At 57.8% G+C, this 115,343-nt stretch carries 103 protein-coding genes and 2 tRNA genes (1 of these 105 cut by a window edge); 46 read left to right on the top strand and 59 right to left on the bottom strand.

Going from position 1 to position 115,343, the window contains the following annotated elements; translation table 11 throughout:
- Positions 1-608: 608 nt before the first annotated feature.
- Together ACWFTY_RS05850 and ACWFTY_RS05845 are read right to left on the bottom strand one after the other, a co-directional pair.
- Entirely contained in the window at positions 609-923 is a 315-nt protein-coding gene (locus ACWFTY_RS05850) for a hypothetical protein (RefSeq protein ID WP_447526431.1), read from the bottom strand.
- 61 nt (positions 924-984) lie between these two features.
- A complete protein-coding gene (locus ACWFTY_RS05845; protein WP_447526430.1) occupies positions 985-2,739 on the bottom strand; it encodes an RICIN domain-containing protein in 1,755 nt (584 codons plus the stop codon).
- A gap of 450 nt (positions 2,740-3,189) precedes the next feature.
- Here ACWFTY_RS05845 and ACWFTY_RS05840 point away from each other — a divergent pair, with 450 nt between their 5' ends.
- On the top strand, positions 3,190-6,375 hold the full coding sequence (locus tag ACWFTY_RS05840; protein WP_447526429.1) for an autotransporter domain-containing protein: 3,186 nt from the start codon (positions 3,190-3,192) through the stop codon (positions 6,373-6,375).
- A 107-nt stretch (positions 6,376-6,482) separates the two neighbouring features.
- Here the strand turns inward: ACWFTY_RS05840 and ACWFTY_RS05835 are convergent, their stop codons facing one another.
- Both ACWFTY_RS05835 and ACWFTY_RS05830 read right to left on the bottom strand, forming a co-directional pair.
- Complete coding sequence (locus tag ACWFTY_RS05835; protein ID WP_447526428.1) at positions 6,483-10,652, bottom strand: translocation/assembly module TamB domain-containing protein; 4,170 nt, start codon at positions 10,650-10,652, stop codon at positions 6,483-6,485.
- Positions 10,653-12,749: an autotransporter assembly complex protein TamA gene (locus ACWFTY_RS05830; RefSeq protein ID WP_447526427.1), complete on the bottom strand. Its 2,097-nt coding sequence runs from the start codon at positions 12,747-12,749 to the stop codon at positions 10,653-10,655.
- A gap of 214 nt (positions 12,750-12,963) precedes the next feature.
- On the opposite strand from ACWFTY_RS05830, the gene ACWFTY_RS05825 reads away from it, so the two are divergent.
- Entirely contained in the window at positions 12,964-13,509 is a 546-nt protein-coding gene (locus ACWFTY_RS05825; RefSeq protein ID WP_447526426.1) for a hypothetical protein, read from the top strand.
- Positions 13,510-13,524: 15 nt separating this feature from the next.
- Here ACWFTY_RS05825 and ACWFTY_RS05820 read toward each other — a convergent pair whose 3' ends face one another.
- From ACWFTY_RS05820 to ACWFTY_RS05790, 7 genes are all read right to left on the bottom strand, one after another.
- Positions 13,525-14,694 (bottom strand): winged helix-turn-helix domain-containing protein, encoded by a 1,170-nt coding sequence (locus tag ACWFTY_RS05820; protein WP_447526425.1) that lies wholly within the window; start codon positions 14,692-14,694, stop codon positions 13,525-13,527.
- A gap of 5 nt (positions 14,695-14,699) precedes the next feature.
- Positions 14,700-15,623, bottom strand: coding sequence for a DMT family transporter (locus ACWFTY_RS05815; protein ID WP_447526424.1), 924 nt, complete (start codon positions 15,621-15,623; stop codon positions 14,700-14,702).
- A 114-nt stretch (positions 15,624-15,737) separates the two neighbouring features.
- A complete protein-coding gene (locus ACWFTY_RS05810; RefSeq protein ID WP_447526423.1) occupies positions 15,738-16,880 on the bottom strand; it encodes an acyl-CoA dehydrogenase family protein in 1,143 nt (380 codons plus the stop codon).
- 31 nt (positions 16,881-16,911) lie between these two features.
- Positions 16,912-17,364: an acyl-CoA thioesterase gene (locus ACWFTY_RS05805; RefSeq protein WP_447526422.1), complete on the bottom strand. Its 453-nt coding sequence runs from the start codon at positions 17,362-17,364 to the stop codon at positions 16,912-16,914.
- Positions 17,348-18,508 carry an iron-containing alcohol dehydrogenase gene (locus ACWFTY_RS05800; protein ID WP_447526421.1) on the bottom strand — a complete coding sequence of 387 codons (1,161 nt, stop codon included), beginning with the start codon at positions 18,506-18,508 and terminating at the stop codon, positions 17,348-17,350. Before ACWFTY_RS05800 ends, ACWFTY_RS05805 begins: the two co-directional genes overlap by 17 nt.
- A gap of 105 nt (positions 18,509-18,613) precedes the next feature.
- Complete coding sequence (locus ACWFTY_RS05795; protein ID WP_447526420.1) at positions 18,614-21,169, bottom strand: TonB-dependent receptor; 2,556 nt, start codon at positions 21,167-21,169, stop codon at positions 18,614-18,616.
- A gap of 519 nt (positions 21,170-21,688) precedes the next feature.
- Complete coding sequence (locus ACWFTY_RS05790) at positions 21,689-24,268, bottom strand: TonB-dependent receptor (RefSeq protein WP_447526419.1); 2,580 nt, start codon at positions 24,266-24,268, stop codon at positions 21,689-21,691.
- 304 nt (positions 24,269-24,572) lie between these two features.
- Between ACWFTY_RS05790 and gpmA the strand changes: the two genes are divergently transcribed.
- Positions 24,573-25,259, top strand: coding sequence for a 2,3-diphosphoglycerate-dependent phosphoglycerate mutase (gene gpmA / locus ACWFTY_RS05785; RefSeq protein WP_447526418.1), 687 nt, complete (start codon positions 24,573-24,575; stop codon positions 25,257-25,259).
- A 42-nt stretch (positions 25,260-25,301) separates the two neighbouring features.
- Here gpmA and ACWFTY_RS05780 read toward each other — a convergent pair whose 3' ends face one another.
- The gene (locus ACWFTY_RS05780) at positions 25,302-25,793 is read right to left on the bottom strand and encodes a GGDEF domain-containing protein (protein WP_447526417.1); all 492 of its coding nucleotides are present in this window, start codon (positions 25,791-25,793) and stop codon (positions 25,302-25,304) included.
- Positions 25,794-26,133: 340 nt separating this feature from the next.
- Here ACWFTY_RS05780 and purE point away from each other — a divergent pair, with 340 nt between their 5' ends.
- The 8 genes from purE (at position 26,134) to ACWFTY_RS05740 (ending at position 34,683) form a co-directional block, all read left to right on the top strand.
- Positions 26,134-26,622: a 5-(carboxyamino)imidazole ribonucleotide mutase gene (gene purE, locus ACWFTY_RS05775; protein WP_447526416.1), complete on the top strand. Its 489-nt coding sequence runs from the start codon at positions 26,134-26,136 to the stop codon at positions 26,620-26,622.
- Positions 26,623-26,630: 8 nt separating this feature from the next.
- Positions 26,631-27,701: a 5-(carboxyamino)imidazole ribonucleotide synthase gene (locus tag ACWFTY_RS05770; RefSeq protein WP_447526415.1), complete on the top strand. Its 1,071-nt coding sequence runs from the start codon at positions 26,631-26,633 to the stop codon at positions 27,699-27,701.
- A gap of 35 nt (positions 27,702-27,736) precedes the next feature.
- Positions 27,737-28,231: a dihydrofolate reductase gene (locus ACWFTY_RS05765; RefSeq protein ID WP_447526414.1), complete on the top strand. Its 495-nt coding sequence runs from the start codon at positions 27,737-27,739 to the stop codon at positions 28,229-28,231.
- Positions 28,228-29,451, top strand: coding sequence for a dipeptidase (locus tag ACWFTY_RS05760; protein WP_447526413.1), 1,224 nt, complete (start codon positions 28,228-28,230; stop codon positions 29,449-29,451). Before ACWFTY_RS05765 ends, ACWFTY_RS05760 begins: the two co-directional genes overlap by 4 nt.
- 65 nt (positions 29,452-29,516) lie before the next feature.
- Positions 29,517-30,440 carry a bifunctional riboflavin kinase/FAD synthetase gene (locus ACWFTY_RS05755; protein ID WP_447526412.1) on the top strand — a complete coding sequence of 308 codons (924 nt, stop codon included), beginning with the start codon at positions 29,517-29,519 and terminating at the stop codon, positions 30,438-30,440.
- Positions 30,441-30,644: 204 nt separating this feature from the next.
- Entirely contained in the window at positions 30,645-33,536 is a 2,892-nt protein-coding gene (ileS, locus tag ACWFTY_RS05750; RefSeq protein WP_447526411.1) for an isoleucine--tRNA ligase, read from the top strand.
- A gap of 156 nt (positions 33,537-33,692) precedes the next feature.
- Entirely contained in the window at positions 33,693-34,220 is a 528-nt protein-coding gene (gene lspA / locus ACWFTY_RS05745; protein WP_447526850.1) for a signal peptidase II, read from the top strand.
- A gap of 55 nt (positions 34,221-34,275) precedes the next feature.
- On the top strand, positions 34,276-34,683 hold the full coding sequence (locus ACWFTY_RS05740; protein ID WP_447526410.1) for a DUF3035 domain-containing protein: 408 nt from the start codon (positions 34,276-34,278) through the stop codon (positions 34,681-34,683).
- Between the two features lie 207 nt (positions 34,684-34,890).
- Here ACWFTY_RS05740 and ACWFTY_RS05735 read toward each other — a convergent pair whose 3' ends face one another.
- The 5 genes from ACWFTY_RS05735 to ACWFTY_RS05715 all read right to left on the bottom strand — a co-directional run bounded on the left by ACWFTY_RS05735 (position 34,891) and on the right by ACWFTY_RS05715 (position 40,800).
- Positions 34,891-35,181, bottom strand: a complete 291-nt coding sequence (locus ACWFTY_RS05735; RefSeq protein ID WP_447526409.1) for a DUF167 domain-containing protein — start codon at positions 35,179-35,181, stop codon at positions 34,891-34,893.
- Positions 35,182-35,359: 178 nt separating this feature from the next.
- Entirely contained in the window at positions 35,360-36,952 is a 1,593-nt protein-coding gene (gene purH, locus ACWFTY_RS05730; RefSeq protein ID WP_447526408.1) for a bifunctional phosphoribosylaminoimidazolecarboxamide formyltransferase/IMP cyclohydrolase, read from the bottom strand.
- Between the two features lie 2 nt (positions 36,953-36,954).
- A complete protein-coding gene (locus ACWFTY_RS05725) occupies positions 36,955-38,742 on the bottom strand; it encodes a heparinase II/III family protein (RefSeq protein ID WP_447526407.1) in 1,788 nt (595 codons plus the stop codon).
- The gene (rpe, locus tag ACWFTY_RS05720) at positions 38,739-39,401 is read right to left on the bottom strand and encodes a ribulose-phosphate 3-epimerase (protein ID WP_447526406.1); all 663 of its coding nucleotides are present in this window, start codon (positions 39,399-39,401) and stop codon (positions 38,739-38,741) included. Before rpe ends, ACWFTY_RS05725 begins: the two co-directional genes overlap by 4 nt.
- A 121-nt stretch (positions 39,402-39,522) precedes the next feature.
- Positions 39,523-40,800 carry an RsmB/NOP family class I SAM-dependent RNA methyltransferase gene (locus ACWFTY_RS05715; protein WP_447526405.1) on the bottom strand — a complete coding sequence of 426 codons (1,278 nt, stop codon included), beginning with the start codon at positions 40,798-40,800 and terminating at the stop codon, positions 39,523-39,525.
- Between the two features lie 580 nt (positions 40,801-41,380).
- Here ACWFTY_RS05715 and ACWFTY_RS05710 point away from each other — a divergent pair.
- From ACWFTY_RS05710 to ACWFTY_RS05700, 3 genes are all read left to right on the top strand, one after another.
- Positions 41,381-41,713 carry a hypothetical protein gene (locus ACWFTY_RS05710; protein ID WP_447526404.1) on the top strand — a complete coding sequence of 111 codons (333 nt, stop codon included), beginning with the start codon at positions 41,381-41,383 and terminating at the stop codon, positions 41,711-41,713.
- A gap of 200 nt (positions 41,714-41,913) precedes the next feature.
- A complete protein-coding gene (locus ACWFTY_RS05705) occupies positions 41,914-42,225 on the top strand; it encodes a PadR family transcriptional regulator (protein WP_447526403.1) in 312 nt (103 codons plus the stop codon).
- Positions 42,222-43,334, top strand: coding sequence for a hypothetical protein (locus tag ACWFTY_RS05700; RefSeq protein ID WP_447526402.1), 1,113 nt, complete (start codon positions 42,222-42,224; stop codon positions 43,332-43,334). The genes ACWFTY_RS05705 and ACWFTY_RS05700 overlap by 4 nt, the downstream gene beginning before the upstream one ends.
- Positions 43,335-43,394: 60 nt before the next feature.
- On the opposite strand, the gene ACWFTY_RS05695 is transcribed toward ACWFTY_RS05700, so the two are convergent.
- Complete coding sequence (locus ACWFTY_RS05695) at positions 43,395-44,276, bottom strand: M48 family metalloprotease (protein ID WP_447526401.1); 882 nt, start codon at positions 44,274-44,276, stop codon at positions 43,395-43,397.
- 85 nt (positions 44,277-44,361) lie between these two features.
- Between ACWFTY_RS05695 and ACWFTY_RS05690 the strand changes: the two genes are divergently transcribed.
- Positions 44,362-44,544: a DUF1674 domain-containing protein gene (locus ACWFTY_RS05690; protein ID WP_447526400.1), complete on the top strand. Its 183-nt coding sequence runs from the start codon at positions 44,362-44,364 to the stop codon at positions 44,542-44,544.
- 122 nt (positions 44,545-44,666) lie between these two features.
- Positions 44,667-45,800 carry a TIGR03032 family protein gene (locus ACWFTY_RS05685; protein WP_447526399.1) on the top strand — a complete coding sequence of 378 codons (1,134 nt, stop codon included), beginning with the start codon at positions 44,667-44,669 and terminating at the stop codon, positions 45,798-45,800.
- 16 nt (positions 45,801-45,816) lie between these two features.
- On the opposite strand, the gene ACWFTY_RS05680 is transcribed toward ACWFTY_RS05685, so the two are convergent.
- Positions 45,817-46,998, bottom strand: a complete 1,182-nt coding sequence (locus tag ACWFTY_RS05680) for a hypothetical protein (protein WP_447526398.1) — start codon at positions 46,996-46,998, stop codon at positions 45,817-45,819.
- A 227-nt stretch (positions 46,999-47,225) separates the two neighbouring features.
- On the opposite strand from ACWFTY_RS05680, the gene ACWFTY_RS05675 reads away from it, so the two are divergent.
- Positions 47,226-48,065, top strand: a complete 840-nt coding sequence (locus ACWFTY_RS05675; protein ID WP_447526397.1) for a nucleotidyltransferase family protein — start codon at positions 47,226-47,228, stop codon at positions 48,063-48,065.
- A gap of 59 nt (positions 48,066-48,124) precedes the next feature.
- On the opposite strand, the gene ACWFTY_RS05670 is transcribed toward ACWFTY_RS05675, so the two are convergent.
- The 4 genes from ACWFTY_RS05670 to ACWFTY_RS05655 form a co-directional block, all read right to left on the bottom strand.
- Positions 48,125-49,300 (bottom strand): aKG-HExxH-type peptide beta-hydroxylase, encoded by a 1,176-nt coding sequence (locus tag ACWFTY_RS05670; protein ID WP_447526396.1) that lies wholly within the window; start codon positions 49,298-49,300, stop codon positions 48,125-48,127.
- A 65-nt stretch (positions 49,301-49,365) separates the two neighbouring features.
- The gene (locus ACWFTY_RS05665) at positions 49,366-50,508 is read right to left on the bottom strand and encodes an FxsB family cyclophane-forming radical SAM/SPASM peptide maturase (RefSeq protein ID WP_447526395.1); all 1,143 of its coding nucleotides are present in this window, start codon (positions 50,506-50,508) and stop codon (positions 49,366-49,368) included.
- A 77-nt stretch (positions 50,509-50,585) separates the two neighbouring features.
- Positions 50,586-50,879 (bottom strand): hypothetical protein, encoded by a 294-nt coding sequence (locus ACWFTY_RS05660; RefSeq protein WP_447526394.1) that lies wholly within the window; start codon positions 50,877-50,879, stop codon positions 50,586-50,588.
- Between the two features lie 580 nt (positions 50,880-51,459).
- Positions 51,460-51,534, bottom strand: a tRNA-Gly gene (locus ACWFTY_RS05655).
- A gap of 221 nt (positions 51,535-51,755) precedes the next feature.
- On the opposite strand from ACWFTY_RS05655, the gene ACWFTY_RS05650 reads away from it, so the two are divergent.
- The 3 genes from ACWFTY_RS05650 to ACWFTY_RS05640 are packed head-to-tail and all read left to right on the top strand — an operon-like array spanning position 51,756 to position 53,505.
- A complete protein-coding gene (locus ACWFTY_RS05650; RefSeq protein ID WP_447526393.1) occupies positions 51,756-52,664 on the top strand; it encodes a tetratricopeptide repeat protein in 909 nt (302 codons plus the stop codon).
- A complete protein-coding gene (locus ACWFTY_RS05645; protein WP_447526392.1) occupies positions 52,661-53,281 on the top strand; it encodes an LON peptidase substrate-binding domain-containing protein in 621 nt (206 codons plus the stop codon). Before ACWFTY_RS05650 ends, ACWFTY_RS05645 begins: the two co-directional genes overlap by 4 nt.
- Before the next feature lie 11 nt (positions 53,282-53,292).
- Positions 53,293-53,505 (top strand): Trm112 family protein, encoded by a 213-nt coding sequence (locus tag ACWFTY_RS05640; RefSeq protein WP_447526391.1) that lies wholly within the window; start codon positions 53,293-53,295, stop codon positions 53,503-53,505.
- A gap of 118 nt (positions 53,506-53,623) precedes the next feature.
- Here ACWFTY_RS05640 and ACWFTY_RS05635 read toward each other — a convergent pair whose 3' ends face one another.
- Positions 53,624-53,824, bottom strand: coding sequence for a hypothetical protein (locus ACWFTY_RS05635; protein WP_447526390.1), 201 nt, complete (start codon positions 53,822-53,824; stop codon positions 53,624-53,626).
- 606 nt (positions 53,825-54,430) lie between these two features.
- Between ACWFTY_RS05635 and ACWFTY_RS05630 the strand changes: the two genes are divergently transcribed.
- The 5 genes from ACWFTY_RS05630 to ACWFTY_RS05610 all read left to right on the top strand — a co-directional run bounded on the left by ACWFTY_RS05630 (position 54,431) and on the right by ACWFTY_RS05610 (position 58,202).
- Entirely contained in the window at positions 54,431-54,952 is a 522-nt protein-coding gene (locus tag ACWFTY_RS05630; RefSeq protein ID WP_447526389.1) for a helix-turn-helix transcriptional regulator, read from the top strand.
- A 57-nt stretch (positions 54,953-55,009) separates the two neighbouring features.
- Positions 55,010-55,381, top strand: a complete 372-nt coding sequence (locus ACWFTY_RS05625) for a hypothetical protein (RefSeq protein WP_447526388.1) — start codon at positions 55,010-55,012, stop codon at positions 55,379-55,381.
- 70 nt (positions 55,382-55,451) lie between these two features.
- Positions 55,452-55,886, top strand: coding sequence for a hypothetical protein (locus ACWFTY_RS05620; RefSeq protein WP_447526387.1), 435 nt, complete (start codon positions 55,452-55,454; stop codon positions 55,884-55,886).
- A gap of 134 nt (positions 55,887-56,020) precedes the next feature.
- The gene (locus ACWFTY_RS05615; protein ID WP_447526386.1) at positions 56,021-56,428 is read left to right on the top strand and encodes a JAB domain-containing protein; all 408 of its coding nucleotides are present in this window, start codon (positions 56,021-56,023) and stop codon (positions 56,426-56,428) included.
- 64 nt (positions 56,429-56,492) lie between these two features.
- On the top strand, positions 56,493-58,202 hold the full coding sequence (locus ACWFTY_RS05610) for a tetratricopeptide repeat protein (protein ID WP_447526385.1): 1,710 nt from the start codon (positions 56,493-56,495) through the stop codon (positions 58,200-58,202).
- Positions 58,203-58,312: 110 nt separating this feature from the next.
- Here the strand turns inward: ACWFTY_RS05610 and ACWFTY_RS05605 are convergent, their stop codons facing one another.
- The 7 genes from ACWFTY_RS05605 to mutS all read right to left on the bottom strand — a co-directional run bounded on the left by ACWFTY_RS05605 (position 58,313) and on the right by mutS (position 65,027).
- Positions 58,313-58,930, bottom strand: a complete 618-nt coding sequence (locus tag ACWFTY_RS05605; protein WP_447526384.1) for a MarC family protein — start codon at positions 58,928-58,930, stop codon at positions 58,313-58,315.
- Complete coding sequence (locus tag ACWFTY_RS05600; RefSeq protein ID WP_447526383.1) at positions 58,927-59,643, bottom strand: hypothetical protein; 717 nt, start codon at positions 59,641-59,643, stop codon at positions 58,927-58,929. The genes ACWFTY_RS05605 and ACWFTY_RS05600 overlap by 4 nt, the downstream gene beginning before the upstream one ends.
- A complete protein-coding gene (gene folD, locus ACWFTY_RS05595) occupies positions 59,643-60,539 on the bottom strand; it encodes a bifunctional methylenetetrahydrofolate dehydrogenase/methenyltetrahydrofolate cyclohydrolase FolD (protein ID WP_447526382.1) in 897 nt (298 codons plus the stop codon). The genes ACWFTY_RS05600 and folD overlap by 1 nt, the downstream gene beginning before the upstream one ends.
- Entirely contained in the window at positions 60,536-60,832 is a 297-nt protein-coding gene (locus ACWFTY_RS05590; protein WP_340167793.1) for a YggT family protein, read from the bottom strand. Before ACWFTY_RS05590 ends, folD begins: the two co-directional genes overlap by 4 nt.
- Before the next feature lie 96 nt (positions 60,833-60,928).
- Positions 60,929-61,846, bottom strand: a complete 918-nt coding sequence (gene argB, locus ACWFTY_RS05585) for an acetylglutamate kinase (RefSeq protein WP_447526381.1) — start codon at positions 61,844-61,846, stop codon at positions 60,929-60,931.
- Between the two features lie 39 nt (positions 61,847-61,885).
- Positions 61,886-62,443, bottom strand: coding sequence for a peroxiredoxin (locus ACWFTY_RS05580; protein ID WP_447526380.1), 558 nt, complete (start codon positions 62,441-62,443; stop codon positions 61,886-61,888).
- Positions 62,444-62,447: 4 nt separating this feature from the next.
- Positions 62,448-65,027, bottom strand: a complete 2,580-nt coding sequence (gene mutS, locus ACWFTY_RS05575) for a DNA mismatch repair protein MutS (protein ID WP_447526849.1) — start codon at positions 65,025-65,027, stop codon at positions 62,448-62,450.
- 225 nt (positions 65,028-65,252) lie between these two features.
- On the opposite strand from mutS, the gene ACWFTY_RS05570 reads away from it, so the two are divergent.
- On the top strand, positions 65,253-67,538 hold the full coding sequence (locus tag ACWFTY_RS05570) for an NADP-dependent malic enzyme (RefSeq protein WP_447526379.1): 2,286 nt from the start codon (positions 65,253-65,255) through the stop codon (positions 67,536-67,538).
- A gap of 34 nt (positions 67,539-67,572) precedes the next feature.
- Here ACWFTY_RS05570 and ACWFTY_RS05565 read toward each other — a convergent pair whose 3' ends face one another.
- The gene (locus tag ACWFTY_RS05565) at positions 67,573-68,055 is read right to left on the bottom strand and encodes an outer membrane protein assembly factor BamE (RefSeq protein WP_447526848.1); all 483 of its coding nucleotides are present in this window, start codon (positions 68,053-68,055) and stop codon (positions 67,573-67,575) included.
- 156 nt (positions 68,056-68,211) lie between these two features.
- Here ACWFTY_RS05565 and ACWFTY_RS05560 point away from each other — a divergent pair, with 156 nt between their 5' ends.
- Both ACWFTY_RS05560 and ACWFTY_RS05555 read left to right on the top strand, forming a co-directional pair.
- Positions 68,212-68,745, top strand: coding sequence for a ubiquinol-cytochrome C chaperone family protein (locus ACWFTY_RS05560; RefSeq protein ID WP_447526378.1), 534 nt, complete (start codon positions 68,212-68,214; stop codon positions 68,743-68,745).
- Positions 68,742-69,266: a YceD family protein gene (locus ACWFTY_RS05555; protein WP_447526377.1), complete on the top strand. Its 525-nt coding sequence runs from the start codon at positions 68,742-68,744 to the stop codon at positions 69,264-69,266. The genes ACWFTY_RS05560 and ACWFTY_RS05555 overlap by 4 nt, the downstream gene beginning before the upstream one ends.
- Here the strand turns inward: ACWFTY_RS05555 and ACWFTY_RS05550 are convergent.
- Positions 69,263-72,043, bottom strand: a complete 2,781-nt coding sequence (locus ACWFTY_RS05550; RefSeq protein WP_447526376.1) for a [protein-PII] uridylyltransferase — start codon at positions 72,041-72,043, stop codon at positions 69,263-69,265. The two genes, ACWFTY_RS05555 and ACWFTY_RS05550, sit on opposite strands and share 4 nt — an antisense overlap.
- Positions 72,040-73,749 (bottom strand): class I adenylate-forming enzyme family protein, encoded by a 1,710-nt coding sequence (locus ACWFTY_RS05545; RefSeq protein WP_447526375.1) that lies wholly within the window; start codon positions 73,747-73,749, stop codon positions 72,040-72,042. The genes ACWFTY_RS05550 and ACWFTY_RS05545 overlap by 4 nt, the downstream gene beginning before the upstream one ends.
- Positions 73,750-73,828: 79 nt before the next feature.
- Here ACWFTY_RS05545 and lgt point away from each other — a divergent pair, with 79 nt between their 5' ends.
- The gene (gene lgt / locus ACWFTY_RS05540; protein ID WP_447526374.1) at positions 73,829-74,695 is read left to right on the top strand and encodes a prolipoprotein diacylglyceryl transferase; all 867 of its coding nucleotides are present in this window, start codon (positions 73,829-73,831) and stop codon (positions 74,693-74,695) included.
- Complete coding sequence (locus ACWFTY_RS05535) at positions 74,688-75,767, top strand: class I SAM-dependent methyltransferase (RefSeq protein WP_447526373.1); 1,080 nt, start codon at positions 74,688-74,690, stop codon at positions 75,765-75,767. The genes lgt and ACWFTY_RS05535 overlap by 8 nt, the downstream gene beginning before the upstream one ends.
- A gap of 17 nt (positions 75,768-75,784) precedes the next feature.
- Here the strand turns inward: ACWFTY_RS05535 and ACWFTY_RS05530 are convergent, their stop codons facing one another.
- The 4 genes from ACWFTY_RS05530 to ACWFTY_RS05515 form a co-directional block, all read right to left on the bottom strand.
- On the bottom strand, positions 75,785-76,384 hold the full coding sequence (locus tag ACWFTY_RS05530) for an ABC-type transport auxiliary lipoprotein family protein (RefSeq protein ID WP_447526372.1): 600 nt from the start codon (positions 76,382-76,384) through the stop codon (positions 75,785-75,787).
- 10 nt (positions 76,385-76,394) lie between these two features.
- Positions 76,395-77,342, bottom strand: coding sequence for an MlaD family protein (locus tag ACWFTY_RS05525; protein ID WP_447526371.1), 948 nt, complete (start codon positions 77,340-77,342; stop codon positions 76,395-76,397).
- A gap of 65 nt (positions 77,343-77,407) precedes the next feature.
- Positions 77,408-78,223 (bottom strand): ABC transporter ATP-binding protein, encoded by an 816-nt coding sequence (locus tag ACWFTY_RS05520; protein WP_447526370.1) that lies wholly within the window; start codon positions 78,221-78,223, stop codon positions 77,408-77,410.
- Positions 78,223-79,335 (bottom strand): MlaE family ABC transporter permease, encoded by a 1,113-nt coding sequence (locus ACWFTY_RS05515; protein WP_447526369.1) that lies wholly within the window; start codon positions 79,333-79,335, stop codon positions 78,223-78,225. Before ACWFTY_RS05515 ends, ACWFTY_RS05520 begins: the two co-directional genes overlap by 1 nt.
- A gap of 114 nt (positions 79,336-79,449) precedes the next feature.
- Here ACWFTY_RS05515 and ACWFTY_RS05510 point away from each other — a divergent pair, with 114 nt between their 5' ends.
- The 4 genes from ACWFTY_RS05510 to ACWFTY_RS05495 all read left to right on the top strand — a co-directional run bounded on the left by ACWFTY_RS05510 (position 79,450) and on the right by ACWFTY_RS05495 (position 81,579).
- The gene (locus tag ACWFTY_RS05510) at positions 79,450-80,121 is read left to right on the top strand and encodes an HAD family hydrolase (protein ID WP_447526368.1); all 672 of its coding nucleotides are present in this window, start codon (positions 79,450-79,452) and stop codon (positions 80,119-80,121) included.
- Between the two features lie 145 nt (positions 80,122-80,266).
- Complete coding sequence (locus tag ACWFTY_RS05505) at positions 80,267-80,833, top strand: DUF1993 domain-containing protein (RefSeq protein WP_447526367.1); 567 nt, start codon at positions 80,267-80,269, stop codon at positions 80,831-80,833.
- A 65-nt stretch (positions 80,834-80,898) separates the two neighbouring features.
- Entirely contained in the window at positions 80,899-81,105 is a 207-nt protein-coding gene (locus tag ACWFTY_RS05500) for a hypothetical protein (RefSeq protein WP_447526366.1), read from the top strand.
- A 3-nt stretch (positions 81,106-81,108) separates the two neighbouring features.
- Positions 81,109-81,579 (top strand): GreA/GreB family elongation factor, encoded by a 471-nt coding sequence (locus ACWFTY_RS05495; protein ID WP_447526365.1) that lies wholly within the window; start codon positions 81,109-81,111, stop codon positions 81,577-81,579.
- Between the two features lie 224 nt (positions 81,580-81,803).
- On the opposite strand, the gene ACWFTY_RS05490 is transcribed toward ACWFTY_RS05495, so the two are convergent.
- Positions 81,804-83,144, bottom strand: a complete 1,341-nt coding sequence (locus ACWFTY_RS05490; RefSeq protein WP_447526364.1) for a glycerate kinase type-2 family protein — start codon at positions 83,142-83,144, stop codon at positions 81,804-81,806.
- Here ACWFTY_RS05490 and ACWFTY_RS05485 point away from each other — a divergent pair.
- Positions 83,143-84,906 (top strand): sugar phosphorylase, encoded by a 1,764-nt coding sequence (locus ACWFTY_RS05485; RefSeq protein ID WP_447526363.1) that lies wholly within the window; start codon positions 83,143-83,145, stop codon positions 84,904-84,906. The two genes, ACWFTY_RS05490 and ACWFTY_RS05485, sit on opposite strands and share 2 nt — an antisense overlap.
- An 11-nt stretch (positions 84,907-84,917) precedes the next feature.
- On the opposite strand, the gene ACWFTY_RS05480 is transcribed toward ACWFTY_RS05485, so the two are convergent.
- The 6 genes from ACWFTY_RS05480 to pepN form a co-directional block, all read right to left on the bottom strand.
- Positions 84,918-86,132 (bottom strand): hypothetical protein, encoded by a 1,215-nt coding sequence (locus ACWFTY_RS05480; protein WP_447526362.1) that lies wholly within the window; start codon positions 86,130-86,132, stop codon positions 84,918-84,920.
- Positions 86,133-86,166: 34 nt separating this feature from the next.
- Positions 86,167-87,003 (bottom strand): HAD-IIB family hydrolase, encoded by an 837-nt coding sequence (locus tag ACWFTY_RS05475; RefSeq protein ID WP_447526361.1) that lies wholly within the window; start codon positions 87,001-87,003, stop codon positions 86,167-86,169.
- 101 nt (positions 87,004-87,104) lie between these two features.
- Positions 87,105-88,382: a cystathionine gamma-synthase family protein gene (locus ACWFTY_RS05470; protein ID WP_447526847.1), complete on the bottom strand. Its 1,278-nt coding sequence runs from the start codon at positions 88,380-88,382 to the stop codon at positions 87,105-87,107.
- A gap of 96 nt (positions 88,383-88,478) precedes the next feature.
- On the bottom strand, positions 88,479-89,885 hold the full coding sequence (locus ACWFTY_RS05465; protein WP_447526360.1) for an SLC13 family permease: 1,407 nt from the start codon (positions 89,883-89,885) through the stop codon (positions 88,479-88,481).
- 116 nt (positions 89,886-90,001) lie between these two features.
- A complete protein-coding gene (pgeF, locus tag ACWFTY_RS05460) occupies positions 90,002-90,763 on the bottom strand; it encodes a peptidoglycan editing factor PgeF (RefSeq protein ID WP_447526359.1) in 762 nt (253 codons plus the stop codon).
- Positions 90,756-93,353: an aminopeptidase N gene (pepN, locus tag ACWFTY_RS05455; RefSeq protein ID WP_447526846.1), complete on the bottom strand. Its 2,598-nt coding sequence runs from the start codon at positions 93,351-93,353 to the stop codon at positions 90,756-90,758. Before pepN ends, pgeF begins: the two co-directional genes overlap by 8 nt.
- Positions 93,354-93,456: 103 nt before the next feature.
- Between pepN and ACWFTY_RS05450 the strand changes: the two genes are divergently transcribed.
- Together ACWFTY_RS05450 and ACWFTY_RS05445 are read left to right on the top strand one after the other, a co-directional pair.
- Complete coding sequence (locus ACWFTY_RS05450) at positions 93,457-94,752, top strand: M48 family metallopeptidase (protein WP_447526358.1); 1,296 nt, start codon at positions 93,457-93,459, stop codon at positions 94,750-94,752.
- A 6-nt stretch (positions 94,753-94,758) separates the two neighbouring features.
- A complete protein-coding gene (locus ACWFTY_RS05445; protein ID WP_447526357.1) occupies positions 94,759-95,559 on the top strand; it encodes an SDR family oxidoreductase in 801 nt (266 codons plus the stop codon).
- A gap of 3 nt (positions 95,560-95,562) precedes the next feature.
- Here ACWFTY_RS05445 and ACWFTY_RS05440 read toward each other — a convergent pair whose 3' ends face one another.
- From ACWFTY_RS05440 to ACWFTY_RS05420, 5 genes are all read right to left on the bottom strand, one after another.
- On the bottom strand, positions 95,563-96,501 hold the full coding sequence (locus ACWFTY_RS05440) for a DMT family transporter (RefSeq protein WP_447526356.1): 939 nt from the start codon (positions 96,499-96,501) through the stop codon (positions 95,563-95,565).
- Positions 96,498-97,499, bottom strand: a complete 1,002-nt coding sequence (locus ACWFTY_RS05435) for a threonine aldolase family protein (protein WP_447526355.1) — start codon at positions 97,497-97,499, stop codon at positions 96,498-96,500. Before ACWFTY_RS05435 ends, ACWFTY_RS05440 begins: the two co-directional genes overlap by 4 nt.
- Before the next feature lie 55 nt (positions 97,500-97,554).
- The gene (locus ACWFTY_RS05430) at positions 97,555-101,142 is read right to left on the bottom strand and encodes a M1 family aminopeptidase (protein ID WP_447526354.1); all 3,588 of its coding nucleotides are present in this window, start codon (positions 101,140-101,142) and stop codon (positions 97,555-97,557) included.
- Positions 101,143-101,156: 14 nt separating this feature from the next.
- Entirely contained in the window at positions 101,157-102,056 is a 900-nt protein-coding gene (locus ACWFTY_RS05425; RefSeq protein WP_447526353.1) for an ABC transporter ATP-binding protein, read from the bottom strand.
- Positions 102,057-102,172: 116 nt separating this feature from the next.
- Complete coding sequence (locus ACWFTY_RS05420) at positions 102,173-102,523, bottom strand: c-type cytochrome (RefSeq protein WP_447526845.1); 351 nt, start codon at positions 102,521-102,523, stop codon at positions 102,173-102,175.
- Between the two features lie 176 nt (positions 102,524-102,699).
- Here ACWFTY_RS05420 and ACWFTY_RS05415 point away from each other — a divergent pair, with 176 nt between their 5' ends.
- Positions 102,700-102,927 (top strand): hypothetical protein, encoded by a 228-nt coding sequence (locus ACWFTY_RS05415; RefSeq protein WP_447526352.1) that lies wholly within the window; start codon positions 102,700-102,702, stop codon positions 102,925-102,927.
- On the opposite strand, the gene ACWFTY_RS05410 is transcribed toward ACWFTY_RS05415, so the two are convergent.
- Entirely contained in the window at positions 102,906-103,235 is a 330-nt protein-coding gene (locus ACWFTY_RS05410) for a PilZ domain-containing protein (RefSeq protein WP_447526351.1), read from the bottom strand. The two genes, ACWFTY_RS05415 and ACWFTY_RS05410, sit on opposite strands and share 22 nt — an antisense overlap.
- 362 nt (positions 103,236-103,597) lie before the next feature.
- Positions 103,598-103,683, bottom strand: a tRNA-Tyr gene (locus tag ACWFTY_RS05405).
- Positions 103,684-103,818: 135 nt separating this feature from the next.
- Here ACWFTY_RS05405 and rlmB point away from each other — a divergent pair.
- Positions 103,819-104,565, top strand: a complete 747-nt coding sequence (rlmB, locus tag ACWFTY_RS05400; RefSeq protein ID WP_447526350.1) for a 23S rRNA (guanosine(2251)-2'-O)-methyltransferase RlmB — start codon at positions 103,819-103,821, stop codon at positions 104,563-104,565.
- A 101-nt stretch (positions 104,566-104,666) separates the two neighbouring features.
- A complete protein-coding gene (locus ACWFTY_RS05395; protein ID WP_447526349.1) occupies positions 104,667-105,506 on the top strand; it encodes a hypothetical protein in 840 nt (279 codons plus the stop codon).
- Between the two features lie 68 nt (positions 105,507-105,574).
- On the opposite strand, the gene ACWFTY_RS05390 is transcribed toward ACWFTY_RS05395, so the two are convergent.
- Positions 105,575-105,892, bottom strand: coding sequence for a 2Fe-2S iron-sulfur cluster-binding protein (locus tag ACWFTY_RS05390; protein ID WP_447526348.1), 318 nt, complete (start codon positions 105,890-105,892; stop codon positions 105,575-105,577).
- A 92-nt stretch (positions 105,893-105,984) separates the two neighbouring features.
- On the opposite strand from ACWFTY_RS05390, the gene ACWFTY_RS05385 reads away from it, so the two are divergent.
- Entirely contained in the window at positions 105,985-106,602 is a 618-nt protein-coding gene (locus tag ACWFTY_RS05385) for a DNA-3-methyladenine glycosylase family protein (RefSeq protein WP_447526347.1), read from the top strand.
- 15 nt (positions 106,603-106,617) lie between these two features.
- On the opposite strand, the gene ACWFTY_RS05380 is transcribed toward ACWFTY_RS05385, so the two are convergent.
- Genes ACWFTY_RS05380 through ACWFTY_RS05365 form a run of 4 tightly spaced genes read right to left on the bottom strand, consistent with a single transcriptional unit; the run spans position 106,618 to position 110,246 of the window.
- Positions 106,618-107,394, bottom strand: coding sequence for an SDR family NAD(P)-dependent oxidoreductase (locus tag ACWFTY_RS05380; protein WP_447526346.1), 777 nt, complete (start codon positions 107,392-107,394; stop codon positions 106,618-106,620).
- A gap of 19 nt (positions 107,395-107,413) precedes the next feature.
- Positions 107,414-107,944, bottom strand: coding sequence for a hypothetical protein (locus tag ACWFTY_RS05375; protein WP_447526345.1), 531 nt, complete (start codon positions 107,942-107,944; stop codon positions 107,414-107,416).
- The gene (locus ACWFTY_RS05370; protein WP_447526344.1) at positions 107,941-109,476 is read right to left on the bottom strand and encodes an ABC transporter permease/substrate-binding protein; all 1,536 of its coding nucleotides are present in this window, start codon (positions 109,474-109,476) and stop codon (positions 107,941-107,943) included. Before ACWFTY_RS05370 ends, ACWFTY_RS05375 begins: the two co-directional genes overlap by 4 nt.
- Entirely contained in the window at positions 109,473-110,246 is a 774-nt protein-coding gene (locus tag ACWFTY_RS05365; protein ID WP_447526343.1) for an ATP-binding cassette domain-containing protein, read from the bottom strand. The genes ACWFTY_RS05370 and ACWFTY_RS05365 overlap by 4 nt, the downstream gene beginning before the upstream one ends.
- A 109-nt stretch (positions 110,247-110,355) precedes the next feature.
- On the opposite strand from ACWFTY_RS05365, the gene ACWFTY_RS05360 reads away from it, so the two are divergent.
- Positions 110,356-111,189 (top strand): SDR family oxidoreductase, encoded by an 834-nt coding sequence (locus tag ACWFTY_RS05360; RefSeq protein WP_447526342.1) that lies wholly within the window; start codon positions 110,356-110,358, stop codon positions 111,187-111,189.
- A gap of 3 nt (positions 111,190-111,192) precedes the next feature.
- Here the strand turns inward: ACWFTY_RS05360 and ACWFTY_RS05355 are convergent, their stop codons facing one another.
- A complete protein-coding gene (locus ACWFTY_RS05355; RefSeq protein WP_447526844.1) occupies positions 111,193-111,522 on the bottom strand; it encodes a 4a-hydroxytetrahydrobiopterin dehydratase in 330 nt (109 codons plus the stop codon).
- Positions 111,523-111,542: 20 nt separating this feature from the next.
- On the opposite strand from ACWFTY_RS05355, the gene ccmA reads away from it, so the two are divergent.
- Both ccmA and ACWFTY_RS05345 read left to right on the top strand, forming a co-directional pair.
- A complete protein-coding gene (gene ccmA / locus ACWFTY_RS05350; protein WP_447526341.1) occupies positions 111,543-112,169 on the top strand; it encodes a heme ABC exporter ATP-binding protein CcmA in 627 nt (208 codons plus the stop codon).
- A complete protein-coding gene (locus ACWFTY_RS05345; RefSeq protein ID WP_447526340.1) occupies positions 112,169-112,816 on the top strand; it encodes a heme exporter protein CcmB in 648 nt (215 codons plus the stop codon). The genes ccmA and ACWFTY_RS05345 overlap by 1 nt, the downstream gene beginning before the upstream one ends.
- Before the next feature lie 17 nt (positions 112,817-112,833).
- On the opposite strand, the gene ACWFTY_RS05340 is transcribed toward ACWFTY_RS05345, so the two are convergent.
- On the bottom strand, positions 112,834-113,469 hold the full coding sequence (locus tag ACWFTY_RS05340) for a TetR/AcrR family transcriptional regulator (RefSeq protein ID WP_447526339.1): 636 nt from the start codon (positions 113,467-113,469) through the stop codon (positions 112,834-112,836).
- Positions 113,470-113,635: 166 nt separating this feature from the next.
- Here ACWFTY_RS05340 and ACWFTY_RS05335 point away from each other — a divergent pair, with 166 nt between their 5' ends.
- The gene (locus ACWFTY_RS05335; RefSeq protein ID WP_447526338.1) at positions 113,636-115,087 is read left to right on the top strand and encodes an efflux transporter outer membrane subunit; all 1,452 of its coding nucleotides are present in this window, start codon (positions 113,636-113,638) and stop codon (positions 115,085-115,087) included.
- Positions 115,088-115,343: the beginning of an efflux RND transporter periplasmic adaptor subunit gene (locus ACWFTY_RS05330; RefSeq protein WP_447526337.1), read on the top strand. Its footprint extends 1,124 nt past the window's final position; only the first 256 of its 1,380 coding nucleotides appear in the window; the start codon lies at positions 115,088-115,090; its stop codon lies beyond the right edge, outside the window.

Here is a 115,343-nt window from a genome sequence, read left to right as displayed (position 1 = left end):
ATAGTACTCTCCTGTGGTGCCCGGCGTTCCAGTCGATGTCTCTTAACTCGGTCCAAAAACGCTGATTTCAGTTTGGAAAGTTGTCTTACCCTCTGTGTCTGTATCGACGTCTAACAATATCAGTCGCGGCTTTTCGTAGTTCCTTTTTTTAGGCGTGGTTAGTTTTGACGGGGTGTGGGCTGAGGTCTTACGCATTAATCCACTCCTTTTGCCTTATTTTGTCGGTTTGAAAAATCCATTTCTAGTGAAGTTTTGGGTATGTGAATTGGGGATTAAAGTCAATGTGTCGATGTGGAGACATAGGGTGCAGAGAGGCTAGAAAGGCGGTTTTCGGATTTTAGTAATCCCCGTGGGTATGACCGCAAGTGGGGCGTGTGCCGACCGGCAGCTATTCCATCCACCCCGATGCTCACTCTCTGGCGACCGAGGGCGGGGATGCTCGAAAGCTGCCGGTGATCGGTTCGGCTGGTTGTCGCGAGAGACTGCACGTTTTCAACGCCGAGCGGAGATGCCAGTGCACAACAAGCCCTGCCGGATTTATCCAGCCGGGAGTGGAAGTGAACTTTGACCGGGTCCCGCCTGAAATGCCAGTGCCAAAGCCGGGCTCGCTATCTCAGCGCGGCACCGCCGAGTATGACAATTCCGCCGGTGTCGCCGACGTCACAGCGGATGCTTGATATAATGGTTGCCGGCAACGCCTCTACCAGAGCATCAATAGCGGCCGTGCATTTGCCGCCTGCTTCCGAGACATCATAACCAGAAGACGGCAGGCCTGACCGGATGCTCTCGATATCATCGTAAAACTGGCTCAATATTTTTTCGTCAGCAGAACGGTCCGGTCCGGTTTCATCCGCCAGAACCGGACCTGTCGCAAACGCCAGCGCTGCCAGAGATGCTGCACATGTTCTAACTAGTTTGCTCATAATATTGTTCCTCAAAGCCATTCACTTGGTCACGGCAGGACGGGCGTCTTTCTCCGAAACCTCAATCAGCAAAGACCCTGATGATATTCTCGTCGCCGCCGCTGACGACCACGTCGCCATCGGGACTGAACGAGACCGAGCGAAGCGGCTTGGCCGATTTGAAGTTCGATAGCTGCTGGCCCGAATTGCCGTCCCACAAAACCAGCGAGCCATCTTCATGCACGCTGGCAAGACGCGTGCCCGCTTTGTTGATGACGACATCGTTGACGCTGCTGGTGTAGCCGGAAAATTTGAAGACCTGCTGGGCGGTGGCGATGTTCCACGCGCTGATTGTCCCTTCACCATTACCGGTGATCAAATGAACGCCGTCGGGACTGAAAATCGCCTGCTTGGTTCCGCCGACGATATTGGTCTGAATCGTCTGAACCAGCTGCCCGCTACGCGTATCATAGAGATTGACCGCCTGCGTCGAACCATTGTCGCTCGCAACGCGGCTGCCGTCGGGACTGAAGGCAACGGAACCGTTCACACCGTTGATGAACAGCAATTGCGCGCCGCTATTGGCATCCCAGAGTTGCAAGGTTCTGGCTCCGGTGGTCTGATTGAAACAGGCAGCGGCAATCCGCGCACCTTGTGGGTCATAAGCAACTGAACCGCAAAATGCCGAAGGCGGGTTTTGCAGAACCAGGGCCACGGCGCCGGTCGACGCATCCCAGACGTTGACCGTGGCTTGCGCGACGTTGCCACTCTGGCGGCTGCCGGTGACGATCCGACGGCTATCCGGACTGAACGCGGTGGCGAGCAGCAAATCACCCCTGCCCTGCAGGGAAACCGACACAACGCCAACCGGTGCCGAACCGGATGTATCCCAGATCGTGAGCTTGTTGTCCCAGCCGCCACTCACCATCCGCCGGCCGTCAGGGCTCAGCGAGATTGTCTGGGTGTCGGCAATGAATGTCATCTTGTTCGACAGCCGGCTGATTGTACCGGATGGCGGTGCGGGCTGTTGAACCTGCGGCGGCTGCCACTGCGGTTGTTGCACCGGTGGCTGCTGTACCTGTGGCCGCTGCCATTGCGGTTTTGGAACAGGTGGCTGTTGTACTGGAAAACGTTGCTGTACCGGTGCCGGGCGCGGTTGTGGCGCTATCGGCTGCTGCACCTGCGCCCGTTGCGGAATGACCACGCCGACCAGATCCTGGAACCAGAACATCTGCGCTTTCATGCCGTTACATTGCGACTGCACAAGACCGATATTCGCATCCACCGAGCCATTGGGTACGTTGAGGCACTTGCCGCTATGGCTCGCCACGATATTGTAGAAATCATTGCCGACCGCAACCAGCGAGAAGTTCTGACTGGCCGCGCCATTGCAGGAATTCTGGCCGAGAGCGGCATTGTCCGCCATCGATCCGTTCAGAATCGTCAGACATTTGCCGCTGGCGCTGGCCTTGACGCTATAATATCCGTTTGCCGCTGTCACCACAGCAAAGCCCTGCTCCGGAGATCCGTCACAGGGATATTGGTTGATCGGAACATTGTCACGCTGGTCACCGTTCGGCAAGTCGACGCATTGCGTGCTGTGACCGATGACGATCTGTCCGGACGATGCCAGAGGGGACTGTGCCGACGCACTGTCCACAGCGGGCAGGCCAACGAGAATGGTACATAGAGCGGTTGCACCGCTCAAGCCCAAGAGACGTGGACCAAGGCCATTCGGACCACGAGACGCAGACCGTTTGTTGCGAACCAGTTTCATATCATTCCCCCGGCCCGCATTATTGTTCTTGCCAATGACCGGCCCGAGCAAAGCGGTCATTTTTCACAAAACCTGAGGAAAAGGGGGGAGAATATACTCCGCCATGAGCTGCAGGAGCGCATCCCGCTTATCAACAGCCTCATGCTGTATTGTAAAGCACTAAAATAAAAGGAAGTTTTTAGACGGGAGCGCGGATGGCTATCCAGGCCTTCCCTCTTTTGCAAGATCGACTGGCCTTCTGCTCCGAGGTGACATCGGCATCCGTCATGAATGGCGTATATTTCTGGTCGCACCTTATCGTGCTTTTTGCGTCCCTCACGAACGTGCCTCGATAATCCCTGCTCACCCGCAGTTGGCGCTTGCCGGCCCAGCGTCGAGATGCTCGAACGTCCCTCGATATATCGTCCCGCCGTTCAACGCCCCATCGCAATCCTCATAATTCTTCCACAATTCGGATCAATGACGCGTGCTGAATCCCCCATTCAACACGACATCAGGATTGATCCCATTATGCGTATTATCAGGAATACGACTTGTGCTTTTGCCATTGCAACATCGTTGGCCAGCGTTCCCGCTTATGCCGACACAACCATAAACAGCGAAACGAACGACCCGATATTGACGTCGATAGAAGGCGATATCATCATAACCGACGGTGGCATTATCGCGATTGACTCGGGCGTGGGTATCACCGTGGATAGCGACAATGACGTCACCATCGAAGGACTGGATGAAGACGATTCATCGGTCGTTGTGGGCGAAATCAACGTCGGAGACGCCGATGATGCGATAGGCATTCTGGTCCAGACCGGTACCAACGCCAATATCTCGAATGTCGGAACGATCACGGTACTGGAAGATTTCGTATCCGAAGATGAAGATGCAAACGCTATTGCCGACGGCCCGATTGCCTCTGCCAGCAACCGTTATGGCATCTATGTCGCTGGCGGCGGAACCGCGAGCGGATCGCTGGACAACAGCGGCATCATCACCGTGGAAGGCTTGAATTCCGGCGGCATAGTCGTCGATTCAGACTATGATGGTTCGATTATCAACACCGGCACGATCACCGTCGTCGGCGATAATGGCTATGGCATCAAGGTGAACGACGTTTCGGAGGATGTTACCGTTCGCGGAAACGTTCAGGTCGTGGGCGAAGGGTCTGTGGCATTTTCTTCACAGGGAGATATTGACGGGGCGCTGACCTTTCAGGGCACGGTTCGACAATTGAGCAGCTATACAAACGACGATGGCGTGACGACGGCACTTTCCCGGACGGATCTGAGGTCTGGAGCCGCGGCCGTCGAGATTGCCGGTAATGTTGGTGGCGGGATATTGGTCGCAGTCGCGCCCGATGATGATGATGACGACAATGACGACGAGGATAATGACGGCATCGAAGACACGCTGGAAGGGACCGGTTACATCGCGTCCACCGGCAATGGTCCGGCGATGTTGGTCGGCGGCGCCAGTGATAGCGTTATCGGGACCGTCGCTGACAATGCTGACGGCTATTCCCTGGTGATCGACGGGTCGATTGTCAGCGCGGCAAATTACAGTTCCACCGATTCCTTCGGCCTTGTCATTGGCGGACAAGGCGGCGGGGTTGACGTCACCGGCGGCATCGAACTGGGCGGAACGCTAAAGGCTACAAGTTACGATTCGGCCGCAACCGCGCTTCTGATCAATGAAGGCTCTACCGTTGATCGTATAGCCGTTTCCGGCTCCCTGTCGGCAACGCTCACTTCTACAGGAGAAGGGGAGGTCTATGCGATCAGGGACTTGTCCGGATCGCTGACATCGATCGAAAACTCCGGTTTCATAACGACTTCTGCGTCCAGCGAAGACATTCAGCAAGCGATCGCCGCATCAAGCAACACAACCGGCCTGACGATCACGCAGTATCTCAACGACGAGGATGCCGAAACCAAAGCGGATATCGAAGCGGCACTCGACGACGGCGAAACGGACGAGACAATTTATACCGCGATCATAGGCGATATCGTGACCGGATCGGGGAATGACCTGATCAGGGCCAGCTCCGGTGTGATTATCGGCGACACCTATTTTAACGCGGGCAATGATACGCTCACCCTGTCGGACGATGCAGCCTATACAGGCGACGTATATTTCGGCACGGGCACCGGGCTGATGACATTATCCGACGAAGCCACTTTTGTCGGCGATGTTGACGGAGCCGGTCAATCGGTTCTGGTGACCTTGAATGACAGTGCCGTCTATACCGGGACCGTCCAGAACGGAGCCGGGGTATCTGTTCTCGTCAATGGCGGAACATTCGGTATCGGCGACAGCAAGACGTCCACATTCGACAGCCTGACCGTGGGCTCCGACGGTACGCTTGATGTCTATATTGACGGCGAAGACGGCACCAGTTCGTTATATGAAGTGAACAGCGCGACATTTGAAAGCGGCGCGAAAATTGCCACAACAATTTCCTCGCTCGAAAATGCCGACGGAACCTATGTCGTGTTGACCGCAGACGAGATTAACGGCACCCCCGACTTCAATTCCGCGACAACAGAACTGCCTTTCATCTTCGCTGGCGAGACCAGCCTGTCGGGCAATGATCTGGTTCTGGAAATTCGCCGGAAAGAAGCGGAAGAACTGGGACTGACCGGCACCGGAACGTCGGCATATGACGCGATCCTCACCGCCAGTGCGACGGACGACACGCTAGCGACAAGCTTTCTGCAAATCGAGGATGGCGCGACATTGCAGGCCCAGGTGGATCAGTTTTTACCGGACCATAACGGCGGCATCTTTGACTTTGCTACCCGCGGATCACGGCTGGCCGCTCTGCATATCATGGATGATTCCTCAATCTACGACGTAAGCAATGTTGGCGGATGGATTGAGCCGATTTACTGGGGAAGTGATAAAGATGCTGGCAATGCCGCTTCCTATAAGACCAGCGGCTGGGGCGTATCCATGGGTCTCGAACGTTGGTCGAAAATAGGCAATCTCGGGCTGTCCTATGCTTATACCAGCGGCAATATCGAAAATAACGGCGGTACCGGCATCGTTGACGCATCGCAGCATGAGCTTGGTGCGTTCTGGAGGATGGATAGCGGTCCGCTTTATGCCTTTGGTCGGATATCCGCTTCCTATCTTTCACTATCCAGCACGCGCACGTTAACTGCGACCGCAGATGATACCGAATATACCGGCACCACAACGGGTGACTGGAACGGCTGGATGGTTTCCGGCGCCAGCGGTGTTTCCTATGATCTGGATGTCGGAAACCGTCTGACCTTCCGCCCCAAGGCCACGCTCGACTATTATCGTTTGCACGAAAGTGGCTATGACGAAACCGGCGGTGGCGATGCATTGAACCTCTATGTCGACGGTCGCACCAGTGACTCGGTAACAGCGTCCACGACAGTGGCTGCCGTCTATCGACTGGGCCGTAAACGGAAAGATTCCACGCCATTGACGTTTGAACTGGAAGGGGGACGCCGGCACAATTTGGCGGGATCACTCGGCACAACCACAGCCAGTTTCCTCGATGGCGAGGATTTCACACTGACTCCGGACGGTCTCGACAGCAGCTGGCTGGGCGAAGCCCGCATATTGGCCGGCGGGATGGACTTTACCTGGCAGCTGTCCGCCAGGGCCGAAAAAACCGCGGAGAACGTCGGCTATTCCGCCCGCGCCTCACTGAGCCTGGCATTTTAGGACCGGTGGCGTAGCATTCCTCTGACCTTGCCGTTGTGAATTCATGATCCCGGACGCCCGCTATTGCGTGATGCTTGTTTCTGCCTGATCATTCCAAACGGATCAGTTCAATAATCCTTGCTCACCCGCAAATTGGCGCTCTGGCGGCCGAGGGTTGAAATGGTCGACAGGATCGACAGCCAGCGGGTGATCTGGAATTCAAGGCTGGTCGCGCTATAGCCCTTGCCGTCGGTGATCAGCTCTACATAGACGCGGCGGGTGATATATTTGCCCGCGGCGATCGAGGTGCCCGAACCGGTATCGGTATCGGACGGCAAGATGCGCAGGCGGTCCAGCCCGACCGCCTTGCGCAGCTGGTTGATCGGATCAAGCCCGCCGCCGCTGTTCAACGACGCTACGGCAGCGGCCAGCTGGACCGCTTCCGGTGCGGACAGGTCGGAGATCGATGCGCCGAACAATACCCGCGACAGCAGCTCGTCCTGAGGCAGAGCCGGGATGCTGGTGAAAGCGATCTCCGGCTGGTTGCCGGTGCCGGTGACATTGATCGTGGCGTTCAGGCCGGTCAGATTGGCCTCCGCCTCGATATCCAGGATCGGGTTGACCGGTTGATTGCCGACAAAGCGGATGCGGCCGCGCTCCAGGCTGAACTGGCGACCGGCAAAAGTATAGTCACCGCGCAGCAGGTCAGCAGTGCCGAGCATCGCAAAATTGTCGACCGGCCCGGTAATCTTCAAACTTGCCTTCCATTCGCTGTCGAGCCCGAGCCCCTCGACGATCAGCCGGTTGGGGGCGTTGGCGGTCAAGTCGAAGCGCCATGGACGGCCGCGCACCACGACCGGCCGTTCGTCGGCGCGGCGATTGATTTCCCGGGTCTTTATATCCGGCAAGCTGGCTGACGCGCTGGCTTGACCAAAGCGGAAGAAACTACGGTTGAGCACGACATTGCCCGAAATCAGACCGCCGTCCACCGAACTGCGAATTTTGATCGGGCCGGTCACGGTAGCGGCGAAATCATCGCGGGCAATCAGCGCGGCCTGCTGGGCATTAACGTCCATTATGATGCCGATGCCTTCGCCCGACGCAACGGCAAAGTTGAAACTGCCGCTGCCGCTCACCGTTCCGCCACCGGCGGTGGTTCCGGTCAATTTCGGCAACACCAGCCGCGAGCCGTCAAACTGGCCCACCGTCTTGATATTGGAAATGACCGTGCCGGTCAGCGGGCTTTCGAGCCGTGCATTGCTGGTGCTGACCTGCCCCCTGATCTGGGGATTGGTTAGGCTGCCGCTGATATCGGCGCTGGCCGCCACCGGTCCGGTCAGATCGAATGTTTCGACACCGGTCAGCCGCCACAGGCTTTCCGCTCCGCCGTTGAAGCGCGCCTGCGCGAACAGCGGTTTGCGCATCAGTTCGTTCTGCCAGTTGCCGCCGCCGAGGCCGGTCACCCGCCCCTGGAACCGTCCGATCGTTTTGCCTTCGGGGGACTTGATGATCCCGCGCGCAGCGGCGTTGCGGCTGGAAAGAGCGATATTGAGGCCGAGATCAACCGGCGCAGAGGTCAGGATCAGGCCGGAGCGGGTCAGTCCCTTGATCGTCAGCTTGGCCTCGCCGACCGGCACCTGCGCACCCGACTGGGTGAGTTTGACAGTTCCGTTGACGCTGCCACCCAGTCCGAGATCGGGATAGCCGATATCGACCAGCGACAGCGGCATTTTCGACATCGACAGGTCGAGTCTGGAATTGCCGCTTCCCCAGCGGCCTGACATCCGGGCGCTACCGCTGCCATAGTTGATCGTGGTCGCCGACGCGGTCCAGCCATCGCTGACCCGCCGCAACTCGAGCGGCTGCGCCAGACGCAGGTTGCGCCCTTCAAACTGGCCGGTTCCGGAAATCCGGTAAAGATCGGGCGTGATATCGGCTTTCGCCTGAAATTCGAAGGTGCTGCCGCGCGTCCCGGCGATGGTAAAGGTTGCCGTGCCGCTGCCGTCGGTCAGCTTGGCATTGGCGGCGACCCGGCCGATGATCAGTTCGCCGCGACTGATCCCCTGCGCGCGGAGAGTCGCGTCGATATTGGACTGGCCGTCGATCAGAATGATATCGGCATCGAGCACGGCGGTGCGGATGAAAATTGGCGGCTTGCCATCGAAGCGGGCGTTTTCAGCCTTGAGATTGGCACGGATCAATTGCTGTCCGTTGCCGGGGCGGAACAACACATCGCCATTCACACCACCGCCACTGACGACGAGTGTCCCGGCAAGGCCGTCCGCGGTTGGTCTGATCGTACCGGTGGCCAGCGTGTCGGATACCAGCAGCCGATCGACACGCACCGCCGTGTCCTGGCCGGGCGTCGTCAGGATCATGCCGTCGCTGTTGAACGGCCCCAGCGTCGATCCACCGGAGGCGACATAGGAGAAGCCGCCCTTGACCGGATCGAGTTGCAGGCTGACCGCAGACAGACCGGCCGCCGGCAGCGGGCTGTCGAACAACAAGGCGACCTTGGGCCGGTCGAGAGCGCCATCAAGCTTCAGATCAAACCGGCCATAAGTGTCCTGCTTTCCAGAACCCCGGAACGCAAAGGTTGCGGCCGCGGTCTGGTTGCCGGAACCGCGGAACGAGAGTTTGGGAGCCGACACGTTGAGATTGGTAAATCGCAACAGTCCGTCAGAACCAAGCGCGAGGCCGGTCTGCAATTGCGGCAGACCGCCGGCCAGTTCGCGCAGGAAGCCGATGTCGAAGCGACGCATCTTCGCATTGACCTGACCATCGAGCGAAATCCCGGTGGGCGCGGGGCCCAGATCGATTTTGGCGATAATATCGGCCACCCCGACGCCCTTCACCGCAAAGCCGGGTGCATTGGCGTCGATATTGACGGCGAAATCACCGGTCGAGGGGCGCAGTTCCAGATCCAATGTGCCTTTTGCGACATTGGTCGCGACGCGGGCGCGCTCGGCAAATAGCAGATCCTTTTCATAGCGGAGCAATGCGGTCGCGCTGAAACCGGAAAGCAATTGTTTCAGCAGTTCGCCATTGCCGATCAATGTGCTGACAGACAATTTTACAGGAATGTCCCAGCCGCCGGCATCGCGCTGTCCCTCGCCCTCGCCGCGCACATTGGTCAGCAGCGTCTTGCCCAGCGCCAGTTGCGGCGCCGTCAGCAGATATTGATAGCGCAGCTCGGAGAATTTTCCGTTCAGCAATGCCTTCAGCTCGAAATCCTGCGCCCTCATATTGGACGCCAATGCGGACGGATCAATCAGCTTTGTCTCCAGCCGCATCGCATCGAGGCTATTGCGTGCCAGATCAATACCGCCTTTTGCGGTAAAGGACAGGGCAGCAGAACGCGCGTCGAAATCCAGCGCCAAAAGCCGGTCGGCGAGACTCGCCGTACCCTTGATCAGCAGATCGGGCGAGGCCAGCTTCTGCGCCACCCCTTCAGGCAGCACGGACGCGGTCAGCTTGCCGTCATAGGCAAACAGCCCGTCCTTCGCCTCGATCATGACTTGCGTCAGCGTCTCGTCATTGCTCAGCGCAATCAGCTCGCCGTTCCATTTCTGCCAGCTGCCGTCGCCTTTCAGGGTCACCGCCAGATCGCGATCCATCCCCAGAGCACCGGCTATCACGCCACCGGCAGGGGCTATGATTTCAGCATCGATATCAAGCTTCTGGCGTTCCGGTTCGGCATTCAGCGCGAGCAGCAATTTGTCGCCGCTGCGCGTCGTTGCGGCATCGAGACGCACCATCGCGCGACCGGCTCTGATATCGGCGGAGCCGGACAGGTCGGCAAATTGCTCGCTGCCGGCAATGGCCTTTCCGAGCGCCAGATTTTCCGCGCGAAAGGCGCCGACATATATGTCGAAGCCGGGGAGCAAAGGATTTTCTTCGCCGCTATCAATCAGTTCCGGCAAGCGGTCAAGCCGCGCCTTCAGGATCAGCGCGTCGGAAATATAAAGTTCGTTGAATATCCAGGCCAGCGGATTCCAGTCGACCGCCACTGTGCCGGCGGAAAAAAACTTGCCCTTGGGATCGAGCAGTTGCAGCCCCTGCACGTTGCCCTCTCCGTAAATCGATCCCTCGATTTCCGCGATCCGGATACGCAGCCCATCCTCCGGCTCCAGCGCCTCGACTTGCTCGATAATGAAACGATGGCCGGAGTCGCTGTCCAGCCACATTGCCGCGCCGACCAGCCCGAGCATGAGAATCGCACCCAGACCGAGCAGGCTGCGCATGGACCAGCGCCAGATCAGCAGTTTGGTGCTCGGCCTGTCTTGGACTTCAGCCATCTAGAATGCCTGACCCAGCGAGACATAGACGGCGACGCGTGGATCTCCCGATCGCCGGTTTATCGGCGTGCCAACATCGATCCGGATGGGGCCGAAATCACTATAATAGCGAATGCCGAGACCGGCACCATATTGGATGCCGGAAAAATCCGGGGTGCTGCTGGAGTAAACATTGCCGGCGTCGAGAAAGGGCACGATGCCGAGATTGCCATCGAAAAGTCCGGTCCGCACCCGGGCTTCCAGCGAAAATTCGACGAGCGAACGGCCACCCACCGGATCATCATTGGCATCCAATGGTCCAACGGTCTGATAGCTGTAACCGCGCACCGAGCCACCACCCCCGGAATAAAGCCGGCGGGATGGTGCGATGCTGTTGGTACCGGCACCGGCAATCGTGCCGATCCGCGTCCGGCCGGCCAGCACAATTTTATCGGAGACCAGGAAATAAGCACTGCCGTCGACCTGGGTGCGCACATAGAAGAAGCTGCCGCCCTGCAGCGATGCTTCGGGAGCAACACGGGCGCTCAACCGGAAGCCACGGGTCGGATCGAGCAGGTTGTCGCTCGCGTCATAGGATACCAGCCCCGGCAGGGAGGCGATAAAATAGGTCTCCGGATCGGTCGCTCCAATATCTCCGGTGACATCCGTTTCCCTCGATGCAATCAGCTCGAAACCCCCAGACCAGTTCCAGCGTTTCTGATAGAGAAGATTGCTCTGCCGCTCGATATTCGCGGCGACCGACAATGTCTCGGCATCATAAGCGGCGCTATCGACAAGGCTCAGGGCCATACGCCCGTTCAATATATTGTCGCGTCGTCGAAAATTGTTCCGGCGGTAAACGATGCTGCCCGATTGTTCCTGGGTCGCCAGCACGCCGGTCACCCGGATGAGCCCTTCCGGCGGGAACAGATTGCGGTGCTCCCAGCTGACTTCTGCGCGGACGCCTTCGCCAGTGTCATAGCCCAGTTCACCGGCCACAGTGCGCAATGGCGCAGGTGTCAGTTTTACGGCAATATCCACCGCTTCCGGGTCGTCGGCCGGCACCGGATCTATGGCGACGGTCGAAACCAGACCGGTCGCGATCAGGGCCCGGCGCAGATCCTCAAGATCAGAAGCCTGATAGATGTCACCCGGATTGAAACGGGCAATCATCTGGACATGGTCGGCATCAAACAGCTTGGTCGGCGCCAGACCGATCGAACCGAAATTATATCGTCCGCCAGGCGTCACCTGGACTTCGAGGTCGCCGAGCCGCTCGGCATGGTCGATTTCCAGTTCCGGCTCGCCGGTCTTCGCGAATGGATAGCCATTTTCAGCCATCGAGACATCGATCCGGCCGATCGCTTCCATGATCCGGTCGCTGTTGACGATATCACCCGACTGCAAACCGAAGCTTTCGCGGAATTTTTCCGGATCAGGCGCAACCGCCGTTTCGAGACCGGGCAAGGCAATAGCGTCCAGCTTATATTGCGGTCCCGGCTGCACCTTGATCACTACATCTACGCGCTCTGCGCCGTCGGCCTCGAAGCGGGTCTGCACGACGGCGTCATAATAGCCTTCTATCCGCAGCAGCCGCTCGACAAGATCGGCATCGCTTTGTGCGCGGCGCCGGATCTGTGCGAAATTGGCATCGTCGCCGCGATATTGTTCCAGCACCGACAGAATCTCAAAGCGCGTATCAAAGGTCTCGCCGATCGCCGCGGGCAATCCCTCGAAGCTGATCCCGTAGGCGGTTTCCGCCAGCGCATCGGTCGGTTGATATTCATTGAGTGACAGCTGATCGGCCAATTGCTCGTCGGCTGACTGACCATCCTGATCGCCGGTTTCGTCTTCCGCTGCCTGCACCGGAACCCCAGTGTCTTCAACATCATCCAGCACCGGCTCTGCCACCTGGTCAAGGTCCGGCCATTCGACGCCGAAATCGGGAAATTCGGTCAGCGGCTGATCCGGGTCGAGCGGCGCATCCATTTCCGGCCCATCTAGCGCGCTGGGAACTGGCGGATCCATGGTCTGCGCATGGCCCGGCCCGATGAGCGAACCCATCAGCAAAATAACCAGCATGCCAAGGCAGCGACGATATGCGGTCAGACCCATCATCGATCTCTTTAGCGGTGGATGAATCGCGATGCCAACGAATAAGCGCGTTTATCGGACAAGCGTTTCATATTCCGGGATATTCCGTCCAGCCAGCATATGACTGCCAATTTCACAGACGATTTTAACCGCATATTAACCACGATAGACCATATTCCAGCCCATAGGGATCAGGCGCTTGTGTCTGGTCGGCAATCGTTCAACAGGATCGTTAGAAATGTCCAATATGCGCGTAATTTTGCTCGAAGCGGCCATGGTCGCCGGTGTTTTGCTGACGGGTTTGTCAGCATCTCATATTGCCCATGCGGCGACATCATCTGCCAGTGCCGAGAAAGCGGTCACCGATCCGCGGGCGAATGTGAAAATCGACAGCTCGATCATGATCGAACGCACCGAGATATCCGAAAGCGGCGAGTCTGTTACGCAGCTGCTCAACCCGGTGACCGTCAAGGTCGTTCCCGGCGACAAGCTGCTGGTCACCAACAGCTATCGCAATGCGGGTAACGAGGCGGTTACCGGCTTTGTGCTCAACAATCCTGTCCCTCAAGCCGTCACCTTCACCGAGGCGCTTGAAGACTGGGCGCTGGTATCGGTCGATGGTGGCCAGAATTTCGGCCAATTGTCTGCGCTGCGCGTAACGGATGCCACGCAGGAGACTCGCCCGGCGGTGGCTGCTGATGTCACCCATATCCGCTGGGTGCTGCCATCGCCGATGGAACCAGGTGCAACCGGCGAACTGCGTTATCGCGGAAGCGTCAAATAGAAGCGCGATCCGCTTTTACCCGCCTTCGCATTCCCAAAAGACATCACTGACCCCGATCAGCCGCGCAAGCCGCGATAGTTCCGCTGCGAGCCTGTTCTGCCGCGTGGCAGACCAGCGCACCCCCGGCTCGGGCCAATATTGTGTGACCCGCAAATAGCCCGCTGACCGGTCTGCCTTGATTTCGATCCGGCCGACGAAACGGTCGCGCTCCAATATCGGATAGACATAATAGCCCCATTGCCGCTGCGCTGCGGGCACGAACATCTCGTTGCGATAGTGAAAGCCGAATAATGTCAGCAACCGGCTACGGTCGCGCACGGCCGGGTCGAACGGATTGACTATGCGCAGGCGCGCGGTAGGCTCGGTCGTGTTCGACAAGCGCGTCTCGATATCGGGCGGTGCCAGCGCCTTGAGCCACTGCCCCTCGTAATTCTCCACCTCAACCGCAACGTTGTTCTTCGCCGATTGTGCCCAGAGCCGCGTTTCTTTTGCATCGACAGCGCCCCAGAAACGCTGGATTTCGCCGAGCGAACCGAAGGCCAGCCGGTCGAGCGCATTGCGGCATAGCCAGTCGATCTGCCCTGCGTCATCATGGATCGCTTGGCGATGATGGGCCGGGATCACCCGTTCGCTGAGATCGTAATATTTGGTGAAATTGTGACGGTGCGAGGTCGCCAGTTCGCCGGCATACCAGAGCTGGTCCATCACTCTTTTGTGCGGTGGACGATCCCACATCTGTTTCTTGCCCTTGACCTTGGTGTCAAAGGCCTGGGTGGACAGCGAGCCTTCTGCGGCGATCCTGGCCTTGATCTCGTCCGCACCTATTTCCGACACCGCCTTCTTAAAAGAAGCATAGCCAGCGACCTTCTCGCCGAGCCGCCGGAACTGACGCCGCCACATCGGGTAAAATTCGATCGGCAGGATTGAGGCATCATGGGTGAAATGCTCGAACACCGCCCTTTCCTCGCCCAGCAACCGGTCGAGCATCGGTTCGCGGTAATTCTGGTTGCGGCTCCACAGGATATGATGGTGGGCGCGGGTGACATTCTGGATCGTGTCGAGCTGGACATAGCCGAGGCGGCGGATCATCTCCGGCAGGTCCAGCGGTCCGGTCGGCGTTTCGGACAAGCCCTGCGACTGCAACCAGAGCCAGCGCGCCTGCCGGTTGCTGATCCGCAGCGCCATCGCGATCAGACCGCCGTGGTTTCGATATGCGCGACTTTCCGGTCGCGCCTCGTCGCCAATATGCAACCAATGACGATCATGGCTGCGCCTGCAACCGTGGTCAGCGTAATCGGTTCGCGAAAGAACAGCCAGCCGAAGATCGCCGCCCAGATAAATGCGCTATATTCCAGATTGATCAGATTCTGTGCTTCCGCCCGCGCATAACCCCAGGCAATGAACACCGCCGAGATGATCGACAATATCGCAGCGGCACCAATATAGGGCAGCGACTGCACATCCGGAACAACCGCGAAAAGGGGCGCGAGCAGAAGGAAGGACGTACCGACGACGAGATTTTGCGCAAAGCTGATCTCAATCGGGCCGGCCAGCAACGCCTGCTGCCGCTGGATCACCAGATTGCCGGCATAGAGCACCGCCGACACCAGAATCGCGCCGATGCCGAGCAGCGCTTCTTTTTCAAATGTACCGCTCGCCCTGCCCCATGCGATCACCAGCACGCCGGCAAAGCCGAGCACCGAAGCATAGATAGCGTTCCGGTGGATAGTCTCGCCCAGAAACACCGCCGCCAGATAGAGCGCGATAATCGGTGCGATGAAGGAGAGCGCGATGGCCTCGGCCAGCGGCACTCGCGCCAGGCCCCAGAAGAACAGATAGGACATGAAGACGATGATGATTCCGCGCTGCAGATGGACCTTGCGCGCGGCTTTCCCCGGCATTCTCGGGCGGCGGGCGAAGAAGACCGTCGACACGATCACAAGAGCGAGCAGGACCCGCCAGAGTATGGCGTTATAGGCGCCAAGCTCGATCGACAGGCTTTTCATCGCGACATCCATCATCGCGAATGTGAGCAGGCCGAACAGCACCGACCCTGCGGGTAGCAAGAGCGGGGCGTCATCCGACTGGCTATCGGCGGATATTAGATCGGGCATATATTATTCCATCAGCCTGATGCTGTTGCCGGCCCCGGTGCTTCGACAGGCTCAGCACGAACGGATTTCAAGACGTGCTGCTTATCGCCGGATCATCGAAAATGGCAAGCGGGATCAGAGGCCCATTTGCCGGACCGCCAGATCGCGCATGATTTCTTCCGAGCCGCCGCCGATCGCCATCACCTTGACCTCGCGATAGAAACGCTCGACCGGATTGCCGCGTAAATAGCCGGCACCGCCGAGAATCTGCATCGCTTCGCTGGCACAAAATTCGAGATCCTTGGTGGCGCTGAACTTGGCTTTGCAAATTTGCGCGACCGGCATTTCGCCTTGATCAGCGAGCCAGCAAATCTGGTTCAGCCAGCCATCAAGACGGTCAACGCGCGCTGACATATCGGCGATCTTGTGGCGGATCACCTGATGCTTGATCATCGGCTTGCCGAATGTCTCGCGCTGCTGGGCATAGTCGATCGAATATTCAAGAAGCACCCGCATCATGCCGAGCGACTGGGCGACCATGCCAAGCCGCTCGTGGTTGAAATTGTGCATGATCTGGATGAAACCGCGCCCTTCGTCGCCGAGCATATTCTCCGCCGGGACGCGCACTTCGTCAAAATAGAGCGAGGCCTGATCAGACGCCCACCAGCCCATTTTCTTGTCGAGCGCGGTGCGCGAAAAGCCTTCCGCATCAGCGTCGACCAGAAATAGCGAGATACCGTTCAGGCCTTCGCCACCGGTGCGCGCACCGATGACATAATGGTCAGCCGTCATGCCGCCGGTGATGAAAGTCTTGGCCCCGTTGATCACCCAATGGTTGCCGTCCTGCCTCGCAGTGGTCTGCATATTGGCGACGTCCGATCCGCCACCGGGCTCGGTGATGCCGAGGCTGGAGCCCTTTTTGCCCAGCACGATATCTTTCAATATGCGGTCTTTGATGTCTTGCGAGGCCAGCTTGTGAATCGGACCGATGGAAATGCTGCGGCCGCCGAGGGCTGCCAGCGTCCCGCCATTATGGGCCCGCGCCGCTTCCTCGGCCCAGGCGACGCGCATGAAAATATCGTCCATGCCGAGCCCGCCATATTTTTCGTCCACGCCAAAACCCCAGACGCCAAGCGCACCAACTTTTTCGTGCATCGCCCAAGGGATTTCACCCGCTTCGTCCCAATCATTCGCGAACGGCTGCAATTCGGTCTCGGCAAAGCGGCGGCAGGTTTCGCGAAACTGGCGGCGCTCGTCATTATCAAAAGGGCGTAGCATCTGTCTCTCTCCCAGAGATTTAATCGTATGATTAAACTTCTATCGCCTCCAGTGCGGAACGCAAGGGAGATGGAAGAGAAACCGGTCGCCTTGAAGCGCGGTCGACATAGACATGGGTGAAGCAGCCGGCGGCGGAGGCAATATCCTCATCACCGCGAAACAAGCCGACACCATAGGTCACGCTGCTGTTGCCCAGCCGGTCGACGCGGATGCGCGCCATTACATCGTCGGGAAAGGCAATCGGCGCGAAATAATCGCAGCTGGTGTTGACCACCAGACCAATGGTCTCGCCGCCGGTGATATCGAGCGCGCCCTGTTCCACCAGATAGCGGTTTACCGCGGTGTCGAACCAGAAATAATAGATCGCATTATTCACATGACCATATGGATCATTGTCGTTCCAGCGCGTGGTGATCAAGCTGCTGGTGCGATAGTCGCTCCTTACCGGTGGTTCCGCCCGGGAGCTTTTACCAGGCGGCATCATAGATCCTTTGCGCGTCGGCCAGCGTCACCTCTCTGGGATTATTGTCCAACAAGCGGGTTTGCAGCATCGCCGCTTCGGCCAGCTCGATCGTGGCGTCCTTTGCGATGCCTATTTCGCGTAATTTGCGCGGTGCCTTCACCTTGACCGCCAAGCCTTCAAGAAAGTCGATCAGTTGCTGTGCCCTTGCTTCGCTGCTATTCTCGCTGCCGCGTGGCAGGTCCAGAGCATCGGCGAGCTCGGCATAAAGCGGTGCGGCGGCCTCGAGATTAAATTGCATGACATAAGGCATGACCAAGGCGTTGGAGAGACCGTGCGGAATATGATAAATGCCGCCGAGCGGATAGGCGAGCGCGTGGATCGCGCCGACCGGACTATTGGCAAAAGCCTGACCGGCGAGCATCGAGCCGCGCAACATCGCTTCGCGGGCAACCATATTGCTGCCGTCAGAACAAGCGGTCTCGATATGGGAGGTGAGCAATTTCAACGCCTCGATCGCCAGCATATCGGAGACCGGATTCTTGCCGTTGCGGCTGGTGTAGGATTCGATCGCGTGGACCATGGCATCGATGCCCGTTGCCGCGGTCACATTGGCGGGAAGGCCGAGAGTCAACGCTGGATCGAGCAATGCAACATCGGCGACCAGATGCGGCGAGATAATGCCCGCTTTGGTGGTTTCGCCGGTGGTCAGAATCGAAATGGCGGTCACTTCCGATCCGGTGCCCGACGTGGTCGGGATCAGGATAGTCGGCAGGCCCTTGCGCTCGAGCAAACCGATGCCGTAAATATCCGCAAGTGGCTGGGCACCGTCTACCGCGAGCGCAGCGACCACCTTGGCGGTGTCGAGCGAACTGCCACCGCCGAGACCGATGACGATATCCGCGCCCGCCGCTTTCGCTGCTGCTATTGCTTGCAGCACAATGGCTTCTGGCGGGTCGGCGATTACGGAGTCGAATATCGCGACATCGAATCCCGCTTCGGACAATGTCTTCTCGACCGGTACAATCAGGCCGGCATTGACGATGCCCTTGTCGGTGACGATCATCGGTCTCGACGCCCGCAAGGCGGCAATCTGTCCGGGAAGTTCGGCAAGACAGCCTTCGCCAAAGTGGAGCACGGGGACGGTCTGGAATATAAAGTTTTTCATAGCATCGATCTTTCGCACCAATGGTCCAGCCGCGCAATAAAAAGGGGCCGGAAAACCGGCCCCTTTTCATCTGGCGACTATTTGTCACCGAATTTCTGGTTGCGCCTAGAACTTGCCGCGCAGGGTCAGACCGTACATCCGTGGTTCCTGGATGAAGGCAGACCGTGAACCGGAGCGCAATACAGTGTTGAACGTAACACCGCGCGTGATTTCATTGGTCAGGTTGGTAACCCAGGCTTCAATGCCCCATGCGCCGTCAATTTCACCGAGACCGGCACGCATGTTGATCTTGACGGTACCGTCCTGAACATCAAATGGCACTGGCGTCCGCGTTGACAGATCTGCTGGATCAAAGGCTTGCGTTGACGTCCGGCGATCGCTTTCCATCCGGATCTGGCCATTGACGAAGAATTTCAGGCTGTTGCCAATGTCACGATCATAGGTTGCGCCCATGATACCCACCCATTTCGGAGCGTTGGTCAGTGAATTGCCGCACAGGCTGAGAACATTGTCAGAGGTTTGCGTTCCTGCGCAATTGTTCGGATATCTGGCGTCGGTGTAAGTCAAGCCGCCGTTGATCGTCAGATTGTCGCTGGGACGAAGGACCGTTTCAATTTCAACACCGGTCGATTTTGCGAGCGGAACGTTGAACGTCGTGAACTGCGCACCAGTGAATTCCAGAACCTGAAAGTTTGTGAACTCCTCATGGAAGCCGGCAACGTTCAAAGTTACCGCATTGTCGAGGAACTTGGCTTTCAGACCGACTTCATAAGCATCCACTTCTTCCGAAGCAAAGCGCGGATCTACGCCACCGGATGCAGCCGTCGAGTCGAGGTTGAAGCCACCCGATTTATAGCCATGCGTGAAGCTGGCATAAACGGTCACAGGCGAAGCAAATTCATAGCTTACTTTACCGGTATAGATCAGCTCTTCATCGCTAAACGTGCTGTCGAAAGGCCGCGGCAGAGGGAATGGAATTGCGTCCGTTCCGATTGCTGGCGCCAGGAATGCAAAGCAACCCAGTCCAAAAACATTGGCGATCAAAGGCGACGCGACATTGCCGGCGCCGATTTGACCCAATGTGGCAGGGCAGAGCGTGTTGTTGGTCGCCGACTGAGTGAACGAACCGTCTTTGCTTTCATCCGAATAGCGCAGGCCCAGTGTCAACTTCAGACCTTCGGCCACTTCCAGAGTGTTGTGGGTAAAGACCGACCAGCTTTTGCTGCTTTGCTCATAGGAATTTGAGGTCCGCATCGTTGCCGGATCAACACCGGTCAGGTTCTGCAGCGGTGTCGCGCCGAGAAACGTTTCGCCATTGCCGTAGAAGACAGGGTTGGCAGGGTTAAGCGTTCCGCCACCCGTTCCGGCCGCCAGCAACGCGCCGACAAGACGGTCATAATCCGTACCCAGGCCGAAATTGACCGTCTGCGAGATATCCTCTGTGGAATAATAACCACCGACCATCCAGCTGAGCGCGCCGCCGAGTGCTTCACCCTGCAGACGCAGTTCGTGGGTCATTGTATCAATCGCGGTACCGCCACCTGGCAATACGTTGAACACATCGAGACCCGAGAAATCCGAATCATAGGCTTCTTCCGCACGGAATTCGCGATAGGAACCGATGTAGATCAGGTCTGCAGTGTCGCTGATCGGGAATTCGATTTCGCCGGTCACACCCCATTGATCATTGGAGGGATCTGCTCTCATATCGGACGTTGCGACACGGTTTTCCACCGCGCGCTGCATGGCTGCCGTATCAAACGGGCTCACCGCAACATCAGGAGCGGACATGCCGCCACGTGCGCCAAGGCCTACAGCGCCGAACAGGCCGAATGTTTCGACCGGAGATTGCTGGACTTCGATTGCAGCACAGCAGCTTGCCGTGCTCTTGGAATAATCCGCAATCAGGCGTCCGCGGATGCCGCTGTCATTCTCGAAGCCAAGCTGGCCGCGAAGAAGATACTGATCGGTGTTGTTGGAATCGCCAACGCTATTGCCGGCGCTGTCGATGATATCAACATAACCATCACGCTTCCGATAGGCACCGGTTACGCGCAGCGCCAGAGTGTCCTCGATAAGCGGTGCGTTGATCGCGCCCTGGACGCTCATATGGTCGAAATTGCCATAGGTCGCGTTTACGAAGCCGCCAAAATCGTTGAGATCAGGCCGGACATTGGTGATGTTCAAGGCACCTGCCGACGTGTTCCGTCCGAACAACGTACCCTGTGGGCCGCGAAGAACTTCGACGCGTTCAACGTCGACAAATTCACCGAGCGCAACGCCCGGGCGTGACTGATATGCACCGTCTACGAAGATACCGACAGCTGATTCAAAGCCGATGTTGTTGGAAGTCGTACCGACACCGCGAATACGAAGAACAACCGTTCCGGAAGCCGTTTGCGCGTTGGAGGTCGAGAAGCTTGATGATACGCTACCGATGTTCTGCACGTTTACCACGCCCTGCTGCTCGAGCTGGGCCGGGCTGACCGCGGTTACGGCGATAGGAATGTCTTGAACATCTTCTGCGCGGCGGGTTGCCGTCACGATGATTACATTGTCGTCGAAGGTTTCGACTTCTTGCGCTGCGTCCTGCGCGAAAGCGGGGGTGGTCATGGCGGTGCTACAAAGCGCTGTCATGAGGATTTTATTGATCGTTTTCATATATATATTCTCCCGTTGAGCTTGCTGCCGTTATCGCCAATTTCCTGGGGGGATGGCTTGTGTTTACGTCAGCTGCGGATGGGTCAGTCGTTTAATCGCGCCATTAAATCAAGCGGAGAGAGGCAGATACAGGCCGATTCCGCGGCAAATGTTGCAAATATGTAACAATCGCTGCGATCGAAAAGACCGGATATCGGTGTCTACCCGTGGGGAGATGTGAAAATGACACATGAATCATTCGCCCTGGTGGCACTGAGCGGCGTGATTCGCAGCTGTTCTGCCGAAAACAGCGAAACTTACGAAAGGGGTTTTACGCTCGTTCCAGGCAAGACAGCCGACAAGAATAGCTCCCCCGCCCGATCTCTATCTGATCCGTTCGCTGGTCGCTTATGTTTCAGCAGGCACGGATATTGTCCTGACATCACGCCCGGTGAATCCCGGTATGGACCCGGAAACAGGAGAGACTGGATATGCCGCCCTCTCCTGTTAATAGCTGGTGCTGCCGAGACCGGCGCTGTACTAGAACTTGCTGCGCAGGGTCAGTCCGTAGCTGCGCGGCTCCTGAACAAAGACCGACTGCGAACCGGACCGCAAGATCGTCGCAAAAGTAACACCGCGGGTCACTTCGTTGGTCAGATTGGTCACAAAGACTTCGATGCCCCAGGCTTCGTCCTGGCTGCCGATTCCCGCGCGCAGGTTGATTTTGATATTGCTGTCCTGGACGACGAACGGAAGTGCGGTCAGATTAGTGGGGTCGACGGCCTGGGTCGATGTGCGGCGATCACCCTCGAAGCGGATCTGCCCGTTGAGGAAATATTCCAGATTCCCGCCAATGTCATTGGCGTAGGTAGCGCCCGCTATGCCGACAAATTCCGGAGCGTTGGTCAGTGAATTACCGCATAGCGCCAGCACATTGACACTGGTCTGGGTACCAGCGCAATCATCCGGATAATGGGCATCGGTATAGGTCAGCGCGGCGTTTACCGTGAAATGATCACTCGGTCGAAGCATCGTTTCGATTTCCAGACCCTGGGTGACGGCTTTGGGTACATTAAAAGGCCGGAACTGGGTGCCGGTATATTCGAGAACCTGAAAGTTCGAAAATTCCTCGCGGAAAGCTGCCCAATTTAGCGTAATGGAATCGTCCAGAAATTTGGCTTTCAGGCCGATTTCGTAGGAATCGACTTCTTCGGACTGGAAGCGCGGATCGGTACCCCCGACCGCAGCGGTCGAATCAAGATTGAAGCCGCCCGACTTGTAGCCATGGGTAAAGCTGGCATAGATGTTGACCGGATCGGCGAAGGCATAGGACAGTTTGCCGGTGTAGATCAGTTCGCTATCGCTAAACTTGCTGTTGAACGTGCGCGGCGTTGGCAACACCGCCGCGTAAGGTGCATCAGCCGGTGCGGTGAAGGCAAAGCAACCGAGCGCAAACAACGCGTTCTGAAGCGGATCAGGCAGGCCGCTCAAAGCGCCGCCAGGAGAAATCTGCCCGACCATCGCCGGGCAGACAGAATTACTGGTCCCGCCGCTGGCGAAGCTGCCGTCTTTGCTTTCGTCCGAATAGCGCAAGCCTATCGTCAGCTTCAGCCCATCGGTGACTTCCAGCACATTATGCGTGAAGATCGACCAGCTTTCGCTATTTTGCGCATATCTGTTGGTGTTGGTGATGGTTGCCGGATCAAAGCCCGTGATATTTTGCAACGGTGTGGCGCCCAGGAAAATCGGACTGAGCGGATTCAGAGTGGCTCCCCCGGTGGCGCCGGCGAGCGTCGCACCGACAACCTGGTCATAATCCGCCCCCAGAGCAAAAGAAATATCCTGGCTAATGTCTTCATTGGCGTAATAGCCACCGACAAGCCAGTTCAGCGCGCCGCCGAACAAATCGCCCTGAACCCGTATTTCGTGAGTCATGGTTTCAATGGCCGTGCGGTTGTTCGTCACGTTGAACAGATCGAGATCCGAGAAATCATTGTCATAGGACTCGGTGGCATCATATTCACGATAGGAACCGATATAGATCAGGTTGGTGTCGTCGCCGAGTGACACTTCGATCTCGCCGGTGACGCCCCATTGGTCAAAACGCGTCCGAGGAGCAAAGCTGGCGGTTGAAATGAGATTGTCGGCTGCGATTCCCGCGGTGGTTGTGTCGAAAGGATTCACAGCAACGACCGGCGCGGCCATGCCACCGCGAGGTCCAAGCCCGACAGCCGCGAGCAAGCCAGAGGTTTCGAGCGGCGATTGCAGGACTTCTATCGCGGCACAGCAACCGGCCGTGCTCTTCGAATGGTCCGCGATCAGCCTTCCCTTGATCCCGCTGTCGGTTTCAAAGCCAAGCTGGCCCCGGACGAGATATTGGTCGGTGCCGTTCGATTCGCCGATTTTGCTACCGCTGCCATCGACAACGGTCACATAGCCGTCACGCTCGCGATAGGCACCGGTGACCCGTAGCGCCAGTTTATCCTCGACGATCGGCACGTTTACTGCACCCTGCACACCCATCAGATCACGATTACCATAGGTAGCGTTGGCAAAACCGCCAAATTCGTCCAGGTCCGGCCGGACATTGATGATATTCAGAGCACCTGCAGAGGTGTTCCGACCAAAGAGCGTTCCCTGCGGACCGCGCAAAACCTCGACGCGTTCAACATCGACAAATTCGGAAAGCGCGACACCGGGACGGGATTGATAGGCGCCGTCGATGAAAATGCCGACCGCCGACTCAAAACCGATATTATTGGAAGTCGTGCCGACGCCACGAATCCGCAGCACCACCGAACCGGAGGCCAGCTGGGCATTGGATACCGAGAAACTGGAGGATATATTGGTAATCTGACCAACGTTGACAACGCCCTGGCGATCGAGCTCGACCGGGCTGATCGCGGTAACGGCCAGGGGAATGTCCTGCACATCCTGCGCGCGGCGGGTGGCCGTCACGATGATGACATTGTCGTCGAAGGCTTCTGCTTCCTGCGCCTCATCCTGCGCGAAGGCAGGTGTCGTCAGCGCGGTGGCGCAAAGTGCAGCCACGAGCAATTTATTGACTTCGTTCACTAATATTCTCCAGTTCGACGCACGGTCGTTATTGTCTGATTTCATTGAAAAGGGGATCGCTTGCCCCTCCCTTACGGTTATTTCCTTGCCATATCTTTACGATCGACAATCAATCGGGCGCCGGTGCGCGTCCGACCAGGCAGAGACCGCGGCACAACCGCACCAGTGATGTCGCATCAGGGTCGTGGGAGTCTGGGGATTCCGATGGACGCTTGATGGCCCATAGACGCTCGGCCCGGCCTTGCTTGCTCCTGCGGAACGACTGGCGTAGCATTTTCATCTGGAATCACTCTTGGCGGCCTATGTCATCGCCGCTAGGGGAGAGGGAACATAATTTTAAGGACAATCAATGCCCCAACTCATCCTGCTTCGTCATGGCCAGTCGCAATGGAATCTCGAGAATCGTTTCACCGGCTGGTGGGATGTCGATGTTACCGAGAAGGGCATAGAAGAAGCCAAGGCCGCCGGGCAGCTGATGAAAGAACGGGGCATTGACCCGAATGTCTGCTTTACAAGTGTGCAGACACGGGCGATCAAGACGCTCAACCTCGCGCTCGAAGAAATGGGCCGCCTCTGGCTTCCAGTGGAGAAAAACTATCGCCTGAACGAGCGCCATTATGGCGGACTCACCGGTCTCAACAAGCAGGAAACGCGCGAGAAGCACGGCGACGAGCAGGTCCATATCTGGCGGCGCAGTTTTGATACGCCACCCCCGCCAATGGCGTCGGACAGCCCGTATCAAATGTCCAACGATCCGCGCTACAAAGGTATCGAAGTTCCGTCGACAGAAAGTTTGAAAGACACGATCGCGCGAGTGCTGCCTTACTGGAAGAGCCGGATCGCACCGGAATTGCAAAATGGCAAAAAAGTCCTGATCTCGGCGCATGGCAATAGTCTGCGGGCACTGGTCAAGCATCTCTCCAAGATTCCGGATGACGAGATTACCAGCCTCGAGATCCCGACCGGCCAACCCATTGTCTATGAGCTGGACGACGATCTGAACGAGATCGAGCGCTATTATCTTTCCGAGCGCTAGGCTTGCTTGGGTGATAGTCTGACGGGGAGATAGTTCCGGAGCTTATTCCGGCCCGTACTCCGGCTTGCCTTTGGCGCGGTACATGGCGGCATCGGCGCGGGACATCAGACTGTCAGTCGTATCCTTGGGGCCGACGAAACAATAGCCTATCGAGGCACCGAGGGGCAGTTTCTTGCCTTCATGGGTGATATTTTCTTTGGCCAGTTGCTGGAGGAGAAAGTCGATTTTGTCCGCCACCTGATCGCCGTTTAAATTGTCGAGCAACAGGCCAAATTCATCGCCGCCGATCCGCGCGACCACATCTGTTGTCCGGGTATGGCTTTTCAATATTTCCGCCAAGCGAACCAGCAAAGCATCTCCGGCCGCATGGCCATGCTCGTCATTGATCGCCTTCAATTTGTCGACGTCCAGAAAAAGCACGGCACAATTGTCACCATATCGCCGACATCGCGCAACGCGATCCTCGAGGCTTTCAACAAAAAGGCGACGGTTTGAAAGTCCCGTAAGCACATCATTATATGCGTGCAGCTTCATTTCAGCGAGACCCTCTCTCAGTACAACTATTTCCTGCTCTAGGATAAGGCAGTTAGCGCAATGTTGATCATTGCTTGCGCGATGTTTTTGCATTTTTATTATTATTCCTAAACTCCGCGAGCAAATATATTTGTATCTATTTCAAAGTACAACAGGATTATTCGGTCGGCGCGGGCCAACGCCCTGCAGCTTGGGCCAGGCGAGCCCCGTCCGTAATCGAAGCGATCCGCCGAAGATGAATTTGTCGTCACGAAAATTTAAAACCGCCATATGTGTCATTGCTTCCGTGCGATTTCATGACTAAACCGCATTGCTTCCGTAGCATTTGTCAGGGTCAAAAATGGTCGAAGCACCTCCTCCGGTTGGAATTATAATGGGCAGCCAGTCCGACTGGGCCACGATGAAGCTTGCGAGCGACATTCTGGATCAGTTGCATGTGCCCCATGAACAGAAAATCGTGTCGGCACACCGCACGCCCGGCCGTCTCTATGACTATGCGACATCGGCAGCCGAACGCGGACTGAAGGTGATTATTGCTGGCGCTGGCGGCGCGGCGCATCTGCCCGGCATGGTCGCTTCGATGACCCGGGTGCCTGTGCTCGGCGTACCGATTCAGTCGAAGGCATTGAGCGGTATGGACAGCCTGCTGTCGATCGCGCAGATGCCCGCGGGCATTCCGGTCGGCACCTTGGCCATTGGTGACGCCGGAGCAAAAAATGCGGCGCTGCTGGCGGCAGCTATACTGGCCAATAACGATCCGGCACTGGCCGAACGGCTTGACGCATGGCGCGCGGCACAGACCGACGCCGTCGCCGAAAAGCCGGAATAACAGCTCTTATGAAAACACTCCCCCCCGGTTCAACCATTGGCATATTGGGCGGCGGCCAGCTCGGCCGGATGCTGAGCGTGGCAGCGGCACAGCTCGGCTATCGCTGTCATATCTATGCGCCCAACAGCAATAGCGTTGCGAGTGAAGTCTCGGCGGAATTTACCTGCGCCGAAGATGACGATATCGCTTCGCTAACCCGCTTCGCCGAGAGCTGCGACGTCATCACCTTTGAATTTGAGAATGTGCCGGTCGATCCGCTGCACCAGATCGAAGCCTGCGCACCACTCCATCCTCCGATAGCTGCGCTGAACATAGCGCAGAACCGCGTCGCCGAGAAGAATTTCGCTCGCGACCATGGCGGCACCACTGCCCCCTTTGCCGAAGTCACTGATCGCGCCGCGCTCGACAGGGCAATTGCCGAGATCGGTGCTCCCGCAATCCTCAAAACCATCCGCATGGGCTATGACGGCAAGGGCCAGTCGCGGATCATGCCGGGCGATGATCTTGACCAGCATTGGGAAACCGTGGCGCGTCAGCCCTGTGTTGCCGAGGGGTTTGTCACGTTCGATTATGAATTTTCTGTGATATTGGTCCGGGCTCAGGATGGCGAGATCCGCTTCTGGGACACGCCGCATAATGTGCATGAAGACGGCATATTGTCGGTCTCGACCGCGCCTGCTCCTGCCGAGATACTGGGACAGCAGGACGATGCCCGCGCGCTGGCGGCAAAAATGGCCGAAGCGATGGATTATGTCGGCGTGCTGACCTGCGAATTTTTCGCCACCAAGGACGGACCGGTGTTCAACGAAATGGCACCGCGCGTGCACAATAGCGGTCACTGGACCATTGAGGGTGCAGTCACCAGCCAGTTCGAAAATCACATAAGGGCGATTTGCGGATTGCCGCTGGGCGACACCGGACTGGCCGCTAAAAAAGTCGAGATGCACAATTTGATCGGAGCGCAGGCGGACGACTGGCAGGACCTGCTATCCGATGGCGCCAACCACCTCCATCTCTACGGCAAGGGCGAGAGCCGGCCTGGCCGCAAAATGGGCCATGTCACCAAATTATATTTCTAATTTGCAGTCTGCCGGAACTGCGCTAGGCGTCGCGCATGAACCATCCTGAAATCATTCTCTTTATCGCCCGCGCCGACAATGGCGTGATCGGCGACGGCGACACCATACCGTGGCGCCTGCCCGAGGATCAGCGCCGGTTCAAGCGCATGACCATGGGCAAGCCGATGATCATGGGCCGCAAGACATTTGACAGCCTGCCCGGCATGTTACCGGGACGGCGCCATATCGTGCTGACCCGCGACAAGGATTGGGAAGGCGATGGTGCGGATGTTGCAAGCAGCGTCGAAAACGCTCTGAAAATGGCCAACGCTCCACATATCGTGGTGATCGGCGGCGCAGAGATTTACAATGCCTTTCTCGACAAGGCCGACCGGATCGAACTGACCGAAGTGCATAGCAATCCGAAGGGTGATATCAAAATGCCCGCCTTTGACGAAACCGTGTGGGAAGAAATCACCCGCGAGGATCATGAAGCGGTAAATGGCAAGCCCGGCTACAGTTTTGTCACCCTTAAAAGGAAAATTGGATGAAGAAGTTCCTGCTGGCGTTGCTCGGGTTTGGCGGGGTTTTACTCGCCGCCTTCCTGATTTTTGCGCCGGCGGAGTTCGAAAAACAGACCAATATGGTCGACGGCAAGCCGCTGCCGGAGATTAGCGCCGAAGCACAGAAACTGCATGACAGCCTGATGATCGTCGACCTGCACGGCGACACATTGCTGTGGAAGCGCAAGATTACCGACAGCGTGGATCGCGGTCATATCGATCTCGAACGGCTGCAGGCGGGCAATGTCGGGCTGCAGATTTTCTCCAGTGTAACCAAGACCCCCAAGGGTCAGAATTACGACAGCAACAGCGCCGATACCGACATTATTACCTTGCTCGCGATCGCTCAGCTGCAGCCGGTGCGGACCTGGTTCTCGCTGCTTGAACGGCAACTTTATCATTCACAGAAGCTGGATCGGGCCGTCGAAAAGTCGGCTGGCGCCATGATGTCGGTCAGCACGACAGACGATCTCGACAAACTGGCAGCCGCACGCGCAACGCCAGAGCGGTCCATTGGCGTCCTTTTCTCGGCCGAAGGTCTGCAGACGCTGGAAGGCGAGCGCGGCAATTTGAAGAAGCTCTATGCTTCGGGTATGCGGATGGCGGGACTGGTGCATTTTTTCGACAATGAACTGGCCGGGTCGATGCATGGTATTGAAAAGGGCGGGCTGACCGATTTCGGCCGGACCATCGTTCGCGACATGGAATCGATGGGGATGATCGTCGATATCGCCCATTCGAGCCATGCGAGCGTCGCCGACATATTGAAAATGGCGAAGCGGCCGGTGGTCTCAAGCCATGGTGGCGTGCAGGCGGTGTGCGGCGTCAATCGCAACCTGACCGACGCCGAGATCAAGGGCGTCGCGGCGACCGGCGGGGTCATTGGTCTTGGCTATTGGGACGGCGCGATGTGCGACACCGATCCCGCGACCGTGGCGAAAGCGGTCAAGCATGTCCGCGATCTGGTCGGGATAGACTATGTCGCGCTGGGCAGCGATTTCGATGGCGCAGTGACCACGCGTTTTGACACCAGCGGCGTTGTCCAGATCACCCAGGCGTTGATGGACGCGGGATTCAGCGAAGCGGAAATCCGCGCGGTGATGGGGCTCAATGCACTGCGGGTTATTAAAGCCGGGCTGGTGCCTTTATCGCAAAGCGTCGCTCCAGCGAAAGCCGATAGCGGCGCCCGCACTCCCGATGCGGGTTAGATGCCAGCCGACGCGGGCATGACGAACTTGTTGAATGAAATGCAAAATCCCGCAATAGCGATTCGATGATCAGACTGAACGGACATGACCGGATCGAAGGTGACCTGCGCGGGGCGATTATTGCGCTGGGCAATTTTGACGGATTCCATTTCGGCCATCAGGCCGTCGCCGGCAAGGCGCTGAGCTGGGCGCGGGACGAAGGTCGTCCGGCGATTATCGCGACATTTGATCCACATCCGGTGCGCTTTTTCAAACCCGATGTCGCGCCTTTCCGGCTGACGTCGCTTGACCAGCGTCAGCGGCTGTTTGCCGATGCGGGCGCGAGCGCGATGCTGGTTTTCGAATTTGATGCCGGACTGGCAGCAACCACGGCAGAGGACTTTATCACCAAATTGCTGGTCGATCGCTTCGGCGCAGCGGGCGTTGTCACGGGAGCGGATTTCACTTTCGGCAAGGGCGCCAAGGGCAATATCGACATATTGCGCGAAGTCGGCGCAACGCATGGACTGAAAAGCGAAGCGGTCAGCCCGATCAGCGACAGCGATGATGTGATCTCCTCCAGCCGCATTCGTGCTGCGCTGAAAGAGGGGCAATGCGAAGAAGCCAATCGGCTGCTCACCCGCCCTTTTGCGATCTGCGGCGAGGTCATCCACGGCGACAAGAATGGCCGGATTCTCGGCTATCCCACCGCGAATATCGATATCGGCGAATATCTGCGGCCGAAATACGGGATTTATGCCGTGAAGGGCCGCCTGCCCGATGGCCGGGTGCTTAATGGCGCGGCCAATCTGGGCATTCGCCCGAGCTTCGATCCGCCGAAGGAATTGCTCGAGCCTTTTTTCTTTGATTTCAGCGAAGATCTCTATGGTCAGATGATCGAGGTCGAACTGCACCATTTCCTGCGCGGGGAAGAGAAGTTCGATGATCTCGATGCGCTGAAGGTGCAGATGGAAAAGGATTGCGACAAGGCGAGAGAGTTGCTGGGTTGAGTTGAGCGGTTCGTAGTGAGCATGCCTGCCGTCAGCCCTGCCCTTGTCTGCCGTTCGTGGTGAGCTTGTCGAACCACCTCTCGCCCCGACAACGGTCATTAACCTTCGCTCGCCCTTCGGCGCGACAGGCTCAGGACGGACGGTTGTTGCACGCGCACAAATCTCGCTTGCACCCGCGCCTTGCGTCCCCTAATCCCCGCGATCATGACCGATCCCAAAGCAGATTATAAAGACACGGTTTTCCTGCCGAAAACCGATTTCCCGATGAAAGCCGGCCTTGCGCAAAAGGAACCGGCAATATTGGAGCGCTGGCAGAAGATTGGTCTCTACGAGAAACTGCGCGAAGCCCGCGCCGGTCGCGAGAAATTCATCCTTCACGATGGCCCGCCTTATGCCAATGGCAATATCCATATCGGCCACAGTCTCAACAAGACGCTGAAGGATCTGGTCGTCCGCTCGCAGAGCCTGCTCGGCAAGGACGCGCCTTATGTGCCCGGCTGGGATTGCCACGGCCTGCCGATCGAATGGAAGATCGAGGAACAATATCGCAAGAAAAAGCGGAACAAGGACGAGGTTCCGGCCAGCGAATTCCGTGCCGAGTGCCGCACCTATGCCGACAATTGGGTCAATGTGCAGCGCGAGGAATTCAAGCGGCTCGGTGTATTGGCGGAATGGGACAAGCCCTATCTGACGATGGACTATGACGCCGAAGCGGCGATTGTCACCGAATTGCTGAAATTTGCCGAGGCCGGCCAGCTCTATCGCGGCGCCAAGCCGGTGATGTGGTCGCCGGTCGAGAAAACCGCGCTGGCCGAAGCCGAGGTGGAATATGAGGATATTGTCTCGACGCAGATCGATGTGGCGTTCGAGATTGTGGATGCGCCGAATGCGCCCGAACTGGTTGGCGCGCATGCGGTGATCTGGACGACCACGCCGTGGACGATTCCGGTTAATCAAGCTTTGGCTTATGGGTCCGATATTGAGTATGTTTTGTGGACTGATCCGATTGGATCCGCAGAATTCCTATCCTCTGGGCAAGTTATGCCGACGGCCGATGTTCGAAAATTGTTGATCGCCGAGCCTTTGCTGCTCGAATTTCTTGATCGGACGAACCAAGGGACAGGTCGCCACTCCGGCGCTGGACTTGAATTCTATGATCCTGCCGGAACCCATATTGGATGGCGCGGCAAAGGCTCCCAACTAGCCGGAGCTACAGCCAAACACCCGATGGCCGACAAATTTCCGGACAGCGAATTCTACACCAAGCCGCGCCCGTTCCTCGATGGGTCGCATTTCGTCACCACCGATGCGGGTACCGGCCTGGTCCATATGTCGCCCGACCATGGCGAGGATGATTTTGATCTGTGCAAGGCCAATGGCATCAATCCGGTATTCGCGGTCGATGCCGACGGCGTCTATCGCGACGACTGGGAATGGCTGCCACGCGGCGACGAGCGCGCCGGCGGGGTGATCAACAAGAAATTCAACGGCCCGGAAGGCCCGATCTGCTCGGACCTGCGCGAAGCCGGCGCCCTGCTCTCCGCCAGCGCTGATTTTACCCATAGCTATCCGCACAGCTGGCGCTCGAAGGCGAAGATCATCTATCGCTGCACGCCGCAATGGTTTGTGCCGATGGATAGTGAGATGGAAGCCGCCGGCGGGCAGACCCTTCGCGAAACCGCCCTGCATGAAATCCGGGACAAAGTCCGCTTCGTACCCGAACGCGGACGTCGCCGTCTGGAATCGATGGTCGAGGGCCGCCCCGACTGGGTGCTGTCGCGCCAGCGCGCATGGGGCGTGCCGATTGCGCTTTATGTTGACCGCAAGAGTGGCGAATATCTCAACGATCCGGCGGTCAATGCTCGGATCATCGCGGCGTTCAAGACCGGCGGAGCCGATGCCTGGTTCAACGCCGACCATCAGGAATTTCTCGGCAACGCCTATGCGCTCGATGATTATGAAGTGATCACCGATATTCTCGACGTCTGGTTCGACAGCGGCTGCACCCACGCCTTTGTGCTGGAAAGCGGCAAATGGCCGGAGCAGCGCAGCCCGGCGGACCTCTATCTGGAAGGCAGCGACCAGCATCGCGGCTGGTTCCAGTCGAGCCTGCTCGAAAGCTGCGGCACACGCGGTCACGCGCCTTATAAAGCCGTGCTGACCCACGGGATGACGCTCGACAAGACCGGCAAGAAAATGTCGAAATCGCTCGGCAACACGCTCGATCCGAAGAAGATCATCGATGTGCAGGGCGCGGATATATTGCGGCTGTGGGCGGCGAGTGTCGATTATACCGAGGATCACCGGATCGGCGATGAAATCCTGAAAGGGGTTTCGGACAGCTACCGGAAGCTGCGCAACACCTTCCGCTATATGCTCGGCGGTCTTGGCGACTTTACCGACGCCGAGCGCGTGGCGGTGGCCGATATGCCGGAACTGGAACGCTATATCCTGCACCGGCTGGCCGAGGTTGATGCGGAGCTGAAACAGCACGTCAACGACTTTGCTTTCGGTCCCTATATGCGGACATTGAACGCCTTTGCTCAAGAAGACCTGAGCGCCTTCTTCTTCGATATCCGCAAGGATTGCCTCTATTGTGACGCGCCGGATGATCCGAAGCGCATGGCCTACCGGACGGTGATGGACATATTGTTTCACGCCCTCACCCGCTATATCGCGCCGGTGCTGGTGTTTACCGCGGAAGAAATCTGGCAGAGCCGGTTCCCGGATGAGAATGACTCGATCCATTTGAAAGAGTGGCCCGAGGTTGATGCCGGTTGGACCGACGCTGATCTCGCTGGCAAATGGCAGGCTATTCGCGACGCGCGTGAAAAAGTCACCGTAGCCATCGAGCCGTTGCGGCGGGAGAAGACCATCCGCTCGAGCCTTGAGGCCGAAGTTGTCTATCCGATGACCGGTTTGCCGATCAGCACGGAAGAATTTGCCGAGCTGGCGATTGTCGCGAAGGTCACCGATGGCGCGGAAATCGCTGTTACCAAGACCGGCAACCACAAATGCGGACGCTGCTGGCGTTTGCTTCCCGAAGTGGAAGAGGATGGGGCGCTTTGTGATCGTTGTGCAGAGGTGGTGGCGTGAACCGCTCTCCATTCGTCAGCCGGAACCAGAAAATCGTCATCCTGAACTCGTTTCAGGACCCCACCAGGCTTGGCGCTCTGTCGAGAGGGATCCTGAAACCAGTTCAGGATGACGACTCCATCTCTCACCATTGCGCTGCTCGGGATGGAATTTGATATGACCAACCAGATCAAAAACTACCGCCGCATCGGCCTGATCATCGCTTTCCTGATCTTCTTCCTCGACCAGGCAAGCAAATTTGTCGTGATGCAATTGCTGCAGCTGCCGGTCCGCGGCCAGATCGAGCTGGTGCCGTTTTTCAACCTGACCTGGGCGGAAAATTACGGGGTTTCGATGGGATTTCTCACCGCTTCGACCGATTTTCAGCGATGGGCGCTGGTCACGCTGACCGGTCTGATCGGCGTTGCCGTTTTCATCTGGATGAACCGCGAAAAAGCCAAGTGGGACATTATCGCGCTCGGCATGGTGCTCGGCGGGGCGATGGGCAATATCGTCGATCGCGCGCGGCTCGGCTATGTTGCCGACTTTGCCGATCTCCACTTCGGCGATTTCCGGCCGTTCCTGATTTTCAACCTCGCCGATGCCTGTATCAGCATCGGTGTGGTTATCCTGCTTGCGCGGGCGCTGCTAATCCGCGAAAAGAAGGACGATACAAAAGACGATGTTCAGCTTGACGAAAGTTGACCTGTGTCAGGAGCGCGCTATCAGGCTCCGTAAGAGATTTTTGAGGGATAATATCATGCGTAAATCCACCGTCGCCATCAGCCTTGTTTCGCTGGCCAGCTTGACCGCCTGCGGCTCCAGTGGGCTGTTTGACCGCGAACGGCCCGATGAATTCGCCGTTTCGCGCCAGCCTCCGCTGGTGATCCCGCCCGATTTCACGCTAACCCCGCCACAGCCCGGCCAGCCTCGCCCGCAATCCGGCGGTTTACAGCAGCAGACGCTGGAAGCCCTGTTCGGCGGTCCGCAAGCGCGCAGCGTCACCGAAACCGCAGTCGTTGGCATGGCCGGTGACTCCGATGCCGGAATTCGCTCCTCGGTCGGCGATCCGGAAACCTTCACCGTCGACAAGGGCAGCGTAACCCGCGACATCATCGCCGCACCCGAAGGTGACGGACAGAACGCACAAGCCGCAACGCCGGAGTGATTCTCCCCCTGCGAAAGCAGGGATCCATCTCGAAAAACCCAGATCATAGCCTATGGTTGAGGTGCGCCAGCGCTTGAGCCAGCAGCGCTCTATTCTAGCTATCCCAATGTGCAGACGTTCGTTCAGGAGATGGGCCCCTGCCTGCACAGGGGAGCATCTGCATAGTTGAAGGAAGTGCAACCCTCTCCCGCACGGCATAGGCAATGCTCAATCCGGAATAGCGATGACCTTGGTTCTCGCGTTACCGCCGCGCACGATTTCCAGCGATGTTTTGGGCAACCCGAGCGCCTTGGCCAGCAGTTTCAAAACCGCCGCATTGGCTTTTCCATTCTCCGGAGTAGCGGTGACACGGATCGACAATATGCCGGCAGGTCCCTTTCCGTCCGGCAGGCTGATGCTGTTGTCCCCCGCATTGGGAGTCACTTTCACGGTCAGTTCACCACCAATGATCAGCGAGAACAGCTCTTCACGGGGCGGGAATGATTTGTTTTTTGCCATTATCGTTCCGGAGTGATGCTTGTGCTCCTGCGCAGGCAGGAGTCCATCTCGTAAAATCCCGTTCGCGCGGTCTGGTTGAAGTGTGCATGCGCTTGAGCCGACAGCGCGCTGCCAAAAGCGCCCGTATAAAGACTGTAGTTCAGGAGATGGGCCCCTGCCTTCGCAGGGGCACAAGTTCCTAATGCCGGAAATGGCGCATGCCGGTAAACAGCATCGCGAGTCCCGCTTCATCCGCTGCTGCGATCACTTCGTCATCACGGATTGATCCGCCGGGCTGGATCACTGCGGTGGCGCCCGCCTCGACCGCGGCTAGCAGGCCGTCGGCGAAGGGGAAGAAGGCGTCTGAGGCCACTGCCGACCCGATGGTACGGGCCTCGCTCCAGCCGGCTTTCTCCGCCGCATCCTTGGCTTTCCACGCCGCGATCCGCGCCGATTCAAGCCGGTTCATCTGGCCTGCGCCGACACCTGCGGTCGCGCCGCCCTTGGCATAGACAATGGCGTTGGATTTGACATGTTTCGCGACTGTCCAGGCGAACAGGCAATCGGCCATTTCCTGCTCGCTCGGCTGGCGTTTGGTGACGCATTTCAGCTTAGCCTGGGCGATCTGGCCATTGTCGCGTGATTGTAACAGGAAGCCGCCGGCAATGGATTTGAAGCCCATGCCGGTGCGCGCCGGATCGGGCAGTTCACCGGTCAGTAGAAGGCGCAGGTTTTTCTTCTTGGCGAAGATTTCCTTGGCCTCGTCATTCGCGCTCGGCGCGCAGACGACTTCGGTGAAGATGCCGGTCATCGCTTCCGCCGCCGCGCCGTCAAGCGGGCGGTTGACCGCGATTATGCCGCCGAATGCCGAGACGCTGTCGCAGGCCAGAGCCGCTTTATAGGCGTCGAGGATATTGTCCGCGCTGGCGACGCCGCAAGGATTGGCATGCTTGACGATGACCACGGTCGGCGGGCCGTCGCGGAATTCGCTGACCAGCTCGAGCGCAGCGTCGGCGTCGTTGTAATTATTATAGCTGAGCGCCTTGCCCTGCAACTGCTCGGCCTGCGCAATGCCGCTCGCGGACGGGCCGTCGGGCAGATAGAGCGCGGCGCTCTGATGCGGATTCTCGCCATAGCGCAATTCGACCGGACGGCTCATCGTGATCGGCAGCACATCGGGGAACATCTTGCCCTGGTCGGAGAAGCCGAACCACTGGGCGATCATGCTGTCATAGCTGGCGGTGGCGGCGAAGGCCTTTGCGGCCATATTCTTGCGAAAGGCTATTGATGTGCCACCGTCATTCTGCTGCAACTCGGCCAGCAATGTTGCATAGTCGGACGGGTCGGTGACGATGGTGACGAAATCGTGATTCTTTGCCGCGCTGCGCACCATGGAGGGTCCGCCGATATCGATATTCTCGATAATCTCGTCGCGTTCCGCGCCCTTGGCGACGGTCTGGGCGAAGGGGTAGAGATTCACGATCACCAGATCAATCCCGGCAATATCATGTTCTTCCATCGAAGCGACATGACCGGCATCATCGCGCCGGGCAAGCAGGCCGCCGTGGACCTTGGGGTGCAGCGTCTTGACCCGCCCGTCCATCATTTCGGGGAAGTTGGTCACATCGCTGATGTCCGCGACCTCGAGGCCGGCTTCGCGCAGGGCCTTGGCGGTTCCGCCGGTCGAGATCAGCGCGACGCCCATCGCCGACAGCTGCTTGCCGAGATCGGCCAGTCCGCTCTTGTCCGAAACCGACAAAAGCGCGCGTTTGATTTTGATATTCTCTGTCATCATTACCCCATATGTTTGAGCAGCCAGCCGGTGGCGCCACCGCCCTTGCCCACTGCGCCGGAAATCACCATCTGCATGACGTCATGGCCTATACCCATGCCGTCGACCCAGACACTTTCTTCCAGTTTGATTTGTCCGCTTGTCGAGCGGAATTGCCACAAATTTCCGTCCTTCAGACGCAACAGGACGCCCTTGCCTTCCGAGATCAGGTCGCTTTCTATATCAGGCCCGAGATGGAAGCGCAGCGCATATTCGATATCATTCTTGCGCCGCCGGCGCTTCTTGCCATCCGGAATCAGCATATCCTCGCCGCGCAGCTCCAGCCCGTCCGAGCGCAGCAGCAACAACCGCTTGTGGACCAGACCAAAGCGCTTGGCATAGCCATCATGACTGGCCTCGAGCCGGGTCGCATTTTCGACGTCGCGGCGGAACAGTTCGACTTCGCTGACCCCGCGACCGAGCTTGCCGTCGGGGAGAATAGAAGTGCTGTTGCTGTCGGCGATGCACAAGGTGCTGTGCGCGGCGGTGGTCCGCAGGCCTCGCGCCAGCGCCGCCGGGATGGTCGCGCCGACCAGCCCCGCGCCGCCGCAATTGCTGATGATCCGGCAATCCCCGTTGGAGAATTCAAAAGCCAGTGTCGAGGCGCAACCGGCGACCGCCATGCGCGCTATCGGCGGCGGCGCGGCGTCGAGAACCATCACCGAACGGCCGGAAGAAACCCGCTGATAGCCCCATTCATGCGCCTGCCGCAGCGGTCTGGCCCGAACTCCGCTGGCCTCCACCACTTGCGCGATCTGTTCCGCCGATGTGGCCCCGCTGCCCTGCCAGTTGCCCATCGTGCCGTCAAAATGGGTCAGCGCGGTGAGCGGCGGCACCGCCTTGTTCAGCGCTTCCTCCAAAAAGACCGGTGCATCTTCCTTGCGTGCGATATAGACCTGTTTCAGCATCGACAGCAGGATCACCGCGTCGATCTGGTTGAGCGGCGAGCGCGAGACAGACCCACCGTCGGCAAAGAAAAACTCGCCCATCGCTTTTTCCAGACCGGCTTCGCCGACAATCTGGCGGACGCGTCCCTCGGGCAGCAGCAGGGAAGCCGCGACTACACCGCTCCAAGCCACCAGCCGGCCGAGGCTGCTGTTCGCTTTGTCTGCGGTGCGGTCGAGATGGCGGGCGGTCCGGGCGATATTGTTGAGCAGTTTCGAACGGTAGATCAGATCGCGCGAGGACAGGATGAGCGGCGCATGGCTGGCCCAGATCAGCAATCGCCAGCCACAATTGTCGGGACGCCAGGCCGGCTGACGGATGGTGTCGCCATTGGCATCAAGCCACTGGTTCATCAGCTTTTCCGCCACCGGCACCGCCTGATCGCGGGAAGCCGCCGTATCGAGATCGCGCAACCACTGGAAGCGGTGGACATAATCTTCAAATTGCGGCGGCAGCTTGAGCTCGGCAAAATCGATATTGTCGTGTTTTTTCTTCAGACCGCGGAACAGGAAAAAACCGGCGCGCACCGCCATGCCCTGCACCCGGTCGCCATCGACCGGGTCAACCGGTACCGCCAGAAGCCGCAAGGGCAATTTTCCCGACAGACGAAGCCGGTGCATCGGCATCCGCCAGGTCATCCGGTAGTAGAGCATTGTCGCTTGCTGGGCGAGCGACTGGCCGCGGTCGCGATCGTGGCGCAAAGTCAGGCTGCGGCCTTCGCCTATATCGTCATTTTCGTCATATGTGTCTGGCTGGTCCGGGTCGCCATCGCCCAGATCCAGCCGGTCAGATCTGCCGGTGGTCATTCACCCCTCAGACCGCGGATATTGGCAGCATATTGATCCGGTCCGCCGCGGAAGGTTGCGGTGCCGGCAACCAATGTGTCAGCGCCGGCGGCAATTGCCTGCGGTGCGGTTTTGAGATCGATACCGCCATCGACTTCCAGCCGGATATCCTTGCCGGTGGCGGTGATGCGCTTGCGGATCGCCTCGATCTTGCGCAGCTGGCTGTCGATGAAGCTCTGCCCGCCAAAACCCGGGTTGACGCTCATCACCAGAATTAGATCGAGATCGTCGATCAGATAATCGAGAATATCGAGCGGAGTCGCCGGGTTGAGCACTAGCCCGGCCTGCTTACCGAGCGACTGGATGGTCTGGACGGTGCGATGCGGATGCGGGCCTGCTTCCGGATGGAAGGAGATGATATCCGCGCCTGCCTCGGCAAAAGCTTCGAGAAACTGATCGACCGGAGAGATCATAAGATGAACGTCGAACGGCTTGGCGCTATGCGGCCGCAGCGCTTTGACCACTGCTGGGCCAATCGTGATATTGGGGACAAAATGGCCGTCCATTACATCGACATGGATCCAGTCGCAGCCGGCCTTGTCGATGGCCTGCACCTCTTCGCCCAACCGGGCGAAATCGGCAGAAAGGATAGAAGGGGCGATACGGATGCTGTCGGACATGGCACTTCCTTAAACTATGCCCGGCAGTAGGATTTTTATACGGGGCAAGCAAGACGCTATTCTGGCAGGAACCACAGTCCCTTGTGGACAGATTGGGGACAGGTTCACAATATGTAGAAGATCAGCTTTTGCGAACCAGCCGCGCGATGAAAAATCCGTCGACATTGCCCTTTTCGGTTAGCGTATCCGGCAACGTCCGGACGCAGCCGGATTCGGTCGGCGCTATCCCGGTCGGCAGCTCGTCATCACCAACCGGATCGATGGCGAACTGGTCATGGCGCTCGAGAAAGGCTTCGATCTGCTCCTCGCCTTCTTCGGGTTCGAGCGAGCAAACGGCATAGACCAGGGTCCCGCCGGGCTTCACCCAGGCGGCTGTGCGGTCGAGCAAGGCGCGCTGCACTTCTGCGCGGTCTTCGATCTGGCGAGAGCCGATACAATGCAGCACATCCGGATGTCGCCGGTAGATACCAGTGGCGCTGCACGGCGCGTCAAGCAACACGGCATCGGCGGCTTCCGCCGGTTCCCACTGCATCAGGTCGACGATTATTTCTTCGGCCTGCAAATTGGTGCGCTTCAGATTGTCCTGAAACCGCTCCATTCTTTTAGCGCTATTGTCGACAGAGACGGTTTTCCAGCCGGCACTGGCCAGCTGCATGGTCTTGCCGCCGGGGGCGGCGCAGAGATCATATATGGTCCGGCCCTTGCCTTCGCCGAACAATCGTGCGGGAATCGAGGCGGCCAGATCCTGTACCCAGAACTGGCCTTCATCAAAGCCGTCCAGCCCGGTGACTGGAAGATTTGGAAGCATCCTGAGATGTTTCGGCGCGAGCTTGTCGCCTTCCAGCGTGCCGACATCATCGGACTGGAAACTGAGGTCAAGCGGTGCGGGCGTGGCCCAAGCCTGGCTGGCGGCATTGGCGACATCCTCGCCCCAGTTATTGGTCCAGCGATCCAGCGTTTCGCCGGGAATTTCAGGATATTCGGGCAGTTTCAGTTCGCCCGATTCGACACCGCGCATAACAGTCGAGAATACACCGTGCACCAGCCGGCGCGGTCCGCCATGGACCAGCGGCAGCGCGGTAGAAATCGCGGCATGTTGCGGCGTGTCCAGGATCAGCACCTGCGCCAGCGCGATGCGCAGCGCCATCCGCGCCTTGGCATCGTCGGCCAGCCGGTTGCGGGTCGCGCTGTCGATCATCGCATCAAGCGCGCTCATCCAGCGCAATACATTGGCGGCAATATTATGCGCCAGCGCCTTGTCCGAAGGGTTGGACAATTTGCCCGTAGCGGCGGGCATCGCCTGATCCAGCGTCTCGCCGCGCCGGCAAACGGCGTCCAGCAGACGAATAGCGGACTGGCGCGTGGCGAGGCCGGGGACTTTGTTATTGGGTTCGTTCATTGTTCTGTTCCGCACTGACTTGCCCCGTAAAGCCGGGACATGCGCAAACCGGATGGCTTGCGCTGCCGCACCGCATAGACCTTCCCGCGTTTCGATCAAGCTTTTGGATGGAGTGCGATTGGGACGAAAATTAAAAATTGCGGATGGGGTGGCTAGCTGTCAGCGTTGCCGGTCGGGAAATTGCTTCGATCCGTCATTGCGCCCCATAGACCAGCTTGCTCGTGCTATTGTGACTTACATCACTCGTGCGCTCGAGGAGCACGCTATGTCCAAGTCTGGATTAATCCCAGGTCCTTCGACGATGACTATCTCACCTATCACTACTGCTCTGTTCATCACCGTTTTTTCCCGCGACCCCACTCTCTGGGATCGCAAATAGTGGGCCATCCGGCGTGAGACATATGGTGGATGGTTTTGAATATGGCATTGTTTGTAACGCGAGGAAGCTGTCGGCAAGGACCATTGATGGATCAATCCGGGATTTTGCTGATCCACAATCAGTGAAAAATACTACGTCCGCTGCCGGACCATGGCGCATTGCCAGCAAAGGCGGCATTCAATGAAAAAACAGGAAACAACTATGAAAAATTCGATTGCAACCTTGGCAGTTTTTGCGAGCGCCTTTGCGCTCAGTGCATGCGGTACCAGCAACGAGACGTCGGAAACTGCCGCACCGGAAGAAGCCACTGAAGTTGCAACCTCCGAAGCATGCACTCAGGAAACCATGATGGCCAAGGCTCAGGAACTCGCCACGAAGATGCAGGCTCTGGCCAGCGATCCGGAAGCGATGCAGGAAATGGCCAGCAAGATGCAGGAAGTTCAAGAGAAGATGCAGCAAGGCGCTGCTGACGGAAGCTTTGGCGCTGCCGAAGCTTGCGCTGCCTATGACGAAATGCTCGCTGCTGCCGAGTAATCTGATTCAAGTAAAATAGCAGGCACGGCGGAGATTGATCTCTGCCGTGCCTTGATGAGCAAATGAAGCGGGCTGGACTTGATCCGGCCTTTTCTGTGTTTGCTCGGCTGGGGATGCTGGCAGCCAAATCGAAGCGGCACATTGCCGGGACCCGCAACAAAAACCCGATTGACATTAAGTCGATATATATCGATATAGTAATGATGCGAAAACCGAGGGCACCATCGAAAGCGACGAGACAGGCATTGATTGCCCTGTTCAATGCGCCCGAGAGCCTGCATGGTTACGACATCATGCAGATCACCGGGATCAAGCCGGGCACATTATATCCGATGCTGGCGAGACTGGAGGACCAGGCAATGCTGTCCTCTCAATGGCAGGAGCCAAGCGTGGAGGGCCGCCCTCCCCGCCATATTTACAGCCTCACCGAGGCCGGACGCGTTGTGGCGAAGGGCCTGCTCGTCGAAAAGCATGACGTCTCCGGCCAACAGTTGCGGGCGAAGCCGATATGATGCGGCGCGCGCTCGAACAGTTGATCCTCTGGTTAGCGCCTGATCATCGCAAAAAATGGGCGCAGGCGATGGCGGCGGAAATGTCGGTGATCGAAAGTGGCAGAGATCGGATGGCGTTTGCCTTGGGCTGTCTGATTGCCTGCTGCCGATTTCGTCTCGAACCAGACAGTCTAACCGCAAAAACAGGGAGCAGCATCGTGAAAGACAGATTCGTGATTTTGACATTCGTTGCGGGTGTAGCGGCGGGCTTGATTGGTTTAACCTATCTGCTTGCCTCCGGTGCTCCGCTGAGCAAGATACTGGTCAATGGCGGCGCTATTGTTATCGGCATTTTGCTGGCCCTTTCCCCGAGGCTCTCGGGCCGGACCACAGATTCGGTGGTGACTGCGATCGCCTTGATCGGCGCGTTCATTCTGCTTGGCACCGCGATTTTCGGATACACCATCGAGGATGCCAGACGGTGGCTGTTGATCGGGCCGTTTTTCATCCAGACCAGCCTGATATTGTTGCCGCTGATTGCAGTCTGTTTTGCCAGAATTCAGAATTTTCGAACCACAGTGGCGATTATAGTCGCAGCCTTCGCGATGGCAGCGCAGCCCGACCGGGCGATGGCAGCGATGCTGTTTGTGGCGGTCGCCATAGTCGGCATGATGCGGCCAAATAGGCTGACTGCGAGCGCGGCGGTACTCTGCGCGATGACATTCGCGACCACGCTGTTGCTGCCGGACCGCCTGCCAGCGGTGCCCTTTGTAGATCATATATTGTGGAGCGCGTTTGATATTGGCCTTTGGGTCGGGCTGTTGCTCTGGGCCGGCTGCATTTTGCTGGTCTGCCCGATATTATTCACACCAAAGGCCGAGCGCAGCATCATACATTATGTGTTTGCATCGTGCTGGGCGACGTTGATCGCCGCCGCAGCCATGGGTGCCTATCCAACGCCGATTGTCGGCTATGGAGCCAGCGCGATCATCGGCTATTTCCTGAGTCTGATATTTCTGCAACCCGCGACCGATGCGCATTTAGCGAGAGACGATGACCCCGAAAGCTCGTCCGAAGCAAATGAAGCAACGCCGCCGCTTCGAACCAATGCGCCTTCCTTCGCGATTTGAGCCAGTCTACGCTAGTTTCGGACGAAATCGGATAAGCCGTCAGACGATAATCCCGCAACCCTATCGCGTGGGATCGAGCGCGCTCGGCTTGCGCCTGCTACCCAATTCACCGGCCCAAACGCCGGAGCTACCGTCACGCGCCATTGCCTGCAAGGCGGCGATCCGGTCTTCGGTCGCGGGATGGGTGGAGAACATCTGGCGCACCCCTCCCGGTACAATATATAATTGAGACGCAGCCGGATTGCGCTCCGCCACCGGGTTCGGGATACGGGCTGCTTCGCCCGAAATCTTGGCTAGCGCAGAGGCCAGTGACAGGGGCTTGCCGCTAATCTGAGCGGCTGCGGCATCCGCTCCGAATTCGCGGGTGCGGCTGATCGCCATTTGCACGATCATCGCGGCAAAGGGCGCGATCAATACCGCCATCAGGCCAGCGAGCCCGGCGTTGCGGTCGCGGAAGAACAGGCCGAAATTAGCCAGCATCGACACCGCACCGGCGATTGTCGCGACCATCGTCATGATCAGGGTATCACGGTTTTTCACATGGCCGAGTTCGTGCGCCATGACGCCTTCGATCTCGTCATGACTGAGCATTTTAAGCAAGCCGGTGGTTGCCGCAACGGCCGAATGTTCGGGGTCGCGTCCGGTGGCAAAGGCGTTGGGCTGGGCCTGGTCGACGATATAGACTTTCGGCATCGGCAATTGTGCGCGTTTCGACAGATTTTTGACCATATTGTAGAATTCGGGGTGGCTTTTGGCATCTATCTCTACCGCATTGTGCATTTTCAGCACGATTTTATCGGCGTTCCAGTAGGTGAACAGGTTCATGCCCGCCGCAACCAGCAGGGCGATGACCGCGCCGCCGCTACCGCCCAGCGAGTAGCCCAATACCATGAACAGCGCGGTCAACGCTGCCAGCAACATGGTTGTCTTCATGAATTTCATCGTCTCTACTCGCTTGAATATGTTCGTTCTGACCTCAATATAGGGTTTGAGGCGGAGCGATTCAATTTGGCGGACAGGCGAAAATATGACCGATAGCGATAGAAAACCCGGCGAGAGACCCGCCCATGTGAAGGCGCCTGCGCATCTTTCTCCGAACAAGCCCGTGCCCGAACCCGACCCGCTCGAAAAGGCCGGGGAAATCGCCACTGACAAAGGCCCGACCCGCTATGGCGACTGGGAGCATAAGGGCATAGCGGTCGATTTCTGACGGCCCGCGAGGCTGATCTCCGGGCGGCGCATCCGGCGGGCATCCATATTTAAGCCTTTGCGCCACCGAGCTTTTATGGAAAGATCGCTGATCGAAGCCGATAGCGGCGCGGGAGCGATATTGTGAGCAACGACAAGCCGGGCGCGGATGGCGTCGAAACTATCGCACCCGAAAACAGAAATGTCCCGACCGATGTCGCGCCGACCGCTGCTGCAGAAGCCGGAAAAATCGATATCAGCTTCTCGCCCGGGCTGTCGTCTTTCCTGAAAACCAATGATATTTCCATCGGCTTTACATCCTACCAGACCGGGCGACTCTATCTGATCGGCCATGGTTCGGACGGGAAGCTGGCGATGCACGAAGCGGTCTATCCGCAGGCGATGGGTGTGACCGGCGATGCCAGCCGCATCTATCTCGGCACGCTGACCCAGATTGTCCGCATGGAAAATGTTCTGGGGCCCGGCCAGACGGCCAATCAGGTGCATGACAAGGTCTATGTGCCGCGCAATCTGCAGACCACCGGCAATGTCGACATCCACGAAATCGGTATTCAGGACAATGGCAAGATCGTCTTCGTCAACACCCGCTTCAACTGCCTGTGCGAGCCGAGCCTGACGCATAGTTTCAAGCCGGTCTGGAAACCCGAATTTATCAGCGAGATTGTGGCAGAGGACCGCTGCCATCTTAACGGTCTGGCAATGGTCGACGGCAAGCCGAAATATGTTAGCGCCGCCGCTCGCTCGAACGTCGCCAATGGCTGGCGGGATCGCCGGGACGATGGCGGGCTGATCATCGATGTAGAGAGCAATGCGATCCTCGCCGAAGGTCTGTCGATGCCGCACAGTCCGCGCTTCCATGATGATCGGCTGTGGCTGCTCAATTCGGGGACCGGCGAACTCGGCTGGCTGGATCCGGCTGATCGCCGCTTCGTGCCGCTGGTGTTTTTTCCCGGATTTTTGCGCGGTCTGGCCTTCCACAATGATCATGCCTTTGTCACCCTGTCCAAACCCCGCAAGGGCCATTTCGAGGGGTTGGCGCTGGATGGCCTGCTGAAGGAAAAAGACAGCACGGCCTGGTGCGGTATCCAGATCGTGTCGCAGTCGACCGGCAAGCTCGCGCAATGGCTGCGCTTCGAGGGCGCGATTACCGAATTGTTCGATATCTGTGTCCTGCCCGGCGTGCAGAACCCGATCACTCTGGGGCCGAATTCGGTCGAGATCAGGGACTTTCTGACGATCGAACCGTCCGCTATATAGAGTCCGGCTCGCCGCGTTACGGCAGGGCGAGAAATTCAGCTATCGCCAATGCGGCGCGCTGCGACGGCGATTCCCGGCTATCCATATCGAAAGAATGAGCGAAGGCGCGCGTCTGTGCCGCTCGAAACGGGTCCGAAAGCGGCGAGACGGCCTCCAACGTCGGACCCAGATCGGCTATATCATCCAGCACCGGTCCGAAATTCCAATGTTCATAATTGGCATTGCCCTGCCACTTGGCATCGTGGGAATTTAGAAATATCGCCGGGCGTGGTTTCTGAATAAATTCGTAAATCTGGCTGCTGACATCACCGAGATAGATATCGGCGGCACTAGTATAGGTCATGTCGACGCTGCGCGTGCTGCCGGTGTCGATATGGATATGGTCGAGCGCGGCGTAGCGCGGATCGATGCGCTGGCGGAACTTCAGCAAGCGGTGCTCGACCGACGCCAATAGCTTGCGCTGGAACAGCATGACATGCGGCGCAAAGATCAGATTATAGGCAGTCTGGTCGGCGAAATGGTCGAGAATCTGTTCGCCGAAGCGGAACCATGACGACAGCAACGGATCGAAATGCGGGTTGTAGAGAACAGTCGGTTTGTCATTGTCGAACAGCTTCACTGGTGGACGGCTGACATAAGCTTCGAATTTGGGATAGCCGACGATGCAGTGATTGTCCGGGCGGATCACCCCGGCCTCCAGCATCCGGTCGCGGGTCTTCTCGCCGGGCAGCAGCACATAGTCGAACAGGCTTATTTCCGGCGAGAAGCCGATCGAGCGATCACCCGCACCATGGGGAAAGAAGATCAGCTTTGGCCGGTCCGATGGATGGTTTTTCTTGAGAAAGGTTGTCGTGGTCTCCGGCACGACCAGCGCGTCGAAATGGCGGAACAGGTCGGTGCTTCGCTTGAGGCTGCTCAGCCGGTTGAGCGGGACCATCTTGCCCAGCATATTCTCGGCCAGCCGACTCCAGCGATTCGGGCGGATCGACCAAAAAGCGGGGGTCGGCAAGGCGGGATCGAGAAACTGCCGCACCGCCTCGGCCTGCCGTTCGCTGGAGGTGATGACTTCGACGCGCGCGGTTGGCGCCTGTCGCTGCAGCGCGGAGATGATCGGCGCGATATGGGCGACCTGATGCAATTCGTCATGATTGAACAGAAAGCCGATGCGCTGGGGATCAATAGATGATGCGGAACTCATATGTCTTCCATCGGATGTCCGACCTCATCTTCTTCCAAGGCACCGGCGAACCAAATCCGCCGTTGCCCGTCCTTGGACAGATTTTGCGCGAAAGTCTACCGGGTCCCGGTCCGGTCCGCCGGTAAAGGGCTCGTCCCAAGGCCTGCTTTGCAAATTGCCTCGCTGCGTCTACATATTGCCAGCGAAACCGGTTTTGCCGGAAGCGATTGCAAACCATAAGGACGCCCGTGACCCCCGTTAGTGATTCCAATATGTCCGCTGGTGATTTTCCCTCCGACCAGAAACCGCTGTGGACGGCGATCATCCTGGCTGGCCAGCGGCCCGAGGGCGATCCGATGGCCGCTTATTGCAACGTCCAATATAAGGCGCTGATCCCTATCAACGGACAGACCATGCTCGAACGGGTTGCGCGCGCGCTGATTGCGTCGCCTTATATCGGCAGGATGGTCGTGATGGCCCAGTCGCCCGAAGACCTGAAGGCGGGACTCAGCCCTGATCTGGCAGAACATGACGGCTTCGCCTTTGTCGAATCCAACGACGGCATCGCCACCAGCATCCACGACATCATCGGCAGCGATATCGCGCCATGGCCGGTGCTGGTGACCACCGCCGACAATGCGCTGCTGACCGGAGAGATACTGGACCGATTCTTTCAAGCACACAGCGGACAGGATGTTGCGGTCGGCGTGGTCGAGCGCCAGACCATGCTCGCCGCTTACCCCGACGCGCGGCGCACCTGGCTGAAATTTCGCGGCGGCGCCTATAGCGGCGCCAATCTCTTCGCCCTGCACAATGCCGCTGCGAAACCGGCGGTGGCCTTCTGGTCGGCGGTCGAGAAAGACCGCAAGAAAGGCTGGAAAATCTTCGCCCATTTCGGTCCCTGGCTGCTGCTCCGGGCGCTCAGCCGGACGATCGGCTTTAAAGATGCGATGGCACAGGCAGGCGCCCGCATGTCGCTGCGGGCCGAGCCGATAATATTGCCGATAGCGGAAGCGGCGATCGATGTGGACAAGCCGGATGACCTGGAACTGGTGACGGAAATTTTGGAGCGGCGGGAGCGCCAATAAGGACGCATGTCCAGGCTCCAATGCCTCGATAATCATGCAGGCCGGCGGCTGCTACCGCTTCATTTCCAGCATGCAAGCTCATTCAGAAAGCTTCGCCCTGCCTCGGTGAACTTTCCATGTTCGGCCAGAAGGTCGATAGCCTGGGCAACGTCGCGTTCCAGATCATCTTTGACGTCGGCCTTTATTCCCGACTTCCGGCGATGTTCCAGCACATTGGAGAATACATAGGCGCCCTCCAGAATACCGGGCAAAGGCCTTGGATCGGGACGCCAGGGCACAGGGAATCTCTGCTTGTCATCGTCATAGAAATTTTCGAGAATGGGATCGACAAGCTGCATATATCGAAGTTTTACATGCGCGTTTTCGTGAATGATATTCTCTGCCATTATCTTCGGTTCATCCGGATCCAGAAACATCGCACCCTGCCGTGAAAGCACAGTAAATCCGATCCTCTGGTTCTTCCCGGTTGTTCTCGGAACCATCACCGGCGTGAAAGTGAAGACATCTTCGGCAATTTCACGGGAGGAGCTTTTAATATTCTGTGTCGCTATCTTATAGGGTTCAACCGGATGATCGGCGGGATATTGTTCTTCACTCGCACCGAAGAATATCGTGCCCGTCTGCCTCTCGTTCGTGCCAGTCCAGTGCGGTCGCAACCATTCATCCCGACGCTGCAACTGGACGCGGTCGTCGGCCAGCCGTTGGTAGCAGTTTATCCAGAAGCCGTCCGTCTCAAGCGCCGGTTCGGGGGCTTGAACATCACCGAGCAGGTCCTCGTTGGGCAACTCGATTGTCATACCGTCAGCAAAAGAGCAGCGCAGAAACCCGGCGAGGCAGCTTACCCGGACTGTCTGACCAGCGCGTTCCGGTCCAAACTCGATATGCCGCGCAAAAATCGGAATCCTCAGGCCGCCTTCCTGATCAAGGTCAACGTCCCAGTCACCCTGACCTTCATTGGCCAGTTCAACTTGCAGGGCCAGTGATGAAACGTGGCGGGCAAATGGACGGCGCTGGGCTATATCGACATCGCCGCTGGCTCTGCGCATGGCTGCCAGCCAATATTGGGTGGTGGGATGCATCAAAAGCGCCCGCGCGCTGCTGTCATTTGACGAGCGCATCAGAAATGCAAATCGCAAAAGCGCCTGCGCTTCCTCTATCGAGAGGCCATATTGCACATGTTCCTCGACATAGTGCCGGCAAACCGCCTCGATCTGATTTTGTGTATGTCCTATCACCTTATCTACGATTGCCTGCCGATGTTCGTGACTGGGCGGACCAGCATGTAAAACCAAATTTTCTGTCACGCGACCAGCTCCTTCAACTCGTCCGGCAAAGTCTGCTCGACCTTGCTGTGAATATGTTCGATTAACGGCAACAAGGCCTCGCAGTAGATGCTGGGGTGCAGGAAACTGCCGTCCGCTCCATATCGGTGCGGCATATAGCCTCCACCACAAATATCTCGCGCAGAGCATTTCTGACAGGTTTCGCAAAGCCCGTTCGCGCCTTCCTGAAAGGCTGCAATCATCGGGTTGCCGGACAGATCGTCCAGACTCGTCTCCGCGAGATTGGCTCCCAATTTGGTAACGCCGTCAAAGCAACATTTAAAAGCATCGGTCGGCTCGAGACTTCCGTCCGTTTCGATGACAAGAACATCCACGGGTTTGCCGCCGATATTGTCGGTGCTGACCGGATATCCAAACATCATACGGATCATATTTTCGAAATAGCGGACGTGTCTCTCGGAATTGTTCCTGTCAAACCAGCCGTCGAAAAAGGCGATCAACCAGTCCCGATATTCTTCGATCGGGCGCGGCGGCGGATGGACATGGTTCGCATGGGGCAAGGAAAGATCAAAGCCTATCACACCGATCTCGTCCCAGAACTCATGCATCAACTTCGGATCTATATCGGTGTCGACGACCGCCAGGACGTTGGAAAAAACGTCTGCCCCGTTGGGATGGTCATGCAAACGATCAATTGCATCGATCACGCGATCATAGGAACCGTTGCCCTTGTGATCGAGCCTGTGCTTGTCGTGGATCGCGCGCGGTCCGTCCACACTGAGACCAATACGCACATCCAGCTCGACAAGCAGTTCAATCCACTCATCATCGATCAATGTTCCATTGGACTGAATGCTGAATCGGCAGGCAATGTCAGCGGCATCCAATTTGCTCCTGACGATCTCGACAATCCGGCGCAATCGCTTCTTGCCGGCGAGCAGGGGCTCGCCGCCATGCATGATAAAATGCACAGCCTTAAGACTGCTATTTTGCGCATGTTCGCAGATTCGCTCCGCGCACAGATGTGCCACGTCGTCTCGCATCACCGCCGGTTGATTGCGGTAGGTGTCATCTTGCAAATTATACATGTAACAATAGTCGCAATTAAGATTGCAGCGGCTGGCGATCTTTACGACGAAGGTCGAAAACGGCACGGCCATAGGAGCTTCCCCTTCTACAAGTCGGATACTCTTGGTTCAATGCAGGTAGCGAGCCAACTGGCCCGCTACCTCGCTGCTCAGGCAGCTGATGAAAATGTAGAGAAGGTCGAAAAGGTAGAGAAAGTGGAAAAATCGTCACTTGCAATACCGATATTGTCGGCACCCAGCAGCTTTGCCGCTGCGGCCATTGCCGAGCGGACCACTTCATTGCGGACCTGTCCAAGCTGATCTTCCGACAGTTCCAAATCACCCAAATCAAAGCTTAATTTGGTTTTTGGATTGTCCAGCTGCTTCAGTTCCTTGGGTTCGCTGAAATATACTTGCCTGCGCGTAGATGCTTTGGGCGCTGATTTTTTCCTTATTTTGGCCATTAGATCATCCTCCTTCTAGGATTATTGCATTGTTAATACATTTAAGACGACCCAACTTGAAGAATACATCGTATAACTTATATCGCAACCCCGACGACTTGATACTTTCGGCCAAAATGAATTGGGCAATCGCCGATGCCGCCGGCAACGGGAAGCGACATCAGCCAATACAGGTCTCCAAGCAGCGCATCCTGTCTCGTGACTGAAGGTCAGCACGGACGATCAGTGTGTTCGAAATCGGCGCTGTCCGCCGGTATATCTTCAGCGTCATGTGCGGCAGGAAATCGGGGCAAGCCACCCTCGCTGGCGCTGCGGGAGTTTTTCTGATGACAATCCACCGGCGTGGCCGTTGTCCGGAAAGGGAAACTTACAGGGTGATAGTGCTGGGGGATATTTGGGTGATCCACCCTCGCTTGCGGTCGGGAGTTTTTCGGGCAAACATGCGCCGGGGTGACGGCTGCCTGGAAAGGGAAACTCGCGGCGTAATAGTGCTGAGGGATATTTGGGTGATCCACCCTCGCTTGCGGTCGGGAGTTTTTCGGACAAACATGCGCCGCATGTTTGCTTTTATCAGAAAAACTGGAGCGGGCGAAGAGATTCGAACTCTCGACCCCAACCTTGGCAAGGTTGTGCTCTACCCCTGAGCTACGCCCGCTCGGCGTTGCTGCGACACTTGGGTAATCACTTGGTCAGCAGCAGTTGAGGCGCGCGGTTAGCATGGGTTTTTATACCCCGCAAGCCCCAATCACACCCTAGTTCACTACAAATGCAAAAATATCCTTGGCATTGGCGCGCTGCTCCCCACATAAAGCGCACAAGTTAAACGATTTGGGCGCGAGTCCGGGCATTGGGCCCGCGCTATAACAGGAGCATGATGTGGCAACAGCAGGACTGACAGTCGAAGAACAGAAAGCAGTAGAAGTCTTCCAGCGCGAGGTCGTGACACCGAGCATGGACAAGCTGGTGATTCTCGATTTCTGGGCAGAATGGTGCGGGCCGTGCAAGGCTTTGACGCCAATGCTGGAGAAAGTCGCCGCCGCTTACGCCGACAAGGGCGTGGTGCTGGCCAAGATCAACGTCGACGAGAATAAATTTATCGCCGCACAGTTTCAGGTGCAGTCGATTCCGACCGTCTATGCGATTTTCCAGGGCAAGCCGGTGGCCGACCTGACCAGCGCGCGCAGCGAAAGCCAGCTGACCGGCGCGTTGGACCAGCTGCTCGAGCAGCTGCCGGTTGGCGGCGGAGCAGAACCCGAGCAGGATGTGGCGCCGCTTCTCGCCATGGGTGAAGAAGTGCTGGGCGAAGGCGATGCCGAGCGTGCTGCCGGGATTTTCGCGCAGATCGCCGATATGGCACCCGACAATGTCGAAGCGGTCGGCGGACTGATTCGCGCACTGGTTGCGGCTGATCATATAGAGCAGGCGGAAGCCGCGCTCGCCGGATTGCCGGAGGAGCTGCGCAGTGACCCAGCGATCGAACGGGCGCAGACAACCCTGCAGCTGGCCAAGGACAAACCGGATGCCGGCGCGCTGGAAGCATTGAAGGCGGCTGTCGCGGCAAATGGCAAGGACCATCAGGCGCGATTCGATCTGGCCAGCGCGCTAATCGCCATGGGCGACCATGACGCTGCCGCTGAACATCTGCTGACGATTATCGCTGCGGACAAGGACTGGAACGACGGAGCGGCAAGACAGAAATTGCTGTCGCTGTTCGAAATGGTCGGCCTCGAGGACGAATGGGTCTCAGCCACCCGCCGCAAGCTCAGCGCCGTGCTGTTCGGATGAGCGAAACCAAAAGGCTATCTATTTTCCCGCTGGCCGGAGCGTTGCTTTTTCCCGGCATGCACTTGCCGCTGCATATATTCGAGGAACGCTACCGCGCCCTGATCAACGACGCGATGGCGCGCGACCGGCAGATCGGCATGATCCAGCCCAAGGAAGAGGGCAAGCACCCCGCCCTGTTCGATATCGGCTGCCTCGGCAAGATCATCGATATCGAGGCGCTTGACGACGGACGCTTCAACGTGGTGCTGGAAGGCGTGGCTCGGTTCCGGATTGTCGAGGAAATCGATGCATCTACGGCATTCCGGCAGGTACGGGCCGAGATCGAAGCCGATCAGGAACTGGACGAAGTCCTGGCCAGCGCCGAACGCGCCGCGCTGGAAATCGAATCACGGAAATTTGCGGAGCTGCAGGGCTACCAGGTTGACTGGGACAGTATCGGACGACTCGATGACATGGCCTTCGTCAACGGCATCGCGCAGATCGCGCCTTTTGATGCTGCGTCGAAGCAGGCATTGCTGGAAGTCGACGGCCTCGCCAACCGTGCAGAACTGATCATCCAGCTGCTACAGTTTTTCGGGCGACAGGATGGCGACGATGACCGGGTCACATTGCAATGAGCGATCGGGCAATGAGCGATCGGCCCGGGAAGGATAGGGCGGCGAGCGACGAAAATCGGGGCGTTGATCCCGAACTTCTAAAGATACTGGTCTGCCCGATGACCCGGGCGACGCTTGTCCATGATGTCGAAGCCGGGGAGCTGGTCAGCGAGGCCGCTGGCGTAGCCTATCCGATACGCGACGGCATTCCGGTGATGCTGATCGAAGAAGCGCGCAGATTATAGAATCGGCGATAATGAAGCGGTTTTGACGTTGGATTGTCTAAATAATCGATAACGAAGGACCAGCCGGCTGGTCAATTTGCGGCTAGACTTTTGGTGCGTCGCACAAACCAGGTGATCGTCAGCCCTGCTTGCTTTGCATAACGAGTGGCGTAGCTACTTCATTGTAAGTCGAAGCGTTATGATCGCTTTCCGCTGCGCTGAGCGGTGCGAAAGCAATCGCCAAGATAACCGCAGAGACAAGGGAACCCCACGTCACAAGATTGCCAAGAAACAGTTCTTTTTCTCTCTGGCTCAGGGCCTTCTTTTGAATTTTAATCATAACGCCTACATTCTTTACACAACACTAAACTACTAAAGCCAATCAACTCTGTTCGTTCCATCCGGGCCAAAAAATCATCTCCGGGTTGACCCGATCATGGGAGGCGATGGATCAACCCGGATCTGAATGTCCAAAAGAAGTCTAGCGGGTGCAATAACTTCCTCCAAACTGGCCAGAAAGCCCATCGCAGCGAGGGAATATTGACCAGAATATTCCGTTCGCTGCAAACGACAGTCATTTGGCGAGAAGCAGACCGGGATTCCGGAAACCAGAATCTTCGTACCGCCGTTCCAAACAAACCATCGCCATGGGCATCTTGCCGAACAATGATGGATATGGACCGATCTGTGGATATTCATGAGTTTCAACCCGTGTCACCCGTCTTACGGGTGTAACAAGTTAATGTTACCCGCGTCGAACCGGCGGGGAACCGGCAAAGGTAACGATAAATTATGCAATATCGTTTACGCTTTGTAGCGGTAACATGCAATTTTACCCCGTGTTAACCGAATGGATTATATTTGTTACCCAATAAGATCGGATAGTTAGCCATCAGGCTGACCATTCTCTTTTGCCAAATGATCGCCCCTGACATAAGATTAAAAAATGACCACAGACTTTTGCGATAACCTGAACCAGAAAGAGAAAGAGGCTCTCCATCTTCTTTTGCTCGGCCATGATGCGAAAACTGCGGCCCAGGAGATCGACGTGACCCCTAACGTGATCAACGAAAGGTTGCGGTCGGCGCGGCAAAAGCTGCAAGTGACAAGCAGCAAGGCCGCAGCCCGGATGTTGGCGGATCACGAAGGTTTTGCACCCAAATTTTTTGTACCCAAGAATATTGGGATTGCGAAAAAGCCGCAATCCGGCGCAATTTACCCCCTGCCTGGACAACAGGCAGCGTCACCGGACAGAGTCAGGGAAGTGCAATCGGCTTATCAGTCATATTCCACCTTCTCCAGCTCGCTACTTTCGGTGCCGTTCCGCAAGCAGGGAGAAACGGGTAACGATCTAAGCAAGGGAGCGCGAATCTGGGCTATCGCCGACTTGTCGGTAAAACTTGCCTTTGCATTTGCCTTCGTCTGTCTCGCCGCAATGGTTGTGAGCAGGTTGCTAGGCCCGAATTAATCTCTGCATGTTTTGTCACTAGTAAGCGCCGGTGTCCCCCGGCGTCCGGAGAGTTACATGTTGAACCAACGTATTGAAGCCGCCCGCCCCATTGCCACAAAAATCCATGAGGTCGAAAAATCCCTCAACTTGACCATGGTTCAGATGGGCGAATTGATGAGCAGCATGGCCGCTGCCCGCCTCGCACCGGGAACACGTTTTTCCCTGACCGCGGGCATTGATGCTTCCGAGAAGCTGATTGCCGCTGCCGCCCAGACCGCACGCTCTTATCGCGAAGTCGTCGAAGCGCATGCACATCTGGCCGAAGACCAGCAAGATGCCGGTTTGCGCACCGTCAGCTGGGGCGATGGACTGGAATGCCCTCCCCCACCATCCGGTCAGTCGGATCAGGATGTTGCTGCCTATCCTCGCGCTGTCCCGAACGCTTAAGCCAAGCGGAGCTTGACCGTACCAACATTCTTTGGTCGAGTAGGACATGGTCAGAATTCAATTGTTTCAAATGCTGCTGATATTGTGTTGCAGCTACGGATTGATATGGGGCGGTCGGCCCGAGCGGTTTGCTGTCATCATCGTGATGGTGGGTTTCTTTTTAACGATCGCGGTCGCCGCCCCTGTTTCTGAACGGTTTTCTCATGTCGAAGTGAGTATCTTTCTCGTCGACACGGCAATGTTGGCCAGCTTTTTCTATCTCGCCTTAAATGCTGAGAGGTTTTGGACAATATGGTTATGCGCTATGCAATCGATACAGGTGCTCACACACCTTCCGATAATGGTCATTCCGGAACTGCTGCCACAGGCTTATGGAGCGGTGGCGGCAATCTGGGCCTATCCGATGCTGATTGTTTTGACTGTCGGCACATACCGTCATCAACAACGTCTTCGGCGGTTCGGGGTCGACAAATCCTGGAGCGACTTTTCACCGTTGCAAAAATAGACAATGCCTCCGCTGTCGCCTCGGCCCTGATAGCCGAATTCGGCTCTATCGGGGCGGTATTATATTCTGATTCCCGGCCAGCCAAAAGCAATCCCGCCCAGGCCATCCTTTCGCTAGTGCGGGAGGCGATGCTCGTGTCTTCCAAAGACAAAATGCTGGACCGCATTTGCCTGTCCAAGGCCGATGACGTGATCGAATATCTTATCGTTGCGATGGCGCGCTTGCCGGTCGAGGAAGTGAGGGTATTGTTTCTGGATAGCAAAAACCGGCTTATCTGCGATGAGGTCGTCAGCAGAGGCACGATTTCCGAAGCTCCGATTTATCCCCGCGAAATATTGAAACGTGCGCTCGCCGTGGACGCAGCAGCCCTGATCCTTGCCCATAATCACCCGTCGGGCGATCCGGATCCGAGCGAGGGCGATATCGAAGCGACCCGCAGGCTGCTCAAGGCGGCGAAAGAACTCGGGCTGGCGGTTCACGATCATATCATTGTCGGCAGCGAAGGCTGGATCAGTCTGCGCGACTGGGTGTCGTTCCAGTGAATAATATACCGGTGCAGCATTCAGCACTTTCTGGTAACGTCGCAATTAAAGGGAGACCGGAATAATGGCCTCACCAATTTCGGACGAAAGACGGGCGAAGCTGCTCCGCGCGGAAACGCACACACTGCTGCAATCACCAGATTTCATCCGCTCGCCAGTCATGTCGCAACTGTTGAGCTATCTGGTTGAGGAGGCGATTTCCAATCCGGGCAACCCGCCCAAGGCCTATCAGGTTGCCGTGGACGGCCTCGGGCGCACCGAGGATTTTGACGTCCAGGCCGATAGCTATCCCCGCGTACAAGTGGGCCGGCTGCGCAAGATGCTAGGCGCCTATTATAACGCGCACCACAGCGCGACACGCTTGCATATCCCGATCGGCCATTATGCTGTCGAGATTGCGACGGATGACGGTGATCCGGGAGACGGGCAGCATATTGCCGGACCGGATGACATTGACCCTGATGCCGCGTCACCTGCCGAGCCTGTTCGCGACCGGTGGTTTAACAACCGGCTGACAATGCTCGGGCTGTCCGCCGTCCTGCTGATCACAGCGATAGGCCTGATCTGGTTTGTGCCCTCTTCCGGCCCGGTTGATTCCGGAATCGCAATGACTTCCGGTCAGGAGACCCTGCCCCCGAAAATTTACATTGCAGCCTCACGGATGGAATCCGGGGCCACAGGCAGCGACATGTCCGCCGAGATACAACAGTTTTTTGAAGATGCCTTTGCCCGCTCATCGCAAGTGCGGCTAGCGGCGGCGGGCGAACCGGACATCGCCTCGGTAACAGGACAAAATGCCTATCTGTTTGAAAGCAAGATAGTCGCTGGTCCGAGCGGTCCGGAAATCAAATTTCTGCTGACGTCGCTGATCCAGAATGAAACAATCTGGTCGGCAACAATTGCGATGCCGGATTCACCGGCCGACTATCCCGAAAAACTCGGCCCAATATCCAGCCGGGTCACCAGCATTTACGGACTGGTAGCTACCGACCAGCGTAAACGGCTGCCGGACAATGCAATGATCGGCTACCCCTGTATCCTGCGGTTCGAGAGCTACCGTGCCAATCGCGATCCCGACCTTTTGCCGGTCGTCGAGTCATGCATCGAAAAATCACTGGTTGCCGACCCTTTTGACAGCCAGATTCTCGCGGCCGCCTCGTTCATTTCCTTTTTGCGGAGAGAGGCAACCGGCAGAGAGCCCAATCCCGAGGAGGGCTTGGAATATGCGCGCCGTGCGATGGTTCGTGGCAGAGAGAACGCGTCGGCGAATTTCGCACTCGCCAGGTCCAGTTTTTTCAACGGCAATTGTAGTCGGGGCAAAGAATTCGCCGAGAAAGCCGCGGCACTGGACCCCTATGAAGCAACCATTCAGGCACAGGCCGGCGCTTTTCTATTCGGCTGTGGCGATCCGGCTGGAACCCAATATCTGAGGCGTGCGATCGCTCTGGACCCTCGCGGTTCGCTGGTCGCGGAGACCGCGCTGGTGCTGACTCTGCTGGCGGAAGGCAAGGACAAGCAGGCGCTGGAATTCGCGGAAAAAATTGTTCCGTCCAGCACCGGTGTCGGGCCCTATTATGATATCACCATGGCCATGGTCTATGCCAAAAATGGCCGGATCGAGGACTCGCGAAAATCATGGGACCAGCTCGTTGCAACCTATGGCAGCGACAAGGATGAAAGCCAGGAGCAGTTACTCAGGCGCCTGATCACCAATCCGGTGCTGGCCGAGCGCGCCTTTCAGCTGCTGTTACGGACCGGAGTGATCAGCGGGTGACCGGGAAGCCAGCCGATCCATTCGGGATGATGCTTGCAGGATAGTCCCGCATTGGCGGTAACAGGAAGCTCCACGGTTTGAGGCTGGTCACGCGACGCGCGATGCAGTCGTCAGAAACTCGCGTTTAGCCCGTCGACCACGAATTGTACCGCCAGCGCACCGAGGAGCACACCGAGCACCCGGGTAATGACCGCCTCGACCTTGTTACCCAATATCCGCATCAACGGACCAGCCGCGAGCAGTCCGAACAAGGTGAGCAGAAGCACCGATCCCAGAGCACCGAGAATGACCAGCGCATTGTCGATTCCATCATGTTGCGATGTCAGCAGCATGACCGCAGCAATCGAACCCGGTCCGGCAATCATCGGCATCGCCATCGGGAAGATCGATACATCCTCGATCTCGGGCTGCTCGATAATCTCCTGGGCCCGATCTTCGCGCCGCTCGGTCCGTTTCTCGAACACCATTTCCAGCGCGATCAGGAACAGCATGATTCCGCCGGCAATGCGGAAACTGTCGAGGCTGATGCCGAGCGCGCTCAGCATCTGTTCGCCGAACAGGGCAAACACCAGCAAAATGATTGCGGCGACGAATATAGCACGAATGGCCATGACCCGACGATCGCGCTCCGGCGCGCTGCTGGTCAGGCTGGCATAGATCGGCGCGCAACCCGGCGGGTCAATTACCACAAAGAAGGTGATGAAGGCAGAGATGAAAAGCTCGATCATGATGTCGGTGCGTCGATTCTATATTCATGCACCCGCTTGAAGCTGCCGTCCTCTTGCGCCAGATCGACAGATACGATGCGCGAGCCGTCTGCAACAAAGGCGGCATTCCAGATCAGGCTGCCATCGGCGGATGCCCCTGCCTTGCCCTGGACCGTCAGTCCCGCTGGCGGGAGAGCGGCAGCGGTTTTGGCTTTGCAGGAGGCCACTTCGGTCTCGACATAATCGGGTTCCGCCAGCGGTGTCGCGAGCGGCACGCCATCATCGAATATCCATTTCCACTGCACATCCTTGTTCGGCTTGCGATTGCCGAAATCATCCTGATGCCAGATCGTGGTGAAATGACCCGTGCTGCCCTTAGCGCTTTGCCAGGCACCGGTGGAGACACCGATGCTGCCGTCGCAGGACATGTAGATTTTATGCGGCTGCCAGGTAACGGCCTCTGCCGGATCGGCCTTGCCCTTCAACCACTGCTGCGCGTTGACCAGATCCGGCGTGAACATGATCGCCTCATCGGCGGCGGTTTCACGAAATGCCGACCATTGCCCCTCTTCCTGAGCCAGTCGGGCAAAGGACAGTTCTGCTTTGACGATGGCGCTGGGATTGGCGACCGCTTTTCCCATCACCCGGTTATAGCGTTCGCGGTCGTTCAGACGCCCGCCGCTGGCGCAGCTCGAAAGCATTAGCGCGATTCCGACTACTGCAAATAAGCGCATTACAAACCCTCCGGTTTCTCCAGCCCGGCGCGCGCAGATGCGGCAACCAGCGTATTGCGCAATAGCACCGCAATGGTCATCGGACCAACCCCTCCCGGTACCGGCGTAATCGCGCGGACATGATCAAGCGCTTCGGCGGTGGCGACATCGCCGACCAGACGGCCCTTTTCCTTGCCCGGTTCGGGGTCGAGCCGGTTGATACCGACATCAATCACGACGGCGCCGTCTTTCAGCCAGTCACCCTTTACCATTTCGGCGCGGCCAACGGCTGCGACAACAATATCGGCGCGGCGGACGACATCGGGAAGATCCCGCGTCCGGCTATGCGCCATGGTAACGGTGCAATTTTCACCGAGCAGCAATTGCGCCATCGGCTTGCCGACCAGAATCGAGCGGCCGACGACGACAGCGTCGAGGCCGGTCAGATCGCCCAAAGTATCTTTCAGCAGCATCAGGCTGCCGAGCGGGGTGCAGGGAGTCAGCGCTTCTTCGCCATTGGCCAGCCGGCCGGCGTTGATCACGTGGAGGCCGTCGACATCCTTGTCCGGGTCGATCGCCATGACCACGGCTTTTTCGTCGAGCCCTTTTGGCAGCGGCAATTGCACCAATATGCCGTCTACGGTCTCATCGGCGTTCAGCTGTTCCACCAAAGCGATCAGGTCTTCCTGCGCGACATCGGCGGGCAGCCGGTGCTCGAAACTTTCCATGCCCGCAGCCAGCGTCGCTTTATGCTTGGAGGCGACATAGACCTGGCTGGCAGGATCTTCGCCGACCAGAACCACAGCCAGACCGGGCGCGCGGCCCGCTTGTTTCACAAAGGCTGGAACGGCGTCCTTGATCCGTTCCCGAAGACCGGCGGCAAAAGCCTTGCCGTCAATGATATGCGCTGCGGTCAACCGAGGAGAGCCTGGGCCAGCGGTGGCAAGATCGCATCCTGCAGGATGATGATGCCGATAATGACAACCATCGGAGTCAGGTCAATCGCGCCGAAATCCGGCATGATCTTGCGGATCGGGCGGTAGATCGGCGCGGTCAGCGCGTCGAGCGTAGTCCAGATCGCCCGGGCAATGTCATTTTGCAGATTGATGACATTGAACGCCAGCAGCCAGCTCATGATCGCTTGCACGATGATGACGGTTATTGCCACGTTGAGCAGGATGGAGATGATTTGAAGAATTGCGAATGCCATGGCGGACCCTTTATCGATAATCTGGCAGAGCGGCCAGTGATTTGTCACGGTTCCGCCAGAAATTTACTGTATCAACTATATAAGACAGCAGGCGGCTTATTCAACCGAAGCGAAATCATCCCGTACCAGGGTACCCGCGCCCTTGCTGGTGAAAATTTCGAGCAGCATCGCGTGCGGTATCCGGCCATCCAATATGACCGCTGCATCGACGCCTTCCTGAACGGCTTTGACGCAGGTCTCGAGCTTGGGAATCATGCCGCCCGAGATCGTGCCTTCGTCAACCAGCGCCTGAATCTTAGTCGGATCAAGGTCGGTCAGCAGATCGCCCTGTTTGTCGAGCACACCGGGGACATCGGTCAGCAGAAACAGCCGCGCCGCGCGCAAGGCCGAGGCCACAGCGCCTGCCATGGTGTCGGCGTTGATATTATAGGTTGCGCCATCGTCGCCTACACCGATCGGCGCGATGACCGGGATCATCCCGGCAGCGGAAATCTTGTCGACCACGCTGCGATCCACTCTTTTCGGCTCGCCGACATAGCCAAGATCGATAATCCGTTCGATATTGCTGTCCGGGTCGCGATTGGTGCGCCGCAGTTTCGTTGCCTTGACGAAACCGCCGTCCTTGCCGGAAATACCGATAGCGCTGCCGCCAGCCTGTCCGATCCAGCTGACCAGTTCCTTGTTGATCGCGCCGGACAGGACCATTTCTGCAATTTCCGCGGTTTCCTTTGTCGTCACCCGCAGACCATCGACAAATTCGCTCTCCACGCCGACCCGTGCCAGCATCGCACCAATTTGCGGCCCGCCGCCGTGTACGACCACCGGATTGATCCCGACCGCTTTCAGCAGAACGATATCCTGGGCAAAATTTCTGGCGAGCGCGGCATCGCCCATCGCGTGGCCGCCATATTTTACGACAAAGGTCTTGCCGGCATAGCGTTGCAAATAAGGCAAAGCATCGGTGAGCGTTTCCGCTTTGGCGAGCATGGCGGGATCGGGTGCGTGATCGGTCATGGGCGTCTTTCTGTCTAGCCGTGCGGCAAATGCAAGTATTTAATCAGGTTTGGATAGCGCTTTCACTTTTTCCAGCGTGCCGGCAACATGGCCCTGCGGTCTCGTCGCGCTGTGGACGAAGATGATTTTGCCTTGCTGGTCGATGACATAGCTGGTCCGGTTGGTCATTGCGAGACCCGGCGCCATGCGGACCTGGTAGCCATTGATGATTTTCTCATCCGCCCGGGCGACCGCGAACTTGTCGCGGCATTCGGAGACGGAGAATTTCTTCAATCCCTCGATATCATCGCCTGACATGCCGATCACCGTGGCGCCGGCGGCGTTGAACTCCGCCGTGGCGTCCGCGAACATATTTGCCTCGATCGTGCAGCCCTCCGTAAACGCCTTGGGAAAGAAATAAAGCACGACGGGACCATCTTTCAGCTTGTCGGCCAGCGAGAATTGGAATTCCTTGCCCGCCAGCGCGCCGGTTGTGGTGAAATCTGGAGCGGTGGCGCCGATTTCCAGCGGTTCGGCATTGGCGCTGCGGGCATAATAGACGAAGGCCGCACCGCCGACGATTGCCACTGTCAGCAATATCACGATCCACTTTTTCATAATATCATTCCTGTTCGAGTTGCGCTTTCAGCGCATAAAGCTGGTCCAGTGCTTCTCGCGGCGACAAAGCATCGACGTCAATCGCGCCCAGCGCCTTGCGCAGGTCATCGGATTTCTCCTCGACGTCTGCAAGGCTGGCGGCAAATAGCGGCAGATCGCCAAGACCGGCGGCCAGACCACCGGTTTCCGCCTTGCCGGCTTCCAGCTTGTCGAGCACCGTCTTGGCGCGGTTCAGGACCGGCTTGGGGATTCCGGCCAGCTTTGCCACTGCCAGACCGTAGCTGCGGTCGGCAGGGCCTTTGGCCAGTTCGTGGAGCAGGACCAGATCGCCCTTCCACTCCCGCGCACGCACATGGTGCAGCGACAGCGCATCGAGCCGGTCGGCCAGTCGGGTCAGCTCGTGATAATGGGTCGCGAACAGGCAGCGGCAGCGATTGGTCTCGTGCACGGCCTCGACCACAGCCCAAGCCAGCGCAAGACCGTCATAGGTCGACGTACCCCTGCCCACTTCGTCGAGAATGACGAAACTCTTCTCGGTTGCTTGCGACAGGATTGCGGCGGTCTCGACCATCTCGACCATGAAGGTCGATCGGCCTTGTGCGAGATTGTCCGAAGCCCCAACCCGGCTGAACAGCCGGTCGACAAGGCTGAGCTTCGCGGACGCTGCCGGAACGAAACCGCCAGCTTGCGCCAATATGACGATCAGCGCATTTTGCCGGAGGAAGGTTGATTTACCGCCCATATTGGGGCCGGACACCAGCCACAGACGCTCGTCATTGGCGAGCGCGCAATCATTGGCGACAAAGGCCTCGCCCTTGGCCGATAGTGCAGCTTCGACCACTGGATGACGACCGGCCTGGATATCCAGTATATTTCCGTCGACAAATTCGGGGCGGCTCCACTGCCCTTCGGCGGCGCGTTCGGCGAGCGCGGCAGAGACATCGATCCGGGCCAGTGCGTCAGCGCTTTCGCCAATGGCATGTTTGCGGGCGAGCACCTTGTCGACCAGTTCCTCGAAATGCGCGGCTTCAGCGGCGAGAGCATGGGCTCCGGCTTGCGACACGCGCACCGCCTCTTCGTGCAGATCGGTCGAGTTGAACCGCACCACCCCGGCGAGCGTCTGGCGATGGGTAAAGCCCGAATTTTCAGCCATCAGGCTATCACCATGGCGGGCGGGCACCTCGATAAAATAACCGAGGACGGCATTATGCTTGATCTTGAGCGTGTTGATACCGGTCGCCTCGCGATAGCGCGCTTCCAATATGGCGATTGCCTTGCGGCCATCGGAACCGGCGCTGCGCAATTCGTCGAGCGCCGCGTCATAGCCCGCCGCGATATAGCCGCCATTGGTCATTTCAGTGGGCGGCGTCTCGACCAGCGCGCGCTCCAGCAAGTCTACCAAAGCGGCATGGCCGTCGAGCGCAGGCAGGATATTGTCGAGTAATTCCGGCAAACCGGCCACCAAGGTCAGTCGCTCGCGCAATATTCGCGCTCCCGCCAGGCCATCGCGAATCTGCCCGAGATCGCGCGGGCTGCCACGCCCGGCCGACACCCTGCCAAGCGCCCGGCCGATATCGGGCAGCGCCTTGAGTTCGGTCCGGACATCGTCACGGATCGCCGACCCGTCATGAAACCACTGCACCAGCCCGAGCCGCCGGTTGATCGGCCGCTCCGCAAATAACGGCGCCGACAGATCGCGCGCCAGCAAGCGGGCGCCAGCGGGTGTCACGGTGCGGTCGATAGAGTGGAGCAGACTGCCCTCGCGTCCGCCGGCCAATGTCCGGTCAATCTCCAGGCTCGCCCGGGTCGGCCCGTCAATCGACAGAAATTCCCGCGTTTCCCGTCTTTTCGGCGGATGCAGATAGGGGGCATGGCCTTGCGAGACATGATTGACATAGGCGAGCAGTCCGCCGGCGGTGGCCAGTTCTGCACGCGAAAATTCGCCCATGCCGTCGAGTGTCGCCACTCCGAAATGCTCGCGCAGACGTTTTTCCGCCCGGCCGCTATCGAAATTATCCTTGGCCCATCCGGTTGCCTTGCGCAGCCGTGGCAGCAAGGATGGCGGACAGATGATTTCCGATGGCGCGATCCGGGCCAGTTCCGCATCGAGCGCATCGTCGGAAATCGTCGTCAGTTCAAAATTGCCGGTCGAAATGTCCGCTGCCGCCAGTCCGATCTCGCCTTGCACCTCGGCGAGCGCGACCAGCATATTGTCACTGCGCGCGTCGAGCAGGTTGTCTTCGGTCAGCGTTCCGGCCGTCACATAGCGGATGATGTCCCGCGCGACCAAAGCCTTGTAGCCGCCGCGCGCCTTGGCCTCGGCCGGGGTTTCTATCTGTTCTGCAATCGCCACCTTGAAGCCGGAGCGAATGAGTTTTGCCAGATAGCCTTCCGCCGCATGTACCGGTACGCCGCACATCGGAATCGAATCTCCGGCATTTTTGCCGCGCGAGGTCAGCGCGATATCAAGCGCCGCCGCCGCCAGCTTGGCGTCCTCGTAAAATAGCTCGAAAAAGTCGCCCATCCGGTAGAATAGCAGGCAATCGCCGGCCTTTTCCTTCAGCCCGAAATATTGCTCCATCATCGGCGTGACCTTGGCCCCTTTCGGCGCGGTGTCTTTTGCCCTATTTTCTGCTTTGTCCCGAGTCTGGATTGCCATGGGCCTGCGATAGCGGACTGCGGCTGGACATAAAAGAGCAGCGATCGCATCCTATTGATTTTTACTTGATATTGCGGCTCAGAGACAAAAAGAGTAGGTCCCGAGCGGGACGTGAACTTCCGATCGGTTCAACCGAGCCGACCACAGCATATGCGGAGACAAAATTTGGCCGACCAGAACGACAATGATCTAGAATTTTCCGAACGGGAAGCTCTGCTTTTTCACTCCCACGGCCGCCCCGGAAAAATCGAGATTATTGCCTCCAAGCCGATGGCGACTCAGCGTGACCTGAGTCTTGCCTATTCGCCGGGCGTCGCCGTTCCGGTCCGCGCGATCGCCGAAGATCCTTCGAAAGCCTATGATTATACCGCGAAGGGCAATCTCGTCGCTGTCATCTCCAACGGCACCGCGATCCTTGGTCTCGGCAATCTGGGGGCGCTTGCCTCGAAGCCGGTCATGGAAGGCAAAGCGGTCTTGTTCAAACGCTTCGCCGATGTCGATGCGATTGATATCGAACTCGATACCGAGGACGCGGAAGCCATCATCAATGCCGTTCAGATCATGGAGCCCAGCTTCGGTGGCATCAATCTGGAAGATATTGCCGCACCCGATTGTTTCATCATCGAGCAAACTCTGCGCGACCGGATGAATATACCGGTGTTCCACGATGACCAGCACGGCACCGCGATTATCGCCGCCGCCGGGATCATCAACGCCTGCCTGCTGACCGACCGGAAGATCGAAGACATCAAGGTCGTCGTCAACGGCGCCGGTGCCGCTGCTATTGCCTGCGCCTCGCTGATCAAGAGCCTCGGTGTACCGCACGATAATCTGACCATGTGTGACCGCACAGGCGTCATCTATCGCGGCCGCGACGATGTCGACCAGTGGAAATCCGCCCATGCAATCGACACCGATGCCCGTACGCTGACCGACGCGCTGTCCGGCGCCGACGTTTTCCTCGGCCTGTCTGCAGCCGGTGCCCTTAAACCGGAAATGGTCAAGGACATGGCGCCGCAACCGATTATTTTCGCCATGGCCAATCCCGATCCGGAAATCACGCCGCCCGATGCCAAGGCCGCGCGTCCCGACGCGATCGTCGCCACCGGACGCTCCGATTATCCTAATCAGGTCAACAATGTCATCGGCTTCCCCTTCATCTTCCGCGGCGCGCTCGACGTAAGGGCGACCCGGATCAACGAGGAAATGAAAGTCGCGGCAGCGCATGCCATTGCCGAGCTGGCGCGCGAACAGGTTCCGGAAGAAGTGGCTGCTGCTTATGGCGGGAAAGCGCCGAGCTTTGGCGTGGAATATATCATTCCCGCGCCTTTTGATCCGCGTCTGATGGACGTGGTATCTGCTGCCGTTGCCAAGGCGGCAATGGATAGCGGCGTGGCCCAAAAACCGATCGAGGATCTCGACGCCTACCGGCAGAGCCTGAAAGCGCGACTCAATCCGACAACATCGGTTCTCACCCAGGCCTATGAAGCCTGCCGCCTGTCTCCGAAACGCGTTATTTTTGCCGAGGCCGAAGAAGCCGTCGTGCTGCGGGCAGCGATCCAGTTCCGCGATGGCGGATATGGCACACCGGTTCTGGTCGGGCGCGACGATCGCGTTCGAAAACAGCTGATCGAACTTGGCGTCAGTGATCCGGACAGCTTTGAGGTGCACAACAGCCGCAACAGCCCGCTGGTCCCCGACATGGTGAACATGCTGTACGAACGCCTGCACCGCCGCGGTTATATGGAGCGCGATATCAAGCGCATGGTCAATCAGGACCGCAATATCTTCGGTTCGGCGCTGCTCGCCATGGATCAGGGCGAAGCGATGATCACCGGCGTAACCCGTCCTTATTCGCAATCTTTCCGCGATGTCGCCAAGGTAATCGATGTTGAAAAAGGCCGCACGGCCCTCGGCATCCATGTCATGGTCGGTCAGCATCACACCGTGTTCATGGCCGATACCACGGTCAACGAGCGGCCCACCGCCCACGAACTGGCCGACATCGCCGAGCAGACAGCAGCGGTCGCCCGGCAAATGGGCCACGAGCCGCGGGTTGCCTTCCTCAGCTATTCGACCTTTGGCAATCCCGAAGGCCGCTGGCTGGAGAATTTGCGCGAAGCCGTGGCGCTGCTCGACCAACGACGGGTCACATTCGAATATGAAGGTGAAATGGCACCCGACGTGGCGCTCAATCCGAAGCTGATGGCCAATTATCCGTTCAGCCGTCTGTCACAACCCGCCAATGTGCTGGTCATGCCGGGCCTGCAATCGGCCAATCTGTCAGCAAAATTGCTGCGCGAACTGGGCGGCGATTCGGTCATCGGACCAATGCTGGTTGGCCTCGAAAAATCGGTTCAGATCGCGACCATGGCCTCATCAGCGTCGGAACTGGTAACTCTCGCGGTTCTTGCCGCCAGCGGGATCGCGAAATAGCAGCTACCGCCGGGTCCCAGACCCGGCGGGCCGTTTAGGGCATTGTGGGATCGTTGCTCGCGCCTTGCGCGCCGGGTGCACCAACCGCGCCGATATTGCCGAATAATTCTTCGAAGAAGGAGCGTTCACGGCCCAGAGTCGGCGTCTTGTCGCCATCAGGGCTGATGCTCGCGACCAGTTCGATGCCGGTACGATCGACCGAGGTCACATTGCCGTCGGTATCGAATATCACGCGCATCACCTGCTGATCGCGGGGACGCGGGTTGTTGAAACCATATTGGCGGGTGTCACGGGACAGATAATACCAGGTATTCTCGTCAAACTGTCCGGTGAAGGTCGGCCGGCCGAGCGAAGCTTCCACCGACTGGCGATTGTCGACACCAGCCTGAACGGCGGACATCAGCACTTGATCGGCGATATATCCCTGATGGCCACGCACTTGGGTGCAGCCGGCCATCGTCATTGTGCCAGCCATTAGCCCGAGCCACAGACTGTATTTTTTGATATTGCCGACCATCGAACTCATTCTCCACTATCCAGCCAGCACCGTATCGGTGCGTGACTCGTCATCGCCCATTGCATCTCGCGCCATAAATATCAATATGCCCTGTATCCAGACTTAACAACCGACCCGATCGTCCATAAACTTACGATCCAACCAGCGGAACCAGCAATGTCCTTTTTCAGCAAGATATTTTCCCGAGACAATCCCAATGTAAAAATGCAGCCATTGTATAATGCGATTGTCAGCGAAGGGCGGCAACTGGCCTGGTATGAAGAGGCGCAGGTGCCCGACAGTATCGACGGCAGGTTCGATATGATTGCCGCGATATTCTCGCTGACACTTATCCGGCTGGAAAAAGACGAGGAACGGGGTCAGGACATTGCCTGGCTGACCGAGATTTTTATCAGCGACATGGACGGGCAATTGCGTCAGATCGGCATTGGCGACATGGTCGTGAGCAAACATGTGGGCCGCATGATGGGCGCGCTTGGCGGTCGGGTCGGTGCCTATCGGGAAGCGCTGGAAAACGGCGCGAACCTCAAAGAAGCGATAGTGCGCAATATTTTTCGTGGTGAAAAACCCGATGACGCGGCGCTGGACATTCTCGCCAGGCGACTGGCGGTCTATCATGCTTCGCTCCAGGATTGCAGCACCGACGCCATCATTGCCGGTCAATTGCCAGCCAGCGGAACGGTTGCATGATGGACAAGCCGGAATTCTCCCATATCGTCAAGCTGTCGGAAATCGGCTCCACGCCGCGCACGGCCAAGCTGTCCGCAAGCGAGGAAGAACGCCGCAAGCTGGCGCAAAGATTTGATTTGCCCAAAATTTCCTCGCTGGATGCCAGCTATACATTGCTGGCCGGCGAGAATCGCATTGGCTTCACCGGACGGCTCGAATCCGACCTGCAGCAGCGCTGCTCCATCACCGGGGAGAGTTTTCAGGTCCGGCTGCGCGAAGATTTCGATATTGCCTTTGTACCGCAACTGGAAATTGAAGGTGCCGACGAGGAGATCGAACTGACCGAAGAAGATTGCGACATCATCGAATATGAAAATGGGCAGCTTGATCTCGGTGAAGCCATTGCCCAAACGTTATGCCTGGCGCTCGCTCCCTTTCCGCGCGGCCCCAATGCCGATGCGGTGGCCCGGGAAAGCCTGAAATCGGAAGAAGAAGCCGGGCCCTTTGGTGTCCTGGCGGCCCTGAAGGACAAGCTGCCCTAAGCCGGTTCCTTCTCAGCCTTGCTTGCCGCCGCATTGGTCAGGCGCTTTTGCAATCCGTTCAGCCGCTGCTTGCTGGTGATCTTGCTGCCGAGCAAGTCGGTGATGTAGAAAGTATCCACCGCGCGCTCGCCATAGGTCGCGATATGCGCGCTGTGCACCGTTACTTTCGATTCAAACAGCGCATAGGCCAACTCGTTGAGCAAGGCCGGACGGTCCTGCGCGTTGACCTCGATCACGGTAAACCGGTTGGAGGCATCATTATCGACCAGAGCAAAAGGCGTGATGATGAACGCGCCGGCCCGCGAATGCGCGAGCGGTCGGGCGTCGAGCTTGGTCGAAAGTTTGGTCCGGTTGGCCAGCGCATCCTCAACCGCCTGTTTGAGCCGCAGCAACTGCCCCTCCTCGGAGAAAGGCTTGCCGTGCGGGTCCTGGACCAGAAAATTGTCCAATGCCATGCCGTCACGGGTGGTGTGGATTCGCGCGTCGATGATATTGCCGCCCGAGGCATGTATTCCTCCGGCGATCCGGTAGAATAATCCCGGATGGTCAGCCGCATAAACGGTTATCAATGTCGCCCCGCGCTCGGGATAAACATCGGCGAAAATCGCGAGGTCCGTGTCCCCGGCATCGAGGACCAGCTGGGCATTCTGGGCAATGATATCATCCGGCTCGGCGATCCAGTAAGCATCGGTGAACCGCTTCGCCAGATTTTTGAACTCGGCTTCCGGCAAGGTCAGCGCCTCGGACAGAACCGCCTTTTTCTCGTCAATCCGCTCCTTGCGGCCACGCTGTTTATGACCGAGCAGCAGCATTTCCTGTGCAGATTCAAACAGATCGGTCAGAAGCTGCCGTTTCCAGCTGTTCCAGACACCGGGCCCAACCGCGCGGATATCGACGACGGTCAGCACGGTAAGCTGGCGAAGCCGTTCGACGCTTTTCACTTGGCTGGCAAAATCCTGGATGGTTTTAAAATCCGACAGATCGCGCTTAAAGGCTACCGCCGACATCAGCAGATGGTTGCGGACCAGCCACGCGACCAGTTCGGTTTCATGGGGCCTCAGACCGAGACGGGGACAAAGCTTCATTGCCACTTCTGCGCCCAGGACGCTGTGGTCACCACCGCGGCCCTTGGCGATGTCATGCAGCAAAGTGGCGACAAAAATCACCCGGCGGTTCTGCAATTTTGCCATAGTCGCAGTGCTGTTCGGATGGTCCTCCGCCAGATCTCCCCGGCCGATTCTCGCCAGCAGGCCAATCGCGCGGATCGTATGTTCGTCGACCGTATAATGATGATACATATCGAACTGCATCTGAGCCACAACCCGGCCAAAATCAGGAATGAACCGGCCGAAAATCGCAGCTTCGTTCATCCAGCGCAACACCAGTTCCGGGTCGCGGGGCGAACAGAGCACGTCGAGAAACAATTTGTTAGCGCGCGCGTCCTTACGAATCCTGTTGTCGATCAGCTTGGCATCCCGCCGAGCCGCGCGCATAGCCATCGGATGGATTTCCAGGCCATGTTTGTCGGCGAGCCAGAAAATTTCCAGCAGCCGGACCGGGTCTTCCTCGAAGAAATTTTCATTCGGCAAGGCGAGCCGTCCGCGATCCAGCACGAAGCCCTTGAGCTTCTTCGGTTTGCGGGTCAGCGACGGCAGAAAGCGCCGGACCCCGGCATTGTGGGTTTCATCGAGATGGGCGAGAAACACACCGGTCAGATTGCCGACCACTTTCGCGTTCAGGAAATAATATTGCATAAACCGCTCGACCGAGGATTTTCCGGGCCGGTCGGCAAATCGCATCCGTCTTGCCACTTCAGGTTGCAGATCGAAGGTTAGCCGGTCTTCCGCTCTTCCGGTAATGTCGTGCATATGACAGCGGACCGCCCACAGAAAATTGGCCGCTTTCCGGAACCGCTTGAATTCGTCGGCGGTGAGCAGCCCGACATCAACAAGGTCCTCGGCAGAAGCCACCCGATGGATATATTTACCGATCCAGTAGAGGGTTTGCAGGTCACGCATACCCCCCTTGCCTTCCTTGACATTGGGTTCAACGACATAGCGGCTATCGCCCATCTTCTTGTGTCGGGCATCGCGCTCGGCCAGTTTTTCTGCGACAAACGTGCTGTCGGTTCCGGCTACGACGTCAGCGAAAAAGCGCTGCTTGGCTTCCTCGTATACCGCAGTATCGCCCCAGATATAGCGGCCTTCCAGCAGCGCCGTCCGGATCGAAAGATCGTCTTTGGCCATGCGTACCATCTCGTCAATCGATCGGCTGCTTTGCCCAACTTTCAATCCCAGGTCCCAAAGCCAGTAGAGCATCGCCTCGACCGCCTGCTCGGTCCAGCTTGTGGCTTTGTGTGGTGTCAGAAAAGCAATATCGACATCGCTATGCGGTGCCATTTCGCCGCGTCCATATCCGCCCACCGCCATCACCGCGATGCGCTCGCCGGATGAGGGATTGCTTACCGGATATTGATGATTCACCGCAATATCATGGATCAGACGCACCAGTTGATCGACCAGAAAAGACTGGGCAGCCGCCATTTCATGGCCGGCCGACGGTTTTTTCTGCAACCGTTTGCTGATCTCCGCGCGGCCATCCGCTAGCGCATCCTGCAAGAGCGGCAGGATATGCTCCCGCGCCTTCGGCATGCCGTATTCGGCAATGAGCACCTCGACTTGCTCCGCCAGCTCGCGCCGATTGATAATATCCCGCTGCCGGACGATCCGTTTGCCCGGATCCGCCGGCGCTGCCGGAATATCAGCGCGTATGTTCATCCTGTCGCGCCCAGTTCGTCACGGTGCTTTTTCGCCAGCACGATTTTCGCAATTTTCGCGGTGCCGAGTTTCGGCAACGGCTCGTCATATTGCCAGATATGCACCGGCATCTTGAACGGAGCGAGCTGATGTTTGAGCGTTTCAAGCAGCTCCTCGTCGGTCAGGCTGTGACCGTCCTTGGTGTGATAGACCAATGCCGGCACTTCGCCGAACCGGTCGTCGGGCACGCCGAAAATACAGGCTTCGGCAACAGCCGGATTGGCATAGACGGCGGCTTCGACTTCCTGACAGCTGATATTCTCGCCGCCGCGGATGATGATTTCTTTCTTGCGGTCGACGATGAACAGATAGCCCTCGGGGTCGAGATAGCCGATATCACCGGTGCGGAAATAACCGTCGTCAGTGAAAGCGTCCTTCGTGGCTTCTTCGTTATTCCAGTAGCCGGTAAAATTGGCGGCGGTGCGGATACAGACTTCCCCACGTTCGCCCTGCGGCATCTTGTTGCCGTCGTCATCAAGTATCGCGACATCGATAATCGGCGGCGTTGCGCGACCGGTGCTGTCCGGCTTGGCGAGATAATTTTCATTCTGGTTGGAACAGCCGACGCCGTTGGTTTCGGTGAGGCCATAGCCGATCACCGGATAGCCATCGCCCATCTTCTCCTTGATCCGCCGGACATGTTCGACCGGACGCGGCGCACCGCCAGCGGCCATGGTAACACAGCTGCTGAGATCATATTTGTCGAAATGCGGGTGAGAATAGATTTCCATGCTCATCAGCGGCACGCCGACGAAATATGTCACGCGCTCTTTCTCGATCAGGCGCATCGCCTCTTCCGCATCCCATTTGTTGAGGAACACCAGCTTGCGACCGATGGCATAGCTGACCAGCACCAGAGGCACCGACGCGGTAACGTGGAACAGCGGCACGCAGACCATCGCGGTTGGTTGCCCCTCGGGCATCTTGCCCTGTTTTTCCATGATATGGACCAGCACCATGACGGTGCCGACGAAGCTCATCGCGCCCTGAACAACCGAGAGATGGTCGGCATAGGCGCCCTTCGAGCGACCGGTCGAACCGGAAGTGAACAAGATCGTCGCATTATCTTCCGGCGCCATTTGCGGCAGCGGCGTTTCAGCACCACCGCCTTTTTCCAGCATGATTTTCAGCCCTTCCATCGGCAGCTTGTCATGCTCGAAGATCAGCAGTTCAGCGCCGTGATCGCGTTTGGATTCGACCAGACGCTGGGCGCGCTGATAGTCGGCGAAGACGAATCGACAACCGACATCCTCGATGCCGTCGGCCAGCTCATCGCCGCGCCACCAGCCGTTCAGCTTGGTCGAAACGCCGCCTGCCATGGTGATCGCCATGTCGAGAACGACCCAATTGGCCGAATTGCGCGCGGCGATACCGATGCGGTCGCCCTTCTGAACGCCATAGCCTTCAACCAGCCCACCGGCCAACGCACGCGCGGCGGCATAAGCCTCACCAAAGGTAAGACGGATATCGCCATCGACCAGAAATTCCTTGTCTGCATGCTGGTTGCAGAAATAGGCGAGATAATCCGAAACATTCTGCGGCGCATTTTTGAAGATCGGCATGTCGACGCCGTATTTGTTGATCGTGTCCAGTTCCAGCAATTGACCTGGCTGGGTCAGTGCTTCCAGCGTTTTGTCGATTACAAGATCCAGTTCAGAGGTCGCCATTATTCAAGTCTCCCGTTGTTCCCTCTTGGTAAAGGGGAATTTCCCTTTATATGGACAGGAAACCACGCGGGGAAAAGAGTTGATTGATATTATATTGGCCAATGCGGCACAGTTTACGCAGTTTACAGAGCTTGGCCTCTCTCCCAATGCGCTCGACCTCGGCTTTTTCCAGCTCAAATGGTATTCGCTGGCCTATCTCGCGGGCATATTGATCGGCTATTGGTATCTGACCAAATTGGTTGACCAGCCGGGTTCGCCGATGGCGCGGCGCCACGCCGATGACATGATCTTCTGGGCGACCCTCGGGATTATCGTCGGCGGGCGGCTCGGTTATGTGTTTTTCTACGCTCCCGAAATTCTGCTTGAGCCGGTCAGAATATTGCAGGTCTGGAACGGCGGCATGTCGCTGCACGGCGGTACTATCGGCGTTGTGCTCGCCTTGTGGTGGACCGCGCGGCGGGAGAAGCTCGATTTTCTGCGGATGTGCGACTATATCGCCTGCGTCATCCCGTTTGGACTGTTCTTCGGACGGCTCGCCAATTTCGTAAACGGCGAGTTGTGGGGCCGGGCGACCGATGTTCCGTGGGCTATTGTATTCCCGATGGGCGGCGATGTCGCGCGCCATCCCAGCCAGCTTTATGAGGCAGGGCTGGAAGGCATTCTCTACTTCATCATCCTCTCGCTGCTATTCTGGAAGACCGATGCCCGCTATCAGCCGGGCAAACTGGTTGGCACGGGATTGCTGGTCTATGGCTTCAGCCGCTTCTTCGTCGAATTCTTCCGCCAGCCCGATGCGCAGCTAACCTGGCTGGTCGAGCAATCCGGGTTCAGCATGGGCCAATGGCTGACGGTGCCGATGATATTGCTCGGTGCCTGGCTGGTGTTTACCGCAAAAGGCAGGCGCGCGCGCGTCGAACCGGTGGCGGGAGACAAGAGCGTTGCCTGACGGCACCAAGGCGGACCTCCCCAGCGCAGCACATGTAATTGCCGACAGGATCGAACGCGAAGGCCCGATCCCGCTCGGTGACTATATGGCGATCGCCAATGATTTTTATTATGCCAGCAAGGACCCGCTCGGCGAAGAGGGTGATTTTGTCACCGCGCCGGAAATCAGCCAGATGTTCGGCGAAATTGTCGGTATCTGGCTGGCCGATCTGTGGCTTCGCAAGGGGTCACCCGAGCATTGTCACTATGTCGAACTGGGTCCCGGACGTGGCACTTTGGCGCGTGATGCGTTGCGATCCATGGGCAAGTTCGGCTGCAGTCCGACGGTCCATTTTGTCGAGACCAGCCCGCTGCTGAAAGCCAAACAGGCGCAGTTGCATCCCGAGGCCATATGGCATGACGATATTTCCAGCCTGCCGAAAGACGGGCCGCTGCTGATTGTCGCCAATGAATTTTTCGACGCCCTGCCGGTTGAACAATATGTCGCGACGTCGGGCGGCTGGCGGCGGCAAATGGTTGCGCGGGATCGCAGCAAATTTCTGGCGATACCAAGCGTCGGGATAGCGGAGGACCAGATCAGCGGTAGCGCGAGCGGTTTTCCGGACGGCACCATTATCGAACGCTCACCAGTCAGCGTGGGATTGGCGGGCCATATCGCCAGCCAGCTGGCGATACAGGGCGGGACACTGCTGATCATCGACTATGGCTATGCCAGGCCGGGAACCGGCAGCACGCTTCAGGCGGTGAAGGATCACATGCCGATCAGCCCGTTTAACAGCCCCGGTAGCTCCGACCTCACCGCCCATGTCGATTTTCATACATTGGCGAATATTGCGCGGACGCGCTTGCTGGCGGTGCATGGACCGACCGAACAAGGCCAGTGGCTGAAGTCATTGGGCATCGATCAACGCGCCGAAGCGCTGATGGCAGCCAGTCCGAAACAGGCCGATACGATCCGGGCTGCGCACCAGCGGCTTACCCATGCAGAAGAGATGGGTTGTCTGTTCAGGGTGATGGCGGCAACGGCGATGGGCTGGCCGGAACCCGAGGGGTTCAGCTACGGCGAGGAATAAGCAATCTTGCTAGACTGTCAGCCAACCCATGTGGCGACATCGGCAGCGACTTTATTGGCTGCCTTGTTCAGACCTTCACCAACAGGGCCCGGCTCAGCCGCAGAAACGGTTTCGCTGGCTTCGAAGCGCTTCCTCTCGACCGGCTGGTCTTTGGTCATTTTCACGGCATCATAGGTGACAGTGACCGTCAAGCTGGGGCCGTCGAGACCGAAATTAATCAGTTCACCGGTAATATAGGTCTGCGCCTTGCCTCCGGCCTGGGTTGCGGTCAGCACCAGCCGGCCATTTTTCACGGCGATGGTCTCGCTGAGCAAATCCTGGAACAGCCGCGCCGGCTTGTCGACCCAGACAGCGTCCTTGAGATAGGCGATGCCCGTGCCGCTGGTCTGAACCGGTACACGAATGGTGTTGAGTTTTTGCGGAGAGGCAGGAAGCGCTACCACGAGTGAGCCGGTTTGCGGTCCGCTTTGCATGGCACCGGCCGACAATTTCTGGTCTGGCGAGATCGACAGCAGCGACGGCGGCGGCTCTGCACCACCGAAACTGACGCAGGCACCAAGCGAAGCGGTTGCGGCCAGCAGACCGGCGGCTTTCAAAAGTCGAACCTTACTCATCATATCAGCCCCTTCATTGGCCTGGCTCGTAGTCGGGCAGCGCTGGCGCCGACAATAAGGACCCCGCCCCGCCTTGATCAAGCCGGTCAGTCACATTGGTCAGGGACTTGGTTAGCGCCTGCATATCCTCAACCAGCTGGTCGACTTCCGGCAGGGTCTTGTTGGAGAAGCGCTCAGCACCAGGCTGGGCATTTTTCAGCACGCCTTCCAGCGCCAGCAGGCTCTTGGAGGCGGAATCCAATGTGGTTGCGAGATTTTTCGCCACTGGCTCGCCGTTGTTGGTCAGGAAAGCATTGGTGTTGTCTGCTACCAGGCCCAGCTTCTCGGCTGTCTGACCGGCATTGCGAATGGCGATCCGCGATTCTTCCATCAGCGCCTCCAGCCCCGGTGCCTGCTTCGCCAAACTGCCGGTCAGCTTGTCGGTATTGGCCAATATGCCGCTGATCGATTTCTGGTTTTCATCCGACAGCAGCAAGGTCAGCCGGTCAGTCAGGGTCGCCAGCCGTTCGACCACGAGCGGAGCGCTGTTCAGCAATTCCCCGAGCGCGCCCGGTTTGGTCGGGATCACCGGCACCCCTTCGGGCCCAAGATCGGTGATCGGCGGCGCGCCCTTTTTGGCGCCGTCGAGCTGAATATTAGGTGGCGCGGTAAAGCTGACGCTCTGGATCGTGGCGGTGGTGCCTTCCAATATCGGCGTATCTTCGCTGACGGCGATACGGACGCGAACAAAATTCGGATCCTTTTTCCACAGCTCGACCTTGATCACCTGACCCGAGGGCACGCCGGCAAAAGTCACGCCGGTTCCCGACGCCAGTCCGCCTACCGACTGGGAAAAGAAAATATCATATTGCTTGGTCGTGCCGTCGCCAAAGCGGACGATCCACACCAGAAAGGCGGCCACGAGGGCCAGCATCGCCAAAGTGACAACACCGACAAGTATATGGTTGGAGCGCGTTTCCATCTATTTCACCTCTATGACGAGCCGTGCCGTCACCTGCAACAATTCTCTGATCCGCTTCATCATTCTCATCCCAGCATCTTTTTGCCGGCAGATGCCATCCGGCCGCGCGGTCCATTGAAATATTCCTGTATCCAGGGATGGTCGAGCGCGAGCAATTCGTCGATCGTGCCTACGGCGATGACGCGCTGGTCAGCGAGCACCGCCACCCGGTCACAAATGGCGTGCAGCGTATCGAGGTCATGGGTGATCAGGAAAACGGTCAACCCCAGAGTCTGCTGCAATTCCTTGGTCAGCGTGTCAAACGCGGCCGCGCCGATCGGGTCCAGCCCGGCGGTCGGCTCATCCAGAAACAGCAGTTCCGGATCGAGCGCGAGCGCCCGCGCGATGCCGGCCCGCTTGCGCATCCCGCCAGACAGTTCGGAGGGATATTTCGGTGCGGCGTCAGGCGACAATCCTGACAGGCAGACCTTGTATTTCGCTACTTCGCGCCGGAAATCACGGTCCATATCCGGATAAAACTCCCGGATCGGCACCATTACATTTTCGGCCACGGTCAGCGTCGAGAACAGCGCACCGCCCTGGAACAAAACGCCCCAGCGCTTGCGAATTTCGATCGTCTCGGCTTCGGATTTTCCCAATATCTGTTCGCCAAAGACCTTGATTTCGCCTTCTTTAGGCGTCTGCAAGCCGATGATCGAGCGCATCAATACCGATTTTCCGGTACCCGATCCGCCAACCACGCCAATGATTTCACCGCGTTGGACGTCGAGATCGAGATTGTCATGAACCACCTGCTCGCCAAAGGCGTTGCGCAAACCGTGAACACTGACGATCGGGCCTTCATAATCGGGGTCATAGGCAATGGCCTGCGAATCGAGCATCAATCCCATCCGATCCAGGTAAAGAAGACCGCGAAAAACGCGTCGAGCACGATAACGAGAAAGATTGCCTGAACCACGGCTGCGGTGGTCCGCTTGCCGACATCCTCGGCATTGCCTTTGACCTGCATGCCCTGATAGCAGCCGGTAACCGCGATAATCGCGCCAAAGACCGGCGCTTTCACCAGTCCGACATAGACGTCGGTCAACGGCACGACCTCGCGGATGCGGGCGAAAAAGGTGGCAGGCGGAATGTCCAGTTCGACCCAACTGAGCAATCCGCCGCCGATGATCGCGACAATCGAGGCGTAGAAGCCGAGCAACGGCAACATGAACACCGCGGCGATAAAGCGAGGCAGCACCAACGCCTCGACCGGTGACACGCCAATGGTGCGCATCGCGTCGATTTCTTCGGTCAGCTTCATCGTGCCGATTTGCGCGGCAAAGGCCGAACCGGACCGGCCTGCGACCATGATCGCGGTCATCAGCACGCCCAGTTCGCGGAGCGTCAGCCGCCCGACGAGATTGACGGTAAATACTTCCGCTCCGAACTGCCGCAACTGTACAGCGCCCTGTTGCGCGATCACCAGACCGATAAGAAAGCTCATCAGGCCGATGATACCAAGCGAGCGGACGCCAACGACATCGAATCGCTGGATCACGGCATTCCATCTGATTTTACCGGGGTGCCGGACCAATCGCATGAATCCGACCATGATTGCACCGAAAAAGCCGATCAATCCGGTCATCGTGCTAAAGGCGATAGTCGTAGCCTCGCCGACTTCGCTCAGCACCCGGATAACCGGATTGGCGGGTTCCGGCCGTATTTCGGTTGGTTGATCGGCACCGGCGACCGCAGCAATCAGCCGCTGGGCATGGTCACCCGCACCGACAATTTCCGCTTCCATATCGCGCGCTGTCCGATGAATCAGCCAGGCGCCCACGGTGTCGGTATAGCCGGTATCAGAAATATCGATCCGCTGCGCTTCGCCTTCATATTCTCTCAGACGCTCCGGCAAATCGCCAACACTGGCAATCGAGAGGTCGCCAGAAAAATGCAGCGTAACCGCACCATCTTCGGCTGTCTCTTCGACAAAATCGCTGGGTATCGACATCGCGTCTATAGGTGACCGAAATTTCGCCAAAGCTCAAGAGATTAAACTGCTCAAATATTTGGTGCATTTGCCGGCGGGCTGCTATGGGCGGCGCGAACGGCAATTCGGGATAGCATGCAGAAAATATCGCTTTACGACATGGACCGCACGATCACCGTGCGCGGGACCTATACGCCATTCCTGTTTCACATGGTTTTTGCCAGAGCGCCGTGGCGACTGATATTTCTGCCGCTCCTGCCATTCGGTTTCATTGCCTATGGCCTCAAGCTGATCAGCCGCGGGCAATTGAAGACTTTCAACCAGCGGATGTTGCTCGGCAGCGCTCCGGAACTGGCGAGATTGCAACCGCATATCGAGAGCTTTGCCGACAGGGTACTGCGCTCCAACCGCCACCAGAAAGCGCTCGACCAGATCGAGCTGGATCGCGCTGACGGGCGCATGCTGGTGCTGGTCACCGCATCCTATGAACTTTATGCCGAAGCTATCGCCCGCCGCCTCGGCTTTGACCATCTGATCGGTACGCAACTGACGGTCGACGGCCAAGGGCGCGTGCTGCCGCAGATCATCGGCGAGAATTGCTATGACGATGCCAAGATTGGCCGGATCGAAGCGCTGTTTGCCAGACAAGGTTGGCAACGCGCCGAAAGCCATGTCCGCTCTTATTCCGACCATGTCAGCGATCAGGCGATGCTGGAATTTGCCGACGAGGCGATTGCGACCACCCCTACCCCAAAATTGCGCCGTCTGGCGGAGCAGCGCGGCTGGAAAATCGTCGACTGGCGCTGACTCGATAGAGACAGAGGCCTTGGAAGTAACGGCGAGAGAACGGTTTCGTAATGCGCGGCAATTTGATTTCTGTGGACAGCCGGAAGGCGATGAATCAAACGGACCGGATTGCCAGCCTGTAAATTCATTCCGGAGAAGGAAAGACATGTCATTCACGAAGCTGCTCGTACCGACCTATACACAAATGCTTAAAGCGCTCGAGGGATGGCTGGACAAGGCCCAGTCGCAGTTTCCCGATATTGACTCCGAAGCTCTGCTATCTGCGCGCCTCGCGCCTGATATGTTTCCCCTGTCCACCCAGATTCGCTTTGCCTGCGTGCAAGCGCAGGAAGCAGTGTTCCGGCTGAAAGGCGAGGCCTTCCCCGCTTCGCTCGGCGAGCTTGTCGATGAAGGGCGCAATGCGGGAGAGCGACCCGGTTCGTTCCCGGAAGCGAAGGCGCGGATTGAGGAGACTATCGCATTGCTGGAGAACCTGAGCCCTGACGCCCTCGATAAAGACCCGGGCGAAGCCATCGCGCACGAACTTCCCAACGGCATGGTGTTCGACCTCACAGCAGAACAATATGCCCGCGACTGGACGCTGGGCCAGTTTTATTTCCACCTCATGACCGCCTATGCGATATTGCGCAGCGAGGGGGTCGAACTCGGCAAAGCAGACTATATACCGCATATGTTTCCCTATATTCGGCCCGATACGATACCGAATGGCTGATGGTCCGGCTGCAGAGTGTCACCGGACGGTTGACAGTCTGCCGCATCCATCGCAAGCGGCGCGGCATGGCTATTATCGCAACCATCATGAACAGCGCCACCGGTCAACCGATCCAGAAAATGACCTTTGGCCGCATGCCCAAACCCTGGGCCTCCTTCAGCCTCGAGACCGGCGAGCTGGTTACCGCCGAGCGGATCGATGTCGGCACGCCGGCGCATGGCAAATTTGTCGCGCCGGTCTCCATCTGGGTTACGCCCAAGACCAAGGCCTGACCGATGAGCGTTGCTTTCCGCAGAGAAGGTGATGACGAGCATCTCGAACCCAAGTTCGAGCATCCGATTCCTGTCGGCCCCAATCTGGTCACCGCGCGCGGATTGCAGCTGATCAAGAACCGGGTAGCCGAGTTGCAGGCAAAGGTCGCGGCGCTGACCGACGAGGTCGCGCTCAAGATCGCCAAGCGCGACCTGCGCTACTGGAATACAAGGCAATCGACCGCGGAACTGCCACCGGTGCCTAGCGGCGACAAGGTCGAATTTGGCACCAGAGTGACCTTCCTGCTCAACAGCAAGGAGAAGATTCTCTCCATCGTCGGCGATGACGAAGCCGATCCGGCCAGCGCGCTAGTGTCCTTTTCCGCGCCAATCAGCCGGGCATTAATGGGACTGGAGCCCGGCGAATTCGGCGATTTTTCCGGGCGGGAGGATGCGATCGAAATTCTGTCGATTGAGGCAATTCCGGCGACATAAGCCAGACAAATTGTTCAGACGAAACTTTACACATAAGCCGACTGTTATTTTCTGTGACCTTTGCCCAAAACCCTTAGAATTCTGGTATATTTCCTCCGCCAGCCTGACGCCTAGTGTGACCTTCCAGAAAGGTGCAGATCCGGTCGGGACGTGGTAAGTTGAGGGGAATGTCAAAGAGCCGGCCCCGAGGATAGCGATCCGCGCTGCTGTAGGAAAGCCCCATGCTAGCCCACGAGAATCACCCGCAGATCATTCACGTTGGTGCCGGATGGTCCGGTCATCAGCAGAGCGCCTGCCCTTTCGAAAGCTAGATAGCTATTGTCCTGCTCGAGCAGCTGACCCGCCTGATCGGCTCCATCCATCAGATCCAAAATGCCCGGCCATAAAAACGCGCCAGCATTGTCCTCCGAGCCATCTATGCCGTCGCTGTCGGCGGCAAATCCGCAAATATCCGGCTCGCCTTTCAATGCGAGAGCACAGGCTAGCAGATAGGCGGTGCAGCGACCGCCACGTCCATCGCGGTTGCGCAAGGTGACGGTTGCCTCGCCACCCGATATCAGCGCTGCCTTGCGGCCACTCGCCTTGATAGCAAGCGCCTGCGCGGCATGGTCGCGCCCGAGTTCCAGTGCGTCGCCCTCCAGCGCGTCGCCGAGCATGAGAGGTTCATAGCCCATGGCGCGAACGGCATCGACCGCCGCCGCGCACATGTCGGCCGGCCTTGCGCAGAGTTCGGCGGTTGAGCGCTGCATCTTCGGGTCGTCGGCTTTCGGTGTTTCCAGCGCGCCCGATGATAGTTGGCTTTTGATCGCTGGCGGGAGGGTGATGTCATATTTTGCCGCAATGGCCAGCGTGTCGGCGCAGGTCGAGCTGTCCGCAACCGTTGGTCCCGATCCGATCATCGCGATATCGTCGCCGGGAATATCGGAAATGGCGATCATATGGGTTGCCGCCGGCCAGGCGCGTGCGGCCAGACGTCCACCCTTGATCGCCGAGAGATGTTTGCGAACCATGTTCATTTCGCTGATTGGCGCGCCACTGTGCAACAGAGATCGCGTGACCGCCTGCTTTTCCGCCAGCGATATCCCCTCGGCAGGCGCCGGCAACAACGCACTCGCGCCGCCCGACATCAGGACGAGCAATAGATCCTCTTCGCCGAGCGCGTCCGCAGCCTGCAACGCAGTTTGCGCCGCTTCCGCACCGACGGAATCGGGGACCGGATGCGACGCCTCGACGATCTGGAAATTATCCGGTGCAAACCCCGGCTGGACATAGCCCTGGCGCGTCACGATCAGCCCGTCGGCATTCTCCGGCAGGCGATTCAGGACAGCGGCGGCCATCTGCGTGGCCGCCTTGCCAATGGAAAGCAGATAGGTCCGTCCCGAAACCTCTGGCCATTGGACAGCGCGCATGGCGGTGTCGGGCAGTGCCGGTTGCAGGGCCTGCAGATAGAGATCCTTTAAAAAAGCTTTTATTGAATCAGGATTTGTTGTTTGATGCACTGCACAATAAGGGCCCGATTGTTTCGCCGGGGTCAAGAAGATTTTCGGAGTGATATAATTAGTCATGAATGATCGCGCCACTATCGACCATCTTCTGCAACGGCTGACCGCGCATCTCGGCGCGGTTTATCCCGATCATGATTGCGAGGCATTGGCAGAACGCATTGTTGACCTGTTCTGGCCCGACAAGAGCAAGATGATCGTGCGATCGCAAATCGCCGACAAGCATTTGTGGGACGAGAGCGATATCGCGATGATCACCTATGGCGGCACGATCCGGTCAGAGGGAGAACGCCCGCTGCGGACTTTGCACCGCTTCTTGAAACAGCATATCGGCCAGACCATCGGCGCTGTCCATATTCTGCCATTTTTCCCCTACAGTTGTGACGACGGCTTCGGAGTGATCGACTATCTCGCGGTCGATGAGGACCTGGGCGACTGGTCCGATATCGAAGCCATCGCCGGCGACTATCGCCTGATGGGTGATCTGGTCATCAATCATGGTTCCAGCAAATCCGTCTGGTTCCAGCAATTTCTCTCCGACGAAGCGCCGGGCAAGGATTATTATTATACCGCTGATCCCGCAGCCGATCTTGGGCAAGTGGTGCGTCCCCGCGCGCATCCCTTGCTGACGCCGTTTCGCACCGCGTCGGGAGACCGCCATGTCTGGAGTACATTCAGCACGGACCAGCTTGATTTTGACTTCGCCAATCCCGAAGTGCTGATCGAATTTGTCAAGATTATCGCGGCCTATATCGACCATGGCGTAAGGATTTTCCGGCTCGATGCGGTCGCCTTTTTGTGGAAGAAAATCGGCACGTCCTCGATCAATCTCGACGAAACCCACGAGATCGTCCGGCTTTTACGCACATTGATGGATCATCATGTCGAAACATTGATCATCATCACCGAAACCAATATCCCCAATCACGAGAATCTGACCTATTTCGGCAACCAGAACGAAGCGCACGTTATCTATAATTTCTCTTTGCCGCCGCTGCTGGTCCACGCGCTGCTGACCGGCAACGCGCTCTATCTGAAACGACTGACGCGCAGCAATCCGCCAGCGCTGACCGGCTGCACCTATCTCAATTTCACTGCCAGTCATGACGGAATCGGCCTGCGCCCGACCGAAGGGGCGTTGCCGCAGGGCGAGGTCGACCAGATGCTGGCCGCCATCCAGAGCTTTGGCGGGCGGGTTTCGATGCGGCGCGGGCCGGGCGGAACCGAAAAACCCTATGAGATGAATATCTCGTTTTTTGAAGCGATGCAGGGGACGCTGGACGGGCCGGACGAGTATCAGATCGATCGTTTCATGGCAGCAATGTCGATCATGCTGGCGCTGGAGGGCATTCCGGCCATCTATATTCACAGCCTGTTGGCAACGCCGAACGGCTATGAAGAGGTCAACCGGACCGGTCATAACCGCTCGATAAACCGGCGCCAGCTGGATTATGATGAAATCACCGCGAAACTGGCCGATCCGGAAACGGTCGAAGCGCAGGTGTTCACGCGTTTTCTCTCACTGGTCGAGACCCGCAAGAAACAGCAGGCCTTTCATCCCAATGCGGTTCAATTCACGCTGGCGCTACCCGAGGGTCTATTCGGAATCTGGCGACAGAGCCGGGAACGGAAGCAGAGCATATTTGCGATCAGCAACGTGACCAATGAGGAAAAGACCCTCTCGCTGGCGGACATCAACCTGATCGCCGGAGACCACTGGTGGGATCTGATTTCCGGCCATATCATCACCGATATCGAGGGCGAGTTTACCCTGTCGCCTTATCGGACCGTATGGTTCAGTAACGTAGCTCCCGACGCGGCCTAGTCTTCCCCGGCCTAATCTTCATTGTCCAGCCGGACCGCTTCCTTGAACCGGTCGGTAAAGTCGGGAATGGCGCTGTTGATACGATTCCAGTTGGCCATGAAGGGCGTCTCGTTCGGCGATTCCAGAAATACTTCACCCGCGGTCATGATATTTTGCGCAAATAGTTCGACCGTTGTCTCTTCCTCGTGCCGGTCGAGCGTCAGGCCGTTCATCACCGCATCATTGTAGAACGTCTCGATTCGATCCAGCGCGATCCGGAAATAGGTCGCCTTGAGCGTCCGGAAGGTACCGGCGGAAAAAACCTGTCCGTCGGTAGCGAGTTTGCGGAAAAGGGATTTTGTGATGTCGATGCTCATTTTCGACAGACCGCCCTCGGGATTGTCATGCGAAACCGACTGGTGTTTATGATCATAATTGTCCGCAATCTCGACTTGGCAGATCGACTGGGTAGACTGGTTCCGCCACACTTCCGACAATACCCCCACTTCCAGACCCCAGTCGGACGGGATTCGGATATTCTTGACCACCTGCCGGCCCATCGCAAACTCGCCGGCGAGCGCGTAGCGGAAGCTGTTCAGATAGGTGATATAATCATTGGGCTCGCAGACTTTCTTGAGCGCCGCCAGCAAAGGTCCGATCAGCAGGCGCACAACCCGGCCGTTGAACTTCTCTTCCGTTGTCCGCGCATAATATCCTTTGGAAAATACATAAGGGAATGTCGGATTGGCCACCGGATACATCAGACGTGCGAGCAACTCCCGGTCATAGGTCAATATATCGCAGTCATGCAGCCCGACCACCTGGGCGTTGGTGGCGGACAGGAAATAGCCGAAACAGAACCAGACGTTACGGCCCTTCCCCGGTTCCGCCGGTGACAGGCCGCGCTCTTTCAGTTCGGCGTCGAGCGCAGTCAGCCGCGGACCACTGTTCCACAAGATATGATGCCGTTGCGGAAGCCGCGAGAAATATTGCTTCGCATATGCAAACTGCTCCTTGTCGGCGCGGTCCAGTCCAATGATAATGTCATCCAAATAGGGCACCTGACAAAGTTCATCGACGATATTTTCGAGTGCTGGACCTTCCAGCTCCGAAAACAGGCTGGGCAAAACCAAGGCCATGGGATTGGCCTTGCGAAACCCCATCAAGTCGGCCTCCAGCGATTCCACCGAGCGACCGGACAGATTGTGGAGTGTCGAGATGCTACCGTTTTGATGAAAATCAGCCATATATGTCCCTGCTTATGCGAAGAGCCGAGCCTAATCAGCTTTGGCGCAGGTTTAAACCCAATTCTGCCAGAATTTCTGTCACCGCGATCACCCATCCCGCAGGTCCGGGGAGAGAAGCGGTCCGGACGCGGGGTTTTGTTGATTCTATTGTCACGCCCTGGGGATTAGGCATGATCACGCCAAAATCCGCCGCCTCTATCATCGCCAGATCATTCGGACCATCGCCGAGAGCGATGGAAATGACGTCGCAATCCGGTTTTTGTCTATCAATGATTTTGATGATCTGAACCATCGCCTGCTCCTTGGTGGCGTGACCGGTCAGATGATAAAATCGTCCGCCGCGCTGGATCCGGAGACCGGCATTACCGACGATCGCGGCGAGGGATTCCAGTTCATCATCCGTGCCCGACCATAGAAAGGGTTCCGTTGCCTGCCGATCCTTGGCTCGCCTGGCATCGTCCAAGGCCAGTCCGGTAGCATCGACGACCGCCTCGGCTGACATGTCGGCAAAGCCGCGAAAATGGTGGCGCAGCGAGGCGGGCAGCTTGCCGATCTGATCCAGTATCGTAGGATATGCGATCCCCAGCGTGATTGTCTCTGATGGGCTATGCTCGATCCGGAAATAGCCTTCTGGACCATGGATGACAGAGCCATTTTCGGTCACACAGAGTGAAAAAGGTAAAGGAATCTCCTGCTTCAACCAGAGCAATTCCGCATAGGTCTTGCTGGTTACCGGAATGATTTCCGCCAGCGACTGCTGAGAAAGCCTCCCGACCAGTTGATCCGCCGGTTTCGCCGAATAGCCGTGATGATCAAGCAGGGTTCCGTCAAGATCGGTAAATATCACGGGGTAGACGGATCGCTTTGCCATGCTCGTGATATAGCAGTCCGACCGGAACCGGAAAGCGCTAATCCGGCGGGCCTCTCCTTTTGCAGCCAAAGCGGCTTAGTGTAGCCGCTTTGGCATGGTGGTCAGACGGCGGCGAGTGCCTGGTCGAAATCAGCGATCAGGTCATCCGGGTCTTCGACTCCGATCGAGATACGCACAAGATTATCGGTGATGCCGAGCGCAGCGCGGCGTTCATCGGGGACCGAGATATGGGTCATCGCTGCCGGCAGGCTGGCCAGTGTCTCCGTGCCGCCGAGGCTGACCGCCAGCTTGGCGATTTTCATCGTGTCGAGGAAGCGGAAAGCTTCCGCCTCGCCGCCCTTGATGAACAATGAGAAGGTCGAGCCGGCGCCGCTGCAATGGCGGTCGTAAATATCCTGCTGGCTCTTGTCCTCGATGAACCCGAGATAGCCGAGGCCGTCGACCTTGGGATGATCGCGCAGGAAGGTGCAGACTTTCAGCGCGTTTTCGCCAGCGCGAGTCATGCGCAGTTCCAGGGTCTCGAGGCTGCGCATCAGCATCCACGCGGTGTTCGGGTCGCAGATCGTGCCGATGGTGTTCCGGATTGCGCGGATCGGGTCCATATAGGTCTTGCTGCCGAGCACGCCGCCGGCGACGAGATCGCTGTGGCCGCCGACATATTTGGTCAGGCTGTAGATAACGATATCGGCGCCATGTTTGAGCGGTTGCTGCCAGAGCGGGCCGAGGAAGGTGTTGTCGATGGCGATTGGTGGTGCGCCGTCCTTCCCGAAGACCTGCTCGCGGGCATCGGCGACGCCTTCGATATCGACAAGGGCGTTGGTCGGGTTGGCCGGGCTTTCCAAATAGATGATCGCCACCTTGCCGCCATTGGCCGCTGCCTGCGCCTTAGCCTGTTCGAGCATCGCGGCGACTTCGGACGGCGCAGCGCCAGCCGGGAAGTCGAGGAAGGTGACACCGAAACGGCCGAGTATCTTGTTGATCAGCGTTTCGGTGGCGGCATAAAGTGGACCGCTGTGGACGACGACATCGCCCTGATTGACATTGGCCAGCAGCACCGTGGTGATCGCCGACATGCCGCTGGAGAAAACCAGCGCATCCTCGGCTTCGTCCCATATACTTAGACGGTCTTCCAATATTTCCTGATTGGGGCCGTTGAAGCGCGAATAGACCAGACCGTCCGAACCGCCGGGGCGTTTGCCGGTGATCCCTTCGAAGAAACGTTTACCGGCGGCGGCATTTTCGAAGGCAAAGGTCGAGGTCAGGAAGATCGGCGGTTTGAGCGATCCTTCGGAAAGCTCCGGATCATAGCCGTGGCCCATCATCAGGGTCGCCGGCTTCAGCTTGCGGCCACCGATTCTCTCGATCGGTGCCTTGGGCATCCTGCGCGTGACCGGAACCGCTGCATTGGGATCATCTTGCTTCGCCATAGTCTATCTCTCCACATCAAATATTTGCATGAAGTCTTGCCTGAAAATTTAACTGGTTACAACGGAAACCATCCACACGCAGCCGATTATGATCGGGATACCGGCGAGGTCGAGTAGCAGGCCGGATTTCAGCATTTTCGGCAGCTCTATATGGCCGGTCGACCAGGCAATGGCGTTAGGCCCGGTTCCGCTGGGCAGCATGAAGCCCCAGCTGGCCGCCATAGCAGCAGGCACAGCGAGCAACACCGGATCGACGCCGGTGGCGAGAATCAGGCTGGCAACCACCGGCATGATCCCGCTGGCCGTCGCGACATTGGAGGCGAATTCGGTCACGAGGATGACCAGCGCAACCAAAGCGATGGCAATCACCAGTACCGGCACCGATCGCAGCGGTTCTAGCGCCCCGCCCAACCACTCTGCCAACCCGGATTCGATAATCCCTGCGGCCAGCGCGAGACCGCCGCCAAACAGCATGATCACGCCCCAAGGCGCCTTGTTCGCTTCGTCCCAGTTGAGCAGGCGGCGACCAGTCCCGTCAGGCAACGAGAATAACAGCAGCCCGCCGAAAATAGCGATGCTGCCATCGTGCAAAGCGCCTTCGGGAAAGAGCGTCTTGATTTGCGGCAGGAACAGCCAGCCGAGCACGACAATCGCAACGACCGGGACCACGCGCTTCTCCGGAACGCTCCACGGCCCCGGCGAGCCGATGGCCAGTTTTGCTTTTACACCGTCGAAACTATGTCGGCCGACTTTTTGAACGGCGATAAGGATGATCGCGAGAACGGGGATGCCAATGATCACGATCGGGATGCCGAATTTCAGCCAGCTGAGGAAATTCAGGTTCATGCCTAATGTCTTGTTGATCAGGCCAGCGGCAATCGCGTTGGTCGGGCTGCCGACCAATGTGCCGAGACCGCCGATGGACGCGGCAAAGGCGACGCCCATGATGAGGGCGCCAGCAAAACCGTCGGTTTCGCCATCCTTGACCCCGCCAGCGACCAGCACCGCCAGCGCAATGGGGATCATGATCAAAGTCGAGGACGTGTTGGAAATTAACATGCTGAGCAAGGCGGTGGCGATCATGAAAGCAAATAATATGCCCCAGGCGCTTTTGCCGGACAGGCCGATAATCGCCAGCGCGAGACGCTTGTGCAAGCCAACCCGCTCGATTGCCAGCGCCAGAAAGGCACCGCCGAGTATTAGGAAAAGGATCGGCGAATAATATTGGCTGGCGGTTTCACCAGCGGTCATAACATCCATCGTTGGCAGCGCGAGAAACGGCAGCAATGCGGTCGCCGTCAGCGGCACCGCCTGCGTCATCCACCAGGTCGCCATCAACAGGGTCAGCGCGGCGACATGCCAGGCGGGCGTCGACATGGCCTCCGGAGCCGGAACGAGCAGCATGATGATGAATCCGGCGAGCCCCGCCCATAGACCGATGCGTTGTGCGTTCATGCCCTCTCCTGTTCCCACTGATACCAGCATGGGCTGGCGTAAAATCGATTGGTCTTTCTTAGCGGCCAGATCGGTTTAGGCCCCAGCCTTCGCTGGGGTACCGGTGGAAATCAATATTATTCGGCAAGGCCTATCAGCGAAATCTGCCGCCCGTAGCCCGCTTCATCGCGATGGCAGGAGCGGCGATAGCTGAAATAGCGGTCTTCGTGGGCGTAGGTGTCGAGGCCGAGTTTATCGATCTTGGCGATACCTGCTGCTTGCAGTCGGGCCGCAACATAATCCTCGATATCAAACTGGAAATGGTCCGCTTTTCCCGCTGCGAAGAAGCGGTCATTGGCCGCGTCTGTCTCGAGGAACCGCGTGCGGAAGGCGGCGTCGACTTCATAACTGGCCTGCGCGATGCAGGGGCCGATGGCGCAGGCAATATCGGCTCGATCCGACCCGAGCGCTGCCATCGCGGTGATGACATTGTCCGTCACACCGGCCAGCGCGCCCTTCCAGCCGGCATGAGCCGCGCCGATCACGTTCGCTTGCGGATCATGGAACAGCACCGGCACGCAATCGGCGGTCAATATGCCGAGCAAAAGGTCCGGCTGGTCGGTTACCATCGCATCGGCCGGCGGGCGCTGGTCGAGCGGTATCGGGCCGGTCACGGTCACGACTTCGGCGCTATGGATCTGATGGACCGTCACCAGTTCGCTGCCCGGCAGTACGCCTTCGGTCGCGCGGCGGCGGTTCTCCATGATGATCTCGCGATCATCGTCGCTGCCCAGACCGATATTCAGCCCGGCATAAATGCCTTCCGAAACACCCCCTGCCCGTCCGAGAAAGCCGTGTTTCGTGCCCTCGAGCAGGGAAGACGTCGTGATATCAAGCAAGGCTTTTGTGCACCTGTTCGGCAACATCTTTCGACAGATCCGGCTGCGCGGCGATTTTCTCCAGCGCCAGCCGCATCAGTTCCGACCGTCCGCGTTCATAGCGGCGCCAGCGGCCGAGCGTCGGGATGAAGCGCGCTGCGGTTTGCGGGTTCTGCTTGTCCAGCGCGATCACCATATCGGCAATCATCTGGTAGCCCTTGCCCGACGGATCGTGGAAGCGGACCGCATTGCCGGTGAACGCGCCGTAAAGAGCACGCACCCGGTTGGGATTGGACATATTGAAATCGGGATGGCGCGACAGGCCGTCGACCCGTTTCAGCGTATCGGTGCGCTGCGACATCACTTGCAGGCTGAACCATTTGTCGAGCACCAGCGCATTGCCTTTGAATCTCTTGTAGAAGTCGTCGAAAGCGATAGCGCGCTCGTCGGCTTCAAGATGCGACAATACCGCCAGCGCGCCCTGCATGGCGGTCATATTGTCCGCTTCGCGATATTGGTCGAACGCGATTTCGGCAGCATCTTCGGTGAAGGACGCGGCAAGATAGCCAAGCGTCACATTGCGCAGCTTCCGCTTCCCGCGCGCCTCGGCATCGAGCGAGAATTCGCCGGGCCAGCAGCTCTTGTATAATTTGCGGAACTGTTTTTCGAACTGCACCGCGATCTTGCCGCGCAATTTTTCGCGTTCCTCGTGGATCGCCTGCGGATCGACTTCGACCATCTGGTCACCGAGAAAGGCTTCGCTCGGCAGCAGGATCAATTCGGCGAGAAAGGCGGGATCGATCGACGTGTCGGCGAGAATTTTCGCCACGGCCAGCAGGATGATGTCGCGGTCGACCGGGGTCCCCATGACCTTTGCGGTCAGATAGCCGGTCATCAGCCGCTGCACGGCCTCGAAGCGAGCGAACGGATCGTCATCATGAGCCGAGAGAAAAGCCAGTTCCTCGGCGGTCTGGTTGCTGTCCAATATGATCGGCGCGGAAAAGCCGCGATTGATGGAGAGGATCGGCTGGTCCTTATAGCCTTCGAGAGTGAAGCTTTTCTCTGCCTGATCGAGCAGCAGCAACTGTTCGCCCTGATGCGCGCCGGTTTCCGGGTCGAGCAGCGCGGTTCTGAGCGGAATGAGCAGTTCAGACGCTTTCGGCTTCTCGCCATTCTGGGCAATTTTCTGGGTGAGATGCACCGTCGCCGTCCCGGTTTTCGGGTCGTGCGTTAATGTCGCGGACACTCTTGGCGTACCGGGCGTTTCATACCATTTGCGAAATTGCTTCAGATCGATTTCGCCGCCGTCTTCCATAGCGGTGACAAAATCCTCGCAGGTCGCCGCTTCGCCGTCATGCCGGTCGAAATAGAGATCGGTGCCCTTGCGGAAATTCTCCGGTCCCATCAGCGTGTTCATCATCCGGATGACTTCGGCGCCCTTGTTATAGATAGTCGCGGTGTAGAAATTGGAGATTTCCTGATAGCTTTCCGGGCGGATCGGATGGGCCAGTGGTCCGGCATCCTCGGGAAATTGCGCGGCGCGTAATATCCGAACATCTTCGATGCGCTTCAGCGCCGCCGAACCCATGTCGGCGGAGAAGCTCTGATCGCGGTAGACGGTGAAGCCTTCCTTCAGGCTGAGCTGGAACCAGTCGCGGCAGGTAACGCGATTGCCCGACCAATTGTGGAAATATTCATGGGCAACCACGCCTTCGATACCGTCATAATCGGCGTCGGTAGCGACTTCGGGATCGGCGAGAATATAGCGCGAGTTAAAGATATTCAGCCCCTTATTCTCCATCGCTCCCATGTTGAAATCGCTGACCGCGACAATGTTGAACAAGCCGAGATCATATTCGCGGCCATAGGTTTCCTCGTCCCAGCGCATCGAATCCTTGAGCGCCTGCATCGCATGGCCGGTGCGATCGAGATCGCCGTCACGGACCCAGATATTGAGTTCGACCGGTTTGCCGGAACGAGTTGTAAAACTGTCATTATTGGCGACCAGATCACCGGCAACCAATGCGAAGAGATAGCTCGGCTTGGGCCACGGATCGTTCCACTGCACCCAGTGGCGACCATTTTCGCCATCGCCTTCGGCAATCTTGTCGCCATTACAGAGGAGCACAGGGAATTTCGCCTTGTCGGCTTCCATCCGCACCTGATAGCGGCTCAGCACATCGGGCCGGTCGGGCGCGAAGGTGATCCGGCGAAAACCTTCCGCTTCGCACTGCGTGCACAGCATTCCGTTCGAGCCATAAAGCCCCATCAGCTGGGTGTTTGTCGACGGATCGAGTTCGACCTCGATCTCGACGCTATGCGCCGCGCCGCTCAACGGCAGGACCAGATCGCCCTCGACCAGCGTCCAGTCGGTTCTCGCCTCGCCGTCAACCTTGACAGAAGTCGGGGTGATATCGTCGCCCTGCAAAACCAAGGCCTCATCCGGCTTGGCACTTTTCGAACGCCGGACATCCAGTTTCGAACGGACCAGCGTATGCTCCAGATCAAGCTGGAAATCGAGTTCGACTTCCGGGATGAAAAAGGCCGGCGGACGATAATCCTCGCGGCGGATGGTGGCCGGATCCTTGGGGGCTGGCGCGGCATCGGCCATTTCGTCATTCGGGGCTTTTTGAATATCTAACATGGGGCTTGCCATAAGAGCCATTTGCACCCCGCGCAATTGCGTTTATGGCAAGGGCAAAAGGGAGTGGACCATGTCCAGAATATTTATGCTGTTTATCGCCGCCATGTTGGTTGCGGGTTTACCGGTGGAGAGCATTTTTGCGCAACCGGGGGCTGCGGCCTTTGACGTCGAGCAAGCCAGCCGCACCTATATCGACACGTTGCGGGGCGCCGAGCTCGAGAAATCCAACAATTATTTCCAAGGCGGCTACTGGCTGATCCTCTGGGGAGCAATCGTCGGCATATTGGTCGATTTCCTGATTCTGCAGTCGCGCCTGTCCGCTCGCTTCCGGGACTGGGCGGAACGGGTAACCAGCCGCAAATGGCTGCAGCCCGCGCTCTATGCCCTGCCTTATATCATCGCCGGATTTCTGATCACCCTGCCATGGACCATCTACACCGATTTTTTCCGGGAACAGCAATATGGCCTGATGAGCCAGGATTTCGGGGGCTGGTTCGGCGAGCAGATGATCGGGCTCGTGATATCGCTGATCATGTTCTCGCTGCTGATCATGGCCATTTTCGCTGTGATCCGGCGCGCGCCCAAGACATGGTGGCTATGGGGAACCGGCGTGGTTTCGATCTTTCTGTTTATCGGAATGATGCTCGGGCCGGTGTTCATTTCGCCACTGTTCAACGACTATCAAGAGATGGCGGAGGGGCCGATGCGCGACCGGATTGTCGCGATGGCGGCAGAATATGATATTCCCGCCGACAATATCTATGTGTTCGACCAGTCCAAGCAGCATAAAAGGATATCAGCCAATGTTTCCGGTATCGGCCCGACGATCCGGATTTCTCTCAATGACAATCTGCTCGAACGCACCGATCCGGAAGAGGTTGCGGCGGTGATGGGGCATGAACTGGGCCATTATGTCCTTGGCCATACCTGGCGCACCATCCTTATTCTGGCTCTGATCATCGGCTTCGGACTGTTCGTGGTCGCGCGGCTCGCTCCCCGGCTGATCGAACGCCATGGCGCGAAATGGGGCATCCGGACCATATCCGATCCTGCGGCCATTCCGTTGCTCGGCCTCATCCTGACCGCCTATTTCTTCGCCGCGACACCGGCGCTCAATAGCCTGGTCAGGATTACCGAAAGCGACGCCGATAAATTCGGGCTTGATACGGCAAGAGAACCGGACGGCTTTGCCAAAGTGTCGATGCGATTGTCGGAATATCGCAAGATCGAACCGGGGCCGGTGGAGGAAATGCTGTTCTTCGATCACCCCTCCGGCGCCACGCGGGTGCGCATGGCGATGCAGTGGAAAGCCGACAATGTCGAAAATCCGGTGATTCAAAGCCCGGGCAAGCTGGAGAAAGAGTAGCTAGCGATGCCGCACATGCTGATCTTCGGAATGGGCTATACCGCCTCGCGGCTAGCCGAGCAGTTGCGCAGCAGCGGCTGGAACGTGACCGGAACGCGCCGCGAATCGAGTGATGGCACGATCGCCTTTGATGACAGGCCTGCGGTTCTGACGGCGCTGGCGGATGCCACGCATATATTATCCTCGGTCCCACCGGCCAGCGATGACAGCGAGCCTGTGCTCGATCAATATGGCGAGGCGATCGCCTCTGCCTCTCTGCAATGGAGCGGTTATCTCTCCGCCACCGGCGTCTATGGCGATGTCGATGGTGCATGGGTCGACGAGAGCGCACCCATAGGCTCTGGCCGCCGCAAGGCGCGGAGCCAGGCTGATCCGCGCTGGCAGGATTTGCGCGGTGACATGCACGTGTTCCGTCTGCCCGGCATATATGGTCCTGGCCGCAGCCCGCTCACCCGCGTTCGCAGCGGCAAGGCCCGGCGCGTCAATATGCCGGGTCAGGTATTCAGCCGAATCCATGTCGATGATATTGTTTCGGCGGTGATCGCTTCATTCGATGGCCCAGCCGGAGTGTATAATACCGCGGACGACCTGCCCGCGCCGCAGCATGAAGTCATCGCTTATGCAGCGCGATTATTGGGGATGGACGTGCCGCCCTTGCAGTCGCTGGAAGAGGCCAATCTCTCTCAGGCCGCGCTGGGCTTCTATGAAGAGAACCGGCGCATTGCCAATAGCAAGGCGAAACGGCTGCTCAACTGGCAGCCGCAATATCCGGATTATAAGGCGGGCCTGCGGTCGCTGCTCGACTGATATTCAAGCGGCGATGCGGGGCGTCTTCGGTTTGCGCGCGCGCAATGCCACCAGCAGGCCGAGCATCGCCAGAACCGCCCCGACAGCGGGCAGCCAGGTCCAGACATAATCTTCGAAAATCGTCGACAATATCATCGCCACCACCGGCACCAATACGCTGGAATAGGCCGCCTTGCCGGGGCCGATTTCTCGGATCATCGAGAAATAGAGCGGGAAGGTCACCACCGAACCGATGACGCCGAGATAGACGATCCCGCCCCAATAGGCCGCGCGCATTTCGTAAACCGGCGGTCCTACGGTTATCCAGGACAGCGCGAAATTGATCAGCGCGCCGAACAGCATCGCCCAGGCGAGGACCGTGATGATCGGATAGGATTTGAGCCGCTTCCCGGCCTGCATCACATTGGCAATCGACGCCGACATGATCCCGCCGAAGGCCAGCGCCGCACCGATCAGCACTTGTTCGAGGCTGGCCGGAGAAGCCCGATATTCGTGCCAGAAGAGCAGCGCGATGCCGACCGCAGCAATGGCAGAACCGCCGAGAAATGCGCCCGATATCTTGTGGCCCAGAAAAATACGGCCCATGATCGCGTTGGGCACCATCAGCAATGCAAACAGCACCGCGACCAGACCCGAAGTGATGAACAGCTCCGCGTTGTAAACGAAATTGAAATTGAACGAGAACTGGAACAGCCCCAGGATGAGAGCGAACAGATAGCCGGTGCGGTCGAGCCGGAACGACAGCCGCTTATAGGCCACCAGCATGAACATTGCTGCAGCGGCAATGATGAACCGGTAGCTGACCGACCAGCTTGGCGGCACTTCGGAAATCTGGTCCTTGATCACCAGCCAGGTCGACCCCCAGATCAACGAGACCAGCAGGAAGGGGATCAGGATGCGGGGTGTGAGCAGGCTGGGTTCAGCGCTCTCGTCGCCGCTCATAGGGCGGCAATCGCTTCGGCAAGCGGGCGGACATCCCCGGCGCTCTGGTTCCAGCTGGTCACAAGTCGCGCCTGCCCTTCACCCCAGTCGTAGAAATCAAATCCGGTGGCGCGCAGCTGCGCCGCTTCATCGGCCGACAATTTGATGAAAATCTCGTTCGCCTCGACCGGGTAGAGCAGCCGGTCATGAGCGGCCTTGGCGATGATTTGCGCACCGGCGTTGGCGGCGCGTGCATTGTCGAGCCACAGGTCATTTTCGAGCATCGCCAAAATCTGCGCAGCCAGAAAACGACCCTTGGACTGCAAATGTCCGGCCCGTTTGCGTCGATAATGGGTGTCTGCGGCCAGCGTCCGGTCAAAGAATACCAGCGCTTCCGCGCTCATCCCGCCATTTTTGACAAAACCGAAGCTGAGCGCATCAACACCGGCCTTCCACGTCAGTTCCGCAGGCGAGCAGCCGAGCGTCGCCACCGCATTGGCAAAGCGCGCGCCATCCATATGCAGGCCGAGCCCGCGCGCCTTGCAGACCTCAGCCAGCCCGGCGACTTCATCGGGGTGATAGACCATGCCATATTCGCTGGTATTGGTGATCGAAACGGCGGCAGGCTGCACCTGATGGACATCATCACGGATAGCCGCGCAATGGGCCTCTACGCTTGCTGCCGAGAGCTTTGCCCCTGCCCCGTCGAGCAACATCAACTTTGCCCCACCGGTAAAGAAGCCCGGCGCGCCTGCCTCATCCTGCTCGATATGCGCTTCCTTGTGGCAGATCACGCCCTGGTGCGGCTGGCACATCGCGGCGAGCGCCAGCGAATTGGCCGCCGTCCCGGTCGCCACCCACAAGGCCTCGACTTTGATCTCAAACAGATCAGAAAAGGCATCATTGAGCTGTGCGCTCAGCGCATCGCCGTCATAAGCAGTGTCCTGCCCATTGGCTTGGGCGAGCGCTTCCAGCAATCTGGGGTGCACCGACGCGGCATTATCAGAGAAAAATCGCATCGCCAGCGCATGGCTCAGAGCCTCAGGCTCGTCAAGATGCCTAGAGTGAGATCTACTACTCCGACACCTCGACAATATTGTCGTCACTGTCCCGGTCGATATATTTATTATAGGGATCGACACCGGCAAATTCGGGCCGCTTGCTGGTCACGATACGGATTTTCTGCGTTCCGGACGTGATCTTGTGACGCTGATTGTACAGCACATCCTTGCTGTCAAACGCCCCTTGACCCGGACTTGCACTGAACAAGCCGATGTCAATCTCGTCGACTAGGTCGGCCTTGCTTTCCTTGCCCAGACCATCGGCATAATATTTGGCTGCTTCGATAGATATTTCGGTTTGATAGCGCCCGTCGGCCAGCTTGGTGACGGTGGCAGAGCCGGCCTTTAGATCGTAAATCGTGATCTTCTCAAGCAAATCTGCAACCAGTTGCCGCTCCGCCTCATTGCGCGCCAGCGACTTGAAGCCGTCGACCAGATCGGTGGACGTTGCGTAGGGAGGCCCCTTGAACTTGTAGCGGCCCAGCAGCGCGGCGAGCATCTTGTTGACCCGGTCTTCACCAAGCCGATCCTGCAGCAGATACATCACTACCGCGCCCTTGCGATAATGGATATAACCCTGGTCTTCGACCTTGTTGAGCGGCAGCTCTTCCAGCGCTTCATTGCCGCGGGCATTGAGATAATTGTCGAGCTCATATTTCAGGAAGCGACGGATTTTATCCTCGCCATAGACCTGCTTCATCACCATCAGCGCCGAATATTGCGCCATGGTTTCGACCAGCAAGGTCCCGCCCTGCATATTGGCGCTGATCAACTGATGCGCCCAATATTGATGCCCGAATTCATGCGCCGTCACATAGGTCACATAGTCGATATCTTCGGGATCTGTGATATTGGCAAGAAATCCGACTCGCTCGGAATAGGGCACGGTTCCGGCGAAGGCCTGCGCAAAGCTGGCATATCCCGGAAACTCGATTATCCGCGCATAGTCGAACTGATAGGGTCCGAAATTCTTCTGATAATAGGCCAGCGACGTCTCGGTCGCATCCAGCATGGTTTCGACGTTAAAGTCATGTTCCGGCTGATAATAGACCGCCATGTCGACGCCATTGGCGCTGCGTTCGGCGACCGCATAATTCGCTGACTGGACCGAGAAAAAGGCCAATATCGGATTGGTCGAGACAAATCTTGCGATGCGCCGGTCACCCTTTATCTCGTCCGATATTTTGCTACCGGGCGCAATCGGGGTCTGGTCCTTGCTGGTGCTTACCGTGATATCGGACATCACCCAGTCGGCATTGCCGACATAATTTTGCTCGCGCGCGCTTTCGTCGCCAAGCTTGGGTGGCCGAAGTTCTGAAGGAAGCCGATATTTGCGGCGCTTGGTCCGGTCGGTCAGCAATCCGCTGCGGTTCATTCCCAGTTGCGGCGAAAATTCGCTGTTGTTCAGGAAAGTACCGTTGCGAACCAGGCGCACATCATTTTCGCGTGCGCGGAATCCCTGGGCATGGCGAAGGGCCTTGAAAGCGATGCTTCTATGTTCGCCGACCGCCATCGGAGTGTCGAGCCGATAGATGCGATATTTATATTTTTCGTCGTTCATTTCCAATCTGGAATCGGGAACATCGACCGATGTGATCTGAACGGCAGGATCTTGAAAGCGCACGTGCAAAACTTCCACTGGCGCACCGGTGTCGTTCACTATGTCTGCCGAGCCAGCCACGTTCAGCTTTTTCTCTTCGGGAAAAATGTCGATATTCAGCTTGATGCTGGTGAAGGCCGGTTGCTTCAGAACTTCATATTTCAGATATTTCTTCTCATATTCGGCCTGCATTTCCTCGAGACCGTCGCGCGCCACATATTCGTTCACGACATTTATATTCTGATAAATGTAGAAACCCGTCGCGGCGGTGATCGCCACCAATATCCCCAGCAATCCGCCCGCCGGGCTGGCCAGCCGGCGCGGCAGTTGCCGGATACGGGGCAGCAGGCTTGTTTCGGTTCCACGTCGCCAGACGAAATGGGCCAGCAACGCCAGTATCGCTGCAAATGCGCCCCAATAGAGGCGGCCCCACCATGCACCGACACCGCTGACCATATCGCCGTTCATATCCGAAAGCGGCACCGGGATGCCCTGGCCGAACAGATAGAGCGGATGATTCCAGCCAATGATGCTGAAGACAATCGTCGCCACCATATAGAGGACCATGATGCCCCAGCCGATATATTTATTCGGGCTGAGCGCCTGGACAAATACCGACAATATGCCGAGCGTCACCATTTCGACCGTACCGGGCAACAGATACCATTGCAGATATTTCCCGAACTCCAGATCGGTGAAGCCCTTGCCCAGTTGGATCAGCATCGCCGACAGCATGGAAATGACCAGGGCGGTCAACAACACGCCAATGACCGCCAGCGCCTTGGGCACCATATAGGCCCAGTTCGGCAAGGAGGTGGAATCGATAATCTCGTGCATTTTCCGGTCGCGATCACGCCAGACCAGCTCACCGCCATAGAAAATAGCCAGGATCATCGGGAACAGGGTGAAGCCGCCCTCCAATATGCCAATCACATAGAATGTTCTCGGGTAGACCGGCGTGCCATAGGGTACGGTGTTCAATATCAGACCGGCTCCGGAAGAGAATAGACCGATGAAGATAATGATGAAGAATGCCGGGCTTTTGAAAATCTGGGACATTTCAAAGCGTGTCCGGGTGATCAGCCTTATCCAGGTTGATGCGCCCGGGTTGGCGGCGGGCAAGGTTTCGAGCAGCGTTGGTTTTTCCATCGCGAGGGTCGCTGCCTTCTTCTGCTGCTTATTCAATTTCCGTTTCGAGACACCGCGCTCGGCGAAACTGAAGCGCGAATAGGCAAAGGCCAGAGCCGCCAATGATATGCCGATCCAGATCAGCCGATTGGCGAGCAGCACTCCGTCAAAGGGCGCCATCATGCTGTTGCTTTCGGCGGCGGTCCAATAGCGGGTTATATATTCATAAGCGGCTCCGCCAAACGGCTCCGCATAAGCACTGAACAACAGCAGCGCGGGATCAAATTCCGTGATCGCGCTGAACACCAGATAGAGGACGAGAAAGGTGATGACGGCGACATAGCTGTACATCATCGATCTGGTGACGGTGGCGACCGCAAAAAACAGGCAGGACGTCAGAAATATCGACGGCAGGGCCAATAGAAAATAGGCGTAGAGATAGTCGACCAGCCGATTGGGGCCGATGGTTTCGGGATCGACCCAGGGCATGTAGGAACCCAGAAAAATCGCCAATGGCACGGTCAGAAACGCAATCGCGGATATGCCAAAGGCACCGGTGAACCGGCCAATCAGATAGTCAAACTTGCTGACCCGGGTCGATCGAACCATCGGCCCGAACCCGCTGTCATCATCCCGGACAATGACATTGGCGACAAAGGCCGTGGTCACGAACATGAAGAATATCGACATTATGATCGTCGTCTCGGCCAGCGCCGCCGGGCTATTGGCGTGGACATTGCCGCCGTCGCCAATTTGCACATTTTCCGATGTCGCGGCCCCGAAGGTGAGTAGGAAGAAAATGGTGGTGACCACCCAGAAAACCGGGTTGCGAAGCTGGTAGCGCAGTTCAAACGCAGCAATCTTGCCGAACATAGTCTCTCTCCCGCTCAGGCTGCGTTGGATTGGGTGGCGGTTTCCTTGCGCGCGCCCGCCAGTGTCGAGAAATAGACATCCTCCAGTCCTCCGTTCACCGCTATAAACCCGTCTTTCGGATCGCTGGAGCTCAATATGTGGATGACCGTCGAACCCGCGAAGAGACGGGTGGAAATGACTTCATATTTTGCCCGATAGCTGTCGAGCTCCTCGCGCCGGATCGTTTTGGACCAGATCGTACCGCCGGTTTTCTCGATCAGATCGAGCGGTGCGCCCTCCAGTTCGATCCGGCCATTGGCGATGACCGCCATTTGCGGGCAAAGATCGGAGACGTCCTCGACGATATGGGTGGACAATATGATCACGACATTCTCGCCGATTTCGGCAAGCAGGTTGAGGAAGCGGTTGCGCTCCTCGGGATCGAGGCCCGCCGTCGGCTCGTCAACAATAATCAGCTCGGGATTGCCGATCAGCGCCTGAGCTATGCCGAAACGTTGCCGCATGCCGCCGGAAAATCCGGCAATCGCCTTTTTCCGGACATCCCACAGGTTTGTCTGGCTGAGCAGGGTCTCGACCGTAGCCTTACGATCCGCTGCGGACGCTATGCCCTTCAATACCGCCATATGGTCGAGCATGTCATAAGCCGACACGCGTGGATATACGCCAAAATCCTGCGGGAGATAACCAAGCGATTCGCGCAGCTTTTCCGGTTCCTGCAAAATGTCGAGATCGCCAAAATATATCTCGCCCTGAGTCGGCGTCTGCAGCGTCGCCACCGTTCGCATCAAAGTTGATTTGCCCGCGCCATTGGGGCCGAGCAAACCGAACATACCCTTTGGGATCGACAGGCTGACATCGTCGAGCGCCTTGGTGCCGTTCGGGTAGATATGCGTCACATTTTTGAGTTCCAGCATCCTCGAATTCCTGCCCATATAATTAGGATTGATCGAGGTGTATTATATAGGCAACTCACCAAATGCAATGCACAAGTGCCCACCGGGCCATGTCGGATGATCGCCGCTATGCAATCTTATTGAATAAGAGGCCGATAATCGGCGCTTTTGAGCGTCAGCATATAGGCCGCAAGTTCATCAATCCGCTTTGCGTCAATCTCGAAGTCCATCTGTTCCGGGTAATTGTGCGAATCGCGAAGCCAGGTCTTCATGCTATTTTCAGTCAGACCCCGAACATTGACTATAGACTCGAACGGCGGGGCCTTCTGGTTCGTTGAAATTTGCCCGCTGGTCACACCGTGGCAAGCGGCGCAATGCGTTTTGGCAAAAACCAGCCCTCTGGCGGCTTTGTCTGAATGCGAAGACAATTCGGGATTTGCGACAGCAGTGTTGATATCACTGGCTGACGGCTTTGTTGCCGCGGTCATACAACCGGTAATGACGAGCGGAAGGCAAACTGTCAGTAGAAACAGACGCATGATGATTTCCTGCTGAATTCATGTCCCCGAAACGGGACTTGCGCCGATATAGGCAAGTTTCGATCTCCCAGACAAGGCAAGAAAATATTTCCGTATCATACAGGAAATACGCGCTATCCGGTTCGTTGCGTTTGCAGCGCACCGATAGCAAAAATCAGAACAAGGCCCCTGCCATGATAGCAAAGGCCTTGTCTGTTCATTCTGTCGGTTATGGTTATCGCATCGGCTATGCCGGCAATGCCGGCAACGCCTTTGTCGTCAAAAAATCCGGAGAGCCGGATCTCGCAACCACCTCCCCGCAGATGGAGCGTCTAAAGAAGTGCACAAATAGTCAATATTCTTGCGGAGTGTAATACAGGCCCACATCAATGCTCTCGAAAATATGAACACCGAAATTATCCTGCTTTCGCCATCGGACCACCCCTTCGAAAAGCCCTGAATCGGCTAGTTCTATTTTCACGGCTTCTCCGACCAAAGGGGGAGAATCGCATATCACGCGAACTCCGTGTGCTGACAGGTTTACAATGTAGACATTGTCACATTGCTCGCCAGCACGGTAGAGCACTGCATCAGCACCCACATTAATTCTGGTCTCACGGTCAAGCGCATCAAGCGCATTTAAAAACATCTGGTCACTGGTCATTGTTGTTTGAGCCATCATAGCTACTGTTCCCTTACTTAAGTTACGTGCACTCCTTTACTAATTGACGGAAAGTTCTCCGGATAAACCGGCAAAATCCTAGCCGACAATGCAGAAATTATTTAGGGTAAAATAGTTGATAACTATTGAAGATTGGCAAGACCACCCGGCTTGTCTGCGGCGAACGCGATAGCGGGCTTGGACGATCGGGGATCAATCCACTTACTGCGGCTGGAAGGGCATAAGGATACTGAAGGGGGACTATTGCCGGGGCGCTGCTGTGAAAAATTCCTGCAAATATTATGCTATCCAGCGCCCCCTCCAAGAGCGGACAAGCCAGAGACGATCGGGTTCTGTTGGCTAGCTGAACCCCCTGAGGGGGATGGTGGACAGGATAGGATTCGAACCTATGTACGCTTACACGGGCAGATTTACAGTCTGCTGCCTTTAACCACTCGGCCACCTGTCCATCCGGGTATCCAAGGCCGCCATCGGCGACAAGAGCGGCTCAATGACGAAGGGATCGCAAACTGTCAATGCCTGCCCATTGAAATTTGCAGAAAAAAAGGCTGTCGGCTGGAGCCATAGCGTCTAGGGAGTGAATATGGCACGCAAGAACAAATCTATAAAGAAAACCGGTGGTGGTCTCAAATTCTGGGGACGGCACGCGGTAGAAGCAGCGCTCGACAACCCCAGACGGGTGATCAAGAAAATCTCGATCACCCGCGAGGCCCTGGCAACGCTAGAGATTCCTGATGATATCGCGGTTGTGATCTGCGATGTCGCCGATCTTGGCCGGGTGATACCGCGCGATGCGCCGCATCAGGGCATGGTTGCCGATGTCGACCCCCTGCCCGATATCTGGCTGGGCGAAATTCTCGACCAGCAAAGCGATCGTCCCTTGCTGCTGCTCGACCAAGTTACCGACCCGCACAATGTCGGAGCAATTCTTCGCTCGGCCGCGGCCTTTGATGCCGCCGCGATCATCACCCAGGACCGTCATGCCCCGCCCGAATCGGGCGTCGTGGCAAAATCCGCTTCGGGGGCGCTGGAAATCGTTCCGTGGATCCGGGTGGTAAACCTGTCCCGCGCGCTCGATGACATTGCAGAAGCCGGCTATTGGCGGATCGGCCTGGATGGCGATGCCGGCGACGAGCTCGATAGCGCCATGGGCACCGGCAAGCTGGCACTGGTCATGGGCGCAGAAGGTGAAGGGCTGCGGCAGAATGTTGCGGCGCATTGTGACACGCTGGCGCGTTTGCCGATGCACCCGCGGATGGAAAGCCTGAATGTTTCCAATGCCGCCGCCATTGCTTTATATGCCGAATATACAAGAAAAAAAGGGGATTAGTTTTGGGGAAATATAGCAAATGGGCCTTGGCCCTGGTCGCGCCGCTTCTGTTAGCGGGGTGCCTGCTTATCCCCGGAAAATTTGATTCGCAATTGCAGGTGATGAACGACGGCACCTATAATTTTACTTACGTCGGGCAAATGCAATTGGCCGAGGATGACAGCCCTCCCTCCTCATCTGGCATGGAGCAAATGCCGTATGATCGCGATCGGGCGATGTGTTTTGACCAGATCAATAAAGCGAGCGGCAAGGTTACGGCTTACCCGGTGGACCTCTATAGCAGTCCGGTGAATAACGATGACGACCCCGATCATTATGAAGAACGGGAGTGCAGTGCCGAGGAGATCGCTGCACTTGAACAAATGCATGACAACGAGATGGCCCGCCTTTCCGGGGATTCCCGCGACAGCAAAAAGGCTGAAGACGACAAGAAAAATGCAGCCATGAGTTCGATCTTCGGCGGTGCGATACCGGGCGATGACGAAGGCTTGAAAAAATTTGCAGCGAAACTTGCCAAATATGACGGCTGGAACAAGGTCGAATATATGGGCAACAATCTGTTCGAAGTCGAATATGCAGTGAGCGGCAAATTCGATCAGATGTTTGCATTTCCCACCATACCGGGCGCGACCATGCAGTTTCCCTTCGTTCAGATCATCCGGCGCAGCGACGGCGAACTCGAGGTGCTGACGCCGGCAATGGGGGGAGCAGGAGGACTGGCAGGCGCCATGGGCCCGTCGCCAATGGGTGGCCCATCGGGTAAATCCAAGACGCAACCGATTGACGGGACGTTCACCATCATGACGGACGGCGAAGTTCTGACCAACAACACCGAGGACGGCCTGACCCTCAAAGGTTCGATGAAAAGCATGCGTTGGAAAGTGGACGGCACCAGCGGCCCGGACGGCAGCCCGCGCGCAATCATCAAATTGGCCAAATAGCCTTTTAACCGGACAAGAAAAGGGGCTGCTGAAAAGCGGCCCCTTTTTTATAGCCTGCTGGAAGAAATCTAGTCTTCTTCGGCGATCCGCACTTTCAGGCCTTCCAGATCATCGGACAATTCGATCTGGCAGCTGAGGCGCGAGAACTCGTCGCGATGATCGCTGCTTTCGAGCAGATCATCTTCGTCTTCGCTCATTGGCGGCAATTTGGCTTTCCAGTCGGCGTCGATATGGACGTGGCAGGTAGCGCAGGAGCAGCAGCCGCCGCACAGCGCCAGCAGTTCGTCAAAACCATTGTCGCGGATCGCTTCCATGACGCTGACTCCGGCATCGACGGAAACCGCTTTTTCTTCGCCATCGCGGCCGGTTACGTGAATCGTTGGCATAGCTACCCCTTAGTGACTGTTCATTGAAAATCCCGCACGCTATGTCTGCACCTTCAAAAAGAATCAAGGGCCGAAACGGGGACGGGATATCGATGGGCCTATCAAAAGAAATGATCAAAGCCGGACTGGACCATGCCGCTGCTGTCGAACCGCGACTGGCCGCCGCCATAGAATCCTCCGGCTATCCCGAGCCGCGTATTCGCCCGGAGGGCTATGAAACTTTGCTTCGCACCATCGTCGGCCAGCAGGTCAGCGTGGCGTCGGCAGCAGCGGTCTGGAACAAGCTGGAAGCGCGACTGGGTGACGGCTGCCCGGCCGAAGCGCTGATTGCCACCGAATTTGACGAGCTGCGCGCCTGCGGCCTGTCGCGCCAGAAACAGGGCTATGCACGGAGTTTGGCGGAACTAATCCTGTCCGGCGGGCTCGATCTCGACGATCTGCCGCAGGACGATGAGGAAGCCATCACACTGCTGACCAAGGTCAAGGGCATTGGCCGCTGGTCAGCGGAAATCTATCTGCTGTTTGCGCAGGGTCGCCCCGATATCTGGCCGGCCGGCGACCTTGCCATACAAGTCGGTGTCGGTAATTTTCTTGGCCTGCCGGAGCGACCCTCAGAAAAGGATGTGCGCGACATAGCGCAGAACTGGTCCCCGCATCGGGGTGCGGTGGCGATTTTTACATGGCACCATTATCATGTGATGGTGATGTAGCCCGAGGATGAAGCTCTAGATATCGAGCGGGTGGTTCCACCAGGCGGTATCGGTAAAGGCGCGCATATCGAGCTCGAAGGTCCAGGCCGAGCGGTGCTGGTGCGCGACGTGGAAATAGGTGTCGGCAATCGCGCTCGGCTCCATAATCTCGTCCTTGCCATTGGCTTTCGCTTCCCGCAATTTTGCAAAACGCTCGGGCCCGAGCAGCTTGCCGAGCGTGTCCGGCGCATTGACCGCGCTGTCGATCAATATATGCGCGACATGGATGTTCTTCGGCGCAAATTCAGCGTTCAAGGTCTGACAAAGCATCCGCCGTCCACCCATCGCAGCAGCGTGACTATGCTGTCCGGCATTGCCGCGCATCGCAGAGGTCGCAGAGGTTACCAGCAGCGCTCCGCCACCTCGCTCGACCATCTTCGGAAATAGTTTTTGGGCCACCCGAAACACGCCTAGCGTGCCCATCCGCCAGCCCAGTTCAAATGTTTTGAGCGGCGTGTCGGTCAGCGCCCGGTTGCCGATCTGTGCTCCGAGATTATAGACCAGCACCTTGATCGCTCCGATATCCGCTTCGACCTCGTCGATCAGCGCCTCGATCGCTCCCTCATCCACCGCGTTGAACAAATGGCCCGAAGCCTTGCCGCCAGCAGCTTCGATTTCGGCGACCATCTGGTCGAGGCCATCCTGTTCGCTGCGCCGGCACAAGGCGACGTGATAACCGTCTTGCGCAAAGCGTTTGCCGACATGGCCGCCAATGCCGGCGCCTGCTCCGATTATCATGCAAACGTCGGTCATAGCGCGCGCCTTTGTTCGATTATTTAAGGAAGGGATTAAGCTTCATGACTTCTTCCATGAAGGACCGGGGTTTCTTCCAGTTGGCTGTTTTCAAATTGGTCTTGAGGTCCAGAGTCTTGATCACGTCGTTGATGAAATGCACGCAATTGCGTTTGTTGAGACTATAGCTTTTCTGGGGGATGGTCTGCCATTTTTTCACCACGGCCATTAGCTTGCGATATTTTCCATCATCAATTTTCACGGTAAAATGCGGGTTGCTGCTGGCGATATAGTCGGCTGATGGTGCTTTTACATGGCCTTTGACCGAGCCGAACAAAATGCCAGGAGACACGTTGATCGCGGTAAATCCGAAGGCTGTATCGACCTTCTTGCCATCCTCCAGCTCGCCTTTGGCAACAAAAAATGCGTGTGGGAAATTCTTGCCGAAATCGTGCGAATAGAATGTGACGGTCACTTCCGCGCGCGCGTTCACCGAGAACGATGCGACGAAGAGCAGCGCGACCAGACCGGCAATTTTCAATAGATATGCAAAAGCAGATTTCACGTTCATTCCCTCAATTTATCGTTCAGCCAGCTCGCGGCTTGCCCGGGCGTTTTCTTGTCGTCTTCACGGTCGACCGTATAATTGGCTTCGCGCATATTTTCCACCGTGATTGCGTCGATCAGCGGATTTAGCGTCGCGATAAATTTGTCATCGCTTGCCCGTTTCGGGGCCAGTAACATTATCGCTTCATAGGATGGCACGGCGCCCTTCGTGTCGTCCAGCACGACGAAACCATTTGCTGCGATCCGGCCATCGGAAGAGAAAGCCGAGATAACGTCTACTTCACCACTGGCGAGAGCGGGATACATGAAGGTCGGACTGAACGACCGCGCGTTCTTGAAGCGGATTGGATAGGCGTCCCGGACCATTTGCCATTCGGGCCGTTCGAGAAACTCGACATCGGTGCCGAAATTGAAATCACTCGACACCCGCGCCAGATCATCCAGCGTCTTGAGCGATTTGGTCCGGGCGTCATCCGACCGCACGGCGAAAGCGTAGGTGTTTTCAAATCCCAGCGCGCCGAGCATTTTGACGCCGTCGCTGGCGCTGGTCCATTGCGCGATTGTTTCGAGCATCGCCGATTTCGGCGGGCTGTCGCTGCGCTGCATCTGGTTGGTCCAGATCGTCCCCGAATATTCGACATAGACGTCGATATCGCCCTCCGACAGGGCCTGATAGACCACCGCGGAGCCCAGCCCGTCACGATAACGGACGGTATAACCCGCCCCTTCCAGCCGCGATCCGATCAACCGCGCGAGTATATATTGTTCGGAAAAGCCTTTGGCTCCGATCACCACGATATTGTCGCGCGCGATCATCAGCGGCAGCGTTGCGATCAACAGCCCCGCCGCGATCATCGCCGTGCCAGCCCAGATCAATATCCGGCGGCGTTCGCGGATGCCGCGCTCGATCAGCCCGAGCAGAAGGTCGACCGAAATCGCGAGCGCCGCTGAGAACAGGCAGCCTGCCAGCACTAAAGTCCAGTTTTGCGTCTGCAATCCGGCGAAGATCAGGTCGCCCAGACTGGGCTGGCCAACGGTAGTGGAGAGCGTTGCCGCACCTATGGTCCAGACCGCTGCGGTGCGGATACCGGCCATGATCGTCGGCGCGGCCAGCGGCGCTTCGACATAATATAATTTCTGGCTGCTGGTCATGCCAAGACCGTCTGCCGCCTGTTTTACCCCAGGATCGACACCGGACAATCCAGTCACCGCATTGCGCAGGACCGGCAGCAGCGCATAAAGGGTTAGCGCCAGCAGCGCCGGCAGAAACCCGAACGCGGATATACCGCCGCCGACCAGCGCCGAGACGCCAAGCAACAGCGGATAGAATAGCGCCAGCAGCGCCAATCCGGGAATCGTCTGAATGAGGCTGGCGACGGTCAGTGCGACCGCAGCGACTTTTGGCGAGCGCGCCGCCCATATCGCCAATGGCAGGCAAATGATCATCGCCAGGACCAAGGCCGAAACGCTGATCTGGACATGGGCGGCGAGCAGTTCCGGTACCCGCGCCAGGGCCTGTCGCCATGCCTCGGTCATACTGTTTTGCTCAAGTCGATCAGATACGCGGCCTGCGCGCGCGGTATGGCGACGAGTGCCTCGGCTTCCTCACCGACATTGCCGGACAGCAACTCGGCGGGCGTGGCATCCGCCTTGATCTGCCCGCCCTCCATCACGAGAATACGATCCGCGAGAAAGAGCGCTTCCGCCATGTCATGGGTGACAATGATGCTGGTCAGGCCAAGCCGCTCATGTAGCGCTTTATATTGCTGGGTCAGATTGTCGCGAGTCACCGGATCGAGCGCACCAAAGGGCTCGTCCATCAGCATCAGGCCGGGCCGCGTTGCCAGCGCGCGGGCCACGCCGACCCGCTGTTGCTGGCCTCCGCTCAGCTGATCGGGCATGCGGGAGGCCATGTCCTGCGGCAATTCGACCAGATCGAGCAACTCGGCGACCCGATCGGCCCTACCCTTTTTCTCACCCGCCAGTTCCAGACCGATGGCGATATTGCGCGCAATGGTCATATGCGGAAACAGACCGATATTCTGGAAAACATAGCCGATGCGGCGGCGCAGGATATGCGGATCAACCGAGTCGACCGGCTCCTCTCCGATAAAAATCGCACCGCCGTCCGGTTCGACCAGCCGGTTGATCATTTTCAGCAGGGTGGATTTTCCCGAGCCGGACAGACCGACCAGGGCGACCAGACTGCCTGCAGCAATATCGAGCGATACGTCATCAACAGCGCGAACCGTACCGTAATGGCGGCTGACGTGTTGCAGACGAATGGAGGGACCGGAGACAGGCATCGGAATATATAGTGACGCGCTTTGTCACGCATGTCCAACTTCACTTGACGTTCGCGTCAAAAACCGCTCGAATGAACATCAATGTTAATAACGAGGTTGGAGCGGGACCATGGGCTATCAAAGCGGACAGAAAACGATTTTCATTACCGGCGGTGCATCAGGCCTCGGCCGCGAAGTCGGTCGCTATTTTGCCGAGCAAGGCTGGTTCGTCGGGATTGCCGATATCAATGACAAGGGCATGGCCGAAACGGCAGCGCTTATCCCGGAAGGCCAGAGTTCGATCCACAAGCTGGACGTCACCGACCGGGGGCAATGGAAACAGGCGGTTTCCGAATTTGGCGCGATCACCGGCGGGAAAATGAATGTCCTGTTCAACAACGCCGGCATTGGCGAAGGCGGAGCGATCCAGGAAATGGAAGATGCCGCCATCGACCGGATGATTGCGATCAACTTTACCGCTGTGATCAGCGGCACCCGCGCCTGTTTCGACATGCTCAAGAGCACACCCGACAGCTGCATCCTCTATACGGCTTCAGCAGCGGGCATCTACGGTGTCGCCGATCTCAGCGTCTATAGCGCAACCAAATTTGCCGTGCGCGGCCTCGCCGAATCGCACGATATCGAGCTCCGCAAACATGGCATCAAGTCACGTTCACTGATGCCCGGTTTCATCGATACCAATATCATTTCCGAGGTTGTGGAAGGTTCCAACCAGAGCGGCAAGGAAAGGCTCGAGGAAGCCGGCGTCATGGTCAGCCCGGTTTCGATTATCGGCCCCGCTGCCTGGGGCGCGGTCCACGGCGACAAGGTGCACACACCGGTCAATAAAATGGCCAAGCAGCTGGCCTTTGCCGCGCGCTGGATGCCGGGCCGGGTGCGCAAGCAATCGGTCAGTCTGGCCAGCAATCTCGGCGATGTTCTGGCCGGCTCGGAAGAAAAATAGAGCCTAGGCGCAGCGTTCGATTATTTGCGCAAGATCTAAGTCGCGCTGCGACAGTCCGCCATTTTCGCCAGCATCATGCGTGGTCAGCACTATGTCGACACGGTTGTAGACGTTGAACCATTCGGGATGATGGTCGGCCTTCTCCGCGTGCAATGCGACGCGGGTCATGAAGGCAAAGGCTTCCGTGAAATCGGAAAATTTGAACGAGCGGCTGATCGCGTCACGCTCTCCGTCATATTGCCAGTCCGACAGCTCGGCGAGAGCCGTCTTGCGCTCGTCCTCATTCAGTTGCGCCACCATATTTATTGCTCCTTGCTTGGCTTTCGCGCCAATCCATGTCTTAAGTCAGTGCGATGAACAAGGGACAATCAACCGGAAGCAGCGATCGGCTATTAGCCGAGGCGCTAAGCTGTGTGCGCGGCGAGCGGATATTGTTCCGTAATCTGACATTTGCCCTTGAACCGGGACAGGCCGGATTGCTGACCGGCCCCAATGGGGTCGGTAAATCCAGCCTGCTGCGCTTGCTGGCTGGCCTGCTCCAGCCGTCCGCGGGATCCTTTGTTGCGCCAGAGACCAGAGCGCTGTGCGACGACCGGCTGGCGCTCGACGACCATTTGCCGCTTGAGCAGACGCTGGGCTTCTGGGGAAAGCTGGATGGCAAGGGACAGGCTGATGTAAGTGATGCGATGACGCGCGCGGGCCTTGACCATCTGGCCGAAGTGCCGGTGCGTTACTTTTCAACCGGGCAGAGACAGAGAGCGCGGCTGGCAAGAACCTATCTGACGGCGGCAAGATTTTGGCTGCTCGACGAGCCGGCCAATGGTCTTGATACGGATTCGGTCGATCAACTGGGGCGTGCACTCCAGGGGCATCTCGACGATGGCGGGATCCTTCTCGCGGCGAGCCATATCCCTCTGCCGATCGCCTTTGATTTCACGCTTAAGCTGGAGCCACTGGAAGAATTGGAGGCATGTTTGTGATGAACAGCATCGCCACGATCATCTGGCGCGACGTGCGGCAAAGCTATGCCAGCGGCGGGACCTGGCTGCCGGTAATATTTTACCTCTCCGCTGCAACATTATTTCCCTTTGCGGTGGGGCCGGACCGGGCGCTGCTGCTGCAGACCGGCGGCGGGATATTATGGATTGCAGCATTGCTGGCGACGTTGCTGCCGCTCGACCGGCTGATCCAGCCCGATCTGGAAAACGGCGTTTACGACCAGATGATCGTGCGCGGCCTGTCCGACGAAATGATCGCAGCGGCGCGGCTTGTGTCGCACTGGCTAGCCTTCGGTCCGCCACTGCTGCTCGCCGCCTTTCTCGCAAGCGGGTTAATAGGACTGGAAGGCGCAGCCCTCGGCACGCTCCTCGCAAGTCTGGCCATTGCGACGCCGGCTCTGGCTGGCCTGGCAGTGATGATCGCGGCTCTGACCGCTGGTCTCAAAGGGGCTGGCGCGCTGGGCGGATTGCTGCTGGTTCCGCTCGCTATACCGTTGCTGATCTTTGGAGCTGGCAGCCTGTCGACGCAGGGCAGCAGTGCGTTGCTGTTCCTGTCGGCCATTTCGTTGCTGCTGGTCGCCATCACGCCCTTTGCAGCCGGCGCGGCGTTGAGCGCGGTCAGGGATTAAAGCCCTCGGGCAACCCGCTATTTCCGGTGAATCAGCATCCAGGCGTCGACTGCATGCTTCGCCCGCTCGCGCTTCTGCGGTGTGGTCATTTTGATTTTCTCGCCATAGCGCAGAAACAGATCGATTCTCCCCATCACCAGACTCACGAACATTTCCGCCGACGAGACCAGATCCGTGCTTTGAATTTCGCCTTTTTCCTGCGAAATCTTCAATAGATTGACGAGATTGTGCAACAGCGCGCGCGGGCCGTTATCGAGAAAATATTCGCCAACTTTGGGGTCCCGGGTCACTTCTGCAGCCAGGACACGGTCGAACCGGACCTTTTCCTCGTCCATCAGGACGCCGAGCATATGTTCGGCTGCAAATATCAGGGTGTCACGAATGCTTCTGGTCTTCAGATTCTCGCCGACCAAGCTCTCGCTCATATGGCGGCATTCCGACTTCACCACCTCAACGAATAGATTTTCCTTGGTTTTGAACCAGCTATAGATGGTGACTTTCGACACTTCGGCAAGCGCCGCAATCGCCTCGATACTGGCCCCGGCAAAGCCGTTCGCAAAAAATTCCGTGCGGGCAGCGGCCAGAATCTTGGCGATTTTGCGCTGACTCGACGGCCGGTCCGTTCGTTCTGTTACGATATCCGTGTTCTCCACGGTCCATTCCCTTCAAAGTCTCAACGGCTCACAACATGAACGATAGCGTTCAATTTAAACGTTGACGTTCAATTTCTTTGATGACATATTATTGAGGGTCGGTAAAGGCCAAGCTGATTCAACCGCGGATGAAATTTTGACAAATCGATCCAAAAACTCCCGACTCATGCTGCTTGCGATGCTGTTCGCGACCAGTGGTTGTGTGAGCCTTGCACCTGATTCGGCCGCGCCCGATATCGCTGCCGGCATTCCTGCGGCCTTCAACCAGAGCGAATCCGGTATCCCCTATCAATCCGCTCGCTGGTGGGCCTCGTTCGAGGATCCGGTGCTCGACAATTTGCTCGACGAAGCGCTCAGCAAAAATCTTGATCTGGCGGAAGCATCGGCCAGATTGCGCGCCGCCGAAGCACGGGCGCGTATTTCCAAAAGCGGCCTGTTCCCGCAGATCAATGCCGGGCTGGATAGCAGTTATTCAGATTCGCCGACGGCGGGAACCAGTTTCGCTGCCATTGCCGGAGGAGGACGGCTCCAGAGCGAGACCTATTCTTCCAGCCTCGCCTTTTCCTACGAACTGGATATCTGGGGCAAGCTGCGCAATGATATGCGAGCAGGACGGGCCGATGCGATTGCGGCGTCCGCCGATCTGCAGGCGGTGCGTCTAGCGGTTCTGGCAGAGGCCATCACCAGCTATTTTGACATTGTTGATGCCCGTCACCAGATCGCGCTGACCACCCAGATCATTGATGTTCTCGGTGATCGCGTCGAGCAAAGCGAGGACCGCTATAGCCGGGGCCTGGTCACGTCCTTCGAACTTTATCAAGTCCGCCAGGATTTCCGTAATGTGCAAGCCAGCCTGCCGCAACGGGAAAGCCAGCTGGCGGCAACCGAGGGGCAGTTGGCCGTGTTGGTCGGTAGATATTCCAACAATATGCACGAGCTTATCGGCACAAACCTTACCCCCAAACTGATCTTCGAGCCGGTCCCCTCCGGCCTGCCGATAGATCTTCTGGCTCAGCGTCCGGATGTTTTTGCGGAAGGCCAGCGGCTCGAATCGGCGCGATATAATCTGGGCGCTAGGCGGGCAGAACGTTTTCCGTCACTTAGCCTTTCCGCTGGTACCGGCAGCCAGGCCGGTGAGCCCTCGGGTGTTTTCGACATATTTGACAATTGGGTATTAAGCCTTGGCGCGGGTCTAACTGCTCCGTTGTTCCAGGGCGGGCGGATCAGAGCCAATATAGAAGTCGCGGATGCCGAATATGCGCAGCAGACAGCGGTATATGCCCGAACGGTACTGACGGCCTATCAGGAAGTGACAACCGCAATCGAACGCTATGAGGAAGAACGGCAGCGATACCGGTTCCTGTTCTCCCAACTCGACGAGGCAGAGGCGGCGGCAGGATTGCAATCCCGCCGCTTTGCCAATGGTGTCGGCAGCTATGTCGATTATCTCGACGCGTTGCGGGCGCAATATCAGGTACAATCATCGCTTTCCTCTGCCGCGCGCGACGTGGCATTGGCGCGGCTTGGCGTTCACCGCGCCTTGGGCGGCAGCTGGGACAATGTACCGCGCGCGCCGGATATTATGGCCGACCCTTCAGCCATTCAGGGAGAAAATTAAGTGCAAAGGCAACGCGTACTCGGCGGCCTGATCCTGCTCGGGGCAATATTGATTGCCGCGGTCTTGATCCTGCTTCGATCCGAACCGGCAGAAAAGCCCCCGGAGGAACTCATTCCTCTGGTTCAGGCAGAAAAGCTGGAAATCCGGTCCGGCAATCTGATGGTCACAGGCGCGGGCACGGTGCGCGCGCGTGAAGAATTGACGCTGGCGGCGGAAGTCGCCGGCAAGCTGGTCTATGTCAATCCGGACCTGCGCG

The organism is Parasphingorhabdus sp. NYA22, assembly GCF_976973735.1.
This window is presented reverse-complemented; position numbering and strand designations above follow the sequence as displayed.

Excerpts from the sequence above, each read along its gene's own strand:
- ACWFTY_RS05505 (WP_447526367.1), top strand. The coding sequence starts at position 80,267 with ATGTCATTCACGAAGCTGCTCGTACCGACCTATACACAAATGCTTAAA.
- ACWFTY_RS05385 (WP_447526347.1), top strand. The coding sequence starts at position 105,985 with ATGGGCCTATCAAAAGAAATGATCAAAGCCGGACTGGACCATGCCGCT.
- ACWFTY_RS05760 (WP_447526413.1), top strand. The coding sequence starts at position 28,228 with ATGAAGAAGTTCCTGCTGGCGTTGCTCGGGTTTGGCGGGGTTTTACTC.
- ACWFTY_RS05700 (WP_447526402.1), top strand. The coding sequence starts at position 42,222 with ATGATGCGGCGCGCGCTCGAACAGTTGATCCTCTGGTTAGCGCCTGAT.
- ACWFTY_RS05450 (WP_447526358.1), top strand. The coding sequence starts at position 93,457 with ATGTCCAGAATATTTATGCTGTTTATCGCCGCCATGTTGGTTGCGGGT.
- purH (WP_447526408.1), bottom strand. The coding sequence starts at position 36,952 with ATGACAGAGAATATCAAAATCAAACGCGCGCTTTTGTCGGTTTCGGAC.
- ACWFTY_RS05425 (WP_447526353.1), bottom strand. The coding sequence starts at position 102,056 with ATGCTGGAACTCAAAAATGTGACGCATATCTACCCGAACGGCACCAAG.
- ACWFTY_RS05630 (WP_447526389.1), top strand. The coding sequence starts at position 54,431 with ATGACCACAGACTTTTGCGATAACCTGAACCAGAAAGAGAAAGAGGCT.
- ACWFTY_RS05430 (WP_447526354.1), bottom strand. The coding sequence starts at position 101,142 with ATGTTCGGCAAGATTGCTGCGTTTGAACTGCGCTACCAGCTTCGCAAC.
- ACWFTY_RS05780 (WP_447526417.1), bottom strand. The coding sequence starts at position 25,793 with ATGAAGCTGCACGCATATAATGATGTGCTTACGGGACTTTCAAACCGT.
- ACWFTY_RS05835 (WP_447526428.1), bottom strand. The coding sequence starts at position 10,652 with ATGGCTGAAGTCCAAGACAGGCCGAGCACCAAACTGCTGATCTGGCGC.
- ACWFTY_RS05625 (WP_447526388.1), top strand. The coding sequence starts at position 55,010 with ATGTTGAACCAACGTATTGAAGCCGCCCGCCCCATTGCCACAAAAATC.
- ACWFTY_RS05725 (WP_447526407.1), bottom strand. The coding sequence starts at position 38,742 with ATGACCACCGGCAGATCTGACCGGCTGGATCTGGGCGATGGCGACCCG.
- ACWFTY_RS05525 (WP_447526371.1), bottom strand. The coding sequence starts at position 77,342 with ATGGAAACGCGCTCCAACCATATACTTGTCGGTGTTGTCACTTTGGCG.
- ACWFTY_RS05715 (WP_447526405.1), bottom strand. The coding sequence starts at position 40,800 with ATGAACGAACCCAATAACAAAGTCCCCGGCCTCGCCACGCGCCAGTCC.
- ACWFTY_RS05690 (WP_447526400.1), top strand. The coding sequence starts at position 44,362 with ATGACCGATAGCGATAGAAAACCCGGCGAGAGACCCGCCCATGTGAAG.
- ACWFTY_RS05395 (WP_447526349.1), top strand. The coding sequence starts at position 104,667 with ATGAACGACGGCACCTATAATTTTACTTACGTCGGGCAAATGCAATTG.
- ACWFTY_RS05530 (WP_447526372.1), bottom strand. The coding sequence starts at position 76,384 with ATGATGAGTAAGGTTCGACTTTTGAAAGCCGCCGGTCTGCTGGCCGCA.
- ACWFTY_RS05820 (WP_447526425.1), bottom strand. The coding sequence starts at position 14,694 with ATGGCGCTGCGGATCAGCAACCGGCAGGCGCGCTGGCTCTGGTTGCAG.
- mutS (WP_447526849.1), bottom strand. The coding sequence starts at position 65,027 with ATGATGGAGCAATATTTCGGGCTGAAGGAAAAGGCCGGCGATTGCCTG.
- ACWFTY_RS05475 (WP_447526361.1), bottom strand. The coding sequence starts at position 87,003 with ATGGCAAAGCGATCCGTCTACCCCGTGATATTTACCGATCTTGACGGA.
- ACWFTY_RS05640 (WP_447526391.1), top strand. The coding sequence starts at position 53,293 with ATGAGCGATCGGCCCGGGAAGGATAGGGCGGCGAGCGACGAAAATCGG.
- ACWFTY_RS05805 (WP_447526422.1), bottom strand. The coding sequence starts at position 17,364 with ATGATGCCGCCTGGTAAAAGCTCCCGGGCGGAACCACCGGTAAGGAGC.
- ACWFTY_RS05770 (WP_447526415.1), top strand. The coding sequence starts at position 26,631 with ATGAAAACACTCCCCCCCGGTTCAACCATTGGCATATTGGGCGGCGGC.
- ACWFTY_RS05480 (WP_447526362.1), bottom strand. The coding sequence starts at position 86,132 with ATGGCTGATTTTCATCAAAACGGTAGCATCTCGACACTCCACAATCTG.
- purE (WP_447526416.1), top strand. The coding sequence starts at position 26,134 with ATGGTCGAAGCACCTCCTCCGGTTGGAATTATAATGGGCAGCCAGTCC.
- ACWFTY_RS05580 (WP_447526380.1), bottom strand. The coding sequence starts at position 62,443 with ATGAAAAAGTGGATCGTGATATTGCTGACAGTGGCAATCGTCGGCGGT.
- ACWFTY_RS05465 (WP_447526360.1), bottom strand. The coding sequence starts at position 89,885 with ATGAACGCACAACGCATCGGTCTATGGGCGGGGCTCGCCGGATTCATC.
- ACWFTY_RS05335 (WP_447526338.1), top strand. The coding sequence starts at position 113,636 with ATGCTGCTTGCGATGCTGTTCGCGACCAGTGGTTGTGTGAGCCTTGCA.
- ACWFTY_RS05510 (WP_447526368.1), top strand. The coding sequence starts at position 79,450 with ATGCAGAAAATATCGCTTTACGACATGGACCGCACGATCACCGTGCGC.
- gpmA (WP_447526418.1), top strand. The coding sequence starts at position 24,573 with ATGCCCCAACTCATCCTGCTTCGTCATGGCCAGTCGCAATGGAATCTC.
- ACWFTY_RS05485 (WP_447526363.1), top strand. The coding sequence starts at position 83,143 with ATGAATGATCGCGCCACTATCGACCATCTTCTGCAACGGCTGACCGCG.
- ACWFTY_RS05620 (WP_447526387.1), top strand. The coding sequence starts at position 55,452 with ATGCTGCTGATATTGTGTTGCAGCTACGGATTGATATGGGGCGGTCGG.
- ACWFTY_RS05560 (WP_447526378.1), top strand. The coding sequence starts at position 68,212 with ATGTCCTTTTTCAGCAAGATATTTTCCCGAGACAATCCCAATGTAAAA.
- ACWFTY_RS05375 (WP_447526345.1), bottom strand. The coding sequence starts at position 107,944 with ATGAACGTGAAATCTGCTTTTGCATATCTATTGAAAATTGCCGGTCTG.
- ACWFTY_RS05345 (WP_447526340.1), top strand. The coding sequence starts at position 112,169 with ATGAACAGCATCGCCACGATCATCTGGCGCGACGTGCGGCAAAGCTAT.
- rlmB (WP_447526350.1), top strand. The coding sequence starts at position 103,819 with ATGGCACGCAAGAACAAATCTATAAAGAAAACCGGTGGTGGTCTCAAA.
- ACWFTY_RS05795 (WP_447526420.1), bottom strand. The coding sequence starts at position 21,169 with ATGAAAACGATCAATAAAATCCTCATGACAGCGCTTTGTAGCACCGCC.
- ACWFTY_RS05790 (WP_447526419.1), bottom strand. The coding sequence starts at position 24,268 with ATGAAATCAGACAATAACGACCGTGCGTCGAACTGGAGAATATTAGTG.
- ACWFTY_RS05490 (WP_447526364.1), bottom strand. The coding sequence starts at position 83,144 with ATGACTAATTATATCACTCCGAAAATCTTCTTGACCCCGGCGAAACAA.
- ACWFTY_RS05500 (WP_447526366.1), top strand. The coding sequence starts at position 80,899 with ATGGCTATTATCGCAACCATCATGAACAGCGCCACCGGTCAACCGATC.
- ACWFTY_RS05710 (WP_447526404.1), top strand. The coding sequence starts at position 41,381 with ATGAAAAATTCGATTGCAACCTTGGCAGTTTTTGCGAGCGCCTTTGCG.
- ACWFTY_RS05830 (WP_447526427.1), bottom strand. The coding sequence starts at position 12,749 with ATGATGGGTCTGACCGCATATCGTCGCTGCCTTGGCATGCTGGTTATT.
- ACWFTY_RS05445 (WP_447526357.1), top strand. The coding sequence starts at position 94,759 with ATGCCGCACATGCTGATCTTCGGAATGGGCTATACCGCCTCGCGGCTA.
- ACWFTY_RS05515 (WP_447526369.1), bottom strand. The coding sequence starts at position 79,335 with ATGTCGATACCCAGCGATTTTGTCGAAGAGACAGCCGAAGATGGTGCG.
- ACWFTY_RS05435 (WP_447526355.1), bottom strand. The coding sequence starts at position 97,499 with ATGCGATTTTTCTCTGATAATGCCGCGTCGGTGCACCCCAGATTGCTG.
- pepN (WP_447526846.1), bottom strand. The coding sequence starts at position 93,353 with ATGGCCGATGCCGCGCCAGCCCCCAAGGATCCGGCCACCATCCGCCGC.
- ACWFTY_RS05755 (WP_447526412.1), top strand. The coding sequence starts at position 29,517 with ATGATCAGACTGAACGGACATGACCGGATCGAAGGTGACCTGCGCGGG.
- ACWFTY_RS05545 (WP_447526375.1), bottom strand. The coding sequence starts at position 73,749 with ATGGCGACCTCTGAACTGGATCTTGTAATCGACAAAACGCTGGAAGCA.
- ACWFTY_RS05705 (WP_447526403.1), top strand. The coding sequence starts at position 41,914 with ATGATGCGAAAACCGAGGGCACCATCGAAAGCGACGAGACAGGCATTG.
- ACWFTY_RS05840 (WP_447526429.1), top strand. The coding sequence starts at position 3,190 with ATGCGTATTATCAGGAATACGACTTGTGCTTTTGCCATTGCAACATCG.
- ACWFTY_RS05570 (WP_447526379.1), top strand. The coding sequence starts at position 65,253 with ATGCGGAGACAAAATTTGGCCGACCAGAACGACAATGATCTAGAATTT.
- ACWFTY_RS05495 (WP_447526365.1), top strand. The coding sequence starts at position 81,109 with ATGAGCGTTGCTTTCCGCAGAGAAGGTGATGACGAGCATCTCGAACCC.
- ACWFTY_RS05645 (WP_447526392.1), top strand. The coding sequence starts at position 52,661 with ATGAGCGAAACCAAAAGGCTATCTATTTTCCCGCTGGCCGGAGCGTTG.
- ACWFTY_RS05610 (WP_447526385.1), top strand. The coding sequence starts at position 56,493 with ATGGCCTCACCAATTTCGGACGAAAGACGGGCGAAGCTGCTCCGCGCG.
- ACWFTY_RS05665 (WP_447526395.1), bottom strand. The coding sequence starts at position 50,508 with ATGGCCGTGCCGTTTTCGACCTTCGTCGTAAAGATCGCCAGCCGCTGC.
- ACWFTY_RS05365 (WP_447526343.1), bottom strand. The coding sequence starts at position 110,246 with ATGCCTGTCTCCGGTCCCTCCATTCGTCTGCAACACGTCAGCCGCCAT.
- ACWFTY_RS05695 (WP_447526401.1), bottom strand. The coding sequence starts at position 44,276 with ATGAAATTCATGAAGACAACCATGTTGCTGGCAGCGTTGACCGCGCTG.
- ileS (WP_447526411.1), top strand. The coding sequence starts at position 30,645 with ATGACCGATCCCAAAGCAGATTATAAAGACACGGTTTTCCTGCCGAAA.
- ACWFTY_RS05815 (WP_447526424.1), bottom strand. The coding sequence starts at position 15,623 with ATGCCCGATCTAATATCCGCCGATAGCCAGTCGGATGACGCCCCGCTC.
- ACWFTY_RS05825 (WP_447526426.1), top strand. The coding sequence starts at position 12,964 with ATGTCCAATATGCGCGTAATTTTGCTCGAAGCGGCCATGGTCGCCGGT.
- ACWFTY_RS05660 (WP_447526394.1), bottom strand. The coding sequence starts at position 50,879 with ATGGCCAAAATAAGGAAAAAATCAGCGCCCAAAGCATCTACGCGCAGG.
- ACWFTY_RS05520 (WP_447526370.1), bottom strand. The coding sequence starts at position 78,223 with ATGCTCGATTCGCAGGCCATTGCCTATGACCCCGATTATGAAGGCCCG.
- ACWFTY_RS05410 (WP_447526351.1), bottom strand. The coding sequence starts at position 103,235 with ATGATGGCTCAAACAACAATGACCAGTGACCAGATGTTTTTAAATGCG.
- ACWFTY_RS05380 (WP_447526346.1), bottom strand. The coding sequence starts at position 107,394 with ATGACCGACGTTTGCATGATAATCGGAGCAGGCGCCGGCATTGGCGGC.
- ACWFTY_RS05850 (WP_447526431.1), bottom strand. The coding sequence starts at position 923 with ATGAGCAAACTAGTTAGAACATGTGCAGCATCTCTGGCAGCGCTGGCG.
- ACWFTY_RS05800 (WP_447526421.1), bottom strand. The coding sequence starts at position 18,508 with ATGAAAAACTTTATATTCCAGACCGTCCCCGTGCTCCACTTTGGCGAA.
- ACWFTY_RS05735 (WP_447526409.1), bottom strand. The coding sequence starts at position 35,181 with ATGGCAAAAAACAAATCATTCCCGCCCCGTGAAGAGCTGTTCTCGCTG.
- ACWFTY_RS05845 (WP_447526430.1), bottom strand. The coding sequence starts at position 2,739 with ATGACCGCTTTGCTCGGGCCGGTCATTGGCAAGAACAATAATGCGGGC.
- ACWFTY_RS05440 (WP_447526356.1), bottom strand. The coding sequence starts at position 96,501 with ATGAGCGGCGACGAGAGCGCTGAACCCAGCCTGCTCACACCCCGCATC.
- ACWFTY_RS05680 (WP_447526398.1), bottom strand. The coding sequence starts at position 46,998 with ATGAGTTCCGCATCATCTATTGATCCCCAGCGCATCGGCTTTCTGTTC.
- ACWFTY_RS05360 (WP_447526342.1), top strand. The coding sequence starts at position 110,356 with ATGGGCTATCAAAGCGGACAGAAAACGATTTTCATTACCGGCGGTGCA.
- ACWFTY_RS05635 (WP_447526390.1), bottom strand. The coding sequence starts at position 53,824 with ATGATTAAAATTCAAAAGAAGGCCCTGAGCCAGAGAGAAAAAGAACTG.
- ACWFTY_RS05470 (WP_447526847.1), bottom strand. The coding sequence starts at position 88,382 with ATGCCCAAGGCACCGATCGAGAGAATCGGTGGCCGCAAGCTGAAGCCG.
- lspA (WP_447526850.1), top strand. The coding sequence starts at position 33,693 with ATGACCAACCAGATCAAAAACTACCGCCGCATCGGCCTGATCATCGCT.
- ACWFTY_RS05565 (WP_447526848.1), bottom strand. The coding sequence starts at position 68,055 with ATGGTCGGCAATATCAAAAAATACAGTCTGTGGCTCGGGCTAATGGCT.
- ccmA (WP_447526341.1), top strand. The coding sequence starts at position 111,543 with ATGAACAAGGGACAATCAACCGGAAGCAGCGATCGGCTATTAGCCGAG.
- ACWFTY_RS05555 (WP_447526377.1), top strand. The coding sequence starts at position 68,742 with ATGATGGACAAGCCGGAATTCTCCCATATCGTCAAGCTGTCGGAAATC.
- ACWFTY_RS05600 (WP_447526383.1), bottom strand. The coding sequence starts at position 59,643 with ATGCGCTTATTTGCAGTAGTCGGAATCGCGCTAATGCTTTCGAGCTGC.
- ACWFTY_RS05765 (WP_447526414.1), top strand. The coding sequence starts at position 27,737 with ATGAACCATCCTGAAATCATTCTCTTTATCGCCCGCGCCGACAATGGC.
- argB (WP_447526381.1), bottom strand. The coding sequence starts at position 61,846 with ATGACCGATCACGCACCCGATCCCGCCATGCTCGCCAAAGCGGAAACG.
- ACWFTY_RS05550 (WP_447526376.1), bottom strand. The coding sequence starts at position 72,043 with ATGAACATACGCGCTGATATTCCGGCAGCGCCGGCGGATCCGGGCAAA.
- ACWFTY_RS05605 (WP_447526384.1), bottom strand. The coding sequence starts at position 58,930 with ATGATCGAGCTTTTCATCTCTGCCTTCATCACCTTCTTTGTGGTAATT.
- ACWFTY_RS05370 (WP_447526344.1), bottom strand. The coding sequence starts at position 109,476 with ATGACCGAGGCATGGCGACAGGCCCTGGCGCGGGTACCGGAACTGCTC.
- ACWFTY_RS05590 (WP_340167793.1), bottom strand. The coding sequence starts at position 60,832 with ATGGCATTCGCAATTCTTCAAATCATCTCCATCCTGCTCAACGTGGCA.
- ACWFTY_RS05740 (WP_447526410.1), top strand. The coding sequence starts at position 34,276 with ATGCGTAAATCCACCGTCGCCATCAGCCTTGTTTCGCTGGCCAGCTTG.
- ACWFTY_RS05420 (WP_447526845.1), bottom strand. The coding sequence starts at position 102,523 with ATGACCGCGGCAACAAAGCCGTCAGCCAGTGATATCAACACTGCTGTC.
- ACWFTY_RS05390 (WP_447526348.1), bottom strand. The coding sequence starts at position 105,892 with ATGCCAACGATTCACGTAACCGGCCGCGATGGCGAAGAAAAAGCGGTT.
- ACWFTY_RS05810 (WP_447526423.1), bottom strand. The coding sequence starts at position 16,880 with ATGCTACGCCCTTTTGATAATGACGAGCGCCGCCAGTTTCGCGAAACC.
- rpe (WP_447526406.1), bottom strand. The coding sequence starts at position 39,401 with ATGTCCGACAGCATCCGTATCGCCCCTTCTATCCTTTCTGCCGATTTC.